Genomic DNA, 115343 nt, shown 5'->3' with positions numbered 1-115343 from the left:
TGACCAGACCGACGCGCTCTTCGAAAAACTCTCGGGCTGGTCGCTCAAGGAGGCGATGTTCGCCGAGGATCTCGACGCGCGCCTCTCCCTCACCCGCGTCTCGCAGCCGCTGATCTTCGCGATCCAGAGCGCCTCGACCGCGGCGCTCCGCGCCAAGGGCCTCGCGCCCCGCTATGTGCTGGGCCACAGCGTCGGTGAGATCGCTGCGGCCGAGGCTGCCGGCATCCTGAGCCTCGAACAGGCGGTGCGGGTCATCTTCTTCCGCAGCAAGCACCAGGAATCGACCCGCGGCTTCGGCACCATGGCCGTGCTGCTCGGGCCGGTCGAGGAGATGGAGGCGTTCCTCGCCGATTATCCCAGCCTCGACATCGCCGCCTACAACAGCCCGAAGGCGATCACGGTCGCCGGCCCCGAGGCCGACATCGAGGCCGCGATGAAGGCGCTGGCGCGCAAGCGCCGCCGCGGGCGCAAGCTCGACCTCGAATACCCCTTCCACGGCCGCCTGATGGACCCGACCGAGCGTCCGCTGCTGCGCGACCTCGACGGGCTTAAGCCTGCCGCCGGCCACACCGCCATGGTCTCGACCGTGACCGGCACGGTGCTGCCCGGCGCCCAGTTCGGTGCCGGCTACTGGTGGCGCAACATCCGCGAGCCGGTGCGTTTCTGCGAGGCGCTGCAGGAGGCGACCCGCCAGGGCGCCCGCGTCTTCGTCGAGGTCGGCCCGCGCGCGACCCTGCTGCCGCATATCGGCGACGCCATCGAGCCGCTCGCCATCGAGGTCGCCTCGGTCGGCGTGATGCACCGCAAGCCCGCGGGCGGCGACCCGATCGCCAAGGCGGTGGCCGCCGCCCTCGTCGCCGGAGCCGCCGTCGACGAGGCGCGCCTGTTCGGCGCCGATCCGGCCGGCATCGTCGCCCTGCCGCTCTATCCCTGGCAGCGCCGCCCGTTCCGCCTCGCCGAGACGACGGAAGGCGCGGGTGCCGCGCCGCGGCCCTACCACCCGCTCGCCGGCAACAGGCTCGCGCCCGACGGCCTCGAATGGCACGGCCATCTCGACGCGGCCCTCGTGCCCGAACTCGACGACCACCGCATCGACGGCCAGGTGATCCTGCCCGGCGCGGCCTTCGTCGAGATGGCGCTGCACGTCGCCCGTCAGGCCCTGCGCACCGACGCCGTCACGCTCGCCGACGTCGAGATCCTCTCGCCGATGGTCTTCGCCGAGGACTCCCTGCGCGAGGTACTGGTGCGCCTGTCCGGCTCCGGCAATCAGATCCAGATCCTCAGCCGTCCGCGCCTGACCCCGACCCCGTGGCAGCTCCACGCCTCGGCCAAGATCATCGAGGGTAATTTCCCGGCGCCCGCGGCTCGCGATCTCACGATCCCGGCCGAGCATGCCATCGCGGGTGAAAACCTCTACCGCCGGGCGCTCGCCTCCGGTCTCGGCTTCGGCGAGAACTTCAGGCAGGTGGCGGCCTCCGCGCGGATCGACGAGACCACCATCGTCTCCGAGTTGATCCCGGCCGAGGCCGACGACCGCTACGGCCTCGTGCCCGCGCGCCTCGATTCCTGCTTCCACGGTCTGATCCTGCTCTTCGCCGAGTTGATGGGCGAGGGCGCCACCAAGGCCTACGTGCCGGTGCGCTTCGGCGAGGTGCGCCTGCTGCGCCCCGGCGCCGCCATCGCCCGGGCGGAGATCCGCACCCGGCGCTGCAACGAGCGCTCGATCCTCGCCGACTTCACCCTCACCGATGCCGAGGGCGAGGTAATCGCGACGATCCGCGAGGGCCGCTTCCAGGCCCTGCGCGCGCGCAGCGGCAGCGACCTCGACGCCTACGCCATCACCCAAGGCGTCGAGCGCGCCACCGAGCCGACCGCCCTGCCGCTGGAGCGGCGCCCGAGCGTCGCCGAGCGTCTGCGCCCGAGCCTCGCCGCGGCGACCGCGCCGGACACGGCCGAACTCGGACCGGGCCACCTGCTGCTGGAGGGCTGGGCCACGGCGCTCGCCTACCGGCTGGCCGAGGGCCTGTCCGAGAACGGGAAGGTGACCCTCGACGGCCGTCTGCCGGATGCGCTCCACGCCTGGGCGACCAACGCCCTCTACGCCCTGGAGAGCAGCGGCCTCGCGACGCTCGACAAGGGAGTCTGGCGCCTGCGCCGCGACGTGACCCTGCCCGCGCCCGAAGAGACCATGCGCTGGATCGCGGCCGATCATCCAGAGCTGGCCGCCGAACTGGTGCTGCTCGCCGACACCACGGCGCTGGTCGGCCGGATCGTGGCGGGTGAAGCGGTGACGGCCGCGAGCCTGCCGCCGGCCGCGCTCGACGCCTTCCACCTGCGCGGCGCCACCGCGCGCGCCGCCGCCGAGGTCGTCGCGAAGATCGTGGCGGAGGCCCGTGAGCGGCTGCCGTCCGACCGCGCCCTGCGCATCCTGCAAGTCGGCTTCGGTCCGCTCTCGGCCCGCGCCGCCGCCCTGGCCCGCGAGGCCGATGCCCGGCTGACCGTGCTGGAGACCGACCGGCGGCTGGCCGAGCGCGCCCGTCTCGCCCTGCCGGGCTCGGTCACGGTGGCGGAGGCCGGCGACGCCCTGCCCGCCGCCGCCTTCGACCTCGTTCTGGCCAGCGACGTGCTGCACCGCTCCGACAAGGCCCTCCCGGGTCAACTCGCTGCGGCCCTCGCCTCCGGCGGCCTGCTGGTCGCCGTCGAGCCCGGCGCCTCGCTGTTCCGCGACCTCGTCTTCGGCCTCGCGCCGGACTGGTTCGAGGAGGCGGTCGCCGGCATGCCGCTCTCGCGCCTCGACGACGTGACGGGCTGGCAGCGCACCTTGAGCGCCTCGGGCCTCGTGCGGGTCTCCGCCGACCGCGCGGCGTCGGCCAACGGTGACGACCTGCTGCTCGTCGCCGAGGCACCGGTGCGCCCGGCCCTCGGCCACGGCCAGACCTTCGCCTTCGTGGTCGGCTCCGACGACGAGTTCGGCGCTGAGACCGCCTCGTCGCTGGCGACCCTGCTGGTGGCGAGCGGCGTCCACGTCTCGATCATCCTCGATTCCGAGCAGTCGCTGCGCGAACTGGAGCGCGAGACCCCCGACACCGTGGTGTTCCTCGCCGGCGCCTTCGCCGGCGAGGGCGAGGCGGCCACCCGCCTGCGCGACCGCTGCCTCAGCTTGAAGCGCTGCGCCGAGCATCTCGGCAGCCGCCAGACCCGGCTCTGGGTCGTCGCCCCCGGCGCCACCCGCGATGCGGGCGGCGAGGCGGCCGCGGTCGAGGCCGGCGTCTGGGCCTTCAGCCGGACGCTCGCCAACGAGGCGTCGAACCTCGACGTGCGCCGGATCGACCTCGCCCCGGCCCTGTCCTCGAAGGACGCGGCCGAGCGGCTGCGCGCGCTGATCCTGTCGGGCACCGACGAGACCGAGATCGTGCTCGACGCCGACGCCACCCGCGTCGTGCGGTTCCATCCCGGCCGTGCTGCCCATGCCGGCGGCGAGGCGGCTCCGGCCGCGCGGCTGGAGCGCTCGAACACGGGCGGCCTCAACGAGATGGTCTGGGGGCCGGCCGAACGCGCCGCCCCCGGCCCCGGCGAGGTCGAGATCGCGGTGGCCGCCACCGGCCTCAACTTCCGCGACGTGCTCTGGGCGCTCTCGATGCTCCCGGAGGAGATCCTGGAGGACGGCTTCGCCGGTCCCCGTCTCGGCCTCGAAGTCTCCGGCCGCGTCACCGCCATCGGTGCCGGCGTGGTCGACTTCGCGGTGGGCGACGCCGTCGTCGCCTTCGCCCAATCGGGCTTCGCCACCCACGTGGTCGTGCCGGAAATGGTCGTCGCGCCGATGCCGGCCGGGCTCGACCCGGCCGCGGCGGCGACCGTGCCGGTCGCCTTCCTCACCGCCTACTACGCGCTCTGCACCTGCGCCCGGCTGCGCAAGGGCGAGTGGCTGCTGGTCCATGGCGGCGCGGGCGGCGTGGGACTGGCCGCGCTCCAGATCGCCAAGTGGAAGGGCGCGCGGGTCATTGCCACCGCCGGCTCGCGGGAGAAGCGGGCGCTGGTCGCCGCGCTGGGCGCCGAGCACGTGCTCGATTCCCGCTCGCTCGCCTTTGTGGACGATGTCCGCCGCATCACCGGCGACGGCGTCGACGTGGTGCTCAACTCGCTGTTCGGCGAGATGATGGAGCGCTCGCTGAACTGCCTGCGGCCGTTCGGGCGCTTCGTCGAACTGGGCAAGCGCGACTACGTCGCCAACACCCATATCGGCCTGCGGCCGTTCCGCCGGAACCTCTCCTATTTCGGCGTCGATCTCGATCAGGTGCTCCAGCACCAGGGCGAGGACGGGGCGCGGATGTTCCGCGAGGTGATGGCGCTCTTCGCCGAAGGGGGCCTGCGACCGCTGCCCTACCAGCCGTTCGCCGCCGACGAGACCTCGGACGCCTTCCGGCTGATGCAGCAATCGGGGCATGTCGGTAAGATCGTCGTCACGCCGCCGGCGCCCGGCTCCGTGGCGCGGGTCCAGCGCAACGCCTTCGCGGTCAGCGACAAGGGCGTCCACCTCGTCACCGGCGGCCTCGGCGGCTTCGGCATCGAGGCGGCGCGCTGGCTCGCCGATCGCGGCGCCAAGCGCATCGTGCTCGTCGGCCGCTCGGGCAAGCCGAACGAAGAGGGCCAGGCGGTCATCGCCGAACTCACGGCCCGGGGCGTGCGGGTCGAGACCAAGGCCTGCGACATCACCAGCCGCCGGGCGGTCGAGAAGCTGATCGACGGCATCGAGACCGCGGGCAGCAAACTCGCGGGCGTGATCCACGGCGCCATGGTGCTGCAGGACGGCCTGATCTCGGCGATCGAGCCCGAGACCCTGGAAGCGGTGATCGCGCCGAAGGTGATCGGCGCACAGCACCTGGACGCCGCCACCCGCGGGCGAAAACTCGACTACTTCGTGCTGTTCTCCTCGGCCACGACCTTCATCGGCAATCCCGGCCAGGGCTCCTACGTCGCCGCCAACGGCTTCATGGAGGGGCTGGCCCGCCAGCGCCGCCGCCTCGGCCTGCCGGCGCTCGCGGTCGCCTGGGGCGCCATCGGCGATGTCGGCGTGCTCGCCCGCAACAAGGCGGTGATGGAGACGCTGTCCTCCCGCGTCGGCGTCACGCCGATGGACGCCCGTCTCTGCCTCGACCTGATGGCCGAGGCGCTGGAGGGCCAGACCGGCGCCAGCGACGAGGGCGTGATCGCGATTGCCGCGATGCATTGGGGCAAGGCGCGCGAGCGTCTCAGCACCCTGCGCTCGCCGAGCTACGCCAGCCTCGGCAGCGACCAGCAGGCGGAGTCCGGCACGGTGGCCGCCATCAATATCGGCGCGCTGCTGCGGTCGCAGGACATCGACGCGGTGCGCAAGACCGTCTCCGACGCCATCGTCGAGGACATCGCCCGCATCCTGCGCCTGCCGAAGGACGACATCAGCCGCGTGCGCCAGCTCTCGGAGATCGGCCTCGATTCGCTGATGGGCGTGGAGCTGGGGGCGAGCCTGCAGGAGCGCTTCGCCCTCGATGCACCGCCGGCCGGCATCTCCTCGGGGCTCACCGTCAACGAGTTGACGGAGACCCTGATCCAGGCGGTGGCGACGCCGGTGGACGACGCCGCCGGGGTGACCATGACCCTCGCCACCAAGCATGCCGGCGATCTCGATGCCGCCACGCTCGTTCCGTTCAACGAGCTCGTCGAGAAGAACGTCGCGGACATCAAAGAGATCTTGCCATGACCCAGCCGTCACGCCCGCAGGACGGCCGGGCCGCGCTCGCGAGCTTCGTCACCAACCGGCTCGGCCGCACCAATGCGCGGCCGGCCCCCGCCGAGACTAAGGCGCCGCCGGCCAACGAATCGGCGCAGGATTTCGAGAAGCTGACCGGCTACCGCGAGCTGCGCCTACAGCGCTCGGCCGCCGACCTGATCGGCCTCGGCAACCCGTTCTTCCGGGTGCACGAGACCCGCGCCGGCGCGCAGACCCGCATCGAGGGCCAAGCCTACTCGAACTACTCCTCCTACGATTATCTCGGCCTCAACGGGCACCCGTCGGTGAGCGGGGCGGCGCGCAAGGCGATCGAGTCCTTCGGCACCTCGGCCTCCGCGAGCCGGATCGTGGCGGGCGAGCGGCCCGGGCATCTCAAGCTGGAGCGGGCGCTCGCCGCCCATTACGGCACGGATGCCTGCGTGGTCCTGGTGAGCGGCCACGCCACCAACGTCACCGCCATCGGCGCGATCCTGGAAGCGCCGGACGTGATCTTCCACGACGCGCTGATCCACAACAGCGTGGTGACGGGCGCGCAGCTCTCCGGGGCGCAACGCCGCTCCTTCGCCCATAACGACCCAGCCGCCCTCGAAAAGCTCCTCGAGGCGACCCGGCACGAGCACCGCCGCGCGCTGATCGTGATCGAAGGCCTGTACAGCATGGACGGCGACGCGCCGGATCTGGCCGCCTTCGTCGAGCTGAAGCGCCGCTACGATTGCTGGCTGATGGTGGACGACGCCCACGGGCTCGGCGTTCTCGGCCGCACCGGCGCCGGCCTGCACGAGCATTGTGGGGTCGATGCCTCGGACGTCGACATCTGGATGGGCACGCTCTCGAAGACGCTGTCGTCCTGCGGCGGCTATATCTGCGGCCCCTCGGCGCTGATCGAGTACCTGAAATGCACCGCGGGCGGCTTCGTCTACAGCGTCGGCATGTCGCCACCGCTCGCCGCCGCGGCCGAGGCCGCGCTCTCGGTGATGCAGGCCGAGCCGGAGCGGGTGGAGCGGCTGCGCCGCAACGGCAACCAGTTCCTGGCGCTCGCCAAGAAGCATGGGCTGAACACGGGTTCGAGCCTGGGTCTGGCCGTGATCCCAATCATCGTCGGCGATTCGCTCAAGGCGGTGACGCTGTCCGACCGGCTGTTCAAGCGCGGCATCAACGTGCAGCCGATCATCCACCCGGCGGTGCCGGAGCGCTCCTCGCGCCTGCGCTTCTTCATGACCTCCGAGCACATGCCGGAGCAGATCGCGCAGACGGTGGCCACGGTGGCGGAGGAGCTGTCGGCGCTGGAGACCGGCGCGACGCTGATCGAGCAGCTGATGGCCCGCCGGGGAGCCTAATCGCGCTCCCAACCCTCCCCCCTCTGCGGGGGAGGGTGCCTCGTGGATGCGAGGCGGGAGAGGGGAGCGACGCTTCCGGAAGAACCTGAGCGAGCCCCTCACCCACCCCCCTTCGGGGGCCACCCTCTCCCGCAGAGGGGAGAGGGACACGCGCAGCCCAACTTCCCTCTAACCCCGCCCGGCCAGCCAGATCACGTGCCGCGCGCCGCGTTTTCCGCGCGCCCGGGTCGCGACCTCCTCCACCGAAAACCCCGCTTGGCCCAACCGCCGGGTGAAGGCGGCGTCGGGATGGGCCGACCACACCGCCAGCACGCCGCGGGGACGCAGGGCCGCGCGGGCCGCGCCGAGCCCGGCGGCGTCGTAGAGGCGGTCGTTCGCCGTGCGCGTGAGGCCGTCGGGGCCGTTGTCGACGTCGAGCAGGATCGCGTCGAAGGCACCCGGCCGCTCGCGGATCACCGCGGCGACATCCGCCTCGCGGATCGTCACGCGCGGATCGTCGAGGCTCGAGCCGGTCAGGTCGGCCATCGGCCCGCGCGCCCAGGCCAGCACCGCCGGCACGATCTCGGCCACCGTCACCTGGGCCGTTTCCGGCAGAACGCCCAGTGCCGCGCGCAGGGTAAAACCCATGCCGTAGCCGCCGATCAGCACCCGCGGCGCCTTCACGCCCGCGATGCGCTCGGCGGAGAGCCGGGCCAGCGCCTCCTCCGAGCCGCTGAGGCGGCTGTTCATCAGTTCGTTGCGGTCGAGCTGAATCGAGAATTCGCTGCCCCGACGCATCAGGCGCAGGGTGCCCGCCTCGCCGGGGATCGGGGCGGTGTCGAGATGCTCCCAGGGGATCATGAAATTCGCAGCCCTGCACGCCCTCTCCCCTCTACGGCAGAGGGTGGCCCCGAAGGGGGTCGGGTGAGAGGAGCGACGGTTCAGAAGAGGTCGTTACGTCGGATGACGGACGCCTTATCCGGCACCGTCGCTCCCCTCTCCCGCCTCGCATCCGCGAGGCACCCTCCCCCGCAGAAGGGGGAGGGATTTTTTGGAAGAGCTACATCCCGAACTGCACCTGACGGCTGTTGCCCTTCTTCAGGTTGCGGAAGCGGGCCATCGCCCAGAGCGGGAAGAACTTCGGGTAGCCGTGGTAGCGCAGGTAGAACACCCGCGGGAAGCCGGTCGCGGTGTAGCGCTCCTCGCTCCACAGCCCGTCCTGCCCCTGCGTGCGCATCAGGTAGTTGACGCCGCGGGCGACCGCCGGGTCGTCCACCTCGCCCACCGCCATGAGCGCGAGCAGCGCCCAGGCCGTCTGCGAGGCGGTGGAGTAGCCCGGCTCGAATTCGGGGTTGAGCTTGTAGGAGGAGGCGTCCTCGCCCCAGCCGCCATCCGGGTTCTGGATGCGGATGAGCCACGCCACGGCCTTGCGGATCTCCGGGCTCTGCGGATCGACGCCGGCGGCGTTGAGCGCGCAGAGCACCGACCACGTGCCGTAGATGAAGTTCATGCCCCAGCGGCCGTACCAGCTCCCGTCCTTCTCCTGGTCGTTGAGCAGGTAGGTCACGCCGCGGTCGAGCGCCCGGCTGGTCTCGCGGGTCTCGCCGAGCTGCGACAGCATCGAGACGACGCGGGCGGTGACGTCCGCGGTCGGCGGATCGAGCAGCGCGCCGTGATCCGAGAACGGGATGTGGTTGAGGTAGTGGTGGTTGTTGTCGGCGTCGAACGCCGCCCAGCCGCCATCGGCGCTCTGCAGCCCCTCGACCCATTCGCGGGCGCGGGCGATCGAGGCCGAGTAATCCGGCATGCCGCTGACCAGCCCGTGCTGGCGCTGGGCACGGTCCATCGCCATCACGACCACGGCGGTGTCGTCGAGGTCGGGATAGTGCGGGTTGGCATATTGGAAGGCCCAGCCGCCGGGGCGCACGTTCGGCTTGGTCTCGGCCCAGTCGCCCTTGATGTCGAGGATCTGGAGCGGCTTGAGCCAGTCGAGGCCGGCGCGGGCATTGGCTTCGGCCGCATCGCCGCCGGCCTCCAGCATGGCGTGGCTGGTCAGCGCCGTGTCCCAGACCGGCGAGAGGCAGGGCTGGACATAGGCCTCGTCGTCCTTCTCGGCGACGAGCTTCTCGATGGCTTCGAGCGCGATCTTCACCTGCGGATGGTCCGGCGGATAGCCGAGCACCTCGTACATCAGCACCGAATTGACCATCGACGGGAAGATGGCGCCGAGGCCGTCCTCGCCGTTCAGGCGCTCGGAGACCCAGGCCACCGCCTTGTCGATGGCGCGCTGGCGCGGCACCTTGGGGAAGTGGTCCTGCGTCTTCTGCAGCACGCGGTCGATCGCGCCGAAGATCGGCGTCCACGGCCAGGTGGCGTGGGGCGAGCCCGGCCAGACCCGCACTGAATCGGGCGGGGTCACGAACAGTTCGGCCACGCCGACGCCGCGCGGGTTCTTCGCCCGCGGCTTCTTGGCCTGAATCACGAACAGCGGCACCATGGTGCAGCGGGCCCAGTAGGACACCTTGTCGAGGTGGAACGGGAACCACTTCGGCAGGTGCATCACCTCCACCGGCATCACCGGCACCGCCGTCCACGGCACCTCGCCGTAGAGGGCGAGCAGGATGCGGGTGAAGACGTTGGCGTTGGCGGCACCGCCCCGCTGCAGGATCGCCTTGCGCACCGCGCGCATGTGCGGCGCCTCGATGTCGTCGCCGATCATCTTGAGGGCGAAATAGGCCTTCACCGACGCGCTCATGTCGAACGGGCCATCATGGACCAGCGCCCAGCCGCCATGCGCCTTCGACTGCGTGCGGCGCAGGTAGTTGCCGATCTTGGCTTCCAGCCCCGGCCGCGGCTCGGTCCCGCGGAAATGGTGGAACAGGATGTACTCGGAGGGGATGGTGGCATCCGCCTCGAGTTCGAAGCAGATGTGGCCATCGGCCTGCGTCATGTCGGTGAGCGCGCGGGTGGCGCTCTGGACGCCACGCTCGACATCGTCGAGGGACACGTCGCGGGTCTTGAGACGCTGCAGCGTCTCGACCTTGCTCGCGGCCGCCTCTCGCATCGTTCTCGCCTCGCTCGACTGTCTCGATGCCGTCGTCATATCGTTCAAGCGACTCCCTGTGCCTGTGCCCGTCCGCACATGCCGGTGCGGAACAGGGCTTGTGCGGCATTCGTGCCGGATCGGATCGCGCCCTCGATGGTCGAGGGCAGCCCCGTCTCCGTCCAATCGCCGGCCAGAACCAGATTCCGGTAGCGCGTCGCTACGCCGGGACGGCGCGCGGCTTCAGCGGGCGTCGCCGCGAAGGTCGCCCGCTTCTCCTTGACGATCTGCCAGCTAGGCAATTCCCGTGCAAGTCCGTTGAGTTCCGCAATCTCAACCCAGATCCGACGCGCAAGATCCTCGCGGCCCTCGTCCAGCAAGTGGTCGGCGCCGCTGATGGTCACCGAGAAGCGATCCGGATAGGCGAACAGCCACTCGGTCAGACCGCCGACGACGCCGAGGATCAGCGGCGCGCCCTCAGGGGGACGCACGGCGAAATGCGCGTTAACGATGGAGCGGAATTCCTGCGGCGCCGGCGTGCCGGGCAGCAGATCGGTCGCCACCCAGGGCGGCAGGGCCAGAACCACGGCGTCATCGGACCCGACCACGGTCGGCTCGTCGGTGAAGTCGAGGCGCTCGATTCGGCTCTGCCCGAGGCTCAGCGCCCGCAGGCGCCGGCCGTAGCGGATCTCGGCACCGCGGCTCTCGAGATAGCGCAGGGCCGGATCGACGAAGGCGGTGGACAGGCCCTCGACCGCGATGAGCGGGCGGCAAGCGCGCCCGCCGGCCCCGAGGGTCTCGCGCAGGATGGTGGCGGCAAGCCCGACATCGCTCTCGCGCGGATCGGTGTTGAGGGCGGCGAGCAGGACCGGGCGCCAGAGCCGCTCGTAGAGCGGCCCCTCGCAGGACATCTTTTCGCCGATCGTGCCGCTCTGGCCCGGCTTGTTGCCGGAGGCGGCCATCATCAGCGAGAGCGGCGCGAGATAGTCCCGCGCCCGGGTGCCCGGCACGCGCCGGCCCGCCCGCAGCACCCACCAGGGCAGACGGCCCTCGTTCGGGCGCAGGGTCCAGCGCTCGCCGGTGCGGAGATCGGCGAAGGGGAAGACAGCCTCATCGGGACCGGTCAGGGCGTCGTCCGGCGCCCCGATCAGTTGCAGGAAGTCGAGAGACGAGCGGTTGCCCGACAGGAGCAGGTGATTGCCGTTGTCGATGGTCAGCCCGAGCGACGGGTCGAAATAGGAGCGGCAGCGCCCGCCCGCCTGCTTGGCGGCCTCGTGCAGCACGACGCGCTGCCCTGCCTCCGCCAGCGAGGCGGCGGCCGAGAGGCCGGCGAGCCCGGCGCCGACGACGTGAACCGTACCCGACATCAGAAGATCCCGTGGCGCAGGGCGACGCGAAGGAGGGAGAGCTTGCCGGGCTTCACCCGCGCCCGCGGGGCGGCCCAGCCGCGCTTCACCACGGCGTCGAGGTAGAGCCGGTAGGCTGCCGCCATCAGGCGGGCCGCCTTGGTGGCCTGCCGCGGGCTGCGCGCGATGATCGCCCAGGTCTGGCGGTAATGCTCCTCCGCCTCCGCCGCGACCGCCGCGCAGACCTCGCCGAGACGCGGATGCGCCAGGGCCGTTTCGGGCGTCGGGGTCATCAGCCCGATCTTGTGGAATTTCTCCATCGGCAGGTAGAGGCGGCCGCGCGCCGCGTCCTCGTCGATGTCGCGCAGGATGTTGGTGAGCTGAAGCGCCCGGCCCTGGTGCCACGCGAGCCGGATGCCGTCCTGCTCCGGCATGCCGAAGATGCGCACCGAGAGCCGGCCGACGGCGCTCGCGACCCGGTCGCAATAGAGGTCGAGCTTGGCCTCGGAAGGCGCGACGATGTCCTCCTCGGCGTCCATCGCCATGCCGTCGATGACCGCCTGAAAATCCTCGCGCTTGAGCCCGAACCGGCGCATCGGCTCTTCGAGCGGCTTCACCCGCGGCGGCGGGTTGCCGGCATAGAGCGCGTCGATATCGGCCCGCCAGCGGTCGAGCTCGGCCGCGCGGACCTCCCGCGCACCGCCGTCATCGGCGACGTCGTCGACGGAGCGGCAGAAGGCGTAGACGGCGTACATCGCCTCGCGCCGCTCCTTCGGCAGCAGGCGCATCGCGGTGTAGAAGGACGAGCCGGCGGCCGGCAGGGCGGGCGCCTCGGCGGTCTCACCCGGAATCGGGCTTGCGGTGGCGCTCATCGGCCGGCTCCGGCAGCGGCGGGACGGGGCGCGCGCGACCGAAACGGGCGGCGCACCAGAGTGGCGGCGATGCCGCCGAGCGCGGTGAGCGCGAAGGCGGCCTTGCCGTGATGGACCTTTTCCGAGAGCGGGTCGCGGGTCAGCAGGCCCTTGGTCAGGACGACGGCCAGCCGATGGATCGCGGCGATCTCCAGGCTGAGGCGGAAATCGTCGATCCGGTTCGGCAGCGGCGCGCCTTCCTCCAAGAGCACCAGCGTGCGCTCGGCGAGTTCGCGGATCACGGCGCGCAGTTGCGGGCTCGCCCGGTCGGCGCCAAGCATCGACACGTCGGCGCCGTGCTTCCGCATCACGTCGAGGGGGATGTAGACCCGGTCGAGATTGCGGAAATCCTTGCCGCAATCCTGGAGGTGGTTGAGCACCTGCAGCGCGGCGCAGATCGCGTCCGAGGTCGGATAGACCCGCGCCGGATCCTCACCGTGCACGTCGAGGACGAAGCGCCCGACCGGCATCGCCGAGTAGCGGCAATAGTGGATCAGCTCGTCCCAATCCGCGTAGCGCGACTTGCGCGCGTCCATGCGGAAGGCGTCGAGCAGTTCGAGGGCGTGAGTCGGCGGCTGGCCATGCGCGGCCAGCTCGCGCTTGAGCGGCTCGACCGAGGGGTCGGAGCCGCCCTTGCCGGTGAGCGCGTCGGCGAGCGCGTCCAGCATCTCGATCTTGCGCTCGGGCGAGAGGCCGGTGTGATCGGCGACGTCGTCGCCCGCCCGCACGTAGTTGTAGAAGGCGAGGATCGCGCCGCGGTTGCGCGGGTGGATCAGGTGCGAGGCGACGGGAAAGTTCTCGTCGTGCTGCCCCTTGCCGGTGCGGGCGTCGCTGGCGGTCTGAAGCGGGGCGCTCATTTCATGTATCCCGCCTGACGGAACCACGCGATGGCGTCCTCCAGCCCCTGGCGATAGGGCCGCGCGGAATAGCCGAGTTCCGCCCGCGCCTTGGCGTCGGAGAAGAACATCCGGTACTTCGACATGCGCACGCCGTCGATGGTGGCGAGCGGCGCCTTGCCGGTCACCCGCGCGATCTGCTCGGAGATGAAGGCGATCGGGTAGATCACCGCGTAGGGCAGCCGCGTCGTCGGCGCCTTGCGGCCGACGATGGCGGCGATGTCGGCGAGCATAGCCGCCAGCATCACGTCCTCGCCGCCGAGGATGTAGTGCTCGCCGATCCGGCCCTTGCGCAGGGCCATCAGGTGGCCGGCGGCCACATCGTCGACATGGGCGAGGTTGAGGCCGGTATCGACGAAGGCCGGGATCTTTCCCTGGGCCGCGTCGAGGATGATGCGGCCGGTCGGCGTCGGCTTGACGTCGCGGGGGCCGATCGGCGTGGACGGGTTCACGATGACGGCCGGCAGGCCGTCCCGGGCCACCATCTCGTCGACCACGCGCTCGGCCACGACCTTGCTGCGCTTGTAGGCGCCGATGGCGGTCTCCGGCGTCAGCGGCCGGGTCTCGTCGGCGGGGGTGCCGTCGGCGTGCGGTTTGATGGTGGCGACGCTCGACGTGTAGACGATCCGCTCGACGCCGGCCTTCAGCGCCTCCTCCATCAGGATGCGGGTGCCGTCGCGGTTGGTGCGGACGATCTCCTCCATGTCCGGCGCCCAGAGCCGGTAATCGGCCGCGGCGTGAACGAGGTAGCGCTGGCCGCGCATGGCGCTCGCCACCGCTGCCCGGTCGCGCATGTCGGCCTCGACGATCTCGACATCGGGCCAGGTGAGATTCGTGCGCGGCGAGGAGGCGCGCACCGAGATGCGCACGGTGAAGCCGGCCGCGCGGAAGACGTCGACCAGGGCGGCGCCCAGGAAGCCGCTGGCACCGGTGATCAGCACCGGCCCCGCCGGGAACGGGCCGCTTTGGGTCGGCTCTGTCATCGTGCTCGCGTGACTTGACGGGAGGGTCTCGCCCGCCAGTCATGGGACCAGCAGACGAGCGGAAGCGCCGCTCCGTCGACGCACCCGCTTCGGGGTCGGACGGCGCGGCGCTTGTCTCACTGATGGCGCGGTGCGGCAAGCACCGCGCCCGATCGGATCAGGCGAGACGCAGGCGTCCGGCCCGGCTGCCCTTCTTCTCCGGCAGTGCGGCGCGGACGGCCTTGAGGATGCCCTCGGCATCGAGACCGGCCTCGGCGTACATCTTCTCCGGCTTGTCGTGGTCCTGGTAGGTGTCGGGCAGCGTCAGCGTGCGCACCCGGACCCGGCCCGCATCCAGAACGCCCCGCTCCGCGAGAAGGTGCAGCACCATCGTCCCGAAGCCGCCGACCGAGCCCTCCTCGATCGTCACCAGAACCTCGTGGCTACCCGCCAGATCCACGATCAGCTCGGCATCCAGCGGCTTGGCAAAGCGCGCATCCGCCACGCTCACCGCCACGCCCTCCGCCTCCAGCGCGTCGGCCGCCTTCAGCGCCTCCGACAGGCGCGTGCCGAGCGACAGCAGCGCCACCCGCGCCCCCTCTGGACGGCGCACCACGCGGCCGCGGCCGATGGCGAGCGGCTCGCCGGTCTCCGGCAGTTCCACGCCCACCCCCTCGCCGCGCGGGTAGCGCAGGGCGATCGGCCCGCTGTCATGCGCGTGGGCGGTCGCCACCATGTGCACCAGCTCCGCCTCGTCGGCCGCCGCCATCACCGTCATGTTCGGCAGGCAGCAGAGATAGGCCAGATCGAAGGCGCCCGCATGCGTGGCGCCGTCCGCGCCCACCAGACCGGCGCGGTCCAGGCAGAACCGCACCGGCAGGTTCTGCAGCGCCACATCGTGCACGACCTGATCGTAGGCCCGCTGCAGGAAGGTCGAGTAGATCGCCACGAACGGCTTGTAGCCCTCGGTGGCCAGTCCCCCGGCAAACGTCACCGCGTGCTGCTCGGCGATGCCCACGTCGAAGGTCTTGTCGGGATGCGCCTTGCCGAACAGGTCGATGCCGGTGCCGCCGGGCATCGCCGCGGTGATCGCCACCACCTTCGGATCGGCATCGGCCGCCTTGATCAGGCTCTCGCCGAACACCCGGGTATAGGCCGGGGCGTTGGCCTTCGCCTTGGCCTGCACGCCCGACACCACGTCGAACTTGACCACGCCGTGGTAGCGGTCGGCTGAGGCCTCGGCCGGGGCGTAGCCCTTGCCCTTCTGCGTCACCACGTGGAGCAGGATCGGGCCCTGATCCGAGTCGCGCACGTTCTTGAGGACCGGCAGCAGGTGGTCGAGGTTGTGCCCGTCGACCGGCCCCACATAATGGAAGCCCATCTCCTCGAACATCGTGCCGCCGCCCACGATCAGCGAGCGGGCATATTCTTCCGCGGCGGCCGCGCGCTGGTAGAGCGCCTTCGGCAGCAGTTTTCCCAGCTGCTTGGCGGTCTCGCGCAAGCTCCGGTAGGTGCCGCCGGAAGCCAGCCGGGCGAGGTAGGCCGACATCGCGCCGACGGGGGGCGCGATCGACATGTCGTTGTCGTTGAGGATGACGATGAGGCGCGAGTGCAGCGCGCCGGCATTGTTCATGGCTTCATAGGCCATGCCCGCCGACATCGAGCCGTCGCCGATCACCGCGACCATGTTGCGGCGCTTCTTCGGCGCCTCGCCCCGGGCCTTGGTCTCGGCATCGTCGAGGTCGCGGGCGACCGCCATGCCGAGCGCGGCGGAGATCGAGGTCGAGGAGTGGGCCGCGCCGAAGGGGTCGTATTCGCTCTCCGAGCGCTTGGTGAAGCCGGACAGGCCGCCGCCCTGGCGCAGGGTGCGGATGCGGTCGCGGCGGCCGGTGAGGATCTTGTGCGGGTAGCACTGGTGGCCGACGTCCCAGACGATGCGGTCGTCAGGCGTGTCGAAGACGTGGTGGAGCGCCACCGTGAGTTCGACCACGCCGAGCCCCGAGCCGAGATGGCCGCCGGTGATCGACACGGCGTCGATCATCTCGGCGCGCACCGCGTCAGCCACCCGCTGCAGCTCGCTCTCCGGCAGTAGCCGGAGACGATCCGGCGTCTCAAGACCCTCGAGGATCGTCGTGTCCGCTAGTGCCAATGCCTTCACCCGTCTCTCAATGCGTTCCCGTCGGCAGGCGGCTCTTGCAAGGCCAAATGCCCGAATCCTCGAACGCGGCCCTGTCGTCGGATCTCGCCCGCCCCCGGAAACAGCGTGCCCCGGGACGTATGAACGATCGTTCTAGCGCAAACCGATCACGGGATACCATGATCTCGCTGCAACAGCGGCGCGCCTTTCAGAGGATTCGACCGCCTTGTCTGCCTTCAGAGTTAAGGCAGCCGCGCCATTTCACGCGTGACGCGCCTCCAATTATGGATGAAGGCTGCGTTGATCAACATCTCGCCCGTCCCGAGGCCGCCGCCCGATGCCTTTCGCCGCAATGAAACCGATCATGGCTGCGCTGACGCTTGCCCTGATCGCCGGAGGCGCGGCCCAGGCGGCGGATGCCCGCCCGGCCCGCTCCCGAGCGGCGGCCTGCCTCGACGACGCCCGCTGCCGACGCCCGCCGGGACCGCCGGACCAGGATATCCGCCCGCTGATCGACCCGCTCGGGCGCCCCTGCGGCTTCCGCTGGCGCGAGACGCCGTCCGGGACCCGCCGCGTCCGGGTCTGTTACTGAACCGGCGATGGCGCTGCGATCCGTCCTTCCCGCCCTCCTGCTCCTCGTCGTCGCCCAAGCGGGGACAGCCCAGGCCCTGCAGGACGCGCCCGCCTGCCCCGTCCTGTTCGCGGAGGGGCAGGCGCCGGTTCTCGCCAACCCGAAGCTTGCGGACAGAGCCGTCCCGCTCTGCTTCGAGGCCTTCGCCGTGCTGCATTCGGGTGCTTCCCGCACGCCGCTCTACGCCGCGGAGCGCCTGACGCGCCGGAGCGTGTCCGCCGCCCGCCGGGTCGAGCGCGCCGACGCCTTCCACGACGAGGATCGCCTGCCCGAGGACGACCGGGCGACCCTCTCCGACTACGTCCGCAGCGGCTACGACCGCGGCCACCTCGCCCCCGCCGGCGACATGCCGACCCCGACCGCCCAGGCCGAATCCTTCAGCCTCGCCAACATCGTGCCCCAGAACCGGGCGCTGAACCGCGGCCTGTGGGCGGCGATCGAGGAGAGCGTGCGCCGGCTCGCCACCGAGCGCGGCGAACTCTTCGTTGTGACCGGCCCGATCTTCGAGGGCCGCTCGGTCGGCGCGATCAAGGGGCGGGTGCTGGTGCCGACCGAGCTGTTCAAGGCGATCTACGACCCGCGCACCGGCGAGGCCGGCGCCTATCTCGTGGCGAACGCGGCGGGGGCCGAGTGGCGCGCGGTCTCGCTCGCGGCCCTGCGCGACCGGAGCGGGCTCGACGTGTTCCCGGCGCTGCCGGAGGCGGCCAAGGCCAAGGCGATGGACCTGCCCGAGCCCCATGAATTCTCCCGCGACCGCCAGGAATCCTTCGCCGGCTTCCTCAAGCAGCTGGCCGCCGACATCCTGCGCCGGCTGTGGCGCGAGCTGATGCGCGCGATCTTCTGAAACGTCCTTCCGAGACGGGGGCCCCGAATGCCGCGCCGTAAAGCCGATCATCCGGCCGAGACCCTGCCCTTCCGCCCCTTCGCCGAGGATACGGGCGTGCAGACCTTCGGCGAATTCTCCATCGAGAACGGCACCCGCCGCATCGCCCTGCACGGCAGCCTCGACCTGACCCGCGACCGGGCGGGCCTGGCGCGGGCGCGTGCACTGAAAGGCCTGCTCGACGCGGTGGTCGCCACCCTCGAAGCCGAGGATCTTCCCGAAGCCGTGCCCGACGAGCCGGAAGCGTCGGAGACGGTGCGCAACCCTTTCGCTTGAGCGGCGCCAGCCTCATATCAGAACGGATATCCGACCCTCGCCCGTCCGGGCTTCGCCTTGCCCCTGCCGGGCGGCCCTGATAGTCGGACAGCAAATTCTTCATCCGCAGGCGGACGGCGCCCCGCGTGGCACGGTTCGAGCCCGTCGCTCGATCCGGCCAGCCGCGCGCGAGAGACCACGCATCCGCGACCGCCGGCCCGACCGGCTTCCACGCTTCACGCAGGACGAACGCACATGGCCCGCGAATTCATCTACCACATGCGGGGTCTGACCAAGACCTATGTCGGGGGCAAGAAGGTCCTCGATAACGTCAACCTGTCCTTCTACCCCGATGCCAAGATCGGCGTGCTCGGCATCAACGGCGCCGGCAAGTCGACGCTGCTCAAGATCATGGCGGGCATCGACAAGGACTGGACCGGCGAGGGCTTCGTCGCTCAAGGAGCGCGCGTCGGCTACCTGCCGCAGGAGCCGCAGCTCGATCCGAACAAGTCGGTGCGCGAGAACGTGATGGAGGGCGTGGCCGAGAAGCAGGCGCTGCTCGACCGCTACAACGAACTCGCCATGAACTATTCCGAGGAGACGGCGGACGAGATGACCGCCCTCCAGGACCAGATCGAGGCGCAGAACCTCTGGGAGCTCGATTCGAAGGTCGATCAGGCGATGGAAGCGCTCGGCTGCCCGAGCGACGAGCAGCCGGTGGCGACTCTCTCGGGCGGCGAGCGCCGCCGCGTCGCCCTGTGCAAGCTGCTGCTGTGGGAGCCGGAACTGCTCCTCCTCGACGAGCCGACCAACCACCTCGACGCCGAGACGGTGAACTGGCTCGAAGGGCACCTGCGCCAGTATCCGGGCGCGATCCTGATCGTGACCCACGACCGCTACTTCCTCGACAACGTGACGAGCTGGATCCTCGAGCTCGATCGCGGCAAGGGCATTCCCTACGAGGGCAACTACTCCTCCTGGCTGGTGCAGAAGCAGAAGCGCCTGGAGCAGGAGGGCCGCGAGGACATGGCCCGCCAGCGCGCCATCGCCCGCGAGACGGAGTGGATCTCGGCCTCGCCCAAGGCCCGCCAGAGCAAGTCCAAGGCGCGTATCACGCGCTACGAGGAGCTGGTCGCCAAGCAGCAGCAGAAGGTCGATGCGACCGCGCAGATCGTCATCCCGATCACCGAGCGGCTCGGACAGAACGTCATTGAGTTCAAGCACCTGAACAAGGCCTACGGCGACCGGCTGCTGATCGAGGATCTCTCGTTCAAGCTGCCGCCGGGCGGCATCGTCGGCGTGATCGGCCCGAACGGCGCCGGCAAGACCACCCTGTTCAAGATGATCACCGGCACCGAGAAGCCCGACGGCGGCGCGATCGAGATCGGCGAGAGCGTGCATCTCGGCTACGTCGACCAGTCCCGCGACGCGCTCGACCCGAACGCGACGGTCTGGCAGGAGATCTCGGGCGGCAACGACATCCTCTACTTCAACAAGCGCGAGATCAATTCCCGCGCCTATTGCGCGGCCTTCGCCTTCAAGGGCGGCGACCAGCAGAAGAAGGTCGGTACGCTCTCGGGCGGTGAGCGCAACCGCGTCCACCTCGCCGCGACCCTGCGCAAGGGCGGCAACGTCCTGCTGCTGGACGAGCCGACCAACGACCTCGACATGGAGACCCTGCGGGCGCTCGAAGAGGGCCTGGAGGATTACGCGGGTTGCGCGGTCATCATCAGCCACGATCGCTGGTTCCTGAACCGCATCGCGACCCACATCCTCGCCTTCGAGGGCGACAGCCATGTCGAGTGGTTCGAGGGCAACTTCTCGGACTACGAGGCCGACAAGAAGCGCCGGCTCGGGACCGACTCGCTCATCCCGAAGAAGCTGAAGTACAAGAAGTTTTCGCGCTGACAGCCTCCCTCTCCCCACATGCGGGGAGAGGGGCGAACACGCCTCTCACCACCACGCCCGGCCCGCCCCGAGGGGCGGCAGGCCGAGATGCGCCGCGACCGAGACGCCGATATCGGCGAAGGTTTCGCGCCGCCCGACAGCGCCCGTCGCCAGCCCCGGCCCGAAAGCCAGCACCGGCACCTGCTCGCGGGTATGCTCGGTGCCGGTCCAGGTCGGGTCGTTGCCGTGGTCGGCGGTGATGACGCAGAGATCCCCCGGCCTCAGGACGGCGTGGATCTCGGGGATGCGGGCGTCGAAGGCTTCGAGTTCGGCGGCGTAGCCCGGCACGTCGCGGCGGTGGCCGTGCTCGGTGTCGAAATCCACGAGGTTGAGGAAGACGAACCCGCCATCCGGCAGCGCGGCGAAGGCCTCGAGGGCGGCGTCGAGACAGGCGGCGTTGCCCGCGGGCTTGATCTCGCGGCCCGTGGCGCGGTGGGCGAAGATGTCGCCGATCTTGCCGACGCTGACGACGGCGCGACCGGCGGCATCGAGCCCGTCGAGCAGCGTCCCGGCGGGCGGGGCGACGGAAAAATCCTTGCGGCGGCTGGTGCGGCGGAAGCCGTCAGCCTCGCTGCCGAGGAAGGGCCGGGCGATCACCCGGCCGACGCGGTAGGGATCGCAGATCTCCCGCGCGATGCGGCAGGTCTCGTAGAGCCGCTCCAGCCCGAACGCCTCCTCGTGGGCGGCGATCTGGAACACGCTGTCGGCGGAGGTGTAGCAGATCGGCCGGCCCGTCCGGACGTGCTCGGCGCCGAGCGCGTCGATGATCGCCGTGCCCGAGGCGTGGCAATCGCCGAGGATGCCGGGCAGGCCGGCCCGCTCGATCAGGGCCGCGGTCAGCGCCTGAGGAAAGGCGGGCTGCGTGTCGGGGAAATGGCCCCAGGGCTCCCGCACCGGCACGCCGGCAATCTCCCAGTGACCCGACGGCGTGTCCTTGCCCGCCGCCGTTTCGACGGCGTGGCCCCACAGGGCCTGCGGCGGCCCCTCGGGCGCGAGCCCCGGCGGAAGGCGGCCGGTGGCGCCTTCGCAGGCGAGGCCGAGGCCGAGCGCCGTGAGATTCGGCAGGCGCAAGCCGCCCGCCCGCAAGCCCGGCCGGTCGCCGCGCCCGGCGGCGCAGGCCTCCGCGATGTGGCCGACCGTGTCGGAGCCGGCATCGCCGTAGCGGTCCGCGTCCGGCGCGCCGCCGATGCCGACGGAATCGAGGACGATGAGGAGGGCGCGGGCCATGGCTCAGGCCGGCTCGATCTCGGCGGTGGTCGCCGCATCCATCTCGAAGGCCGCCGCGAACAGGGCGCGGGTGTACTCGGTCTTGGGCGCCGAGAAGATCTCCTCTGCCGGCCCCTCCTCGACGACCTGGCCGTGCTGCATCACCATGACGTAGTTCGACAGCGCGCGGACCACCTTGAGGTCGTGGCTGATGAACAGGTAGGCGATGCCCCGCTCCCGCTGCAGGTCGCGCAGCAGCGTCACGATCTGCGCCTGGACCGAGCGGTCCAGCGCCGAGGTCGGCTCGTCGAGGACGACGAAGCGGGGCTTGAGGACGATGGCGCGGGCAATCGCGATGCGCTGGCGCTGGCCGCCGGAGAATTCGTGCGGGTAGCGGTCCATCGCCGCCGGGTCGAGGCCGACATCGGTCAGCGCCTTCGCCACCAGGGCGCGGCGCTCGGCGCCTCCCTTCACCTGCCCCTGCACCGCCAGCCCCTCGGCGACGATGTCGCCCACCGACATGCGCGGCGAGAGCGAGCCGTAGGGATCCTGGAAGACCACCTGCATGTCCTTGCGCAGGGGCCGCATCAGGGCGGGGCCGCGCCCCTCGATCCGCTGGCCAAGGAACACGATCGGCCCCTCGGACTCGGTGAGGCGCAGCAGGGCGAGGCCGAGCGTGGTCTTGCCCGAACCGGATTCGCCGACCACGCCGACGGTCTCGCCCGCCCGCACCGTGAGCCGCACGCCGTCCACCGCCTTGACGTGGCCGACGGTGCGCCGGAGCAGCCCTGCTTTCAGGGGGAACCACACCTTGAGCGGGCCGGCCTCCACCAGTTCCGCCGCGCCGGTGGGCACGGGGTTGGCGCGGCCCGAGGGCTCGGCGGCCAGCAGGCGCTGCGTGTATTCGTGCTGGGGCCGGGTGAAGACCTGCGCCACCGGCCCCGCCTCGACGATCCGGCCGGCGAGCATCACGCAGACCCGGTTGGCGATGCGCCGCACGATGCCGAGGTCGTGGGTGATGAACAGCATCGCCATGCCGAGCCGCTTCTGCAGGTCGGCCAGCAGCGCCAGGATCTGCGCCTGCACGGTGACGTCGAGGGCGGTGGTGGGTTCGTCGGCCACGAGCAGGTCGGGCTCGCAGGCCAGCGCCATGGCGATCATCACCCGCTGGCGCTGGCCGCCGGACAATTCGTGCGGATAGGCGCCGAGCCGCCGCTCGGCATCGCGGATGCCGACGAGGTCGAGCAGTTCGAGGATTCTGCTGCGCGCGGCCTTCCCCTTGAGGCCGCGATGGATCTCCAGCACCTCGCCGATCTGCCGTTGGATGGTGTGGAGCGGGTTGAGCGAGGTCATCGGCTCCTGGAACACCATGGTGATGTCCGCGCCGCGCACCACGCGCATCTCGCGCTCCGGCAGCGTCAGGAGATCGCGCCCCTTGAACAGGATTTTTCCGCCCGGATGATGTGCCGCGCCGTCGAGCAGGCGCAGGATCGACAGGGCGGTGACCGACTTGCCGGAGCCGGATTCCCCCACCAGCGCCAGGGTCTCGCCCCGCTCGATGGCGAAGCTGACCCGGTCCACCGCCCGCGTCTCGCGCGCACCGTTCCGGAAGGCGACCGAGAGATCCTCGACGGTCAGCAGCGTATCGGACATCGAACCCCGGCGATGAAAATCGGCCCGCGATGCGCCCATGTCGGGCAGGCGAGCGGAGGGGTTATAGCGCGCGGGCTCTCACACGCGAATCGTCCTCCGGGTGCGGCACATCCCTCTCCCCTCTGCGGGAGAGGGGCCCCCGAAGGGGGCGGGTGCGGGGAGCGCCGCTTCCACTGGACCGAGGAACTGAGAACGGCACCGTCGCTGCCCCTCTCCCGCCTGCTCCGCAGGCACCCTCCCCCGCAGAGGGGGGAGGGTCGATGTAAATCACTGCGCCAGCCCGACCTGCACGAGGTTGTCGCTGAAGGTCGGCGAGTGGCCCATGCCGCCATAGGTCGAGGCGCTGATCACGTTCACCGCCCCGTCGCGGTTGAGCGAGTGCCAGTAGCCGAGCGAGGCGATCACCAGCCCCTGCGGTACGTCGTCGGTGACCCGCGCCTGGCCATGGAAGGCGCCGCGGTCGTTGAACACCCGCACCAGCGCACCCTCGCCGATCTCGCGGCTCGCCGCGTCGGCCGGGTTGATCAGGATCGTCTGCTCCCCCTGCGCCCGGACCTTGTGCGCCTCGTTGGCGTATTGCGAGTTGAGGAAGCCGTGGCTCTTCGGCGAGACGATGTTGAGGGGATAGCGCTCGGCTTGGCTCGGATTTGTCTCCGGACGCTCGTTGGCCGGCACGTAGCCCGGCAGCGGGTCGAGGGGCTCGCCACCCTGGAACTGCTCGTACATCTGCCGGAAGGGCGGGGCGACGAAGTTGCCGCCGGTGACGGCCGCTTCCGAGTAGAACTCGCACTTGCCCGAGGGGGTGGGGAAGTTGCCCTCCGCGTGCGGCGTGCGCGTCTCCGGATCGCCGACGTTGAGGCGATACCAGCCGTGCTGGCGGAAATGGTCCATGGAGATGCCGCCGAGCTTCGGGCTCTCCCAGTCGAGATACCATTCCATGAGCTCGGCCTCGCTCATGGAGAATTGCGGCTCGGTGAAGCCGAAGGTCTTGGCCAGCCGCCGGAACAGCTCGGCATTCGACACCGTCTCGCCCGGCGGCTCGATCGCCTTCTGGTTCAGGGTGAAGAAGAAGTGCCCCCAGGAGAACATCATGTCGTCGTGCTCGGCCGCCATGGTGGCGGGAAGCAGGATGTCGGCGTAGCGGGCGGTGTCGGTGACGAAGTGCTCGCTGACGACCGTGAACAGATCCTCGCGGGCGAGCCCGCGCTTGATCTTGGCGGTCTCGGTCGAGTTCGAGACCGGGTTGGCGTTGTAGACCATAAGAGCGTGAATGCCGGGATTGATTCCCGCCTCGCCGGTCAGCACCTCGCCGAGCTTGAGCACGTTGATGACCCGCGTGCCCTCGGGGATCAGGTCCGGCCGGCAGACCCGGTCCCAGTGCACCGGGAACTCCCACAGCGGCATCTGGTAGATGCCGCCGCCGGGATCCTTCCAAGATCCCGTCAGGGCGGGCAGCGAGAAGATGGCGCGCAGCGCCTGGGCACCGCCGGCACTCCGCTCCACCGCCACGCCGGGCCGAAGGGCCGCGTTGCGGGTGGTGGCGTATTCCCGCGCGAGGTGCCGGATGTCCTCGGCCGGGATGCCGCAGATCTCGGCGGCGTATTCCGGCGTGAAGGCCTGGGCCCGCTCTTTCAGCGGCTCGAAGCCGACGGTGTGGCGGGCGATGTAGTCGTCGTCGGTCAGCCCTTCGGCGATGATCACGTGGATCATTGCCATGGCGAGCGCGCCGTCGGTGCCGGGCTTCGGCATCAGGTGCCAGTCGGCCTGCGCGGCGGTGCGCGAGCGGTAGGGGTCGATCACGACGACCTTCGCGCCGTTGCGCTGCGCCTCCTTCACCACGTGCCAGTGGTGGATGTTGGTCGAGACCGAGTTGCAGCCCCAGATCACGATGAGATTCGACTGCGTGAAGCTCATCGGGTCGGTGCCGTTGGTCGGGCCGACGGTGAGCAGCCACGCCGTGCAGGAGCCCGAGCCGCAGAACGTCTTCTCGGCCACCGTCGCCCCGAGGCGGTTGAAGAAGGCGTCACCCACGGTGAGCCCCTGCACCACGCCCTCGTTGCCGAGGTAGTTGTAGGGAAGGATCGCCTCCGCTCCGTGCGTCTCGATGATCGTGCTGAACCGGCGATGGATCTCGGACAAAGCCTCGTCCCAGGTGATCCGCTCGAACTGGCCGCTGCCCTTCGGGCCGGCGCGGCGCATCGGGTAGAGGATACGGTCGGGATTGTAGTGGTGCCGGTCGAAATCCTTGAGCTTGCCGCAGAGCGCGCCGCGGGTCATCGGGTGGTCGGGGTTGCCGCGCACGTCGGTGAGCCGCCCACTCTCGACGGTGTAGATCATCGAGCAGGTGTCGGGGCAGTCGTGCGGGCAGGCACCGAGCCGGGTGACGGCCTCGGACGCCGTCTTGGCGGCCGCCTCGGCATCGATCTCCGAGATGCGCTCTTCGAGCATGGTATTCCTCCTCATGCGGCCGGATCTTGGTGTCCGGCTCCTTGCAAGGGTTGAGCCTAACGCGCGGGGCATGAGAAAAATAGTGCGATTCTAAGAAGCGCCCTCAACTACAACCCTCCCGCGCGGGGCCAATGCTTGCACGATGATGCCGGGCAGCCGGCGGATTGCGTCAGGTGCGCTCGCAATCCTTCCCTCACGCATCCCCTTCGCGGGACGGCGCCCTAGATCAGGCGCTGTGCACCGCCTCGCTTTCACCCTGCTGCCGGCTGTTCTCGTCGCCTGCACCGGCCCGTCTCGTGCGGCTCCCTCGCCCGAGAGCGAGACGGTGGAGCAGGCTTTGTGCCGGCTGATCGAGGATTCCGCCAAGGCGCGACAGCTGCCGGTCCCGTTCCTGACCCGGCTGATCTGGCGCGAGAGCTCGTTCCGCGTCGGCGTGGTGAGCCCGGCGGGCGCCCAGGGCGTGGCGCAGTTCATGCCGGGCACGGCACGGGAGCGCGGCCTCACGGATCCGTTCGACCCCGAGCAGGCGATCCCGCACGCGGCGCATTTCCTGGCCGATCTGAAGCGGCAGTTCGGCAATCTCGGGCTCGCCGCGGCGGCCTATAACGGCGGACCGGGGCGGGTCTCGGCCTGGCTCGCCGGCAGCGGCGGCCTGCCGGCGGAGACGCGGGCCTACGTCATCGGCATCACCGGCCGGCCGGCGGAAGACTGGCGGCCGAATGCCGGCGTCGAGATGCCGGAAGGGTCCGATCCGAAGACGTCCGAGGCGAAATCCGAGGCGAAGCCGCCCCCGCCGGAGGCGGAGACGCAAACCTGCCTTCAGGTCACCGCGGCCCTGCGCATCCCGTCGCGCGGGGACCGCTTCGCCCTCTCGGTCGAGGGCGGCCCGGCCGCGCCCTGGGGCGTGCAGCTCGCCGGCAACTTCTCCAAGTCCCTGGCGCTGGCGAGCTTCCAGCGGGCGCGCACGCGCTACACCAGCGTGATCGGCGAGGTTCGCCCGATGATCATCGGCACGCGCCTGCGCTTCCGCGGCACCCGCACCTTCTACCGCGTGCGCATCCCGGCCGAGAGCCGCGGCGCGGCCGACGGCCTGTGCCAGAAGATCCGCGGCGTCGGCGGCGCCTGCATCGTCCTGAGGACATGAATCCCGAGGACATAACTCCCAACGTCGCCACCGCTCGGCCATGAAACCGCCGCGACCGCCGCGTCAATCACGAGTCACATGATCAAGGCATTCGTCTCCCTCGTCTCCCTGGTCTGCCTCGGGCTCACCGCCCTGGGCCTGAGCGGCTGCTCGCCGCTGGCGCTGTTCGACGCGCTGGGGCCGCGGGACAAGGGCGGGCGGCTCGCGGTTCGCGATGCGGCCTACGGCGCCGATCCGCGCCAGCGCCTCGACGTGTTCGTGCCCACCGTTCCGGTGGAGCGAGCGCCGGTGCTGGTGTTCTTCTACGGCGGCTCGTGGAACAGCGGCAGCAAGGACGACTACGCCTTCGCCGCCCAGGCCTTCGCCGCGCAGGGCTTCGTCACGGTGCTGCCGGACTACCGGCTCTACCCGCAGGCACGCTTTCCCGATTTCCTGAAGGACGGGGCCGCGGCCATCGCCTGGGTGCGCGACAACATCGCCGCGCAGGGCGGCGACCCCAGCCGGATCGTGCTCGCCGGCCATTCGGCGGGGGCCTACAACGCGGCGATGCTCGGGCTTGACCCGGAATATCTGCGCCAGGCCGGCGTCGACCCGCGGGCGGTGCGGGCGGTGGCCGGCCTGTCGGGCCCCTACGACTTCCTGCCCTTCGACCAGAAGACCTCGATCGAGGTGTTCGGACAGGCGCCCGATCCGGAGGCGACGCAGCCCGTCTCCTTCGCGGGCGCACACTCGCCGCCGACCTTCCTCGCCACCGGCGACAAGGACACGGTGGTGAAGCCCCGCAACACGGCGAGCCTCGCCGCGCGCCTGCGCACCGCCCGGGTGCCGGTGCAGGAGCGGATCTACGAGGGGCTCGACCATTCCGACACGCTGCTCGCGCTCTCCGTCAGCTTCCGCCGCAAGGCGCCGGTGCTCGCCGAGATGAGCGCCTTCCTCCACCAGCACGCAGGTGCCCGCCGGCTCACCACGCTGACGATGCATTGAGGTCCGACCCGCGCTCGCTCCAGCATCGTCCCGAAAGGTGACCGCCGGCTTTCGGGAAAAGACGATGCACAAAACAAGAAACGAGCCCGTCGGTCAGACCGCCCGTTCCTCCGGGATCGGGCGCGGCCGCCGGTCCGGCCCGATGGCGACGAAGGTGAAGAACCCCTCCGTCACCTTCATCGTGGCCTCGCCCTCGCGCTCCCGGCGCCAGACCTCGACCTGGATGCCCATCGAGGTGCGGCCGGTCTTCACGATCCAGGCATAGAAGCTCACCTCGTCGCCGACGAAGACCGGGCGGTGGAAGGTCATCGCCTCCGCCGAGATCGTGGCGCAGCGCCCCCGTGCCCGGCGCGCGGCGACGTTGCCCGCGGCCATGTCCATATGCGCCATCAGCCAGCCGCCGAAGATGTCGCCGGCCGGGTTCGTGTCGGTCGGCATCGCCACGGTGCGGATCACCGGCGGCCCGCGATCGGTGGGCTGCGCCGGCTCGGTGGAAGGCAGTTCGCTCGTCATCGGAAGGCTTTACGAAGGTTCAGGTCGGGCCAAGCGTAGCAGGTGCCGTGCCGGCCGGACCACCGCGCCCGGTGACGGTGCTGCGGACCTGTTTCCTGCCGGTCCACCGGGTTCGGCCGGGCGCCCCGACCAGGGTTCGCTCAAATGCGACGGATCGCGTTAACCGATTTTTAACCCGGAGATTGCGGCCGGCGGGCGGCTGTGAGAGCTTCATTAACGGAAGCTTAACTGCTCGGTCAGGGCCATGCGTATCGCGTTCTCCAAGCTCTGTGTCGTTCGGCCCGCCCGCTCGTTCGCGACCCGCCTTCTGGCGGGCCTCGCCCTGGCCGGGGCCTTCCTCACGGCACCGGCCCCGCAGGCCGCGGCGCAGCCGACGGCCGCGCTGCCGGCGATGAGCCTGTCGGCGACCACCACCGGCCCGGCCCGGCCGATCGCCGCCTGGGCCGAGTTCTGCGAGCGCTACCCGTCCGAATGCGCGGTCGATCGCACCGAGCCGGCCAGCATCACCCTGACGCCGGCGCTGTGGCAGACGATCAACGCGGTCAACCGCCGGATCAACCGGGCGGTGGAGGCGGTGACCGATCAGGAGCACTGGCGCGCCGCCGACCGCTGGGACCTCGCCGAGGACGGCCGCGGCGATTGCGAGGATTTCCAGCTCCTCAAGCGCCGGCTGCTGGTCGAGGCCGGACTGCCGCGCCGGGCGATGCGGATGACGGTGGTGATCGACGAGAAGGGCGAGGGCCACGCCGTCCTCACTCTCATCACCAGCCGCGGCGACCTGATCCTCGACAACAAGACCAACGCGGTGCTGCCCTGGACCCAGACCGGCTACACCTTCGTCAAGCGCGAGAGCCAAGACGCGGTGGGCTGGATGGCGCTCGGCCGCGACGCCTCGCCGCTCACGGCAGCCAACCGCTGAACGGAACACTTCGCGAAACTTTTCCCGGTCCCGAAATGGGACCGGATCCGCACCTCGCGCGTTAGCAGGCTTTAACGGGCCGGCAGCCAAGGTTGACGAGAGGTTTCCGCGGGCGCGCCCCGTTCCGGAAAACCCCGTCCGTGCCTCAGGTTCGCCGTCCCAGGGTCTGCTCGTCCCATGCGTCGCGTCCTCCTCGCCAGCCTGTCCGCTCTCCCCCTTCTCGCTGCCGGCCCCGTGCGGGCGGAGGAGAGCCCGGAGGGTGCGCGCCACGCCGCTTGGCAGGCCTGTCTCGACGAGGCCTTCTCGGATCAGGTCCGCACCACGAGCCGGAGCTTCGCCGCGACCAAGGCGGTCACCACCTGCCGGGACCGGGAAGAGGCCTATCTCGGCGCCCTGGCCGGCTCGCCGCTTCTCGACGGCGACGATGTCGCCCGCATCCGCCCTGCCCTCGTCGCCCGCGCCCGCGACCGGCTGATGGGCGAGCGGCGCCTCAGCGCGCTCTGACCGCTCGGCCCCTCTCGCCGATCACGCCAGCATGTAGGCCAGCAGCGAGCGCAGCTGCGCCGGCTTGATCGGCTTGTGGACGAGTTCGGCCCCCGTGGCCTGGGCGCGGGCGGCGATGTCGGCGCCGTGGTCGGCGGTGGTGAGGATCACCGGCGTCACCCAGCCCCGGTTGCGCCGCAGGTAATCCACCACGTCGAGGCCGCAAGCGCCGTTGTCGAGGTGGTAGTCGATCACCATCACGTCCGGCCGCGCCAGCCCGCTCCCAAGCGCGGCGACGACACCGGCAAGATCGCGAAACACCTGAACCTCGGCATCCCAGCTGCGCAGGAGCCGCTGCAGCGCCTCCGCCGTCGAGGTGTCGTTCTCGATCGCCAGCACACGGGCGCCCGTCAGTGCCGTGGCCAGCGGCGCCAGCGTCACACGCGCGTCCGGGCGCTGCGCGGCCAGCGGCAGGGTCAGGCTCAGGCGCGTGCCGTGGCCGGTGCGGGAATGCAGTTCGATGGCGTGGCCCAGCGTCGAGGCCATGCGCTGCACGATCGACAGCCCGAGCCCGAGGCCGACACCGCCATCGTCACCCTCGCGCCCGCCGCGGAAGAATTCCTCGAAGACGAGCGCCCGCTCGCTCTCGGGAATGCCGCAGCCGGTATCGACCACGTCGATCCGGCAGAGCTTGTCCCGGCGCCGTGCCGCGATCAGCACGCCGCCGCTCTCGGTGTAGCGGATCGCGTTGGAAACGAGGTTCTGCAGGATGCGCTGGAGCAGGACCCCGTCGGTCTCCACCACGAGATCGGCGCAGCGGGTGACCAAGCGCAGTTCCTTGCGCTCGGCGAAGGGCCGGAAGCTCGCTTCGATCCCGGCGACGAGATCGGCGAGACGCACCGGCTTGACCACGGGGCGGACGATGCCGGCATCGAGCTTCGAGATGTCGATGAGCGCCTTGATCAGGTCCTCGATCGTCTCCAAGCCGCGCTCGACCTGCCGGGCGACCGCCTTCGCCTCCGGGCCCGGGGCGAGGTCGGTCAGCGCCGAGAGCGAGAGGCGGGCGGCGTTGAGGGGCTGGAGCAGGTCGTGGCTCGCCGCCGCCAGGAAGCGCGTCTTCGAGCGGTTGGCGGTCTCGGCCTCTTCTTTCGCCGCCTGCATCGCCTCGTTCGAGCGCTCCAGGCTGCGCATCAGCCCGGTCAGTTCCTCGGTGCGGGCGCGGACGCGGCCTTCCAGCATGATCGCGGTCTGGAACAGCGAGTAGGCGCCGCCCTGCTGGTCCATGGTGCGCTCGACATGGGCCATCAGCGCCGCGTTGATGCGCTCGAGCTTGGCCACGCGATGCGTCAGGGACTCGATGGTCTGCGGCTCGCTCTGCGGCTCCGCCCAGAGGGTCGGGCGGTTCATCGCGCGGTCTTCGCGCCCCGACCTTCCGGCCCTTCGGCCCGGCCGATGGCGATGCCCGTGAAGGTCTGGTTGAGGTGCATCGAGCGGTACTGCTCGCCGTAGGTCTCGAAGCCGACCACGCCGTAGCGCCGGTACAGCTCGGCGATGCGGTGATGCACCTGCCGGCTCTCGGCATCGAGACGGCGGAACACGCAGTCGAAGCCGATCACGAGATCGAGTCCGCCGAGCGACGCGTCGAGGCTTTCCAGCTCGGCCCGGGTCGCCTCGACGATGTCGCGCGGCTGGGCCAGCGTCAGCACCACCCCCTCGCCGATGGCGCAGAAGAAGGTCAACGAGCCGTCCGGCTCCACCCGGCTGATCGAGCGGCAGTAATACTCACCGCCGATCTTCACCGCGAGCGGATAGGAGGCAAACGACATCGTCGAGAGGTTTTCCGGATCGAGCCCGACCGCCATGGCGTATTCGCGCGCCGCGGGCTCGGCGTTGAGTTCGGTGACGCGCCGCTCCTCCTCGCAGGCGGCGGTCACCACGAACTTGCGGTTCGTCGGCTCGAAATTGTCGCTCTTGAAGATGCGGATCGGGAAATCGGTCTCGACCAGCAGGATTACCGCCGCGTCGCGGCAGAGCCGGCCCTCGTGCATCAGCACCGTACTGCGGAAGGCGAGATCGTCGCCGGCCGAGCCGCCGATCAGCGGGATGCCGTCAAGCGCCCAGGCCGCGGCCGAGACCACGGTCTCCTCGGCATTGGCGAGCGAGTCGATCAGGGACAGGGCGAAGCGGTGGCCGCCGCCGTCCGGCCGCCCCGCATCGAGGGTCCGGCGCAAGGACCGGACGGTCGCGGCCGCCCCCTCCACGTCGAGCCGGGCGATGTCGGTGAGCAGGCCCGAGACGATGCGGAAGCCCTGCCGGGGAAAGGCGATGGCGACGAGGCCGCGATCGATCGAGCCCGCCGGGCTGATCCCGCCGGAGGTCGAGCAGCCGGTGAGCCCGACGCCGGGAAACTGCGCGGCGAGCGAAGCGGTGAGGGTTTCCGCCTCGTAGGCCGGCGAGAAGAACACGATGAGGTGGCCGATCGCCGCCCGGTCGAGGGCCCCCGCCACGGCCGCGACCGCGGCCTCCGCCTCGCCCGCATCCGTCCAGGCCGTCTGGATCCCGCACAGATGCCGCCGCATCTGCGTGCCGTACGCCACCGCCTCACTCCCTCGCACGGGGTCTGTTCCGGCAGGCCGGCCGCCCCTGACATATTGTGCACGACTATGTGCCCGGCGAAGAGGCGTGGCAATGGGTGGTTGTCGACAGGCGCCGCTTACGCCGCGGCCGCGGGCGGCTCTCCGCGCGCCCGGTAGGACAGCGCCTCGGCCAGATGCGGCCGCCGCACCTGCGCCTCACCGTCGAGATCGGCCAGGGTTCGGGCGACGCGCAGGATGCGGTGGAAGCCGCGGGCGGAGAGCCGCATGGTCTCCGCCGCGTGGCGGATCAGCGCCGTCCCCTCGGCGTCGGGCGCGGCCGCTGTCTCGATCACGGTGGCCGGGCAGGTGGCGTTGGTGGTCGCGGCCGGCAGGCCGAGGGCGGCGTAGCGCGCGCTCTGGAGGGCGCGGGCCGCGGCAACCCGCGCGGCGGCCTCGGCCGAGCCCTCGGCGGGCGGCGGCAGGATCAGGTCGGCGGCGGTGACCGCGGCGACCTCGATGCGCAGGTCGATCCGATCGAGCAGCGGCCCGGAGATCCGGGCGCCGTACTGGGCGACGCAGCGCTCGTTCGGCCCCCGGCGGCAGGCGTAGCCGGGCTCCAGCGCCATGCCGCAGCGGCACGGATTCATCGCCGCCACGAGCTGGAAGCGGGCCGGGTAGGTCACCCGGTGGTTCGCCCGCGCGATCATGATCTCGCCCGTCTCCATCGGCTGGCGCAGGGAATCGAGCACCTGGGGCGTGAACTCGGGCAGCTCATCGAGGAACAGCACGCCGCCATGGGCGAGCGAAGCCTCGCCCGGCCGAGCGTTGAGCCCGCTGTCACTTCCACCCAATGCCGCGACTAAAACCTAGCAAAAACAAAGACTTAACCGGGTTTTCACCCCCAAATCCCAAGACTCTACACCCATAAATTCCGCGACTGGATCTTGTTTTCCAGGAAATTCCGCGACCGGGTTTTGCCGCCCCGTGAGGCCGCGCCGGGACCGCCGATTTTTCGCGATCCCGCCTCCCTTTCCATGCTCCCTCCGCTTCGGGACACTCCCGCGCATGCCACGTCCGTCCCCGAAATCCTCGGCGCGAACCGATTCGCCCGTGCCGCCAGCACCCCACGTGACGCCCGTCGCCTCCGCGCCCACAGGCGCGCCGGCGCGCACCATCGGCATGGGCCACCGCTCGGTTCGCGGCACGGTCCAGGTGAAAGGCGCGTCGATCGCCCATGAGAGTACGCTCGAACGCGACCTTCTGACGATCCTGGACTTCCTGCCCTCGGCCCAGCGCGTCCGCGGGCAACCCATCACGATTACCTTCCGCGATCCTGTCACCCACAAGTCCCGCCGGTACACGCCGGACGTGGCAGTGGACTTCGTGGGGCCGACGGCCGCCCAGCCTTCGGCCGCCGCGGCGACGCCGATGATCTACGAGGTGAAGTACCGCGCGGACCTGTTCGCGCAGTGGCCGCGCCTGAAGCCGGCGTTCCTGGCGGCGCGCGCCTATGCGCGCGAGCAGAGGGCGACGTTCAGGATTCTAACCGAGACCGAGATCCGCACGCCGCTTCTCGCCAACGTGACCTTCCTGCGCCCGTACCTCCGGCGCGCGGAGCACGACGGGTTCGAGGAGACGTTGATCGCGACGCTGATGGCCTACGAGGAGGCCACGCCCGAGATCGTGCTGCTCGCGAGTTTCTCCGACGAGCCCAGCCGCTTGCAGGCACTCCCGCACCTGTGGCGCTTACTTGCGCAGGGTCGGATCGAGGCTGATCTCACCCTGGACCTGACGATGAAGACCCCGATCTGGGTCGCCGAGGACGAGGCCACGACATGGAGCGATCCGCATTCATACGCCTTGCGCCCTCTTGTGAGGTCCGCTGCGGAGAGGCGACGTATCGCATCACCCATGAGATCGATCTCGACAGCGTCCTAGGCGAGAACGTCGCGACGGGGGAGCGCAAGCGGCTCAAGGTCGCCGACATCGAGGCGGTGCAGCCGGTTGCCGGCGGGCCGGCCGAGAAGCAGCGCCGGGCGAGCGACATCTCGGACAAGGCGTGGTCGGTCGCCGAGCAGCGCTGGGCGATCATCAAGCCGCTGGTGGACCGCGGCATCATCCCACGCGCCGAGGTTGAGGCCGTCGCGGCCCAGGCGAAAGTCGATCCGAGCACGATCTACCGGTGGCTCTCGGATTACAGCCACTCGGGGCATCTCTCGAGCTTGGCTCCGACGACGGCAGGCCGCCCGCCGGGCCGGACGTCGCTGTCGCCGGAAGTCGAGGCAGTGATCGCTGGCGCGATCGAGGACGCGTTTCTGACCCGGCAGAAGCTGAAGCCCTCCGACATCATCGAGAAGGTCGAAGCGGCCTGCCGCCAGGCGAAGCTGCCGGTCCCGGGTAAGAACACGGTGCGGGCGCGGATCGCGGCGCTGCATCCGCAACTGGTGCTGCGCCGCCGCGGCGAGCGGGCGAAGGCGGACAACCTCGGCAAGCCGGTCCGCGGACATTTTCCGGGCGCGGACAAGCCGTTGGCGGTCGTCCAGATCGATCACACGCAGCTCGATGTGATCGTGGTCGAGGAGACGACGCGGCTGCCGATGGGTCGGCCGTGGCTGACGCTCGCGATCGACGTGTATTCGCGCATGGTGACGGGCTACCACCTGTCGATGGAGCGACCGAACGCCAACGCGGTCGGGCTGTGCCTGTCCATGAGCATGCTGCCCAAAGGGCCGGTGCTGGAGGCGCTGGGCGTGCCCGGCGAGTGGCCGGTCTACGGGCGGTTGGCGAAGGTGATGGCGGACAACGCCAAGGAGTTTCGCGGCAAGCTGCTCGCGCGGGCGTGCCGGGACTGGGGCATCGATCTCGATTTCCGACCGGTGAAGACCCCGCATTACGGCGGTCACATCGAGCGCCTGATGGGAACGACCGCCAACGAGGTGCGCAAGCTCGACGGCGCGACGTTCTCGAACACGCGCCAGCGCGAGGGCTACAACTCCGAGGGTATGGCCAGCATGACCCTCGGCGAGGTCGAGCGGTACCTCGTCGACTTTCTCACCACGACCTATCACATGCGCCTGCACAGCGAGATCGCGATGACGCCGCGGCGCAGGTGGCAGGTGGGTCTGCTGGGCGACGGGGTCCAACCCGGGGCAGGGTTGCCTGAAAAGATCGCCGACGCGGAGAAGCTCCGGCTCGACTTCACGCCGTGCCTTGAGCGCACGATCCAGCGCTACGGCGTCGAGATGGACAAGATCGGCTACCAGGACGAGGTCCTGTATCGCTGGGCCGGCGCGACCGATCCGGACGATCCGAAGCGGCCGCGACAGTTCGAGTTCCGCCGGGATCCCCGCGACGTCAGCCGGATCTGGTTCTGGGACCCTGAGATCCAGCGATACTTCGCGATCCCCTATCGCGATCTCAGCCACCCGTCGGTGAGCCTGTGGCAGATCAAGGCGGCGAAGGCGGAACTCAAACGCCAGGGCGTTCTCGACGTCGATGAGGACCAGCTGTTCAAGGCCATCGCTCGCCGGGAGGGTTATGCCGAGGAAGCGCGAGCCAAGACCAAGGCGGCGCGCCGTGAGTTCCACCGTGCTTCGCAGGTGAAGCCTGCCCCGGCGGCAGCGCCGGTGCAGGAACGTCAGCCGAGCACGCCGAGCCCACGCGAGGACGACGGGCTCTTCGATACGCCGCCGGTCATCTACGGCGACATCGAGCCGGCCGAGTTTCAGCGCTGACATGGGGTGCAACAGACCATGCTCGAGTGTCTGCCGTGGCCTCCCGCCCAAGGGCCTATTGGTCGTTCTGCGCCGTCGCTGCTGACAATTCTGCGCGGCCGCTTGGATGCCGGCGAGGCGCGATCCTAGCCGCTCGGCACCTCTGTCCTCGTTCTCCCCACTCTCCACAGGCCTGAGGACAACGGGCCCAAGCCCGTTGAACACCGTCCCAGATTAGAACAAAACAGGAACTCGATCTGCGAGGCCGCCGATGTCCGAGCGCTATCCCCACCTCCAGCCGGATGTCCGGCTCCTCGTGGAACGCTCGCGCCAGGAGCGGATCGCGTTCGTCCAGTCCGATCAGTGGATCGGCTACCCGGCGGCGACGGCGGCGATGGATCGCCTGGAGAGCATCCTCCATCACGCCCGGGCTCGGCGGATGGAAAACTGCCTGCTGATCGGGGACAGCAACAACGGCAAGAGCACCATCCTGGAGACGTTCGCTGCGCGTCACGGCGATCCGGTGCGCCTGCGAGAACCCAATGGGCTGACCGGGCATCGGCCGCTGTCCGTCGTCCTGATCGAGATGCCGAAGGAGGCCAACGAGGCCCTGTTCTGGGAAGCGATCTTGGAACGCATGCGCTGCGCGCCGCCCCGGCGGAGCGAGAACCTGATGCGCTACACCTGCGCAATCCTCGATCAGCTCGCGGTGCGCATGCTGATGATCGATGAGTTGCACAACATCACGCGCCTGCCCCCGCGCGCCCAGCGCGACCGGCTGCTCCTGCTCAAGAGCCTGAGCAATCGCCTGCGTCTGCCCATCGTCGCGGCGGGAACACGCGACGCCGAGGCCGCGCTCAAGACCGACGAGCAGACCGCCAACCGGTTCGAGCCGTTCGTATTGCCGCGCTGGCGATTGAACCAGGAATTTCGCTCGTTCGTGGCGAGCTACGAGCGGCTTTTGCCAATGCCCGAGCCTTCGAACCTCGCCGACAAGGAGCCCCTGACGGCCCTGTTCAATGTGTCCGAAGGCACCGTCGGCCGGGTCGTTCGGGTCATCCAGCGAGCGACCGAGACCGCGATCGAGGCCGGCAAGCCTCGGGTCGATCTCGGGCTTATCGAGGCTGCGTCGCGGTTGCCGTATGGCGGGGAACGGCGTCGCGCAGCCGGCTGAGGGTGCCATGCGCTGGCCCCTGCCCTCAACCCCCTACGACGACGAGATCCTGAGCTCGTACCTCGCACGCGCCGCGTTCCGGCACCGCCTGCCACCAACCGTGTTCGCTGCCCAATGGTGGCCGGACCGACCGGTCTGGAACCGCGATCTCGACCGCGGCGAAGATACCGCCTGGCTCGCCGATCTCGCGAACCGCGCCGGTCTCACCCTCGAACGGGTGCAGGCGATGACGCTCGACGCCCCGCGCCGCCGGTTCGGCCGGGGATCGGGCGATACGGCGCTGATCCTGTCCGCCGGGATTTTTCACCGCACACGGATGCGACACGCGGTTCAGATCTGTCCGCGGTGTCTTGGTGACGGTGAGCCGTACATGCGCCGCACGTGGCGCTACAGCTTCGTGCTCGCCTGCCCGACCTGCATGACACCGCTCCGCGATGCCTGCCCCCATTGCGGGGCCGCCATCGTGCCCCATCGCAGCTACCGCTGGCGACTGGACGCCTGCCACGCGTGCGGGCTCGATCTCGCCCATCGCGATCCGCATCCCGCGGTGGTCCTGCCGGCCGTGAACGAGTTACAGACCCGCCTGCTCGCGGTGCTCGCGAACGACCCGGGTACGACGGTCGGGCCTTGGCAGGGGGATGCTGCTTTTCGGGGCGTGCGCAGCCTTGTGACGGTGGCGCGGCATCCCGATGTGCTGCCCCTGCTGCGCTGCGCCCTTGGGCTCGACGCCGCGGCGATCCCGGTGACCCGGTTCGAGCGGATGCGCGCCGGCGATCGCGCCGTCATCCTCGAGACCGTCGGTCACTGGCTCAGTGACTGGCCGAACCGCTTCTTCGTCGCGGCCGGCAGCGCCGGGCTGACCCAACGCAGCTTCCGCAAGGTCGCCCAACCCGGCGACCTCGCGCTCCAGATCCTGCGCCTGCCCGAAGGGTTTGCCCGCGATCGAACCTTCGTCCCCGTGCTCCAGGACCGCGACCTCAAACGCCTCCGCCGCCAGAACCGTGCCGGGTACCGGCGCGTGCGTGCCGCTCGCCTGCTCGACGCCACGGCCCAACGCCGATGAAGGCGACCTGCCGAATCTGTCGCCGCCATCGCCCCGTGATGGCGGACGACCGGATCTGCTTCCCCTGCTCGGTCGGGATCACCCACACGTGCCCGATCTGCCAGGCCGTCATACCCGGAAGCGGCCACGCTCCCTGCTACCCCTGCAGCCAGCGACGCCGTTCCGAGCGCCAGATCGGTGAGGAGGCCGCAACGATCCCGATCCAGTGGATGTCCGGGATGTTTATCGCCTTCTGCGAGAGCGGCCGCATCCCCCTCGACAACGGCCTCGCCGCCGAGCGCATCGCCCGGACGGCAGACGCATGCCGCGCGATCGCGGTGAGGGATCCCACCTACGGTCGCCTCACCACCGACGCGGTCCACGCCGCGCTCGGCGCTGACGGCGCGAGACGCGTCGCACCCCTGATCGCCTTCATGAGCGATGTCGGCGTGCTCGACTGGGACCGGACCCGGCTTCAGGTCCTGATCGAGAACGAGCGAGTCGACGCGATCCTGACCGCGCATCGGGACAGCCCGCACGCGTCCCTCCTGCGCCGGTACCGCGACAGCCTCGCGGCCCGGAACCGGAAGCCCATCACCCAGCGGACCTCGCTCACGGCCGCCCTCGCCCTCCTCGCCGAACTCGGCGACGCCCCGCTGGGCGACTTGAGCCAGCGCCACCTCGCACGTGCGCTGCGCAAAAGCCCCGGGCACCGGGCCGCGCTTCAGGGCTTTCTCAGCTTCGTCGCCACCCAGGGCGGGCCGGCCCTGACCTCGCCCAAGCCGCGCCCTCTCAGTCCGGTCGCTCAGGAGAAGCGGCTGCGCGCCGAGATCAAAGCCTGGCGGAAGCGCCTTGCAAAGCCGCGCAGCGCCGGCGAGGCACGGGCCATGCTCATCCTGCTCCTCGCCAGGATCTACGCCCTGCCGATGACCCGCGTTCTCACGCTTCGGCGCGACGAGATCGTGGTCACCCGCAACAGCGTCACGCTGTGGCCGGCGGCCGAGGCGATCGTCCTCGAAGAACCGTTCGCCAGCACATTCCTGCGCTGGGCCAGATGGACATCGGGTTGGAGCAGTCGACCCGGCCCCTGGGCGTTCCCCGGCCGGCACGGGCACCAGCCTCTGTCCGAGGCGGCGATCGCCTACCACCTATCCGGTAAGGCCAAAGATCAGGCAAAGAAGCTATGATGGATTAGAATGGACGCGATCACCGGGTAACGCCCGTCTAGCACTCGGACGTCCCCGGTGACGCTTTCTCTTGCCGACGTCAAAGCACGAACCATCGGCCATCCACTTCGCAACAGGCTGGGATGCAATGATGGTCCGCCGTATCTCCACGGCAGTCCATCATGACGTCGAAGGTGGCATCCCACGACGGCGAGACAAGAGGCTCCAGCGACGTCACCCCTGAGTCAGAGTGAATCAGGGGTCAGCCCGTTCCTGCGCTTGGCAAGGTGGTGATCGGGTCCGAGGCGGCGATCGCCTACCACCTCGATCAGAACCTACGACGGCCGAGAACGATCGGCGCAGGTTATGAACGCCCGTCATAGACCACCAGCGGGTCCGGGTGTCCGCCCGTGAACACCCAGCCGCATCGCGCGACCGATTTGGTGATCCGGTCTTTCGGCTTCTGGGCAAGCCGAGCGCGAAGTGTGGCTTGCACTTGGTCCGCGCTCGCACCCGCGCCCGCTGGATCGGCCCATGTCAGGGCATCGTAGTTCTGTGGCTTCGGTGGTCGGATCGTGCTGCCCGGCCCACAATAGCCGTGCAGGGCGAATGCGCGATACCGTAGAATGTGGAGGGCATGCACCTCCGGAAGCGATCGAGCTTGGCTGTCGGTCAGCTTCGCGATGAAGCTCGGCGCGTAGAAGATGTTGCGGAGGTCCGTGTAGGCCTCCGGGTCGCTCGAACTCGCGTAGAGGTGGCAGCAGGTCAGGTCGCGTGTCGTCGCGCGCTTCAAACCCGTGCTCCACTCGAAGGCGGCCGCCGGGCTCGCATTGTCATCGACCATCACGCCGTCGACGATCGTGCCCCGGTCGGCCGTCCGACCCCGTACCGTGCGGAAGACGGCTCGGCGTCCGGTCGCCGTGACAACGTCGGGATGAGCGAAGAGCGACAGGGACGCGATCGCTTGATCGATCGATCCCCATGGGGATGCGGCGATCAGAAAATCCAGCACCGCCCGCCCATCGTACCCGAACGCAGCAAGAGTCTTGCATTCATCTGGCGTGTCGCTCGGAAACGGCGGCATGAGCCAACCCGCCACGGGTTGGACCACCACACCCCCAAAGCGGGCTTCCCGCGCCCAGCACGCAATCCCGTCGACGAAGATCGGGGTGTCGTCATTGGCGACGACATCCTCGCCGTTCGAAACTTGGATGCCCGTTCCGAGGAACGATGTGTTCGTGATGTCGACCGGTCGGTCGGCCCAGTCAACGAGGCGGCCTTCGCAATCCCGGCAGATCGCGGCGGGATAGGAGACCGATCCCCGTCCCTCACCGCCGCAGACCGGACAGATCTCGCCGCCCGGACGCCATCCCACCATGTGATCCCCCTTGCCCCTCACTGACTGAACCACACTGCGACTGAGGCAGGAAGGATGCGGGCCCTGCAGGGGCGGCGATTGCAGGCGCTTCGGGCCAATCGAGGGCCAAGTCCGAGCCTATCGTCGCTAACGCACCTACTGTCAGAAGGACTGAGCGGAGGTCGGCTGCGAACCCTTCTGCGATCCGCCAAAGGTGTGAGATCGCCAACCAAAGCGACGATCCTGACAAAAGGTCATGCACAGGGCGTGCCCGCCCGCTCTTCGCGATGTATGCATATTGCGTTTTTGCATACATCATCGCCCACGATGGTCCGACCGCTCTCGCTCGCCCAGCATACGCTGTACGCTGACCTTCTCGACCAGGGGATCGATGATCTATTCGATCCGGAGATGCCGGAGAACGGCAGCATCCTGGTCCGGTCGAACCGCGCCGGCGCGCCAGCCGACCACGCCTACTACCAGGGTTACCGCCCCGCCGCCGGTGATGCCGGCCGAGGCCAGCGCTACGCCCGCTATCTCGGGCGCGCCGACGATCCTGACGTCGTGGCACGGATCGCGCGGTTTCAGCGGGTGAAGACAGTGCGCGCCGAGCGCGCAACGACGGTGAGCGCCCTGATCGGAGCCGGGATGCCGCGGCCCGACCGGATCACCGGCCGGATCATCGAGGCGCTCGCGCGCGCCGGCCTGTTTCCCGACCACGCCGTGCTCCTCGGAGAGGCCGCCTTCCAGACCTACGACGGCGTCCTCGGCGTGCGCTTCCCCAAGCGCCCACAGCGAACCAGGGATGATCCCGCGGTCGAGATCGCCCTCCGGGATCCCGGCCGGGTCGGCGGCATCCTCGACGCCCTCCGCACGATGGATCCCAGCTTCGCCTCCGGGCCCGAGGACCTTGGCCTCTGCCGTTCGGCGACCGGCGTGCAGGTCGCCGTCGTCGGCCTCGATCAGGCCAACGACGAGACATCAGACCTCACCGGCATCCTGATCGATAACCCGGTGCAATCCCTCGTCTTGCACGGCCCCGGCATTCCCGTCGCCGTGCCAGCGCCGGAGCGGCATGCGGTTCACGCCCTGACGGAAGCCCGTCGAGGAGCCGGCGCATGCGTAAATCGCGTTTGCACCGAACGCGCTCGCCATCTCGTCGAAGCGCTCAGAGCGATTGGTCGAGATCCTGCGCCGACGGCGGCCATCTTAGAGGCCGCGACACGCAATGGATCGTGACAACGCCCCTCACTCAGGCAGACGGATTTGTAGCCGGCCCGGGGTGTCACACATCAGCCACGGGACAGAGCTTCTGGCGTGCTTGCGTCCATCGCCATTTTTGGCGATGGTGCGGGCATGACGTACCCGGGTGGAAAAGGGCGGTGCTACAAGCGGATCATCTCGCTGATGCCGCCGCATCGCACGTACATCGAGACCCATCTCGGCCACGGCGCAGTGCTGCGGCACAAGAAACCTGCGCACGAGAGCTTCGGCTACGATCTGGACCCGACCGTCATCGCGTGGTGGGGAGACCGCACGCCGCGGGGTTGCACGATCCAGGTCGGCGACGGGATCGCGCACCTGAAGGAGCGGCGCTTCACCGGCGAGGAACTCGTCTACTGCGATCCGCCCTATCTCGCCGCGACCCGGCGATCGCGAAGTCGGATCTACCGCCACGATTACAGCGAGGCCGAGCACGTTGCGGCCCTGACAGTTCTCCGCAACCTACCCTGCCCGGTCATCCTGTCCGGCTACGCATCGGATCTCTATACGGATCTGCTGCCTGGCTGGCAGCGCATCGACGTTCCCGGCTGGAGCCAGGCCGGCGCTGTGGTCGAATCGCTCTGGGTGAATTACACCCCCTCCGACCACCTGCATGATTATCAACACATCGGAGCGACATTCCGTGAGCGCGAGCAAATCCGGCGGCGTCGCAGCCGGGTTCTGAGCCGCATCCAAGCTCTGCCTACGCCGGAACGGCTCGCCATGCTCGAGGAACTCGCCGCAGCCGACACATCCGTGTTTCTCTCCGTCGCCAGCCGTCTGCACGATGCCGGGCGCTCTGCGGACACGCCGTTGCTGAACCGAGACGCGCGATGAGCGCGCTCCCTGTATCCGCGACCGTCCATGCGGTCATCGAGCGGCTCGGCTACAGCGAGGCCAACGGTCTGGTCTGGGCCGAAGCCTTTGATGCTCTCGGCTCTCATCGCGCGGCGCTCGCGACGGCCGCAGCCCGCATGCAGGTGGTCGCGGCGTTCGGTCTTCGCCCGTCCCACCACCGTCCCCGCTTCAAGCCGCTCGTCCTGATCGCACAAGCCGAGGACGACAGCGCAGTTCTGAACCTGCACCGGCGCGTCTGGAGCCAGGGACTGGTACCGTATCTGATCGTGGTCACGCCTCAGAGCGCTTGGCTTTGCGACGGGTTCGGCTTCTCATCGGACACGCGCGAGCAACGCACGCGCAAAAGGGTCGCGGTCGACGACCTCGCAGGCCCAAGCGATACCGTGTTTCCCAAGCTGCACGCTCACGCGTTGCGCTCGCGCGTGACGTGGCGCGACTATGCCGTCTCGGAAACCGGCGTCGACGAGGTGCTGCTGAAGAACCTTGGCAGCCTCTCCGACGTTCTGACGAGGGGACAGGCCGGGCTCAGCAAGCTGCCGATCCAGCTCGCCCATGCGCTCATCGGGCGGATGATTTACATCTACATGCTGGTTGATCGGGGCATCCTGAATGAAGCCTGGTTCGAGCACCAGAAGCAGGACCGCCGCGCCGTCGTCGAGCCGTATCATCCCTGGCCGGTCGAGACATTTCTCGCCCTCAACGCAAAGCTCGATGGGGTCTTCAACGGGACCATCTTCCCGCTTACGACGGATCCCGCGATCATCGAAGCCGCGCATCTCACCTACTTGCGCGACGCGATCAGGCTCGGCCGGGCCAACAGCGACGGCAGCCTCCAACTCGCCCTGTTCGAGATCGATCTCGGCTCAATCCGGATCGAGACGCTTTCGGCCGTCTATGAACTGTTCCTCGCCAAGACAAACCCGAAGCGGAAGAAGGCCGACGGCGCGTTCTACACCCCGCCGTTCCTCGCTGACTTCATCCTGGACGCCGTTGAGGACCGGAAGCTCCTGACGGAGCACGACCGCGTTCTCGATCCGGCCTGCGGCTCAGGTGTCTTTCTCGTCGGCGCATACCGGCGCAAGATCGAGAACGCGCTCGTCGCCGAACGGCAGTCTGTCCTGCCGGCCGAACGCCTCCAGATGATCCTGACGACCGGTATCTTCGGAGCCGAACTCGAGCCGCAGGCCTGTCACGTCGCAGCCTTTAGCTTGTATCTCACCCTCCTCGACTACCTCGCCGAGGAGGAGATCATGGCGTTCTCCCTCGGCAAGCGCGGGGCTGCCAAGAAGCTGTTCCCTCCGCTCGTCGGCACGAACCTCATCGCCGATGACTTCTTCGCGCCAAGCACGCGCTTCTCAGCCCCGTTCGATATCGTCGTGGGCAATCCGCCGTGGGGCAATGCGCTTCGCAGCGATGCCGAATGGCTGAAGAAGGCTGCGCTTCGGTGGAAGGACAAGGTCGAGAACGCTCAGGCCGCCCAGGTCTTCGTTCTTGAAACGCTCGATCGTGCGATCGCGCCTACGGGCATCGCCGCCTATCTGCTGCCCGCCAGTTCCTTCGGCAACGATCGCGCCGCGCCGTTCCGGCATGCCATGACGGCGTACCAAATCGTCAGTGTGACGAACCTTGCCCCGTTCCGACGCGAACTCTTCAAGGAAGCCGAACAGGCCGCCGCGATCCTGATCATGTCAATCAGCGTGGCCGAGCCTGATCACCTCGTCCGCTTCGACGCGCCGACGGCGATCTCTCAGCCGGTCAAGCGGCGCACCGCGGCTTGGACGCTCGTCCTCGATCCAGGCGAGAGCGTCGGCATCCCACAGGCGGAACTCGACACAGACACGGCTTGGGTCCGCGGGATCAACGGGCGATCGGTCGATCGCCTGATCATGAACTATGTCGACGGACATATCGCCCGTCAGCGGTTCGCGACCCTCGGGTCCCTGACACCAGAACTCGTGGTGAAGCTCGGGGCCGAGACACGCTATTCGGGCGTACCCATGGACCATACGCTGACGACACGCGGCGATGCTCGGACGGACTATATGAACTTCGTCGGTGCCGGTTCGGCACTGAAGCTCGGCGATACCGAGGGCATCTACCCCCTGGCCAAGGCGGTTCAGAAGGGCATCAAGGGCCAGTATCGTTCGCTCTTCCTGAACGACGTCGTCCTCGTACCGCGCAAGCAAGGACCGGCAGCCCTGGCGACGCGGCCCGTCGCGTTCAACACGACACTCATCGGCATCGGCCTCAAAGAGCCCAAAGCCGACCACGGACGGACACTCTTGCGAGCGATCACCCTGGTGCTGAACAGCCGTTGGGCCCAGTACTACCTGACCCTGCACGCCCCCTCCGCGATGATGGATCGCCCCCGCTTGAGCCTCGGTGATCTCACGTCGCTGCCGCTGCCCTTCCGGGGCCCCGAGGATCCGCGGCTCGAGCGCTTCTTCGAGCAGTCCCAGACCGATCTCGATGCAGCCTGCTACGATCTTCTCGGGATCACTGGCGAGTTCCGCTCTGCCATCGAGGAATTTCTGGATTATCGTCGCCTGTTCGCGAACGCCAAGGTTCCAGAGGAAGCCTTCTTGGACGCCGAGGAGGCTGCTCACACGACCTACGTGCAGACCATCCGCAAGCGCCTGATCGGTGTCGCTGGCGTCGGACCGGAATGCGAGTTTCGAGATCCGGTTCGCAACGTCACCGTCGTGCAGACCTCGCTCGATCCCGGCGTGCCCTCCCAGAGCTTCGATTTGGAACCGGCGCTGCGATCCTACGATCAGAACGCTGGAGCGGCGTTCGAAGACAGCCTGTTCTACTGGCGCGATCCCGATGCCGCGCGCCTCGTCCTGGTCAAGCCGTCCGAGGCCCACCACTGGACGATTGCCCAAGCCTTCATCGACGCGGATCGCGTCGCGGCCGGTATCCTCGCGCCCCACGCATGATCGCCCAGACCAAGAGGCAAGCCGCTCTCATCGAGACGTTCATGGCGGCCGGAATGGTCCGCGACGAAGCCAGCATCTGGAGCGCCCTGACGGTCACGTCTCTTCGTGCCGTCGCCATCGCCTACAAGCGCCTGCGACGTCAGAAGGCTTGGGACGCACAGCGTGCCATTAGGCCTGAGAAGAAAATGGGGGAAGTCGACATCTCGGTCGCCATCTTCCATGAGATCGACCGTCTCAAAGACAGATTTAGGATCGACAATCCTCTTCGGGACATTGAATTCGTCCCCGAGCTTCCCGTGGAAAGCCGCACACGACGCGGGCCAACAGCACGGCGCATGGACTTCCGGATCAAGCGCCGGTTCGGAAGCCGTCGCACAGCCTCCCTGGCCGTCGAGGCCAAGCTCCTCCGACAGCACGGCGACGTCACGTCTGCCTATCTCGGCGAAGATGGGCTCGGCTGCTTTCTCACGACAGACTCGACCTACACCCGCGAGCGCGTAGCGCTCATGTTCGCGTACTCTGCGGCTCAGGAGCATCCGCCGTGGGCCAATCTGATTGAAGGCGCTCTGCGCGGCGGCGAATACGGAGCGACGCTGCATGCCGTTCAGCCTCAGTTCGGCATCGCACTGCATTCTGGAGTGCCGAGACCAGCCCTCGAACTCCCGGACATCTCCATCCTGCATCTGGTATTTGCATTTCCACCAAACTAAACAATTCGGAACTTCCAAGAAGCGCATGTTTGGAAACCGCAGGTTCAGGATAGTGGAGACCAATCTCCGCTAGGGACCTGGGGACAGCGGGTACGACAGGGCTGCGTTAGGTTTGGCCGCGCCTCCTAAGGTTCGTCTCGAACCCACCAGGCCTACGCGATGTCCGATCCGAACGACCCCGCCAATGAGAACCCCGAGCCAGGGGACGCCCATGCGCAGCAGGAGGCGCTGAAAGCGGCGTTCCAGACCGACGCGAAGCCGACCAAGTCCCGGTGGGCCGATCCGGACACGTCGCTGCTGAGGACCAGCTTCGACGACGCCCCCCGATTTCCGGTCGAGGTGCTCGGCCCTTTCTGGCAGACCTGGGTCGAGCAATCGGCTCGGGCCGCGAACGCCCCGGTCGACTACACTGCCGGCACCCTGCTCGCGACCGTCGGGGCGCTGCTCGGCAATGTGCGCTGGCCCAACGTCGAGGGCGTCTGGGAACACCCGAGCGTGCTGTGGATCGGTCTCGTCGGCAATCCCTCGACCGCCAAGAGCCCCGGCATGCGCCCGGTGCGTCGTCTGATCAACCAGATCGAGGCCAAGCGTGCCGCCACCATCGACGGCGAGGGGGCGGCCCATCGCCTGAAGGCCGTCGTCGCTGACCTCAAGGACAAGGCGTGGCGGCGCGCCGTCGAAGAGGCGCTCGCCCAGGACAAGCCGCCGCCCGAGTGGCCCGAGGACGCCGAGATCCCGGCGACGCCGGTGATGCCGGTCCTGCACGTGGTCGACGCTACGACCGAAGGCCTGATCACGACCGCCGCCGGCTCGCCGCGCGGGCTGCTGCAATTCTCCGACGAGCTCGCGGGCTGGTTCGGCGGCTTCGACCGCTATCGCGCCAAGGGCGTCAGCGCCGACCGGCCGTTCTGGCTGAAGGCCTACGACGGTGATCCCTACACCGTGATTCGCAAGGGCGGCGACCTGAAGAACGGCGTGCGCGCACCGGTCGAGATCCCGCACCTATCGATCGGCGTCATCGGCAGCGTCCAGCCAGAGCCGCTGCGCGACTTCCTGACGAAGTCCGACGACGGCCTCGCCCATCGCTTCCTGTGGATGTGGCCCGAGGGCCCGACCAGCTTCCGGATACCGCGCAAGTCCGACACGCACGCGCGGGCCGATGACGACCGGGCCCGCGCGGCGCTGATCGCGATCGACGACTTATCGACGCGGGTGAAGAACCGGCCCGACGAGGTCGCGGTGTCCGAGGAGGCTACCGACCTCCTCCAGGCCTTCGGCCAGAGGATGATGGACGACGCCCGGGGCAAGAGCGCGTGGTACGCCTCAACGCTCAACAAGGCTCCCGGCCAGGCTCTGCGCCTCAGCGCCGTCCTGACGTTCCTGCAGTGGAGCGGCGGGGCGGAGGACGCAGAATCGCCGACGACGATCGACGCTGACCGCATGGCCGAGGCGATCCACCTGATGGACGCCTACTTCCTCGAACAGGCCAAGCGCGTCCGGCAGACGGCGACCGTCGGCGATGGAGAGGCCGATGCCCGCGCCGTGCTCGCGATCCTGCGCGAACGCGACTGGCGCGATTGCTTCACCGGGCGGCAGCTCCAGCGTGTCGCCAGTGGACGGCTCGCGAACACCCGGCTCCGCAAGGACGCCTGCGCCCTCCTCGTCGAGGCCGGCCTCCTCTACTGGAAGCCCGACCGGGAGGGCACCACCAAGGGCCGCGAGCGCGAGGAGTACCGCGTCAACGCCCGGGTGATCTTCCCGCAGGAACCCACGGTCGTGGACGCCTCTCCCCAAAGCGAGACGACCGAAGAAGCCGCCTGAGCCAGGCTTTCGGCGCTACCGGCGCTATTGTCAGCCACCGAAGGACGGACAGGCCCGAAACCTGCCCGTCTGTCGTACCCTTTTTCTCCATCGCCACGATGCGGAGCGGTTCGACGAAACCGACAGTCCTGACAATTGGTCGGGGTGGCAGGACGCAGAGGCGGTCAGGATGTCGCCCTCCCTATGCGTTCTGAGCAGGTGGGGCGGGTCCTGCCAGAGCAGCGCCGCCACCTTAAACAAGGCCGCGCCGCGGGCTGTGATCGAATCTTCGTCCCACTCCGCGTAGTCGTGCAGGTTTGCGGCTTCGGACGATAGACAGAAGCAATCGCGCCGGCCACGCCATCGTCGCCCTCAGCTCGCAATGCGACCGTGGTGTTGCGCGCTCGCAATTGCGTGATCACGACCGCGGCCTGAAACTTCAGGTCGCCATCAGGCGCATCCGTCACCCTCAGAAGGTGGCATGTCGCTGCCACACAGGGGTCCGGTGAGTGTCGGTTGTCTGGGACGGCATCACAGCACGGCAGGTTCTCCATGAGGACCATGCCGCTCGCCGGCACGCGCTCGCCGATGCAGCGAAGGGCTATGATTGGACGAGGGTCCTCTCTCTCCTTGAGGCGGATCAGTCCCTCGCCAACACCACACGGCCCGACGGAGAATCGTTGTACGCGCCCCTCCATCAGGCTGCACACGGGAATGCGCCGCAGGAGGTCTGCGAAGCTCTGATCCGCCTGGGGGCCTGGCGGACGCTGGAGAACGCCCGAGGCGAGCGCGCGGTCGATGTCGCCGAGCGCCTTGGCCACGACCGGCTCGCGGCGATCTTGCAGCCCGTGCGACTGTCGCGCGTCCCCTTCGGCGTGCTGCGCAAGATCCAGGAGCACTTCCACACCGTGATCCGGGGCCGTGCCGACGACCTCGTTCGCGATGGACGGCTACGACTGCCGGAGATCGCGCACCTCCTCGAAACCCGCATCGACGCAGAACCCGCCTGGTTCGCCGTCCCGGGCATGTACGGAGGTTTCGCCTACCGGCTGGCTGCGGACGGCGCGAATGCGCGTCTCGTCGCCGAGAGCTGGTGCAGGGTCGTCGAAGGCTCCGGACAGCGGCACGAGATCACGTCCGCCGGCGCACGCCTCGTCGACGAAGGCTTCGTGTGATGCGCGATTTAGCGACGCGTCGCGCAGCCACTCGATGGGCCTCTCCATGATAATATTGTTCAACGATCACAGATACTTATCTGTGGATCAGCTGGCAGATGGTTCGAAGCTGAGCCGAACAGCGGCTGCCCTCACATGACCGGCGTGGTATCGACGGAGCCGCCCAGAACCGTGGTTCACAGCCCAGGCCGCATGCTCAGCCCAAGTGAGATTTACGAGAACTTCGACGCGCTCGCGCAGCAGAAGCTGGCCGGCGGCGAGTTCGGCTTGGCCCTGATGGAGGCAGTTGGCGCGCCGCGCGCCACCATCACCAAGCTGAAGGACGAAGCCGCCACGGGATCCTTCTCTTGGACCCGCATGCTGCGGTTCGAGACCGTGGCTCTCGGCGATGCCGACCGCACGCTCGAGCGGATGAAAACTGAAGCTGCGAGCGCGTCCAAGACGAAGCGCCCTCGCCTGCTGCTGGCCTATGATGGGGAAGGCATCGCCGCCCACGACACGAAGATCGGCGATGACATCCATGAGGGTGTCGATGTCCTGCCGATGGAGGCGGAGTTTTTCTTTCCCCTCGGCGGACACGAACGGTATGTCCCGGCACCCGAGCGTCAGGCGGATGTGCGGGCGACCAAGCACATCTCGCGGTTCTTCGATGCCGTGCGCGATGCGAACCCCGGTTGGACTACCGAAGCCGACCGGCATTCCCTGAACCTATTCATGGTCCGGGTCCTGTTCTGTCTGTTCGCGGAAGATGTCGGTATCTTCGAGGCCGACCTCTTCAAGAGCGCCCTGATCCAGTCGACCCAGGTCGACGGCTCCGATCTCGCCGCCTTCCTCGACGGCGCGTTCCTCCACATGGCGACTGAGCCTGAAAAACGTCCGAAGGCTGCTCGGGGCTGGGCGAAGCTGCCCTACGTGAACGGCGGTCTGTTCGAAGAGACGTCGCCGATGCCGACGCTCGATAGCCGCTGCCGCAAGCAGCTGATTGCCTGCACCAAGCTGAACTGGAGGACGATTAACCCCGATATTTTCGGATCGATGCTGCAAGCCGTCGTCGACGTCGAGAAGCGCGGCGAGATGGGGATGCACTACACATCTCCATCGAACATTGCCAAAGTTCTCAACCCGATCCTGCTCGACGACCTCCGCGCATCTCTTGAGAAAGCCGGATCGAACAGGGGTCGTCTTCATGAACTCCTGAAACGCCTCGGACGCATCAGGATGTTTGATCCTGCATGCGGATCCGGCAACTTCCTGATCCTGGCCTACAAGGATATTCGTTCAGTTGAGATGGAGGTGTTTCGGCGGCTCGGTGAGCTGCCGCATCCGGTCGTCAAACTTGAGAACTTTTACGGGATCGAAATCGACGACTTCGCATGCCAGACGGCTCGCCTCGGTCTGTGGATCGCCGAGTATCAGGTCAACGAGATCTTCCGCCGCGAAATGGGCAAAGCTCCACCGGCGCTCCCGCTTACAGCGGCCGGACGGATCGTTTGTTTGAATTCCGCCCGGACGAATTGGCTGGATGTTTGCCCACCCGACGAAGCGGCTGAAACCTATATCGTTGGCAATCCGCCATTCCGTGGCGTGACTTGGCAGTCACGCGACCAGAAGGCCGATGTGCAATCGGTTTTTCAGGGTGAAGTGCCGAGTTCGGGAGAACTCGACTACGTCGCAATTTGGTTCATGAAAGCGACGCTCTATTCCGAGCGTACGGGATCTCCGTACGCGTTTGTCTCGACGAACTCGCTCGTGCAGGGCGTGCAGGTCGCCGCGCTCTGGCCTCGTCTTCTCAAGAAGCTGGAGATCCAATTCGCACATCGCTCCTTCAAATGGACGAACCTGGCTTCCCGGAATGCGGGCGTGATCTGCGTTATTGTCGGACTTGGACCGCCAAACGCCACGCCGAAACGACTGTTCGATGGCAACACCGAAAAGTCAGTCTCGAGCATCGGGCCCTACCTTGCTGAAGGCACCGGGGCGATCGTTCAAAAGCGGCGCAAGCCCATCGGCTCCGTTGAGCCGATGACTTTCGGCAACAAGCCGGTCGATGGTGGACATCTGCTTCTCGATCGCAACGAGCGCGATGCGATGCTGCGCCGGCATGCAGAAGCAGGTCCCCTCATACGACGCCTGTACGGTAGCCAAGAGATGATGAAGGGGCTCGAACGGTGGTGCCTCTGGATTACTCCCGATCAGGCTCCGAAAGCGGTCAAGATTCCGGGCATTGCTGAGCGTATCGAGCAGGTGCGGTTGATGCGTATCGGCAGCACGGATGCGGCCGCACGTAAGATGGCGGAGACACCTTGGCAGTTTCGAGAGCAGAACGCGAGCCGATCTCACACCATCATGGTGCCCGCGATCACGTCCGAGAACCGGATCTGGCTGCCCATCGACGTGATGCCAAGCTCTGCAGTTCCCAACAACAAGATCTATGCGATCTACGACGGATCGGTGTGGCAGGCGGCCATCCTCTCGTCGCGCCTTCATCGTCTATGGCTGGAGACCGTCGGTGGCCGGCTCAAAGAGGATCCCTCCTATTCGAACCAGCTGGTTTGGAACACCTTCCCGCTGCCGGCTCTGTCGGACCGTAGGAAGGACGAGCTCGAAGAGCACTGGTGGGAAATCGATCGGGCCCGCAAAGAAGCCGGGTTCAGCCGAACCCTAGGCGATCTCTACGTTCCCAAGACGATGCCGCCGGATCTGCGCCGGGCGCACGAGGAACTCGATGAGACCGTCGAGGCCATCTTCGGCTCGCGCAGATACCGCTCGGATGCTGACCGCATCGAGCATATGCTCCAGCTCTACGAGCGCGCCATCGCCGACGAACCCGGCAGAAGAGCGTAAGGGGAAACGCCGTGGCTGAACTCTCTGACACGACCCTCCGCTATGCGGCGGACGGATCCTCGAAACGCACGGACGCGCTTGGCATGCGCGTCATGCAGCGCCGCGTCTGGGACGTGCGCGACAGCCAGTACATCCTGGTGAAGTCGCCGCCGGCGTCCGGCAAGTCGCGCGCGGCCATGTTCATCGGTCTGGACAAGCTCCAGAACCAGGGGCTTCGCAAGGTCGTCGTCGCCGTGCCCGAGCGCTCTATCGGCGCGTCGTTCCGCGACACAAAGCTGACCGCCGGGGGCTTCTACAGGGACTGGAAGCTCGACCGCGATCTGTGCGGCGTCGGGTCGGAGACCGGCTCGAAGGTCGCCGAGCTCATCGAGTTCCTCGGCTCCAGCGGCGAGAGCATCGCCCTGTGCACGCACGCGACGCTGCGCTTCGCCTTCACCAGGGCCGGCATCGAGGTCTTCGACGGCGCTCTCATCTGCGTGGACGAACTGCACCATGCCTCGTCGAACGACGAGAACAAGCTGGGCTCCCTCCTGCGCGGCCTGATGGACCGCGGCAGCGCCCACGTCCTGGCGATGACGGGCTCCTACTTCCGGGGCGACACGGAAGCGATCCTCCACCCCGAGGATGAGGCTCGGTTCGAGCGGGTCATCTACACCTACTACGAGCAGCTCAACGGCTACGAGTACCTCAAGACGCTGCACATCGGCTTCCGCTTCTACCAGGGGCGCTATCTCGACCGGATGGGCGAGGCCCTGGATCCAGCTCTGAAGACCATCGTCCATATCCCGCATGTGGGATCGAGCGAGGCCGTCGCCGACAAGATGTTCGAGGTCGACGCCATCGTCGACACGCTTGGCGATCCGCTCGGCAGCGATCCGGTCACCGGCTTCGTGAAGGTGCGCAACGGCCGGCGCATCCTGAAGATCGCCAACCTCGTGGATGACGGCCCCGGCCGAGAGAAGGTCATGGCCTCGCTCCGCAAGGTCAAATCCCGCGACGACGTCGACGTCATCATCGCCCTTGGCATGGCCAAGGAAGGTTTCGACTGGATCTGGTGCGAGCACGTCCTAACGGTCGGCTACCGCGGCTCGCTCACAGAGGTGGTCCAGATCATCGGCCGCGCGACCCGCGATGCCCCGGGCAAGACCGAGGCGCGTTTCACCAATCTCGTGTCAGCTCCCTTCGCGAAGGACGACGTCGTCTCACGCGCCGTCAACGACATGCTGAAGGCGATCTCGGTGTCCCTGCTCATGGAGCAGGTGATGGCCCCGACCTTCAAGTTTCGCACCCACAAGGGGTCGGACGACATGACCGGGCAGCAGCCTCAGACGGGCAAGCCCGAGCCCGTGACGAACGTGGGCGAGATCGAGGTCATCAACGGCCCCATGGTATCGGATGAGGCCAAGCGCATCATCGACGCCGATTTCCCGGATCTCGTCGCCAACGTGCAGAGCGATCCCCGGACGATCACGGTTATGCTCAACCCAGACGCACACCATGCCGACGTGATGCACGACGTCATCACCACCGACATCGTCCGCCGGCGATATCCCCACCAGCCCGAGAGTGTCATCCAGGACGTCGTCACGCTGTTTGGGGCTCGCACCGAACTCGGGCGAGCCGTGAAGGAGGATCCCAGCGTCATCCAGACCATGAGCCTCGACCTGGACGACCCTGCGCCGACATCCGGGGGCCAGGAGCCTCAGGACCCCCAACTCCCCGGCGGCGGAGACAATTTCATCCGGGCGACGCACAAGTTCCTCGACGTGCGCGATCTCCAGGTCGATCTCCTCGGCGGGCGGCGCGAGTTCGTCGACGCCTACGAGATCCTGTCGAAGGAGCTCAACGAGGACATCCTCGCCCGCCTCCACGGCGAGGTCCGCGCGATGAAGGTGGCGATGACCCAGGAGGAGGCCGAGAAGCTGATGCCGCGCATCAAGGAATTCCTCGCCCGCGAAGGCCGCGAGCCGAACCTGAACTCGCCGAACGGGCGCGAGGTCCGTCTCGCCGACGCCCTCGCTTTCATGCGCAAGCTCGCCCGGCAACGGCGGGCCGATCTCGCCGGGGCCGATGCCGGCCGCACCGCTGGAGCCGCCAATGGCTGAGATCCCGGACGCCATCGATTATCTGAACGACCCGCTCCTCGCGACGCCCGATGAGAAGGTCCGGGCTGCGCGCACGCCGGTCGTCGAGCAGGCCGCCGAGGTTCTGGCGCGCATCAACGCCTTCTACGCCGAGAACGGGACGGAGCCGGTCTCCCAGAAGGGCCGGAGCGTGCTGGAACGCATGCTCGCGAACGAGCTCGCAGGACTGCGCGCGTCCAGGGCGGCCCTCACGGGCCTCGAGCCCTTCGACGTCCACGGGCTCGTGTTCGTGACAGGCCAGGCGGTGGATCCCATGGACGATCCGTTGCTCGCCGACGGGACCGACATCTTCCAAGTCCGCGATGCCCTCCAGCCGCGCGCCACGCCGGACTACGTCGCGGATCGCGTGCCCTGCCAGGACTTCGATCGGTTCGAGGGCCTGTTCGACAGTGTGCGCCAGAGCGTGAAGGAGCGCCTGAGAAAGCCCGTGCCATTCAGCCAGGAACGGGTCGAGATCGGCGAGTTCTTCGTCCTCAAGGGCCAGATGCTCCAGGTCGCAGACGTCCGCGATCCCCACCGACGCAACGGCAAGGATGACGCGCGTCTGCGTGTCGTTTTCGAGAACGGCACCGAGTCCAATCTCCTGATGTCGTCACTGGTACGCCGGCTCTACGAGGATAAGGATGCCCGACGGATTCCGACAACAAGCGCAGGCCCACTTTTTGAGGGCGCGTCGACCGGGTACGTCTACGTGCTTAGGTCGCTGTCCCCGCGCCCCGAGGTCGCCGGGCTTTTGAAGGTGGGTACGACCGCCGGGCGGGTCGAAGATCGGATCAGCCGCGCCGCCACGCAAGCGACCTACCTCTATGCCGACGTCGAGATCGTCGACACCTACGAGTTCAAGGGACACTCGGCCCAAGAGGCCGAGCGACTGGTTCACAAGCAGCTGCGGCCCTACCACGTCGCACTGAAGGTCACGGGACCGGACGGCACGCCTCACAGCGCGACCGAGTGGTTCCGGATCAATGCCGATGCCGTCGCCGATGCTGTGACTGCAGCGCTTGGTCAGAAGGTGCGGACGATCGCCGCGTAAGCGAGCGTGGCGAGGGAGGCTCAGGGCGAGAGGTAGCTAATCTCCGTTCCTGGCCTCCCCGCAACACAGACACCTGTCACGCACCGCACCTGGGCGGATGAGGCCTCCATCCGAGGCCAGCGTGCAGTCGATAGGGCGTCGCGTCACTACCGCTCGGCCATCCGCTCGAACGCAAAGCTAAGCTACGCCAAGCTCAGCAGGTCCGCAAATTTACACCCAGTCTGCGATTCACCCTCTCAGGTCGAATGCTCGAAGGGTACGACAGTCCGAGCGGAGCTCCCGAACACCACAGCTTGTGTCGCTTTCGTCCCTATTGTCAGACGCGTCTGACCAACACAGCCTCCGGCAAATCTTATAGCGTCCGTCGTACCCGGCTGACAAAACCGACGATTCTGACAATAGGTCAGGAACGGGCCACGGCCACAAGGCCAGCCGCCGCCAAGCCGAGCACCCCAAGCACCAAGGCCGTCGGAACCCGTGAACGCGGTGGGATGAACCACGACGTCCGGCGACGCGTGCCGCAGAGTCTTCGCACGGCCGGCGCTTGGCTCCTCGCCACCGCGACCTCCATCGACAGCGCGCCATGCTCCCGCATCCAAAGATAGCGGTGGCGGCCATCGCGGAAGCTGAGCGCTCCGTGCCGCTCTACGGAGACTTCCGGCATCCACATCGGCTCGCCGGCGAGAAATCGTTTGCCCGCCTTGGCAAATCTGTTCGAGTTGTCGTCTGAAGCATCGCCGGGGACCGCAATGTACTGGTCCGACAGAAACCAACAGCGATCAAAAGCATCGATATCGATCCACACGCGAACGTCCGCATCCGGTGCGCGACGATATCCGATGTCCCAGCTGAAGACCGTCCAGTTCACATGGACGGCATTCTTAGGCGGCCGGGACATCACTCTCAACCTTCGTGAGCACGGGTACGACGCTGTGTGGATCGTGGGCGAAGACGGCCTCCGTCAGCGCGCCGGGCTCCACCTTGTAGCGCTGCCCCCAGGTTTCGAGATTCTGAGGCCGGTAGCCCCGATCCGCGCGCCAGCGCTCGAACACCGACGCATCGATCGTCTCGTTGACGATCTCGTCGCGTTCGCCTTGCGAGACCTCCGGCGGCGCGCCGATCGGGCGGTAGAACGGCTGGGCGACGTAGCGGTACAGACCCCCCGCGAACTCGCCGTAGCTGTCCCGCGGGCGCACCTCCAACACACCCGGTTCGAGGACGACGTCTGCGCGGAACGCCAATCCATGGCCGGCCGCCTTCTCCATGATCCACCTGAGCGGGAGCTGGCTGAGGAGGTCGTCCCGGTATCCGCCGCCCACATTGGCGTGTGCGCCGACGAACCAGCGCTGCTCGACGTTTGCGACCGGACGGGGGGGTGCCATTTCGGTCAGCGGGACGCCCTCGCGAAACTTCTTCGTCCACAGCGTCGGCGCGAACGCCGCCCGGTGCTCGTCGATGGCGAGCGCGTGGTAGCCGTTCTCGATCGGCAGCCGCAGCCCCGTGTGCAGGAAGGCGTAACCCGACCGGCTCAGGCCCGGGATCCTAGCGAGGCCGGGGCTCGTCGTCGGCACGCCGAGCGAACCGACCGTGTCCCAGACGCCGACCATCTTGACCGAAACCGGCATCGCGTAGGTGGCCATCCAGCGCTCCTCGGGCGAGGCGTCAGTCAGCGTGCCGTCCCCGGCGCGCGCCAGCAGCCACCGGACCGTGCGCCGCTCGTCGCCCCGGCGGTACCGGTCGAATAGCTGGCTGGTCCCAAGTGGGGCCCCGGGCTTCAACACGCCGCATAGGGCGATGAACCCGGCGAGGCTGCGCGCCGTGTAGGCCCCTCGGCTAAAGCCGAAGATGAAGATCTCATCGCCCGGCTCGTAAGTCTCGACGAGCCATTCGTACGCGCGGGCGACATTGCGATCGATGCCAACGCCGAGGACGCCACCCCGGACCTTCTCGCCGACCGTCGTCCCGACGCCCCGGCTGTAGTAGCCGACCTGACGGATACCGTCGGTGCCGCGTTGCGCGCACAACGCCTTCAGTCGCCAGACATTGGTGTTGTCGTCGAGCGTGTTCCACGTCCCGTCGAGGAACACGGCAATGCGCTTCCGCTCCGGCGACTGCGCCGGCTCGATCCCGTTCGACATCGGATTTTCGATATTCACCCTTGCACGACAAGGTTAACGCGGATCTCGACCAAGCGTTGCTTGGCCTTTCACGCGCACGCGACCGGCAAATCCGACACCTGCGTCGTGTACCGGGGCGTGCGCATCTCGAACTTCGTGTTCCAGTCCCGCTTCGTCGTGAGCCCGGCACGTGCCGGTACGACGGCACCGCGGCCCCATCGGGCGTTGCAGGCGTCGAGCGCCGCCATCAGCGGCGCGGACCGCTCGCGGTCGAGGCGGCCGATGAGAGCCCGTGGGCTCTCAGCCAGCGGCACGAGATCGGTGGTGATCACCCCGGCCTTGGAGTAGCGCCAGGGCACATGGCCGGGTTCGCGCCAGGTCTTGGCGACGCCGTGTGTCGCGGCCTTGATCAAGGCGAGGCTGTCGTTCGTCGCCTCGGGCAGGCTGACCACGGTCGAGACCGAGCGCATGGGCTCGCCGCGGTCATGCTCGCTCGTGTGGTAGAAGACCGTCACCTGATCGGTGCCGAGCCCGTCGCGTCGCAGCTTCTCGCCGAGCCGCGCTGCGTGGGCGGCGACCGCCTCTTCCAGCGTCGCCCGGTCGCTCACACGGCCTGAGAAGGAGCGGGTGACCGCGCAGCCCTTGCGCCGCGCCGGCAGCAGTTCGAGCGGCAGGCAGGAGAGCCCGCGCAGCTCGTGGATCATGCGCTCGCCGACGACGGTGAGCGCCTTGCGCACCGGTCGGGGATCGAGGTCGCGCAGATCGGCGACGCTGTCGACGCCCATGGCCTCGAGCTTGGCGAGCGAGGCCCGGCCGATACCCCAGAGCTCGCCGACGTGGATCCGGCAGAGCCAGTGATCGTACTGGACCGGATCGGTTAGGTCGCAGACGCCGCCAAGGTCCGGCACCGTCTTGGCGATGTGGTTGGCGAGCTTGGCCAGCGTCTTCGTGGGCCCGAGACCGACGCAGGTCGGGATGCCGGTCCAGGCGCGCACCGTTGCCCTGAGATCCTGAGCGAGCGCGAAGCGGTCCCGCTCGCGCACGTTGGAGAGGTCCAAGAAGCTCTCGTCGATCGAGTAGATCTCCACGTCCTTCGCGAAGTCGCGGTACACCGCGTTGGTGCGCGCCGACATATCGCCGTAGAGCGTGTAGTTCGACGAGAACACGCGCACGCCTTCAGACTGGCACATGTCCCGGATCTGGAAGTACGGCGCGCCCATCTTGATGCCGAGCGCCTTGGCCTCGGCCGTGCGGGCGATCGCGCAGCCGTCGTTGTTCGATAGTACGATGACGGGCTTGCCCGCGAGCTTCGGGTCGAACACCCGCTCGCAGGAGCAGTAGAAGCTGTTGCCGTCGATGAGCGCGATCGCCCGGCTCATCGCTTCAGCGCCGCCTTCGCGGTGTGCCAGTGGATCGTGAACCGCACGACGCCCCAGATCACGCCGTCCTGAAGCTCCTCGACCGCGAAGACCGGCAGGTCCGGGTTCTCGAAGGCGAGCCAGGCGCGGTTGCCCTCCAGGCGGTAGCGCTTGATCGACATCTCGCCGTCGATCGCCGCCACGACGACGCTACCGTCGGCGGGCTGCAAGCTGCGGTCCACGCAGGCGAGATCGCCGTCGAAGATCCCTGCCCCTCGCATGCTGTTGCCGGCGATGCGCCAGAGGAAGGTCGCGGGCGGGTTCGGCGCGAGCCAGCGCGGCAGTTCGAGCGCGCCTTCCAGGAAATCGTCGGCCGGCGACGGGAAGCCGGCGCACAGGCTCTGCCCGATCAGCGGGATCCGCACCGCATCGGCGCTGCCGGGCACGAGCTCGTCGATCCGTGCGATCCCCACCACGCCTCTCCCATTCTGGAACAGAATGCGAACAGATGCGCCGTCGGTTCCGGCTGAGGCAAGCGCTGGCGGCAGCGATCTCGCGAGCCTGGGGAAGCCTGTGGATATCGGGGACAGCGGTTCGACCCAGGCGGGTACCACGCCCGACCGAATTCGCCACGAACGCGAGTCCAGACCTCCCGCTAAGTCCCCGTCCGGCGCACCCATTCGCGGTTGCAACGCGATCTCGGCAGGGTCTTGTTCCCTTTTTGTTCTTGGTTAACGTCCGGACCAGAAGCCCAGCGGACCGCTCCACATCCTCAGGAGCGGGCGCGGGCTTTTCGGATTCCGGAGGCCCAAAATGGACCGTTTCGAAGCCGAGCTGCACGCGATCGCTCTGCAAGGCTCACCCCACTATCGGGTTCTCCGCAAACTCGAACGTCGTCCCATCTACGAGTGGCCTCTGCCCGACAAGGTGAAGATCGGCGTCATCGTCGACACCGAGACCACCGGCCTCGATCCGCACGAGAACGAGATCATCGAACTCGGCATGCTCCGCTTCGCCTACACGGCCAGCGGCACCATCCTGGGCCCGCTCGCCGAGTTCCACAGCTTCCGCGAGCCCTCCAAGCCGATCCCCAGACACATCACGCAGCTGACCGGGATCACCGACGCGATGGTCGCGGGGCAGCGCATCGACGATGACGCCGTGCGCGACTTCGTCGGCTCGGCCGACCTCGTGATCGCCCACAACGCCGCCTTCGACCGTCGCTTCTGCGAGCGCCTGAACTCCGTCTTTGTCGACAAGGCCTGGGCCTGCTCAATGAGCCAGGTGCCCTGGCGCGAGGAAGGCGTCGAGGGCACCAAGCTGTTCTACGTCGCCTACCAGCAGGCCTTCTGGTTCGAGGGCCATCGCGCCCTCGACGATTGCTACGCCCTGCTCGAACTCCTTGAGATGCCGCTGCCGCGCACCCACGCGATCACGATGACGACGCTCCTCGACGCCGCCCGCCGAGAGACCCGGAAAATCTGGGCTATCGGAACCCCGTTCGAGGTCAAGGATCGCCTGCGCGAGCGCGGCTACCGATGGAATGCCGGGCAGGACGGGCGCTACCGCGCCTGGCACCGGGAGGTCGACGTGGACCAGGTCGAGGCCGAGCTCTGCTTCCTGGAGGATCTCGATTTTCCCGACATCGCACCACTCGTGACCGCGGTCGACGCCTATATCCGCTTCTCGGATCGGCTATTCTGAGACCGCGTTGGAGGTCGCGCTGCGCGCGACCTTCCTCTGTCATACCATCGCGACCGAACAGGCCGGCTGGACGACAGGAGGCCTGTCCGGCACGAATGGTCATCGCATCTCCGAGGACGCGCACAATGACCGATTCGCCGGATCAGGCCGAGACTTCCTTGGTCGACATCGACCGTCGCTGGGCAGCGTTGGAGGTAGGACTGGCCGATCTCGAAAGTCCTGATTTCGACGCGAGCCTATTCGATGACGGGCCGGGTCCATGGATCGTGTTGAAAGGATCGCAGTCCGACGGTCCCGACCCCGATGATGTCTTCACCGTTCCTGCTTCGTTAGAACGGATCGTTCGAGGCTTGGAGAGCGTCCACGCCGTTCATGAAACGGCGGACGATTGGCTGAGCGACGATCGCGCCAGAGACCCGCGACCACACGAACGACGGGTCTCGGTGTTCTTCAGCGAAACCAGCGCGATCTACACGACCATGCAAACCGAAGAGCCTGTGCTGAACAGCGGTTTTTCATCCAAATCTGAGATTGAAAGTGTGGCGATCGCTTTGCTCACGATCATTACAGATCGGTTGGAAAACCGTTCCGCAGTAGCCAGCGGCCCATGATATCAACGATATCTGGATTAATGTACGGACGCCTCGCACCAAGGTAATTTCGATTGGGATTGATGATATCGAAATCTATCAGATGTGCTGCGCCCGGGCGATCTCCGTTGCGAGGTGTAGTAAACTCTCCGCGGCAGAGCTGTGAGGCTTGTTCGGGCCACATCCAATAGTGACCGGGCAAGCCAGGCAACAACCAGAAGCGGCGAAATCTCGACCGCCTCGGGAAACCGCCCTTCTTCGTGAAGTCGATCGTTAGAGCAAAGACGTAGGGGAGCTGCCCGATGTCGAGGTTGTGATACTCCCAAACACGATCTCGCAGGGAAATGTCGAGAATTTCGATGAATTCTTTGTAGCTAAGATTACCAACAATCTCGTTGAGGCGCTTATAGATCCAGGGCCAGCGATCGGCAAACTCTGCCTTCAATCGTTCAACGTCCCCCTCGCCGCCATCACGCAGGACGGCATAGCGCAGCCGACCCGCTTCGACCGCGTCGCAGACCGCGCCATTGTGATGCGAGAAGTGGGGCGTGCCGTTTTCTGGCGCTGGACGGACGACGTGCATCCCGCCCAGGCAAAGGGGGCACAGAAACCGCGGCAATAGCGGATCCTGTTGCCTCAACAGCGGTCCATACTCGGTCTGGGCCCAGACGACGTCCACACGTCGGCGGGTGTGAATATCGAGCGCATCGTCCACCACGGTCTCCTGCAAATCGCTTCGCAGGAAAGCTTGAGGGTTCGTCTCGCAAGAGTCGAATCGCGGCCGCTTCGGGACACGGAGACGCGGTTCTCTGACAAGCTGTTCTGATACCATGCTGAGGGTCGCACCCAACGCGGCCTTCAGCCCGACGGAGCGTGGAAGATGGCACGGGACTTCGTCTTCGTCTGGCAGCCGAACGACGGCTTCCCAAAGGCCGACGTCGACGGGCTCCTGGCCCGCTTCGCCGCCGACGGCCCCTTCATCGAGGACTGGCGCTGCGCAACGGGCCAGACCCGTCCCGGCGACAACGCCTATGTGTTCGGCCAGGGGGCGGCGCACCGCTGCATCTTCGCGGTCGGCACCGTGGCAGGGCCGCTCAAGCCTCGGCAGCCGAACGTCGCCTATCGCTACCTGCCGGTGCGGATCGAGATGATCGCCGATCCGGACGCCGGCGGCCTGATCGATGCGGCAGCGATCCGAACCCTCGGTGACGGCGCGCTGAAAAGCATCCGGCGGAGCGGCGTCAGCTTGGCCGCCCCGATCGCCCGCGGCCTCGATCGCCTCCTCGCTAGCCGGCCGATCCTTGAGCCTGCCGTCGTTGATCCCGTCGCAGAGGTCCTCGTCAGCGAGACCCCCGAGATGCGCCTGCATCGCCGGCTCGAACGCAATCCGGCCGCCGCCCGCGCCGCCAAGAGCTGGCACGGTTGCCGCTGCCAAGCCTGCGGCTTCGACTTCGAACAAGCCTACGGCGACCTCGGCTCCGACTTCATCGAGGTCCACCACCTCAAGCCGCTCGCCAGCCTCCCGAGAGACCAGACGACCTTGCTCAATGTCGTCACCGACTTCGCGGTCCTCTGCGCGAACTGCCACCGGATGATCCACCGGCTTCCCGACCCGAGCGATCTTGCGGCGCTGCGAAGGATTGTGACCTACCAGGCTGGGCACCAGACATGACCCTGGATCCAGAAGCCCAAAACGACAGAGCCCCACACCGCGGCAACCGGGTTTAGCGAACCGGCATCGCTGCTGAGTTCGGCAGCCCGCGAAGGCGAAGGGTACGACGCGCCGGTTTGCGTGAATCGTGCGCCTCGAGCGAGCGTCCAGGCTGATCTGCCGCGTGTCAGCACCACGAGGACATCCATGACCGACACACCATGGCTCTCGACCTCGGGCCCTTCGCGCTCGCAGCCGACGGAGCGCAAGGCCCGCCGAGCCCCGGAACAGATCCTCGCCGACGCGCTCGAGGTGCTGCTCGCGCGCTCAACCATCAGCGCCGAGGAGCGCGAGCGAACCTGCCTCGTCCCTGAAGCCACCGCGGCGGATCTCAGGGCGTTGGTACGCCATCGGCTCACCGGTGAGCCCGCCTTCCGCCAGGCCATGAAGGATGCTGGCCTCCTGACGATGGCCGCCCTCGCCCGCGCGACGCCCGCCGAAATCCTCGCCCTGCCCGGCGCGCAGCCGGAGCTCGTCGGCAACATGCGAGACGGCGTCCTCAAGGCAATCGAGCGCGACCGCGCCGCCGAAGCGCGCTCGCAAGCCTCCGCCGCCCGCGTTGCCAAGATCCGAGCGGCCGAAGCGCTCACCAACGCGCTCAAGGTTCTGCTCAAGCGCTCAACCATCAGCCCCGAGGAACGCGACCGGACCTGTCTCGTGCCTGAGGCGGACAGCGATGCGCTCGAACGCCTCGCCACCTGCAAGCTCAGCGGCGATGCCGCAACCGCCTCGGCCAGGAAGCGGACCGGGCTGACGAACTATGCCGCGCTCGCACGAGCGACCCCGGCCGAGATCCAAGTCGTTCCTGGAATGAACGACGCCGCCGAAATCCGGCAGGCCGTGCTCGATAAAATCGCCGAACTCGCGGCGGCCGCTGCCGAGAAGTCCGGCGTCTGATCCGGGTTACGCACGCGTAACAAGGATACCGATCCCCTCGGATCAGCCGCCGAATGCAGCCACGAGCTTTGCCCAAGCGCTGTCCGCATTGAGCCGGCCCGTCTTCTTCACGCGTCCATGCTTCCACAAGGCGGGGGGCGGGCAGTTTGGCAGGATCGTACCGTAGTCGACATGAAGCACGTTCTTCTGTTCGCACACAGCGTCCAGAACCGTAATGATCTCCGGATCGTTTAAGGGACACCCCACGATCAGCGCCCGGTAGAGATCGTTCGCTGTGCGGCCCTCGATCTCAAACCACGTTGCATCGCCATGCCCCGGCACCGGGATCCGACAGACGAGGGCCGTGCGGCTTCGCTCCGGCATCGCCCCAGGGTTCCACACCACCCAAGGGTTGGGCTCGTCAGGATCGTTCTGGAACCGCCAGACATCGCGCGTGCCCGCCGAGACCTGATAAGCCGCTTTCTTTGCAGCAATGGGGCTCGCGGACGTGATCGTCCCTCTCCGCCCTCGTGGATCTGGCGCGCAAAGTTCGTCGAACAGCGCGAGAATTTCCTCGAACCGGTCGATGCGCGCTATCTGCGATGGCTCACTGGGACGCTGATCGAACGTGACCGCATCGACGTCACCGTGACGGCCCGTGCCGCCCATCGTGGCGAGGGCACTCGGGTTTCCGTCCCTCACCCCGACCCAGCGATCGTCATCCCGGTGATAGGGCTGTTGGGTCTCGATCCGATCGGGAAGCGCCTCCCACATCGGCCCACCCGTCTTCCACATCGCGAGATCCGCGCCCTCGTGAGCGTCCTCCTGCGAGAGAACGTCGATCTGGCCTTCGTCCGCCAGTCCAGGCCGGCCGCCCGGCCGATACAAGACGTCGTCAGGCCGCTCGCCCTCGCGCACCCAGCGCACGACGTCGATCTCGCGTGGCTCGTCATAGGGCCACCGTGCACTCTCGACGTCCAGCGCCAGCCAATGACCCGGCGCGATCTCGTAGACGTGCACCTGCATCTGCAAGGTGCAGTTCGTGAACGGCAACGCCCCCGCAAGCCGCGGCGGAGTGCTGCGCGCGCCGTCGAACACGCGCTCGGCAACCAGAGAGCCATGCTCGCTGAAGGCCCGGTGGAGGTTGGCGAGCAGCGGCGCATGACGCTCGTGGATCTTCGCATCGAGCGCCACCCGCCATCGCCCGTCCTGCATCACGCCCGTCCCCGGTCCCAGGACCGAGTAGAGAAGAGGCTGAGGGGTCACAGGCAGCGGCTGAGGCGGTCGACGCACAAGGTCGCGTACCACCGCGCCAATGGGCGAAATGAAAGCCCGGATCACCACCGACGACGGCAGGACCAGGACGCCGTCGGTGACCTTCACAGGCGTGACGAGGCGCGGAATCAGGAACGTCCGATAGAGGTCGCGCGGAATCAGCGCGAACTCATTGTCGTTGCCGAGGAGAGTCTTCAGTTTCGTGCCAGCATGGACCAGCCCAAGGCTTTGATCAGTCGGCGGCAGTGCCAGAAGATCGCCTGGGAGATCAATGCTGTAAGGTTCGATCGGCGCTTTCAGCCGACCGACATGGTCGCCACTGTGAATAACCGCGCCGAGATAAAGCCCCGTGATCACACCCGCATGGAGCCGGCAGATCAAGCTCTCCATCGGCCGATCGTCGCTACCCGGCAGGGGCTCATTCCGCGCCACGGCCACCGCAAAAGTCACACCGTCCCAGCGATCATTCGGCAGGCGCTCGAGCGCCACTTCGATTTCCGGGTTCGCAAGGGATGCCGGATGATCGACGAAGCCATCGATCCAGCGGACGAACCACGTGCCCTCCTGTGGGAGGCCCGACATCTTGAACGAGCGCGACGCCACACTGAGACCCACGGCACGAGTTGGTGCCGCAGGGTTGACGAAGGGTGCTTAAAATCCCGTGGAATTGACCGGTGCGAAAAAGGATATGGCGCAGGCGCGTGGCGGGGTGTGATGATGCCAGAGGGCGCTGTGGATAAGCTGCGGCGGACTGGCGCAAGGGCTCCACTGGCAGGCTTGGCCAGTCGCAGAATTATTGGAGCTGTCGCAGCATTTGCTGGAAGTGACACCCGCCGCCGACCAGCGCAGCCATGGAGGCGGAATGGTGCGGCTGGCGGAACGGGCGCCGGTTGGAGAGCGCGCCGCCCTTCAATTCGCCGGCAACAGATTGGATCATCGAGACTTCGAGCAGCTCGCGCGGGCCGAGCGGCGGCAGGATCGAGGGGAGGCGCGCGGCCAGCATCGACTTGCCGGCCCCGGGCGGACCGTTCATCAGCAGGTTGTGGCCGCCGGCGGCGGCGATCTCCAGGGCGCGCTTGGCGCCCTCCTGCCCCTTGATGTCGCGCAGATCCGGCATCGGGCCGGCGGGCGCGGCCACCGCGGGCCGGGGCCGGGCCATCACCTGGCTGCCCTTGAAGTGGTTGGCGAGCTGGATCAGCGAGCGGGGCGCCAGCACGTCCATGTCGCCCGCGGCCCAGGCCGCCTCCGGCCCGGTCGCGACGGGACAGATCAGGCCGAGGCCCCGGCCGTTCGCCGCCATCGCCGCGGGCAGCACCCCGGCCACCGCGGTGATCGAGCCGTCGAGCGCCATTTCACCGAGCACGCAGTAGCCGCCGAGCGCATCCGCCGGCAGCGCGCCGATGGCCCCCATCACCGCGAGCGCGATCGGCAGATCGTAGTGCGAGCCTTCCTTGGGCAGGTCGGCCGGGGCGAGATTGCAGGTGATCCGCTTGGCCGGCAGGGCCAGACCCGAGGCGATCAGCGCCGAGCGCACCCGCTCGCGCGATTCCGCCACCGCCTTGTCCGGCAGGCCGACGAGGGTGAAGGCGACCGCGCCGGCTGCGATCTGCACCTGCACGTCGACGGCGCGCGCCTCGATCCCCTCGAAGGCGACGGTGGCGACGCGCGTGACCATGTGCCGGTGCAAGCTCCGAACCCAGAGGTTGCAGACTAGGCGGCACCTCGCGCGCTGGCAATTGCAAGCGCGGCCGTGCAGGCCGCTGGAACCGGCCTCTCGCCCTTGCGCGGTGATCGCCCATTCAAGGGGAAGTGCTGCGCTGGTACGGTCGAGGCGACAGGAACCACCGGTGACATAGATCGTTCGCCGGATACCAATCTGCCGAAGGAGCCTTTCATGTTCGTCCGCCCGCTCGCCGCCGCCGCGCTCGGTCTCGCCCTGCTCGCCGGCCCGGCGCTCGCCGACCAGAAGCTGCCGCCCGAGCAGCAGACCAAGGTCGAGGACATCCTGAAGAAGGAGGGCTTCACCAAGTGGAAGGAGATCGAACTCGACGACGGCATGATCGAGGTGGACGACGCCATCGACGCCAACGGCAAGCAGTTCGATCTCAAGCTCGATCCGAAGACGATGGAGATCGTGAAGCGCAAGGCCGAGTGAGGCCGCGGCTCCGGGGCGTCCTCCGCCCCGGAGCTACTTCACCCGGGCGAAGTACGGCCCGCTCTCGGCCACGCCCTCGCCGTCGGGCTTGAGGCCCTGCCAGCGGGTGCCTAGCCGGCTCCCCTTCACCAGGGTGAACAGCGGCTGACCGACCTTGTAGACCGCCACCCCATACCGGTTGACGGTGCTGCCGTCGCCGTAGCGGTCGAACGCCACCGCGAGCCCCGGCCCGTCGCGGCGGGTTCGGCACCGGATCGTCTCGTCGCTCTGGAAACCCCGCACCCGGAGGACGCAGCCGTCGCGGACATCCGGGGGCAGCAGCACGAGGTCGTAGGTCACGACGATGCCCGTGCCTCCGGCCGTCCGCCCGGCGGCGTGCTCGTAGCGGTAGCGGCCCTGCCAATCCTTGGGCGCGCCCTCCTGAGCCGGCTCCTGCGCCGGGGCGGCGGTCGATGAGCCCGCGAGCAGCGCGAGGACGGCAAAACGCAGCGGGATCGTCCGCATGGCCCCTCCCTTATCTTCGGAGGAAGCATGGCCGGGCGGGTGGAACGAGGCAACCTGCTTGTGTCCCGCTTGCATCCCGCCGCGCGGGCCGTCATATACGGCGCGGGAGGTTGGCGAGGGACGTTTCACTCGCCAACCGGGTCAGGTCCGGAAGGAAGCAGCCCTAACGAGACCGAGCGGGTCTTTGTCCAGCCTCCCACCTTCGCCGCCCGCGGGCCGGGCGGCCAGCCTTCCCCAAAAAGTCCGAACGGCGGCATGGACGAGACGCACGGCACGTTCCCCGACGAGCCGGGCCTGCCCGGCATGCCCGCCGCGGCGTCCGCCCCGGCCGCGACGCCCTACCGGGTGCTGGCGCGCAAGTACCGCCCCCAGACCTTCGACGACCTGATCGGCCAGGGCGCCATGGTGCGCACGCTGGCCAATGCATTCGCGGCCAACCGCATCCCGCAGGCCTGGATGCTCACGGGCGTGCGCGGCGTCGGCAAGACCACCACCGCCCGCATCCTCGCCCGCGGCCTCAACTATCTTCGCACCGGCCAGCCCGATACCGGCCCCACCGTGTCGATGCCGGGCCTCGGGGTCCACTGCCAGGCGATCATGGAATCCCGGCACATGGACGTGCTGGAGATGGATGCTGCCTCGCATACCGGCATCGACGACGTGCGCGGCATCATCGACGGCATCCGCTACGCGCCGGTCTCGGCCCGCTACAAGGTCTACATCGTCGACGAGGTCCACATGCTCTCGGAGAAGGCGTTCAACGCCTTCCTGAAGACGCTGGAGGAGCCGCCGCCCCACGCCAAGTTCGTGTTCGCGACCACCGAGATCCGCAAGGTTCCGGTGACGATCCTGTCGCGCTGCCAGCGCTTCGACCTGCGCCGGGTCGAGGCCGACGTGCTCTCCGCCCATCTCAAGAAGATCTGCGCCGCGGAAGGCGTCGAGGCCGAGGACGAGGCCCTGGCCGCCGTCACCCGCGCGGCGGAAGGTTCGGTGCGCGACGCGCTCTCGCTGCTCGATCAGGCGATCGCCCACGGCGCGGGCGCGGTGACGGCCTCGGGCGTGCGCGACATGCTGGGCCTCGCCGACCGTTCGCGCATCGTCGATCTGTTCGAGGCGGCGATGCGCGGCGACGTGCCCGCCGCCTTCGCCGAGATCCGCGCGCAATACGATGCCGGCGCCGACCCGGCGGTGGTGCTGTCGGATCTTGCCGGCTTCACCCATCTCGTCACCCGCCTCAAGCTGGTGCCGGGTGCCGAGGCCGATCCCACCTTGAGCGAGGCGGAGCGGGTGCGCGGCGCCCAGTTCGCCGTGCGGCTGCCGGTGCGGGCGCTGTCGCGGGCGTGGCAGATCCTGCTCAAGGCACTGCCCGAGGTGCAGGCCGCGCCCCGGCCGCTCGCGGCGGCGGAGATGGCGATCGTGCGGCTCGCCTACGCCGCCGACCTTCCGACTCCTGATGAGGCGCTGCGCCAGCTCCGCACCGATATCGCCGGCTCCGAGGGCGGTGGCGGCCGCCCGAGCCTCGGGCGCGACGGCGGGGGTGGAACCGTCTCGCACGGCTCGGCGGCCCTGCAGATGATGCCGCCCGCTCCGCAGCCGTCGCCGCGTCCGGCCCTGGCTGCTGTCCCCATCACGTCCGCCGCGACCGAGGCCGCGCCGCGTCCGGCCCCCGCGGCGCCCGCCGGCCCGCGGCTCGGTCGCTTCGAGGACGTCGTCGCGCAGGCCGAGGCCGCCCGCGACATCGCCCTGAAGGTGGCGCTGGAGCGCGACGTGCATCTCGTGCGCTTCGAGGAAGGACGGATCGAGTTCCGCCTCGCTCCAGGCGGGCGGCAGAGCCTTCCGACCGATCTCGCCCGCGCCTTGGATGCCTGGACCGGGCGGCGCTGGCTCGTCGCGCTCTCCAAGGAAGAGGGTGCGCCGACGCTGGCGGAGAATTTGCGCGCGGCCGAGCAGACCCGCCACCAGAACGCCGCCGCGCACCCGCTCGTGCGCGAGGTTCTGTCACGCTTCCCCGGCGCTCAGATCGTCGATGTCCGCGACAAGGCGCCGGAGGGCGATGCCGCCGAGGCCGGGGCGGACGGCATCGGACCGGCCGCTCCGCCGCCCGAGGAAGCGGAAGACGACGATGCCTGAGGTCGATGCCTCAGGACGACACCTGAGGCGGCCCCTGGCAGGCGCAGACCGACGCGCCTAAGTGCGGCAGGCGAACCTTTTCTCGACCGGAACCGGAGCTGACCCACCATGCGCGACCTCATGGGCATCATGAAGCAGGCCCAGGCCATGCAGGAAAAGATGGCCTCGCTCCAATCCGAACTCGATTCCGTGGAGGTCTCGGGCGCCTCCGGCGGCGGCGCCGTGAGCGTGCGGATGACGGCCAAGGGCCAGGTGCTCGGCGTTTCGATCGACCCGAGCCTGATGGTCGCCGACGAGCGGGAAATCCTGGAAGATCTGATCGTGGCCGCCTGCAACGACGCCCGCGGCAAGGCTGAGACGACGGCGCAGGAGAAGATGGCGGAGTTGACCAAGGGTCTGCCGCTTCCGCCCGGCATGAAATTGCCGTTCTGAGTGTCTCTCGCGAAACTGCCGCGGCATCCTTCGGTTCAAGGACGAGTCCAGCGAAAGTTTGACGCGGATGTTTACGCTGACAGCCGATCTCTGCCGCGAGAAGTACGATCCTCTCAGCTTGCGGCGGAGCGGGAAGAACCTCACAAGTATCGACAAGCCGGCTAAAAAGTTGGACTGACAGTTTATCTAATCACTCCCGCGTCGTTTTATCGCACCTGATGAAGAGGTTGGTCGCGGGGACCCCTATATCGCAATGGATCGTTCGCGAAATCAATGACATAGCCCGATTGCCCGACGCAGCGTCAGGAGCGTTTCGATCCCAAAGATTTGAATACCACCGCTCTCGCGATCCACAACCTTAAATTTTGTTAAGGCAGCTACTTCGACGAGAAGACAAGATCCACGAGCCGGGTCCGACGCGGCCCCCCTAGCGAGGCTCGGCGGTTCCGCCGGCCTCTTTCCGATCAGAGCCGGCGGAACCACCGCCGCGACCGGAGAGATGCTGTGCCAAGCTTGCTGTCGGCGACTTTGATCACCGCCTGCGCCTTACTCACGACTTTTCTGGGCGCAAACCTCTGGGCCCTGCGCATGGCAACAGCGATGACCGCCGCGGACGAAGAGGGTCACACCCGATCCGGCTGATCCCTTCCGGGCGGCTTAAGCCGAGAGGCGCAGCGGCGTGGCCTCCAGCCTCGCATCGAGCATACCGTCCTCGCCGTGGCGCGCCACCACCACCTGCCGCACGCCCGTGGCCTTGGCGAGACGGTAGAGAGAGACGAGGGCCGGGTCGTCGATCGCCGCATCCGAGGCGATGACGATCGAGTCCATGCAGGGTCCGACCGCGGGGATCAGTTCGGCCGCATCCCGCCCGCTCTCGGCCTCGAGGCGGCAGAGCACCCAATCGTAGCTCTGCGAAAGAGCGTTGAGGCCGATGGCGAGGCCCTGCGGCTCCTCCACCAGAACCTCGAGCGGGGCCACACCGCGCTTGACTGCGTGGAGGCGTGAACCGCGCACCGGCTGGATCACGTCGAGGAAGTCGGCTTCGCCCGCCACGAGATCAGTCAGCCCCGGCTCGGACGGATCGGGGAGCCCGCCATCGGCTTCGGCACTGGCCTCACCATTGACATCGACCAGGAGCGTCTGACGAAGCGGACCGAGCACGCGGGCGAGTTCCGAGGCGAGACCGGGCTTCCCGCCGGCAGGTGGGGACTCGACCACGAGCACGCAGCCGCCCTTCTGCCGTCCCTCGGATTGCAGCCGGCCCGCACCGCCCTCCAATCGGGCGATCAATCCGTCCAGATCGGTCGAGGAGGCCGCGGATTTCGCGGGGACGGTGAGCCCGCTCCTGCCCGCTCTCGCGGCATCCCCCCGGCTCGCGCTCTCCGCTCCGATCGGCGCCGTGCTGGCGAAGACCGGGTGCTGCACCGTCGCCGTCGCCCGCAGGGAGTTGGCGAAGGCGAGCGCCGGGGCGAAGCGCTCGGTCGCGGAGGCTGGATAGGCGCCGCCATAGACAGGCTCGTAGGCGGGACGGCGGCGGGACGGCGGCTCGGGCTCGGGGTAGAAATCGCGCACACGATCGCCCGTCGCGCCGGCGAGGACGGGCTCGCCCTCGTCCCCAGTGCGGCCCCCGTCCGGCTCGGGCGGCGCAACGAGGAGGTGGCGGCCGACGACCGCCGCGCTCGCCAGCAGGAAGGCCAGCACCGTCGCGAACGCGATGATCGGGATCTTCTTGGGGAAGGACGGCAGGTCGGGCACGACCGCGCGGGACACCACGCGGGCATTGGCCGGGCTCGCATTCTCGGCGTCGCGCGCCGCCGCCTCGCGGTAGCGGGCGAGGTACGATTCGAGCTGCTCGCGCTGGGACTTGGCCTCACGCTCCAGCGCCCGCAGCTCGACCTCGCTGCTGTTGCCCTTGGCGACCACGTCCTGCTGGCCCTCGACCGCCGCACGCAGGGACTCGACCCGGGCGCCCGCGATCTTGGCGTCGTTCTCGAGGGTGCGCACCACCCGCTCGGCGGCGGCCTTGATCTGGTTCTCGAGGTCCTGGACTTGGGCGGTCAGTTCCTTGATGCGGGGATGGGCCGGCAGCAGCGTGCGCGATTCGAGGGCGAGCTGCGCGCGCATCGCCATGCGGCTCTCGACCGTGCGCCGGATCAGCTCGTTGTTGGCGACATCCGGGATCTCGAAGGCGCGGCCCTCCTTGATCATGTCCTTCAGGAGCTTGGCACGGGCGTTGAGGTCCGCCTGGATCGTGCGCGCCTGCGAGAGCTGGCTCGACAGTTCGGACAGCTGCTGCGACGAGAGCGGCTGCGCGGCGGCGCTGCTGCCGGTGCCGATCAGGCCGTGCTTGGCCCGGAAGGCCTCGACCTTCGCCTCGGCCTCGGCCACGCGGGCGCGCAGCGTCGCGATGTTGTTGCCGAGCCAGGTCGAGGCGTAGCGCGCGGTGTCGACGGAGGCCGCCTCGAGCGAGGCGAGGTAGAGGTCGGCCACCGTGTTGGCGCCCCGCGCGGCGAGTTCGGGATCGCGCGAGCGAAACTCGACGGCGAGGATGCGCGACTTGCCGACCGGATAGACCAGCAGGTGGTCGAGATAGGTGTCGAGGATGCGGTCCTCGGATGCCCGCTCCATCGGCGCCGAGACGAGCCCGAGCATCATCAATGTGCGCCGGATCGCCGAGGTCCCCTCGGCCTCCGGATCGAATTCAGGGTTGCCGACGAGCTTCAGGCTGCGGATCGCCTCGCGGGCGAGATCGCGCGACATCGCCACCTGCACCTGGCTCGCGACCGCCTGTTCGTCGATCGGCTGGGGCTGATCCGTCCGCTCGGCGGCGGTGCGGGCGAAGGCGGGATCACGGCTCTCCAGCAGGACCTTGGCCTCGCCGGTATAGCGCGGGGTCACCACCTGCACGAACACGCCGGCCCCGAGCGCGGCCATCAGCGTCGGCACGGCGATCCAGGCCCAGGAGCGGCGCAGGACCCCCGCGATCTGCCCCACTGCCAATCCGTCGCCCGGGCCGCCGGAGCCTCCGGACGGTGGAAGTGACGGATCGGTCGACAGCCTGAGGCGCGGCATGGGCAGTCTTTACGAAGGCAGAGCGCGGGATCGGGATAAACCACCCGTTTCGAGCCAATAGGCGCCGTTAAGGTTGACGTGGCGTTAAGACGGCAATCCGTGCCGCGCCAGCATCCGGGACAATGCACCTCGACGAAGACAGCATTCCGCACACGACCGCGGCCGGATCAGCATTCGTTAACCATGCTGCCCTAAAAACCGGACGAGGTTCTCCATAACGGCGATGGCGATGCATCGGCGCGCATTCCTCCTGGCTCTTCCGTCCATCCTCGCGCTGGGCGGCTGCCTGCGCCCGGATTTCCGGACCATCGATCTCGATGCGACCGGGACCGGCTCCATCGGCGCCCGCTACCCGCTGGCGGCGGGCGACAGGTTGCGGGTCATCGTCTTCGGGCAGGACAACCTCTCCAACATCTACGCCGTCGATGGCGGCGGACGGATCGCGATGCCGCTGATCGGCGTCGTCCAGGTTGGCGGACAGACCACGGCGCAGGCTGCCCGCCTGATCGAATCGAAGCTCGCCGCAGGCTACGTGCGCGAGCCGCACGTCACCGTGGAAGTCGACGCGTACCGTCCGTTCTACATCCTCGGCGAGGTCACCACCTCCGGGCAGTACCCCTACGTCAACGGCATGACCGTGGAGACCGCGGTCGCGATCGCGGCCGGCTTCGGACCGCGGGCGGCCCGCGACTACGCGGTGCTGACCCGCGAGGGTCAGGGCGGTCTCGTCAACGGTATCGTGCCGATGTCCTATCCGGTGCGGCCCGGCGACACGATCGTGATCAAGGAACGCTTCTTCTGAGCCGCCGGCCGCAGCGTTCACCAACCTCTAACCGCGATCCGTAAAAGGTGGCCGTGGACGCCGGTCGGAGCCCCTTTGCGGGCTGATCGCGCGCACCTCTTAACCGCGCGCTGACGACGTCGCGACGATCGTCCGCCGCATGGGTCTCCCGCTTCGGGACACCCGCGCGGAGATCGACGGACGTGACCGCTCCCATCGCCCCTTCCCTTACCGCCCTCGCCGCGCATGATCGTGCGGGCAGCCCGGTCGTGGATCTACGGACCCGTGGCGGCGCGGCCGAGCGCCACCGGATCCTCCACGTGTTCCGGGCTCCGGTCGGCGGCCTGTTTCGCCACGTCGTCGATCTCACCCGCCTCCAGGCCGAGGCCGGGCACGCCGTCGGCCTCGTCTGCGATGCCTCGACCGGCGGGGAGCGGGCCGAGCGGGCGCTGGCGGAACTCGCCCCGCACCTCGCGCTCGGCGTCACGCGGATCCCCATGCGCCGCAATCCGCATGCGAGCGACCTCGCGGCCTTGCGCGCCGTGCGGAAGCAGGCCCTCGCCGTCGGCGCCGATGTTCTTCACGGCCATGGGGCCAAGGGCGGCGTCTTCGCCCGGCTCGCGCCGCTGGGCCGAGCCGGTCGCGGCGTGATCCGTGCCTACACACCGCATGGCGGAAGCTACAACTATCGACCGGGCACGCCTCTGCACCGCCTCTATATGGCCGCCGAGCAGATGATGGCCCGGGCCACCGATCTGTTCCTGTTCGAGAGCGAGTACGTCGCCTCGCGCCACGCCGCCTATGCCGGCGGGTCGCCGCGCCTGGAACGAATCGTTCACAACGGCATCGGCGAGGCCGAATTCCTGCCCGTCGGGACGTCCGAGGACCCGTTCGACCTCGTCTATGTCGGGGAGCTGCGCGAGGCCAAGGGGCTGCCGGTGCTGCTGCGGGCGCTCGCACGGATCCGCGGCCGGGGCCGCAACCTGCGCCTGCTGATGGTGGGTTCGGGCCCCGACATGGAGAGCCTCGCCGCCATGGCGGAGAATCTGGGCTTGCGCGACGCCATCGCCTTCGAACCGCCTCAGGCGATCCGCCCCGTGCTCGGCCGCGGCCGGGTCATGGTCGTGCCCTCGCTCGCCGAATCGCTGCCCTACGTCGTTCTGGAGGCGGCCGCGGCCGCCCAGCCGCTGGTGGCGACTAATGTCGGCGGCATTCCCGAAATCTTCGGCTCCCTATCCGGTGACCTGGTGCCGCCGGGCGATTGCGAGGCTTTGGGCAGGGCCATCGTCCGCATCCTCGACGAGGAGCCCGCGCTTCGCGAGGGCCGCGCCCGCGCGCTGAGCGATTCACTGCGGACCCGGTTCTCGATGAACCGCATGGCGACCGACGTGCTGTGCGGCTACGCCGCTGCGTTCCGCGCGAAGCGCGTCGCGGCGGCTTCGGCAGCGGCCTGATCCGGATCCGGCCGCGCCGCATGTCCCAATGCGGGCCAGCAGGACCGGTCGCGGCTTAGCCTTCCGTGAAGATCGATCCGGCACAATCCGGTGCCGGAAAGGCTCGACGTTTTCACGTGGAACATTTCGATGAGTGCCATCGACGTGCGGGATCTGCTCAAGGTCGCCGAGCAGAACGACGCCCTGACCCCGGTCCCGTCGCCGCTCGCGTTCGACATGACCGGCGAGTCCGGCAACGGGTCTCAAGCCCAGCCCCCCGCCGAGCGGCCCCGGGGCTCGTGGCTCTCGCCGGTGGTGCTGGCGGGCTGCGTCCGCCTCGCCGAGTTCTGCGGCTTGGTCCTCCTCGGCCTGGGATTGCATCAGGCGCTGCTTCGCGGTGTCGTGCCCCTGGCACCGCGCTACGTCACCGCTGTCCTTGCGGTTACGGTGGCCGCCCTCGCGCTGTTCCAGGCCTCCGGCAGCTACCGGATCGGTGCCTTCCGCGACCTGTCGAGGACGGCCGTGAAACTCGCCACCGGCTGGTCCGTGGCCTTCCTGATGGTCGCCGCGGCGATGGTGCTCGGCAAGATCGCCGATCACTATTCCCGGATCTGGCTGCTCAGCTACTACATGGCGGGCCTCGGGATCCTGCTCGCCGGCCGCGCCGCCCTCGCGGGCTTCGTGCGCGCGCAGATGGCCGCGGGCCGGTTCGACCGCCGCACCGCGATCGTCGGCGGCGGACCGGCCGCCGAGGAGCTGATTCAGGCCCTGAATGCCGGCGGCGATACCGGCATACGCATCATCGGCATCTTCGATGACCGGGCCGACGACCGCTCCGGCACCGAGGTCGCCGGGCATCCCAAGCTCGGCAATGTGAGCGATCTCGTCACCTACGCCCGGCATGCCCCTGTCGACCTCGTGGTGTTCACGCTGCCGATCTCGGCCGAGACGCGCATCCTGCAGATGCTCGCCAAACTCTCGGTCCTGCCGGTCGATATCCGCCTGTCGGCGCACGCGACCAAGCTGCGCCTGAGGCCGCGCGCCTATTCCTATCTCGGCGACGTGCCGCTGCTCGACGTATTCGACAAGCCACTCGCCGACTGGGACGTCATCCTGAAAGGCGCGTTCGACCGCTTCGTCGGCCTGCTGTTGCTGGTAGCCCTCTCGCCGGTGATGCTGGCCGTCGCCCTCGCGGTGAAGCTCACCTCGCCCGGCCCCGTGCTGTTCCGGCAGAAGCGCTACGGGTTCAACAACGAGCTGATCGAGATCTTCAAGTTCCGCTCGATGTATGTCGATCTCTGTGATGCGGGGGCGGCCCGGCTCGTCACCAAGGCGGATGCCCGCGTGACGCCGGTCGGCCGCTTCATCCGGAAGACGTCGCTCGACGAACTGCCGCAACTTTTCAACGTGATCCGCGGCGACCTCTCTCTGGTCGGCCCCCGTCCCCACGCGATCCAGGCCAAGGCGGCAAACACCCTCTACGATCAGGTGGTGGACGGCTACTTCGCCCGCCACAAGGTGAAACCCGGCATCACCGGCTGGGCGCAGATCAACGGCTGGCGCGGCGAGACCGACACCAGCGAGAAGCTGCAGCGCCGGGTCGAGCACGACCTGCATTACATCGAGAATTGGTCGATCCTGTTCGACCTCAAGATCCTACTCACCACGCCGCTCGCGCTCTTCAAGACCGACAACGCGTATTGAGGATCTTCGGGACGTCGAACGGGTAAGGCCCGGGACCGCCTGAGCGCGGTCCCGGGCCTTCGTGTTTCAGGCGCGGAGGACGTTCCAAATCACGGGAGCGCGCCCGCCTTCTCCTTCACCTTGGTCATGGTGTCCTGGCAGGCGGTTTCCTGGCCAGCCTTGTCCTGTTCCTTGGCCTTGGCGAGCAGGGTTCGTGCCTCCTCGACGCCGGCCTTGGTGGGCTTGGTCGCCGGGTCGGACGGGGCGCCGGCCGGCGGCTTGTCGAGGGCCTTGGCCGAGCCGGATGAGGTAGGACCGCCCGGCGGTTCCTTGCCGGTCACCTGCTCCGCGCCGGCGCTGTTGAGCCGTCGCTCCACCGCGGCGATGTCGTCCTTGCAGGACACCGCCAAAGCGGGGCCCGCCGCGACGAGAGCGGCCAGGGCGATGGGCAGGCTGAGGGCGATGCGCATGGGGTTCGGGCTCCTCCAGATCGACTTTTCGCGGGCTGGTCCTGTGACCGCCGCTTCGGCCGAGAAAGCCCGCCAAACCCGCCTGTGGTTCCGCTCTGCGACGCTTCGCCCGAAACCGCCGGGGGCGGCCGGGAGCCTTCCGGACATGCGAAAGGGTGCGGATCCCGCGATCCGCACCCTCTCTTGCATTCCGATAGGTCGGAAGACTTAGCGGATCAGGTTGACCAGGGCCGAACCGGCCGGGCTCGCCAGCTCCTTGGCGTCGATGGTGCCGTCGTTGTCCGGATCGGCAGCCTTGAACTGAGCCTCGACGGCGGCGAGGTATTCCTTCTTGTCGAGGGTGCCGTCGTTGTCGGGGTCGAGCTTCTTGAGGTCGGCCTCGCTGACGCGGCCCTTGAGCTCCTTGGCGTCGAGGGTGCCGTCCTTATCGGGATCGAGCTTGTCGAAGGCGGCCGAGCCGGCGGCCAGGGCCTCCTTGAGGTCGACGGTGCCGTCCTTGTCCGGATCGAAGGCGGCGATGTCGACCTTGGTCGTGGTCGTCGGGGCCGCGTAGGCCGGGGCCGCGACGAGGGCGGCGAGGAGAACGGCAGAGGAGAGGCGGAACGCCATTGGGGGCAAACTCCTGGTCGAAGTGGCCCGGCCGGAGCCGGGCGGACGGCAAAATCGCAGAGCCGTGCGCAACCGCCCGCCCTCGGCAAAGCGGCCGCTCGGCCTCGCTGCGATTGCGTAACTTGCCCGGGATGATTTGGCAATAGGCGGAGCGGAAACGGCGCGTCTCGCGGTCTCGGACATCCTCGCCTGCCCGGTCCATATAGAAGCGGCGCGGTTCCGGAGAACCGCGCCGCTTGCAACCCTTGCGAGACTTTCCGGACCGGGACCGGTCTGGATTGGGCCGTGATGCCGGGCCCGGCTCAGCCCTTGCGGACCAGCGGCTCCACCACCGGAGCCGGCGGCGGCGGCTCGAACAGGATGCGCAGGCCGCCGAAGGCCGCCACCGGCGCGCCGGGCGCGAGGCTGCGGTTCGAGGTTGCGTTGGGCACCCGGACGATCGGCACCTCGTCCACCGGCGAGAAGGTGCCGAAGGTGGCGTAGCGCGCGTTGAAGGCGTTCTCGACGAAGCCGTAGAGCTCGATATTCGGCGCGATGCGGTAGCTGGTGTTGAAGCCGAACACGGCGTAGTCGCCGGTGGTCTTGTTCTGATTGGTCGGGTCGCCGACGAGGAACTTGCCCGTGGCGAAGCGGGCGAGCGCGCCGATCCGCCATTCCGGCGTCACCTGATACTGCACGCCGACCTTGAGCTGGTGCGGCGCGACGCCGGGCAGGCGGTTGCCCGGACGCACGAGCACGACGCCGCTCTCGTCGCCGCCCGCGCTGTTGAACGGGTTGCCGGGGGCCGCGAGTTCAACGGGCGACTCGAAGGTCGCGTCGACGAAGGCGTAGTCGACGAAGGCGTTCCAGCGCGGCGCGTTGTAGAACAGGCTCGCCTCGACGCCCTGGCGCTTGGTCGAACCGACGTTGCGGAAATAGGCGCGACCGATCGTGTCGGGGGCCGGCACGAACAGGATGTCGTCGTCGTTGCGGGTCGAGAAGAAGCCGGCCTTCCACGACAGGATGCCGCCGAACAGGTCGTCGGGCTGCGGGATGCGGCCGCGGACACCCGCCTCGACCGTGCGCGCCACGACCTGCTTCAGCGGCGGATCGCCGACGAAGAAGTTGGTGAGCGAGCAGGGCGCCGCCGGATCGGCGCAGGAGAGCTCCGCCGGGGTCGGGGCGCGGTTGGCCTCGGTGTAGCCGCCGTAGGCGACGAGGTAGTCGGGGATGATCTTGTAGGTCGCGCCGACGCCGGGATTGAAGCGCTGGTAGTAGTGGTCGCCGTTGAGCGCGGTGCCGATCTGATCGCGCAGGATGATCTTGGCCATGTTGAACCGGCCCTGCAGCGTCAGCGTCAGCCGATCGGTGAGGTCGGTGTTGTTGGTGAAGTAGATGCCGCCGTAATCGTTCGAGGAGCGCACGGAGACCGGGGTGATGATGCCGTCGTCGCTCGAGACCACGATCCCGGGGGGCGAGAAGCCGCGGTCGAAGGTGAGGCCGCCGATCGAGTTGTCCGCCGTGAAGCGCGTCCGGCCGCCGTCGTAGGAGCCGCCGAGGACGAAGCGGTTCGGCAGGCCGAACAGCGGCTCGCGCACCACGGTCTGGACGGTGGCGCCGAAATTGTCGGTGTCGGTGCGGGTCTGGTTGAGGAAGGCGTAGGGGCCGCCCTCGTCGAAGCGGTCGGCGAAGATCGGGTTGACCGCCCCGAAGTTGAAGGTGCGCAGCCGGTCTGCCCGCACGGGATTGCCGGTGCGGTCGCGCAGGAAGAACTGGTTGTCGTCCGCGCCCTCGGCGCAGACGAAACGCTCATCGTCCTCGCAGTTCTCGACATCGGCCGCATCGCCGTTGGCGGTGCGCTGCCGGAACAGGCCGTAATAGGCGTTGCCCTGCACGCTGATCGTCGGCGTGACGTCGTAGGTGCCGGAGAGCTGGAAGCGCAGGAAGTCGTTCTTGGTCTGGTCGGGATAGGTGAAGACGTCGCTGCGATCGACCTTCAGGAGTTCGACCGGGGCGGTGCCGTTGCCGGTCAGGCTGTTGCTGGCGCCGATCACGTTGAAGTGGAACTCGCCCCGCTCCGCCTGCACGCCGAGGTCGGCGTAGATCTGGTTGAGGCGCGACGGCGAGTGGCGCCGCCAGCCCTCCTCGCCGAGCTTGGTACCGGCGACGTACAGACCGATATTGTCGATGCGCTGGCCGTGCTGGAACGCGATCGCGCCGCGGCCGAAGGAGCCGCCGAGAGCGTTGATCTCGGTGCCTTGGTAGGTGAAGCCGTTCTTCAGCGACACCGCGAGCGCGCCGCCCAGGGCGTTGAGGCCGAAGGCAGGGTTGGAGCCCTCCAGCTCGATCCGGTCGACGGCGATGTCGGGGATCAGATCCCACTGCACGGTATCGCCGAACGAGGTGTTGAAGCGGGCGCCGTTCAGATAGACCGCGACGCCCTGCGGCGAGCCGCCGAGCGGCGAGGCCTCGAAGCCGCGATAGGTGATCGTCGGCTGGAAGGGATTGCCCTGCGCGTTGTTGATGCTGATCGAGCCGATCCGCTCGTCGAGTGCCCGAACCGTGCTCGGAAAGCCGACTCGTGAGACATCGGCCGCCGTCAGCACGCTCGTGTTCTGCGGCAGCTTGTTACGGTCGATGCCGTCGAGCACGACGGTCTCACGCAGACCCGACGCGGTCGGCGTCGCCACGATCCGGCGCGAAGCCGCGACCGGCGTATTCGAGACGACGCTGATCTCCTCCAGCGTGACAGCCTGCCCGCCACCTGCGCTCTGCGCCAACACCTGCCCCGGAAGCAGCGCAACCGATGCGATGAGGCTGCCTCGCAGCACCCGCATTGTCATTCCCCAGCCCTTTTTCATTCGTGCTTGTCGGCCTCCGGAGAGACCGTTGCCGACTGTTGCTGGAGGCGGGGAAGCGCCACAATTGGCCAGCGCCTTCTTTCGGGCCCTTTATGATGAAGCGCTCAATCTTCTCGTGGGCGCGTGCTGTTACGGCAACATATTTCTCTAGTCGCAGCAAGGCTTTATGGATCATTGTCCTGTCGATGCCGGGACGTTTCGGCAATAGATCCCGATTACGTTCGAGCCGATACTTTCATCCAACGGCCGCGAAGAAAAATGATCGATTCGATCGCGGACGGGCAGCCTGCGCGCGCGAACGCTCCCACGCACCCGATCATCGTCACGGAATGGCGGCCTGGCCCTCGCTCGGGCACCGTGCGGGCTGACCGCTTCGATTGAGCGGAGACCGGCTAGAGCCGTATCCGACCTGATTGCATCAGGCCGGCGTCTCTCGCTCATTGTTTTGGCGCGCCTTCTTTCGACGAACCGGTGACCACTTCGTCGGAATGCGCTCTAGGCATCGGCGCCGAGGGCGATTTGACGATGGGATGGAAGCGGCTCGATGCGATCCGGCGGCAGCCGCGCGTACGGCGGCGGCGGTGTCCGAGACCGGCCCGGTCTCGCTTCAGATGCGGGACTGGATGCGGCGGGCGACCTCGCCCAGGCGCTGCTCGAGGATCGTCGGTACCTCGCAGACGTACGAGACCGATTGATTCCGCTCGTCGAAGATGCGCCGATCCCAGTTGAACTGGCTTTCCAGATCCGCGACCTCCTTGGAGGCGACCTTGGTGGGATCGGATTCCGGGCTGTCCTTGAGCTCGCTCACCTTGTCCGCCTCGTCGCGGATGCGCTCGGCGAGCCGGCGCTGGCCCTGCGCGTAGCGGCTGATGCCGCTCATGACGGTGTTGCGCTCGCCGTTGATGATCTCGAACACCCCGGCGAAGACGCGGGTGAGCCGCTTGCCCTTCTCGGCCGGATCGAGCTTCGCCGTGAACTCGTCGAGCAGGGTGTCGACCTCGCGCAGTTCGGTGCGGCGGGAGGCGAGCTTGCGGGCGAGCTGGGCCGCCTCGCGGTCGTTGCCCCATTCCCCGGCCTCGGCGAGGTCGGGTCCGGTCCAGAACGAGCCGTAGCCCAGAGTCGTCACCTTGCGCTGGACGCAGGGCCAGTCCGGATCAGCCTTGGGCTGCGCCAGAGCTGGCGCCGCCGCGAGGGCGAGGACAAGACAGAGCGGGGCACGGACGGAGCCGAGGGTCGCACGAAGGATCATGGGAGGTCTCTCAGGCGGCCTCGCCGGCCGGTCCGCCGCGCCGGGCCATGATGCCGCGGCCCGGATCGTAGGCGATCACGGCGAGGGTGAAGAACAGGAGGCCGGTGCCGACCACGACGGCGCAGGCGACCGGCTCGAAGCGCCCGTAGAGGGCGAAACGCACCAGCTCGACCGCGTGGGTGAACGGGTTGGCCTGGCAGATGAGATAGAGCCACTCGCTCGATGCCCGCACCTGCCAGAGCGGATATAGGGCAGAAGAGGCAAAGAACATCGGGAAGATCACGAAATTCATGACGCTCGCGAAGTTCTCGAGCTGCCGCACCAGCGAGGACAGGAACAGGCCGATCGCCCCGAGCATCAGCCCCGAAGCCAGGAAGGCCGGCAGAGCGGCGAGGTAGCCGATCGGCGGAATGCCGGTCTCCCAGAACCACGCGATGGCGAGGAACGCGTAGGCCTGCACGATCGAGACGCTCACCCCGGCGATCAGCTTGGCGAGCAGCAGCGTCCAGCGCGGATAGGGCGAGGTCAGCAGCACCTTCATCGACCCGACCTCGCGGTCGTAGACCATCGAGAGCGAGGATTGCATGCCGTTGAAGAGCTGGATCATCACGGCCAGCCCCGGCACCACGTAGGCCTCGTAGAGCACGTAGGTCTCGTAGGGCGGCGTGATCGACGTGCCGAGCGTGTTGCGGAAGCCCGCCGCGAAGATGAACAGCCAGACCAGCGGGCGGACCATCGCCGAGAAGAAGCGCTCCTTCTGGTGGAAGAAGCGCAGCAACTCGCGGCGCACGATGCCGCCGAGCGCGATGAGGTAGCCGACCGCGTCGAGGCGGCCCGCATGGGGAGCGGGTTTCGCCGGGCTCGCCGCGGTGGGGTTCGAGGACGCGCTCATGCCAGGGAACTCATGCGGCAGATTTCACGGCGCGTCTGTCGGGCTCGGCCACGAGGCGGCGGAAGGCGGCCTCCAGGGTCTCGCCGGGTCCGCCGATCTCCCCGGCGCGCCCGCGGGCGACAATGCGCCCCTTGTGCAGGACCACCGCATCATCTTCGGGAGAAATCTCCTCGAAGATATGGGTCGCCCACAACACCGACAGGCCTTCTTCCCGCACCAGGGCGCGGACGATGGCGACGATGTCGGCGCGCGATTCGAGGTCGAGGCCGACGGTCGGCTCGTCGAGCAGAAGCAGGCGCGGCGCGTGGATCAGCGAGCGGGCGATCTCGATGCGCCGCGACTGGCCGCCGGACAGCGTCCGGATCTTGTCGTCGCGCCGCTCGGCAAGGCCGACGCGGGCGAGCAGAGCCTCGATGCGGGCCCGCGCCGCCGCCCGGCCGATGCCGTGCAGGCTGGCGTGGTAGTGCAGGTTCTGCGCGACGGTGAGGTCGGTATCCAGGGTGCGGGCCTGGAACACCACGCCGAGGCCGGCCAGCGCCCGCGACGGCTCCCGGTCGAGGGGATGGCCGAGGATCGAGACCCGGCCCTCCTGATTGTTGTAGAGCCGGGTGATCACCGAGAACAGCGTGGTCTTGCCCGCGCCGTTGGGCCCGAGCAGGGCCATGAAATGCCCGCGCTCGACGGTCAGCGACACGTCGGCGAGCGCGGCGCGCTGGCCGAAGCGGTGGCTGACGCCGGCGACGTCGAGGGCCGCGCTCATTTCGGCAGCGCCCGCTTCGCGTCGTCGAGGGCCTCCAGGCACTCGTCGAACTCGCCCTCGCCCTGCTCGCGCTCGGCGATCTTCAGGGCGCGCTTGAGCTTCTGCGGCACGGCGTCCGGCGCCAGCTTTTCCACCTGCGCCTTCACCGCGCCGATGCCCTCGGCGCAGGCCGCCTTGTCGTCGGCAAAGGCGGGGGGCGTGAGGAGGAAGGTGGCCAGGAGGGCGCCGGCAAAAGCCCCTCTCCCCTCCGCGGGAGAGGGTGGCCCCCGAAGGGGGTCGGGTGAGGGGAGCGCCGCTTCCGGACAGTGCGGAGCCGGCCCCTCTCCCGCCTGCTCCGCCGGCACCCTCTCCCGCAGATGGGAGAGGGTGTTCCGTGTGCGTCTCATGAGATGTCTCATCTCACTTCACCGTAATCGTGCCGGCCATGCCCTTCTCCTCCAAACCTTGCGCGTACCACTTGTAGGCGCCGGGCTTGATGGCGACGAACTCGATGGCGATCTCGCCGGGATCGTCGAACTCGAGATGGTCGGGCGGGCCGCCGCCGTGGATCTCCTTGTGCTCGATCACGATCTGGTTGAACCAGATGTAGCGGAAGAACTCGGGCGCGTAGAATTTGTATTCCTGCCGCCCCTTGGCGACGATGCGCAGACGGTAGGCCTTTCCGGCCTCCAGCTCGATATCCTTGTTCTCGACCACGAAGTCGTTGCCCTCCTCGTTGCCGAGGACGAGGTCGGGCAGGTTCTGCCGCTTCTTGGTGAGGTCGAGGGCGCCCGCCGGGGCACCGGCGAGCATCAGGGCCGCGGCGGCGAGGCCGAGGCGCGTCGTCCACTTCATGTCGTTTCCTCCGGAATCTTATTCTTGCATCGCCCTTGTCCGAAAGCCGCGCCCTGCGGGACGAGGCCTTCGTCGGCGAAATGAACTCATTTCCGCGAGATCGCCACGCCCCAGGGCAGCAGCCCGACCGGGATGCTCTTGACCACCTTCAGCCCCTCGACGTCGATCACCGAGACGTCGTTGGAAGTGCCGTTGGTGGTGAAGAGCTGCTTCTCGTCGGGGGTGAAGGCGAGCTGCCAGACGCGCTGGCCCACGGGCAGGTACTTCTGCACCTCGTAGGTCTTGGCATCGACCACGGCGACGCGGTTGGCCGGTCCGAGGGCCACGAAGGCCTTGGAACCGTCCTTGGTCAGGCGCACGCCGACGGGCTGGATCTGCTCGTCGGTGACGCTCGGGATCTTGAAGGTGATCTTCTTGATGACCTTGCGGGTGGCGACATCGATCACCGAGACCGTGCCCCCAACCTCGGCCGAGACCCAGAGGAACTTGCCGTCCGAGGAGAACTCGGCGAAGCGCGGCCGGGCATCCACCAGCACGTTGTCGATCACCTCGAAGGTCTTGGTGTCGATGAAGTGGGCCATGTTGGTGGTCTCGGAGGTGTTCACGAGAACCTTGCCGTCCGGCGACAGCCCCATCCCCTCCGGCTCGACGCCGACCGGGATCTCGGCCAGCACCTTGTTCTTCTCGATATCGATGATGGTGACTTGGCTGTCGTCCTCGTTGGCGACGTAGAGCGGGTTGCCGCTCTGATCGAGGATGAACTGCTCCGGATCGGGGCCCGAGCGCAGCGAGCGCACCACCTTACCGGTGGCCGTGTCGAGCACGTCGATGCGGTCGTCGTCGCTGGCGCAGACGAAGAGTTCCTTGTCGTCCTTGGAGAGCGTCACGCCGCGGGGGCGCCGCCCGACCTTCCAGGTCCCGGTCACCGCCATGGTTTCGGTGTCGATCACCGAGACCGTGTTGGCCTTCTCGTTGGTGACGTAGGCGGTGAAGGCCTGCGCCGTCCCGACCGCGCCGAACCAAGCGCCTGCCAGCACCGCGCAACTCAGCCCCGCCCTCAAACGAGCGACCATCGGCGTCCTCCCTGTCGTCTTCGGCGCGTCTCTGCGCGCCCGCATCGGAATCGGTTTCAGCGACATGACGCTGACGGCCACACCGCTCAAAACAAAAAAGGGCGAAGGGGGGCGGCTTGCCGGGCGGTCGATTGCCGCATCGTCTTCCCTCCGGCGTCGAACCGGCCCACGCGGGCGGTCACCGGAGCTTGCACGCGGTCTCCGGCTCGTCGGCGCCGAGCGTGTCGAGCGGCGTGCGCTGGTGGATGAAGCCCTGCTCGGGCGCCACCGAGACCATCGCCTTGGGCTGCACCACGATGATGGGCTGGCGCAGCTGATGATCCCAGGGCCGGTAGGTCAGCGAGACGCCCTTGTAGGCCGGCAGCGAGAATTCGGGCTTCACCAGATGGGCCGCCAGCGTCGCCGGATCGGTGCTACGCGTCTGCGTCGCCGCCTCGCCGACCGTGCGGACCGCCGCCCAGACCTGATAGTCGAGTGGGCGCATCAGGCGGCCGGCGAGCCGCCGGAAGCGGTTCTGCGCCTGGGCCGCGCCCCAGGTCTCCAGGGTCGGGTGCCAGGTGGTGGCGATCAGCCCCTGCGTGCCGCCGACCGGCCGCGCATCGACGGTGCGGAACGGGACGTAATCGCCCCAGTCGCCCTCCTCGTCGGCGACGATCGCCATGTCGTAGTCGAGCCCGCGGGTGAACACCATCGCCTCGGCCCGGGTCGGCGTATCGCCGCGGGCCTTGGCCAGGGGGCCGAAGGTCCAGGGCTTCTCCGCGGTGATCTTGAGGCCGAACTTGCGGGCGGAGTTGCGCATCGCGTCCGCATAGGCCTTGTCGCGCTCGGTCGGGCCGGTGATCAGGAAGATCTTCCGCCAGCGCATCAGCGTCAGGTACTGCGCCAGCGCATCCGTCTGCATGGCGCGGCTCGGCAGCACGTGGAACAGGTTGGCGCGGCAATCGGCCCCGCGCAGCCGGTCGTCCGGCGCGCCGGCATTGAGCACGACGGCGCCAGTCTCCTTCAGCGCGTCGGCCACCGCCAGCACCTCGGCAGCGGGGAGCGCCAGCACGAAGAACCTCACGCCCTTGTCCGCCAACCCCTTGGCGGCCTCGACCGGGTTCTGTCCCTCGTCGAGGGCGACCTCGTCGAGGGCGAAGGTCTGCTTGGTGAAGCGGCCGGTGGTGTTGTTGTCCTTCACCGCCATGCGGGCGCCCGCCACTCCGAGATCCTCGGGATCGGCCTCCGCGTCGTAGGAGGACGGGGCCGGCACCGGGCGGTAGAGCACGGCGATGCGGGTCTCGGAGCCGGGAACCGGCGCGGGCGCCTCGGCGGCGGGCGCGCCCGGCTGCGGCTCGCCGGTGGCCGCCTTCGGCTCCTGGGCCTGCCCGGGAACGGTGAGGGCCGCGGTCAGGCCGGTCGCGAGACCAGCGGCGAAGAGGAACGGAACGGACGAACGCATTGCCCGGCACGCTAGCAACATCTTGCCACCGGCCTCAACGACAGAAGCATAAGATTTTCATAAGATTACGATCCTGGGACGCCCTCGCGCCGCGGCCCGACCGCGCCCGGTCGCCGTTGCCGAAGGGGCCGCCCGGCATCGGGAACAGGCGCGCCGACAGTTGCCAAATTCTCCGGGACACCAAGTTAGAGTCGGTCCGCGCGGCACCGCGCCCGTCCCAGGCCTCGACCCCATGCGACTTCGCGCCCGGCTTTGTACTTTCCTGCCCGCCCTCGCCCTCCTGTCCGTCGTGAGCGGCACGGCTCTGGGCCAAGAGGCGGCGCGCGAGGCGGCGCGCAAGGCGGCGATCTTCCCGGCGGAGGTGAACGACCCGACGCTGGCCTACGGCCGCAAGCCGCTCCCGGCCGACCAGAAGCGCCTCGACCTCGTCACGGAAGTGCTGCGCCAGCAACTCGCCGAGAAGGGCGGCCTCGAGAGCGTCGATCTCAGGCCCCAGGCGGAAGAAATCCGCAAGGAGAGCCCGCTCTACAAGTGCAACGGCTGCACCGGTCCGATCGCCAAGGCGCTTGGCGCCGAGCTTGCCGTCACCACCTTCGCCGACAAGGGCGCCAACCAGCTGTTCAGCCTCGTCGTCACCATCGCGGAGGCCGAGTCCGGCAAGGTCGTGCGTCAGGGCCAGGTCGTGATAAGAGCCAACACCGACGACGACTGGTCCCACGCCGCGCGCTGGATCGTGAAGAACCGCCTGCTGGCCGAGCCGCTGCCCGGCCGTTCCTGAGGTGGGGCTTGTGCGGGCGCGCAAGGCTGAGCAAGAACGTTTCCCGTGCCCGACATCGAACCGAATTCTTCCGCGCGACCCCGCCTGCTCGTCAGCGTGCGCGGGCCCGACGAGGCGCTGACGGCGCTCCGGGCCGGGGCGGACCTGATCGACGCCAAGGATCCCGAGCGCGGCGCCCTCGGCGCACTGCCGCCTGAGACCGTGCGCGCCATCGTCGCAACGGTCGGCGGTCGGGCGGTCACCAGCGCGGTGGCCGGCGACGGCACCGGGACGGCGATCGCCGCCGCCATCGCCACGATGGCCGCGACGGGGGTGGATTTCATCAAGATCGCCGTCGGCGCCGCGGACGACGCCGCGCTGGCGGAGGCGGCGGCTCGGGCGCTGGGCCGGGTGATCGGCGTGCTCTTCGCCGAGGACGGCGTGACCGAAGACGGAGCCGCGCGCTTGGCCGCCGCGGGTTTTGCCGGGGCGATGATCGATACCCGCGGCAAGAGCGGGATCGCGCTGCCTGCCCTGATGAGCGCGCCGCAACTCGCCGCCTTCGTCGCCCGCTGCCGCGTGCACGGCCTGATGAGCGGGCTCGCCGGCTCGCTCGGGCTCGCCGACATTCCGGCCCTGTCCGGTCTCGGAGCCGATTATCTCGGCTTCCGCGGCGGTCTCTGCCGCGCGGGCGACCGGCGCGAGGCGCTCGACGGCGCGCGGGTCGCGCAGGCGGTCGCGGCGATGCGAACCGGTCTGCGAGCCGACGCCGCGTGACCGTCATGACAAGCGCGACGCCGATCCCTCTCCCCTCCGCGGGAGAGGGTGGCCCCCGAAAGGGGTCGGGTGAGGGGCCGGCTCCGGATTGTCCGGAGACGTCGCTCCCCTCTGCCGCCTGCTCCGCAGGCACCCTCCCCCGCAGAGGGGGGAGGGTTTCGGGCGGTGCCGTCATCAAGATCGGCGGCAGCCTCGTCTCCGACCGCACGCGGCTCCGCGCCATCCTCGCCGAATGCGCCGACGAGGCCCCCGTGGCGATCGTGCCCGGCGGCGGCCCCTTCGCCGACGCGGTGCGGACGACGCAGGGTCAACTCGGCTTCGACGACGCTTTCGCCCACCGCCTCGCCCTCGATGCCATGGGCCGCATGGCCGAGGTGTTCTGCGCCGTTGAGCCGCGCCTGACCATCGCCGCGAGCCTGGAGGCCGTGGCCGACGCCCTCGGCCGAGGCCGCTCGGTGATCTGGGATCCGGTTGCGCTGAAGGCCGGCCATCCCGACATCGCCGAGAGTTGGGAGGTCACCTCCGACAGCCTTGCCCTCTGGCTCGCGAGCGTGATCGGCGCAGACCGCTGCATCCTCATGAAGTCGGCAAACAGTCCTGCCGAAACCGATCCGCATATCCTCGCCCGCGACGGCCTCGTCGATGCCGCTTTCCCCCGTTTTGCCGCGGCCTTTCCCGGCGCGATCGTGATCCGCGGTTCTGACGCTCCTCACGAGAGGCACGCCGCATGAGCGCGCCCGAACACCTCGTCTTCATCACCGGCAAGCTGGCCCATGCCCGGCTGGAGAAGGTCGCCGCCACCCTGCCGGCGGAGCGCTTCACCTGGAGCATCGCCGATGCCGGGGTGAAGGTCGCCGCGCTGATGACCGAGGAGATCATCAAGCGCCGGGTGCAGATGCCCGAGGGCGCGACCCGCATCGTCCTGCCGGGACGCTGCCGCGCCAATCCGGAGGCGCTCAGCCACCATTTCGGTCTGCCGGTCGAGCGGGGGCCGGACGAGATCGTCGATTTGCCGGCTTATCTCGGGTTGAGCGGGCGCAAAGTCGATCTCTCGCGCCACGACCTGCGCATCTTCTCCGAGATCGTCGACGCCTCGAAGATGACGCCGGACCAGATCCTGGCCAAGGGCCTCGACCTCGCCCGGCGCGGCGCCGACGTGATCGATCTCGGCGGCCTGCCCGACACGGCCTTCCCGCATCTCGAGGACAGCGTGCGGGCGCTCAAGGGCGCGGGGCTGAAGGTCAGCGTCGATTCCTTCTCCCTCGACGAGCTGACCCGCGGGGCGCGGGCCGGAGCCGATTATCTGCTGAGCCTCAACGAGGAGACGCTCGACCTCGCCTTCGAGACCGACGCGGTGCCGATCCTCGTGCCGATGCGGCCCGACGACCTGCCCTCCCTCGACCGGGCGATCGAGCGGATGGAGCGGGCGGGGCGGCCCTACATGGCCGATCCGATCCTCGAGCCGATCCATTTCGGCTTCGTCGACTCGATCGTCCGCTACCGCGAGATCCGGGCGCGCTGGCCGAACATCGAGATGATGATGGGCACCGGCAACCTCACCGAACTCACCGAGGCCGACAGCCTCGGCGTCACCGCGCTCCTCGTCGGCATGTGCTCGGAACTCGCCATCCGCAACGTGCTGATCGTGCAGGTCTCGAATCACACGCGGCGCACGGTGGAGGAGCACGACGCCGCCCGGCGGGTGATGTACGCGGCGCGGGAGGACGCCGCCCTGCCCAAGGGCTACGGTCGCGAGTTGCTCGCGCTCCACGACAAGCGGCCCTACGTGCAGACCCCCGAGGAGATCGCCGCCCTGGCTGCGGAGGTGCGCGACCCCAATTACCGCATCGCCGTCGCCGAGGACGGCATCCACGTCTACAACCGCGACCGTCACACCACCGGCACCGATGCGATGGCCTTCTTCCCCGATCTGAACGTGGAGAGCGACGGGGCGCACGCCTTCTATCTCGGGGGCGAGCTGACCAAGGCCGAGACCGCGTTCCGGCTGGGCAAGCGCTACGTGCAGGACGAACCCCTCGACTGGGGCTGCGCCGCCGACCGGACCCAGGAGGACACCACCGCCTTCAAGGCGGCCGGGCCGACCAAGGCCGCCCATACCAAGCATAGCGGCCCCGAAGCGCCCGCCACCGCGCGCGCGGCCCGGACCGATCCCGAGCGCGAGGCCGAACCGCCGCGCACCGAGACCGGCAGCGGCGCGGAGGCCGAACGCGATCCGCTCAGCGCGCCGAAGGGCGGCCGCATCGTCTGCGGCCGGCTGGTGCCGGACGACGACCAAACCTAACTCCTCCCCGCACGGACCTTTTCGAAAAGCCGGTGCCCCCCTTTCAGACGGAAGCTTGATGCCGCTGATCCTTGAGACCGTCGTCACAACCCTGTCGGCGGCGGGCACGATGCATCTCGTGCCGTTCGGCCTGATCCGCGAGGGCAAGGATTTCGTGCTCGCCCCGTTCCGGCCCTCGCCGACCATCGAGAACCTTGCGGAGCGCCCCTACTTCACCGCCTCCGCGCCCAGCGACGTGCGGGTGATCGCCGGCGTCGTCACTGGGCGGCGCGATTGGCCGGTGGTGGACTGCGATACAATTCCCGGAAAGCGCCTCGCCGAGTGCTTCGGCCATGCCGAGTTCGAGGTGGCCGCGGTGGAGGACGACCCGCAGCGCCCGCGCTACCGCGGGCGGATGGTGCACGCGGTCAGCCACGTGCCCTTCATCGGCTACAACCGGGCGCAGGGCGCGGTGATCGAAGCGGCAATTTTGTCCACCCGGCTCCACATGCTGAGCCCGGAAAAGGTCCTGACGGAATTGGCCTATCATGCCATAGCGATCGCCAAGACCGCCGGCCCCGCCGAGCGCGAGGCCTGGGACTGGATCGAGGACAAGGTCGCGGGCGCCCTCGGGCGCAGCGGGCGCGTCCTCGATGGGACGAGCCGCCCCCTGTGAGGCGCCAGAAGCCTCGAGAGGCCGTTCGAGGGAGATTGTCGGGTTTGAAGCGGATCGCTCTTCTCGCCGCCGCGGCGCTCGCCGTGACCGCCATCGGGGCCGAGGCCCAGCACGCGCCGACCCGGCGCAAGATCGTCGAGACCGTCGCCATCGATGCATCGCCCGAGAAGGTCTGGGCGGTGGTCGGCAACCCCGCGGACGCCGCCTGGATCGAGAACGTGACCCGCGGCGAGCGGCAGGGAAGCGCGGACAAGCCGGTCTTCCGGCTGACCCTGAAGAACGGCCACGCCATCGTCGAGGAGAGCCGCAAGCTCGACCCCGAGCACATGAGCTTCGCCTACTACATCCTCGAGAACGAGGTCACCGATTTGCCGGCCAAGGACTACTCGGCCACCATCTCGGTGCGGCCCGAGGGCGAGCACGCGGCCCGCGTCGAGTGGAAGGCCGCGTTCTACCGGGGCCATCCGAACAATGACCCGCCGCCCGAACTCAACGACGAGAATTCGGAGAAGACCGTGCGGGCCTGGGTTCATGCCAGCCTTGAGAACCTCAAGGCCCGGCTTGAGAAGAGCGGCTCCTGACACAGGTCGCTCGAATGAGGGGTGAAGCGGCCATGCTCGGCCGCCTCAACGGGAGGAGAAAACGCATGAAGTTCAGGACGCTCGCCGCCGTGGCGGCGCTCGCCACGGTCACCTTCGCCGCGCAGGCGCACGGCCCCACGCGGCAGAAGGTGTCGGAGTCGATCGAGATCAACGCCCCCGCCGACAAGGTCTGGGCGATCGTCGGCAACTTCCAGGACGGAAGCTGGATCCCGGTGGTCGAGAAGACCGAGGGCAAGGGCGGCAACGAGGTCAAGGCGACCCGCACGCTGACCCTGAAGGGCGGCGCCACGGTCGAGGAGGAACTCGCCAAGTACGACGCCGAGAAGAAGACCCTGATGTACCGGATCAACAAGGTCGACGTGAAGACCCTGCCGGTGAACGACTATTCCTCGACGATCGAAGTCGAGGGCGAGGGCGGCAAGACCAAGATGACGTGGCGCGGCGCGTTCTACCGCGGCTACATGAACAACGATCCGCCGCCCGAGCTGAACGACGAGGCCGCCAAGAAGGCCGTGCTCGGCCTCTACAAGGCGGGCCTGGAGAACGTGAAGGCCAAGGCCGAGAAGGGCTCGTAAGGTCGATGCGCAGAGCCGGCATGGACAGCGTGCTCCGGTGGACCCGCCGGCTCTCCCCTCTTCCCTCCGCGGGAGAGGGTGGCCCCCGAATGGGGTCGGGTGAGGGGCTGGCTCCGCATTCTCCGGAAACGTCGCGTCCCCCTCCCGCCTCGCATTCGCGAGGCACCCTCCCCCGCAGAGGGGGGAGGGTCTTTCTGGCCCTCGCCGGCCTCCTGGCCTGCGCCGCCCCCGCCCTCGCCCAGGAAGCCCTGGTCACGGCGCAGCTCGGCAACGCCGTCGAGGTCGTGGACTTGGCGTCCAAGAAGATCCTGCAATCGATCCCGGTGCCGGGCGCACCGGCGGGCATCGCCCTCTCGCCCGACCGGAAGTCCGCCTACGTCACCCGCCCCGAGGGCCATGGCGTCTCGGTGATCGACCTCGCGGCGCGCAAGGTCACGGCGAGCCTCGACCTGCCCGGCGGGCCCCTTGGCATCGGCGTCAATCCGAAATCCGGCGAGGTCTACGTCGCCGACTGGTACGGCACCCGCGTCTTCGTGCTGCGGCCAGGCGCGGACGGGCTGACCCCCGAGGGCGAGATTACCACCGGCCAATCCCCGTCCGGGATCGCCGTGACGCCGGACGGCGCCACGCTGCTGGTGGCCAACCGCGAGTCGAACTCGGTGTCGATCATCGACGTGGCGAGCCGCCGGGAGACCCGGCGCGTCGTCGTCGGCCAGCACCCGTTCGGCCTGACCCTCTCGGCGGACGGCGCCACCGCCTACACCGCCAACGTGGTCTCGAACGACGTCTCGGCGATCGACATCGCCAGCGGCCGCGAGACCGGCCGGGTCGCCACCGGCCAGCGGCCCTACGTGATCGCGCTCGCCGCCGGCAAAGGATTCGTGACCGATCAGTATTCCAACACCGTGACGGTGTTCGATCCGGCGAGCCTGAAGCGGCTCGCCGCGATCGATGTCGGCGACCACCCGGAAGGGATCGCCACCACGCGGGACGGCAAGACCGTCGTCGTTGCCAATTGGGGCGATAATTCCCTGAGCCTGATCGACCCCTCGACGCTCACCATCACCGGCACGGTCGAGACCGGCGACGGCCCGCGCGCCTTCGGGGATTTCCTGCGGTAGGGGTCAGGCCGCCGCGGGTGGCTCGCCGGAGCCGGTCTCGGCGGGCGAGTTGAGGATGTCCTCCAGCTCGTCGACGAGGCGGTCGATCTGGTCGTCGCTCGCGAGCACCCGCGTGGTCCGGCCGTCCTCGGTGACGAAGGCCAACTCGATCGCCTCGCCGGTGCGGGTGGCCAGGATGCGGGCGAGCTTGTTTCCGGCGGTCATTCGCATCTCCTCGTGATTTCGTTCCCGTCAACGCGCGGGAGCGGCCCCGTTCCTCACGCGATCAGACCGACGGCGACGGCCGGGCCGCAGGTCGAGACCCAGGCCGCATCCTCGGCCCGCAGGCGTTCGGCGATGATCTCGGTGAGCGGCACGGCGCGGCGCCCGAGCCGGGCGGCGAGCCGTTCGGCCAGGAAGCGGCCGGCGCCGCAGACGACGAGCGGCGCGTCCCCCGGCAGGTCCGGGCGCGAGAGCAGCACCGCGGCGGCATCGTGCAGCGGGCGCAGCTGCGCCTCGGCGAACCACGCGGCGAGCGCCCGCCACTCCCCCGTGCTTCCCTCCTCCCGGTCGCGGCCGACCATGCGGGCGAGCCGGGTCTCGGTCTCGGGAAGCGACTTCCCCTTGAGGTCGGCGCTGTATTGCTGGTCGGCCCCCTCCGGCAGATCGCCGGTGAGGCGGTAGATGTCGGCGGTGCTCGCAAACGTCTCGGCCATGAGCCGCGTGCGCCGTCCGCGCCAGGGCGCGTGGTCCGCGAAGGCGAGGAGCGGCGTGCGCACCACACCGGTATAGACGAGTTCGCCCGTCTCCAATCGCTCGGCATCGCTGTAGCCCTGCGCGGCGGGAACACCCTGCACGATCGGGATCAGGTCAGCGGTGGTCGAGCCGATATCGACGAGAAGCGCGTGCGGCGCGTGCCGGCCGATCAGGGCGGCGGTGGCGTGCCAGTTGGCGGAGGCGATGTCGACGGCATGCGCGCGGGCGGCCTCGGCCGGGACGAAGCCGGCGCGGCCGGCATAGATCCGCACCGCGCCCGTCAGAGTCGCTTCGGCCCAGGCCGAGAGCTGGTGTACCCCGTCGGCCCGGTCGGCGAAGCAGTCGGTCAGTTCACCGGTCATGGTGACGGCGTGGTGCGCCTCGTCCCGCACCCAGTCCGGCAATTGCGCGAAGGTCTCGTCGAGGGCGGGAACGCCGCGCCAGAGCCGGCAGGGGGCCTGCACCGCCTCGACCACGCGGCCGTCCTCGACCAGCGCCGCCTTGACATGCACCCCGCCGAGATCCCACCCGATGACCCTGGTCGTTGTCCGGTTCACGCGATGTCTCACGGTTCTGAAGGGGCGAAGCCGTTCCGGCTGATCCCGGTGATCGACCTGCGCCACGGCCAGGTGGTGCGCGCCCGCGCGGGCGAGCGGGACGCCTATGCCCCGATCGACACCCCCTTGGCCAGAGGCTCCGGTCCCGCCGAGGTCGCACGCGGCCTTCTCGACGCGGTCGGGACGGACCGGCTCTACATCGCCGACCTCGACGCGATCATGGACGGGGCTGCCCCGGACCGCGCCAGCCTGGAGGCGGTGGCCCGCGCCTGCCCCGGCGTGACGCTGTGGGTCGATGCCGGCTTTTGCGATCTTTTGGGACTTGAACGCTTCGTCCACTCCGGTCTCGGCCACCCGGTGATCGGCAGCGAGAGCCAGCGGGATGCCAGCCTCGTACGGGCGCTCGGCGACCGCGCCGTGCTCTCCCTCGACAGCCGTGGCGAGGCGCGGCTCGGCCCGGACGCCCTGCACGACGATGCCGGGACGTGGCCGCAGGAGGTGATCGTGATGACGCTCGCCCGCGTCGGCACCGGCACGGGCCCCGACCTTTCCGGGGTTGCGCGGGCCGTCGCGCTGGGTGGGAGCCGGCGGATCTACGCGGCCGGCGGCGTGCGGGGGCCGGAGGATGTCGCGCGCCTCATGGAGGTGGGGGCCGCGGGCGCCCTCGTCGCCTCGGCGATCCATGACGGGCGGCTGCGCTGAGCGGCCTACGCCCAAAAAGAAAGGGACGGCCGAAGCCGTCCCGATCCATCAACGTCCAAGGAAGATCGAAGCCAGTCGCTGGAGCAGACCCCGCGGTGCGGGCGGAGGCTCGCTCTGCCCAGGACTGTCCCCGATCTAAGCGTTGGCGGCGAAGGGGTGCTGCGCCGAGTTGCGCTGCTCGGTCACCGTCGCGGCCTTCGGCTCGCCGTTCACGGCGCGCTGGATCGACAGCTTGGTGGCCTCGTAGTTGTACTTCTGGATCTTGGCGTCGTCGGCCGCTTCCCAGTGGATGAACACGCCGACCAGCACGTACAGGTCGTCGGCCTCGTCCGCCGGGATGATGCCTTCGGCAACCGCGTCCTGAACGGCCTTGGCGACGCCGTGCTGGGCCGGGCCGAACATCTGGACGGCCTGACGGGCGTCGTTGATGGTGACCTTGTTGAACATCAGCGTGTTCGGCTTGCACGGCAGGTTCGGCGCGATCACGGCGAGCAGGCTGGTGAAGCCGTGCTTGTTGTTCACGAGGCCGTTGCAGAAGGCCGTCTCGGCCGGCGAACCGCGCGGTCCGATGATGAGGTCGATGTGGGCGACCTCGTTGCCGTCGCCGACGAGGGCTTCGCCGACCTGAACTTTGGTGATCTTTGCCATTCGGGGTCTCTCCCTGGATTCCTGAAAAAAGGCCCGCCCTGAGAGGAGGCGGGGCCTGGAAGCCATCCTTGTTTGCGGCGCCCGGCTGAGAGCCGAGCCGGTTTGCCCGGATAGCGGCGCGGACCCTACAGCGGGCTCCGGCGCCGAACAACCCGCGCAAAGCCCTGAAATCGGCGATTTTTTGGGTAGCCGGGGGCCTTGACGCGCAAAGATTCGTCCCCTCGCGGGCGCGGGCCCAGCAAAGGCTCAAGATGTCTCGCCGCGGGCCGACAGGAGGGCGTCGAGGAACAGCGTTGCGACGGTGAAATCGGCGCTCGTGCCGGGGTTGAGGCCGGCCTCCTTCAGCACGCGGTCGTAGTCCAGGAGCCGCTCCACCGGTGCCGTGGCGAGATCGATCCCCGCGAGTCTCTCACCTGCCTCGGCGCGCACCGCTTCGGCCCGCTCAGGCCCGTGCTTACGGGCGATGTGGCTGTCCGGCACGCCGGTGAGGTAGGCGAGGTGGACCGCCGTCGTGGTCCAGGGCGGGGCCAGGCCGCGGGTCCGGGCCTCGGCGAGCGCCGGAAGGCCGATCTCGAACAGATCGCGGAAGCCGTCGGTATAGGCCCGGGCGATGCGGTCGCGCGGGGCGGCTTCGGCCATCGCCGCCAGTAGCGGCGGGACAGCGACTTCATCGGACACGTCATGGCGCGCGGCCCGGCCGAGCCCGCCGGGATTGGCCCGACGGATCGCCGCGAACACGTCGCGGGCATCCGACGGGTCGAAATCCGCACGCACGGCACTCAAGGCCCCGGCGAGCGGGCCGGAGGCTTCCGCGGCGCGGGCGAGCGGGGCGCAGAGGAGCAGGATGCCGAGATTGGTGTTCTGGCCCACGGCCGCGAAGGTCGCCTCGACCCCGCCGCGCACCCGCCTCCCGACCCGCGCGCCGGGCTCGGAGAGCGGCGGCGCCGAGACGTCGGCGCTGGTGACGAAATCGGCCACCACCATGCGGTGGCCGGGGGCGTAGCCGTGGACGTTGCCGGGCTTGAGCGCGTCGAGTTCGGCGAGGCAGGCGGCACGATAGAGGTCGGCCACCGTCGCCGCGGGCAGACCGCTCGGCTCCGCCGCGCTCATCCGAGCGCCGAGACCAGCCGCGGCGGCCGGGCGGCGCGCACCGCGTTGAGGAAGCCGCGGGCGACCGCCCCGGCGATATCGACCTCCGTCACCTGCTGCAGGCCGGACCAGGCCGGCATGGAGTTCACCTCCAGGACGAGGAAGCCGCCCTCGCCGTCCTCGACCAGATCGATGCCGGTGTAATCGACGCCGACCGCGGCGGCGGCGGCCTCGGCGAGTTCGGCGGCGCGGGCGGGCACGTCCCAGGCGAAGGGGCGGCCGCCGCGATGGACGTTGGTGATCCAGCCGTCGCCCTCGCGGATCATCCCGGCGATGGCCCGGCCCTCGCAGACGAAGACGCGGTAGTCGCGCCACAGCCCGTCGGAGCGCGGCACGTAGCGCTGGAGGTAGTAGACGCCGCTCACCGCGTCCTCGGCCGGCAAATCATCCGGGTTTTCGAGGAGCATCAGCCCCTCGCCCTGCGAGCCGAACAGGGGCTTGAGCACGATCGGCTTGCCCGGCCGCGCCTCGCGGGCGACGATCTCGGCGGCGGCCTCACGTTTGGAGACGACGAAGGTGTCCGGCGTCGGCAGGCCGGCGCGGGCGATCAGGAGGGAGGTCGCCGCCTTGTCCACCGAGCGCTCGATGGCGGTCGGCCCGTTCCAGACGGTGACGCCGGAGGCGACGAGGGCATGCAGGACACCGAGACGCATGGTGGTGGCCTCGAAGGTGCCGCCGGCGATGGTGCGCAGCAGGACCCCGTCCGGCAGCCCGTCCGCGAAGCCGGGCACCCGCAGGGGCTCGCCGCAGCCGGTCATCACGGCGACGTCGGCCAGCGAGAACAGCACCGGCTCGACACCGAGCCCCCGCAACGCCTCCCGCAGCCGTGCCTTGTGCCAATTGCCGTTGTCGGCCGCGAGCCCGATGCGCATTCGCTCTTTTTCCGATTCCTTTTTCCCCTCTCCCCTCCGCGGGAGAGGGTGGGCCCCCGAAGGCGGACGGGTGAGGGGCCGGCTCCGCGTCGTCCGGAAGCGCCGCTCCCCTCTCCCGCCTCGCATCCGCGAGGCACCCTCCCCCGCAGAGGGGGGAGGGTCTTGGCTACGCGCCTTACGCGAAGGAGGCGTCCACGAGCTGCGGCTCCAGCCGGCCACCACGAAACGTCTTGCCGGTCTTGACCGACGTCACGATCGCCTCGGCCGGCGAGAACAGCGCGCCGTCGATCTTGTAGAAGTCGCCGTTCACCCGAGCGAAGATCTCGGCGAAGGGCGCGCCGTGATCGGCGGAGGTGGTGGAGGGCAGCTGCTCGGCGAGCTGCTTGGCATCCGCGTCGTCGGCATCGACGAAGAGCTGCACCCGGCCGCCATAGATGATGGCGTCGTTGGTGCGGCCCATCGCCTGGATGAAGTCCGGATGCTGCGGCGAGAGCGGGGCCGAGCCGATGCCGTCGAGGATCTTGTGCAGGTCGAAGCCGACGGTGTGGGCCTTGTGCAGGGCCACCTCCAGCACGCGGGCGACGACCTGGGTCGCGCCGGCGAGGCTCTGGGTCGGGGCGTAGATGAAGGTCACGTTCTCCGGCGCGAGGCCGGTGGCGCTGGCGACCTTGTTGACCACGGAGGCCGGCGGGGCGCTGGCGGATTCGAGCACCAGGGCGGTCGCCGTCGCGTTGTCGCGGTAGCCGAGCTCCTTGTAGAGTTCCTCCACCACGGCCACCGCGCGGCCGGGGCCCGAACCGAGGGCGAAGAAGCCGGAATCGCCCTCCTCGTCGGCGAGGCTCCAGCCGGCATATTGCGAGCCGAGGCAGGCGAGCACCGGATCGGCGGAGTGGACCACCACGGTGTAGGGCCAGGAGGCGACCGGGCCGGTGGGCGCGATCGTCACGGTGCCGAGGCCGCCGAGGCAGATCTCGGCGATGCGCCGGCCGGCCTCGATCGAGCCGCGGGCATTGGCGCCGGCATCGACGGTGCGCGCGCCGTTCTCCTGGGCGACGATGAGGCGGAGCTTGGCCGCGTCAGCGACGAGGCTCTCGACCAGCGGCCCGGCCAGGGCGTTGAGGCTCGGCGCTGTCGTGTTGGAACTCATGACTGTTCTCCGTCTCCTCCAGCAGCGCGCGGACCCGTTCGGTCCTCGCCCGCAACTCTTCCCTGACCGCCGCCGCGTCCGGCCCGGAGGCCGTGACCGTGCAGAACGGCGCGTCGCGCGCGACAGGGCTGCCGGCCCGCGGCCGGTCACGCACGTGATCCGGCCAGTCGAGCGGCGGCACCGCCGCACAGGTCCGGGCCGCGTAACAGATCTCGGCGCCTGTCGCATCCATCGGCGTTGCCTCGATCGCAGGCATCCGGCCGAGGGCCGCCTCGATATGCTGGATCAGGAGCGGCGTCGGGCGCCGGTCGAGCACGTCGAGGGTCGCGCCGGGGCGCGGATTGATTTCGAGGAGCCACCAGTTCTCGCCGTCGACGAGGCTGTCGGCGCTGGCGAGCCCCGTCAACCCGGTGGCGCGGACGAGGCGCGAGGCCGCCTCCGCGATGGCGGCGGCGATCGCCGCCGGAACCGGGCCCGCCTCGTCGCGGCCGCGGGCGAGGGCGCCGGCATAGCGGAACGGCCGCAGGGGCGAGGGCGCCTGCCACTGCTCGGTGAGCGCCAGGGGTTCGATCCGGCGCCCGTCGGAGAGGAAGTTGAGGGCGAAGGCGCGGCCGGGCTTCCGGGCCTGGAGGTAGTGGCCGGGCGGCGCGGCGCCGACCGTGCCTGGGCGGATATGCGATCCGCCGCAACCGCCCGCGCGCTTGACCAGCCACGCGCCCCGCTCGGCGACTGGGCCGGGCGTCACCGCCGGATGCGGGATCGCGAGGCGCTCGCAGAGCGCGGCGAAGCGGAACGGGTCCTTCAACGCGGCCACCGTCTCCGCGCCCGCGCCGAGCAGGCGGTGGCGGGCGGCGATCTCGGCCACGAGGTCCGGCGCGCCCTCGAAGCCGCTGCCGAGGACGACGCCGAGGGTGCCGCCGGCCCGCTCCGACAGTTCGGCGAGCCCCGCCAGAACGCCGGCCCGGTCGCGGCTACCGGAGCCGAAGCGGCCGGGCAGCGCGCAATGCGCCTCGGCCAGAGCCAGGGTGTCCTCGTCGCCGAACAGGTCGAGCACGAACGGCCGAAAGCCCGCCCGCCGCGCGGCCTGGGCCAGCGCCCGGCCGGACTGGGCGGCGATCAGGATCGCGCCGCCCTCGCGATGGCCGAGGGGACTCAGTGGCGGGCTCAGCCGGCGATCTCGACCGCGAGCTTGTAGGCGTCGCGGAAGTCGAGGCAGAGCGGCTCCTGCGCCTCCAGCATCTGGCGGAACAGGCGGCACTGGGTCTGGTACTTGACGTTGCCGACCGCGAGCGCGCCGATGCCGACGCCCTTGCCGGTGGGCAGCGGAACGTCGACGGCGTTCACGTCGATCCCGGCGATGCCGGCCGGGGGCACCGCGTTGACGTCGGAGGCGACCAGGAGCTTCGGCGCGGATTCGAGATCCTCCGCCGTCAGGATCGAGACGCCGGCGGGGCCTGCCGAGAGGATCACGTCGGCGTCCGTGATGGCCGCGCGCCGCGCCTCGGGCGCCGTGCCGTCGACGGCGCCGACCTCGATGCCGAAGCGCCACTTCATGGTGAAGGCGATCTTCGAGACCCGCTCCTCGCCGTCATGGCCGACGAGCACGGTCTGCGCGCCCTCCAGAGCGCCGATCACCGCGGCGACGTAGGCGACGACGCCCGCGCCGCCGAAGATGACGATGCGCTTGCCCTTGAGGTCGGTCGAGAAGTGCGCCTTCAGCGCCCGGTTCACCTCGGCGACCATCGCCGCGCCGGTGGTGAAGGAGCCGGCCGGATCGGCGAAGACGTGATTCACGAAAGGCGGCACGAAGGCCTTCTTCGCCCGGTCGACCATGTCGAGGGCGAGTTCGGCGTTCTTGCCGCCGATGAAGATGCCGGTGCGCACGCCGTCCTGCGGCGCGCGGGAGAAGATCGAGTCCTGGGTCAGGGAGACGACATCGGCGAGATCGACGCCGGTATAGGGGATCAGCGTCTCGAAGCCGGCATCGATCGCCATGTTCACGTCGAACGGGCTCATGTGCTTGAGCGGCGTCAGCATGTGCAGGATCGAGCGGGCCATGGTCTTCGTCCTCCCGTGACTGCGCCTTTGCGAGGCGCTTCAGCTGCAAAACCGGAACGACTGGCGCCGGTCAAGCGCAGGTTTCTTTGAACCGCGAAAAAGAAAAAGCTCTAAACTTCGGCGACCGAGGCGCCGACGTTGCGCCCGCGGGCGATGACGAAGCGCAGGCGGCCGGGACGGGCGAGCGCCGCGACCAGCGCCTCCGCCTCCTTCTGCGAGGGCATCAGCGCGAAGCCGGTCGGCCCCCAGGAACTCTGGCCGTAGCCGGGCACGCCGGCCGCCGCGATGGCCGCCAGCGCCTCGGCGACGGCCGGGCTGGCGAAGCGCCCGCCCTGGTGGGGCGCGAAATGGTCGCCAATCCGCTTCTGGATCTGCGTGATGCCGGCGCCGAAGCCGTCGGGCTCCGCGGTCGCGACCGCCGGCAGGACCTGCATCAGCACGATCCGGCAGATCTCGGCCGCCTGGGCCGCCTCGAACGGCGGCAGGTCGCGGAACGCTTCCGTCTCGCGGGAGCCATGCACCCCGGTCATGGCCTCGTCGAGGATCAGCACGACCCGCCAGTCTTCCGGGTAGGGCAGCCGGGCGATGACGGGGGGCGGCGCGCCGGAATCGTCGCGGCCGCCATCGACGATCAGCCCGCCCTCGGTGAAGGCAGCCAGCCCGACGCCGGAGCGGTTGCCGCGGTCGAGCACGTCGGCGAAGTCGGCCGGGGCGAAGGGGCGCCCGTTGAGGCGCGCGAGCGCGGCGGCAACCGCGAGCGCGACCTGGGTGCCCGATCCGAAGCCGGCATGGGCCGGGATCGCCTCCTCGACGTCGATCGCCACGGTGTCCGGCACGTCGAGATAGGAGGCCGCCGCGAGCAGGTTGGCGCGCACCCGCTCGGCCTCGGGGCCGCTGGCGGAGACGCGCTTGGCGGAGCGGGCCACGAGCTGCACCGCCGGCGCGTCGAGGGCGAGCCCGATGCTGCCGAAGCGGCGTCCGAGGCCGCCGTTGAGGTCGAGAAAACCGAAATGCAGGCGCGCGGGGGCGCGGACCCGCACGGCGTTGATGGCCGTGCCGGCGGCGCGCGGGGCGCTCACGGTCTCACCCATCTGGTCCGGGACCTCGGCCACGGTCTCATTCCCTCCCGCAAAAGCTGCCGGCCCGGCCGGCGCACACGCGCCCGGCGATGCGGGCGGCTTCTCCCATGCTGCGGCGCCCGCGACAACCTCGCCCGACGCATCCCGCGAGCGAAGGAAACAGGCTGTCGTTGCACCGGATCATCCTCGGATCTTCGCCGGAACATCGCTGCGGGGGCGCGCGCCGATGCACGAAATCCTCGACGCAAACTTCGCCGGGGGCTTGCAGGCTCCGGCTCGCGGAGGCAAAACCCTCCCGCTCCCTTTCGCGGAGCCGGTCCGAGCCGCCGTTGTCGAACCCGAACCGGGATTTCGCGACGCCTGAAGCTCCACCAGGGGTGCTTTTCCGGCATCCTTCGGACATGACCGTCTTTCGCCCCGCCTCGACGCGGGGATGTCCGAAGAAACGACGGTGAGGAAGCATGGCAGTCTGGGTGAAGGGAGGCGCGGCGGATGTGGACGCGGCGGTGGAAGCCGCTGCCGACCTGCTGGCCGGATCACGCGTGCCGGTGCTCGCGGGACTAAGCGCCGAAGTCTCGGCCCTGCGCGCCGCCTACCGGCTGGCCGAGACGCTGGGCGCCTCGCTCGACCCCGTCTCCGGCCCCAGCGTCTATGCCGAACTCGGCGCGCTCAGCGCGGGCGGCGCCATGACCACGACCCGCGCCGAGACCATCGGCCGGGCCGACGTGGTGCTGATCCTCGGCAACCGCCCCTGGGACGGCGACCTGATCGCCGAGATCGCCGCCGCGGCTCCGAGCCGCGGACGCGCGGCGGGGACCGAGCGCGCCCTGCTCTCGCTCGGCGGCCCGCAGAACGGCGCGACCCGCCACGTCGCCTACGCGGCGGAGGCCGGCGGCCTCGCCGTCTCGCTCGGGCACCTGCGCGCCTTCGCCAAGGGGCACCTCGCCGGTGAGGCGGCCTATGCCGACCTCGCCCGGCGCCTGTTCGCCGCCCAGTACGGTGTCGTCGTCTACGATCCGGAGGAGGTCGGCGAACTCGGCGTGGAGATGCTCCAGGGCCTGATCCGCGATCTCAACGAATCCACCCGCTTCTTCGCGCTCCCGATCGCCGACCCGTTCCAGGGCCGCGCCGCGGTGCAGCTCTCCGCCTGGACCACCGGTCAGGCGCCCCGGGTCGGCTTCGGGCGCCACCAGCCCGAGCACGATCCCTGGCGCTTCGACAGCGCCCGCCAGATCGCCGCGGGCGAGGCCGACGCCGCCCTGTGGCTCGCCTCGCTGCCGGCCCCGCGCCCGGCCTGGCTCGGCCGCCTGCCGACGATCGCCATCGTCGGCGAGGGCTCGCCCGAGGCCGCGGGCGAGACGGCGGAGATCGTCATCACCGTCGGCGTGCCGGGCCAAAACGTCGGCGGCGCGCTCTGGAACGAGCGGCGCGGCGTCATCGCCTACACGGAACCGAAGGCCGCCACGGACGCGCAGACCGCCGCCGGCGTGCTCGCCCGGATCCGCGACCGCCTCATCGAGAAGGGTGTCTCATGCTGACCCGCATCCACGGCGGACGGGTGATCGATCCCACGGCCGGGCGCGATGCCGTCGGCGACGTCTGGATCGAGGACGGTCGCGTCGTCGCCCCCTCCGAGCGCAAACCCGACCGCATCATCGACGCCACCGGCTGCGTGGTGATGGCCGGCGGCGTCGAGGTTCACTCGCACATCGCTGGCGGCAACGTGGTGATGAGCCGCCTGCTGCTGCCCGACCTCTACGTCAGCGAATCCGCGCCCAACGGCCACCCCTTCGCCCATGCCGGCGGCTCGGGCAGCTGGATCGGCGCCAACTACGCGCGGATGGGCTACACCACCGCGGTCGAGCCGGCCCTGCCGCCCTCGAACGCGCTCGCGACCCATCTCGAACTCGCCGATATCCCGCTGCTCGACCGCGGCGGTCTGGCGGTGCTCGGCAACGACGATCACCTGCTGCAATTGCTGCGCGACGGCGAGGGCCGCCAAGCGGTGCGCGATCTCGTGCAGCAGACGCTGGCCCATTCGCGGGGGCTGGGCGTCAAGTGCATCAACGCGGGCGGCGCCTCGGCCTTCAAGGACGGCGTGCTGAAGCTCAGCCTCGACGACGAGATCCCCTGCTACGGGCTCACGACCCGCAAGATCATGTCGGCGCTGCTCGACGCGGTCGAGGAGATCGGCGTGCCGCACCCGCTGCACGTCCACTGCAACAATCTCGGCCTGCCCGGTGCCGACGACTCCCTCGTCGCGACGCTGGAGGCGGCGGAGGGGCGGCGCATCCACTTCGCCCACGCCCAGTTCTACGCCTACGGCGTGGTCGATCCCGAGAACCCGATGACCGGCGGTTTCCGCTCGGCGGCGGAGCGGATCAACGCGGCGATGGAGGCCCACCCCAACGCGACCTACGACGTGGGTCAGGTGGTGTTCGGCCAGACGGTGACGATCTCGCTGGACATCCTGCGCCAGTTCGGCGGCCGGAAAGGGGCCAAGCCGAAGAAGTGGGTGCTGACGGCGGGCGATGCCGAGGGCGGCGGCGTGGTGCCGTTCCTCTACCGGCCGCGCGGCCCGGTCTCGTCCCTGCAATGGGCGATCGGCCTGGAGCTGATGCTGCTCTCCTCGAACCCCGAGCGCACGATCCTGACGACCGACCATCCAAATGGCGGCGTCTTCACCGAATATCCGCGCATCATCCACCTGCTGATGGATGCCGAGGAGCGGGCGAAGGAGATTGCGTCGCTGCCGGCGGTCGTCGGCGAGCGCTCCGGCCTGCCCAAGATCGAGCGCGAGTACACATTCAGCGAGATCGCCCAGCTCACCCGCTCCGGCCCGGCCAAGCTTCTGGGCCTGACCGATCGCGGCCACCTGCGCGAGGGCGCCAAGGCCGACGTCGCGATCTACCGCGACGAGCGGGACCGCACGGCGATGTTCTCCCGCGCCAAGCTGGTGCTCAAGGACGGCCAGCCGATCGTCGAGGACGGCGAGGTCGTCGCGTGGTTCTCGGGCAAGACGCTGTCGCTCGATGTCGAGGCCGATGCCGGCATGGAAAAGCGTGCCGAGAGCTACCTGCAGGACCGCTTCGGCGCCGGACTCGACACCTTCGCGGTGCCGGACGCCGCGTTCCCGGAGAATACCGGGACGTTCGAAGACGTGGCCTGTCGGGCGTGATGGGCGAGGGTGATGGGACGAAATCGATGAGCGACCTCATCCTCAACGGCATCAAGGTCGAGGACACCTTCGCCGAAGCCTTCGACGTCGCGGGCACCGCGATCATCGTCACCAACGACACGCCGAAATGGGCGATGATCGCGGCGACGGTGATGACGGGCTTCGCCACCTCGGTGATCGGCTGCGGCGCCGAGGCCGGCATCGACGCCGAGCTGTCGCCCGACGAGACGCCGGACGGACGCCCCGGCGTGCGCATCCTGCTGTTCGGCTTCGAGCCGAACGGGCTGAAGGATCAGCTGCTCAAGCGGGTCGGCCAGTGCATCCTCACCTGCCCCGGCACAGCCTGCTACGCCGGCGTCGAGGGCCCGACCAAGATCAAGCTCGGCGGCGCGATCCGCTATTTCGGTGATGGCTTCGCCGTCGCCAAGCGGCTGCCGGACGCGCAGGGCAAGATGCGCCGCTACTGGCGCATCCCCGTCATGGACGGCGAGTTCCTGTGCGAGGATTCGACCCGGGCCGTCGACGGCGCGGTGGGCGGCGGCAACCTGCTGTTCCTCGGCCGCAAGCACGCCGACACGCTGATCGTCGCCGAGATCGCGGTCGAGGCGGCGAAAGCCGTCCCCGGCGCGATCCTGCCCTTCCCCGGCGGCATCGTCCGCTCCGGCTCGAAGGTCGGCGGCCGCACCAAGGGCATGATGGCCTCGACCAACGACGCCTATTGCCCGACGCTCAAAGGTCGGGCCGGCTCGGCGCTGCCGCCGGAATGCGGCGTGGTGCTGGAGATCGTGATCGACGCCCTGACCTCGCAAGGCGTCGCCGAGTCGATGCGCGCGGCGCTCCACGCCGCCACCGAGATCGGCGCCAAGTACGGGCTCGTGGCCGTCACCGCCGGCAATTACGGCGGCAATCTCGGCCGGCACCACTACCACCTGCGCGATCTGTTGGAGAAACCCGCGGCATGAGCACGCTGAGACTGCGCGGTGATCTGCCGGAGCGGGTCGATCTCCTCAACATCACTCCGCTCGCCCTGAGCGGCTTGTCCGAGGCCGAGGCGGGCAAACTTGCCATCGGCACCAGCCGCCGCGGCCTGACGCTCGGCGACGCGTTCGAGATCTCCCTCGACGGCTCCGACAGCCTCGTGATCGAGGGCGGCTCGTCCCGGCTCGACCGGGTGGGCGCGGCGCTCTCGCAAGGCTCGATCCGCGTCGAGGGCGATGTCGGCCAGCGCCTCGGCGAGGGCATGGCGGCGGGCACGCTCACGGTGACGGGCTCGGCCGGCCCCTATGCCGGCACAGGCGCCACCGGCGGCACGATCACGATTCAAGGCGATGCCGGCGACCATGCCGGCGGCGCGGTCTACGCCGCCAAGGCCGGGCTCGACGGCGCGACGCTGATCATCAAGGGCGCGGCCGGCGACCATCTCGGCGACCGCATGCGCAAGGGCCTGATCCTGGCCGGCTCGGCCGGCGCTTACACCGCCTCGCGCATGATCGCCGGCACCATCGTCGTGTCCGGCGCGCTCGGCGACCATCCGGGCTACGGCATGCGCCGCGGCACCCTGATCGCCGGAGGCCACGGCGCGCTGCTGCCGACCTTCGTCGAGACCGGCACGCCGGACCTCGTCTTCGTCCGCCTGCTCGCCCAGAGCCTCAAGCGCCTCGGCGCGGCCCAGGCCGGCCTGCTCGGCGGCACGCTGCGGCGCTACTCGGGCGACCTCGCGACGCTCGGCAAGGGCGAACTGTTCGTGCCGGCCTGATCCGGCACGATTTTTCCGAACGCCGTCGGCAAGTCGCAGAAAAATGACTTGCCGGCCTGCCGGATCCTCCCACCTTGCCTCGGACCGGGGCGCGGGGCACCGATCCGGGTCGTGCCGCCCGCGCTCTCCTCCGAGCCGAGGCCGCGCGCATGTTCCTGCTCCTGTCCGTCTGCCTGATCGCCCAGCCGGCGCAATGCCACGACGAGCGGATCAACCTGTCCTACGACAACCCGAATCCGTTCCTGTGCCTGCGCAACTCGCAGAGCACGCTGGCGGCGTGGCAGGAAGAGCATCCGGACTATCACGTGAAGAGCTGGCGCTGCGCGCCCAAGGGCAGCCTGCCGAACGATCTGTAGGCGGGACGGGGAAGGCCGACCGGGACAAGCCGGCAATGCGAGCCGGCTTGAGACCCCGCCCCGGCGGTGACATGGTCCGGCCGCCGCCGCTGCGGCGGAGAGGGAGACCATGCGCTCGCTGAAAGTCCGGTTCGCCCTGCTGCTCGGCGGCACGGCGCTGCTCGCGCTGCTGGCGGCAGCCGGCGTGCTGTGGTCGATCCGGCTGACCGAGAACGTCATCGACCGCACGCTCGCCGCCCAGCACCGGCTCGAGCTTCTCGCCGAATTGTCTGGGCGGCTGGCGCAGTACGGCTTCGCCGCCATCGAGAGCATCGGCAACCCGGACGCGCCGCCCGAGGCCCTGTCGGTGACCCGCGACCGGGTCGACGAGGCGCTCAACCGGGTCGACGACGCCCTCGGCGCCGGCATGGCGACCAGTACCAACCTCGAGGACCGGATCCAGTACGTCGCGCGGACCCGGCCGCTCGCCAATGTGCGCGCGGCCCGAGCGATGCTCGATCGGCAGGTCACGCTGGTACGGCGGGAAAGCGATCCCGATCGGCGTAAGACCGCGATGCAGGGCGCCCTCAACGCCTTCGGTGCGATGACCGGGCCGCCGCTCTCGCTGTTGGTCGAGGCCGAGCGGCGCAGCATGAATGCGGGCTCGGAGGCCGCCGCGACCCTGTCGCACCGGCTGACCGCCGCCGCACTGGCGGCAGCGGTGCTGGCGCTCGCCTTCGTCGGGGTTCTCTACCGCTCGGTGACACGGCCGACCCTGGCGCGGATCGAGGAGATCCGCCGGGCGGCCGGCGCCGTCGGCAGCGGCGCGCTCGATACCCGCCTCTCGGTCGAGACCCGCGACGAACTCGGGCTTCTCGTGGCGAACTTCAACCGAATGGCCGCCCGGCTCGCCCGCCGCGAGGGGCGGCTCGCCGCCGACCGCGCCGCCCTGGAGGACACGGTGGAGGCCCGCACCGCCGACCTGCGCGCGGCCAATGCCCGGCTGGAGATGGTGGACCGCTCCCGGCGCCGCTTCTTCGCGGATGTCAGCCACGAACTGCGCACGCCGCTCACCGTGATTCTCGGCGAGTGCGATCTCGCCCAGCGCACGGCCGAGCGCGCCGCCGGGCGGCCCGTCGATCACGGGCCCGTCTTCGCCACCATCCGCAAGCGCGCCCAGCGCCTCAAGCGGCGAGTGGAGGATCTCCTGCGCGTCGCCCGCTCGGAATCCGGGCAGATCGAACTCGACCGGCGCAGCGTGAGCGCGGTGGCGGTGCTCGGCGACGCCGTCGACAGCGCCGGCTCCGAGGCCGCCCGACGCCGGGTCGAGCTGGTGCTGGAGCCCGGCGACCGCGACATCGAGATCAGCGCCGATCCGGAATGGCTGCGCCAGGTCGTCGAGAGTCTGATCGACAACGCCCTGCGCCACGCCACCGGGCTGAGCCGCATCACCGTCGGCCTGAGCGGGCGGGCGACCGTTCAGGGGCATCGTGCCCGCATCACGATCGATGACGACGGTCCCGGCTTTCCCGAGGACGCCGACGGTCTGTTCGAGCGCTTCCGCCGCGAAGCCCGGTCCGGCGAGGCGGGCTTCGGCATCGGCTTGGCTCTGGCGCGATGGGTCGTTGAACGCCATGATGGCGTGATCGGTCTCGGCAAGTCCGAGCATGGCGGCGCGCGGGTGGTCCTCGACCTGCCCGCGCTCGACGACGGCGTCGGATCAGACCAGACCGGGGCAGGACATGAGAGGATCGGCGCCGCATGACGACGCGCGTATTGATCGTTGAGGACGACATCGACATCCGCGGCATCCTCGCCCGCGGCCTGGAGGCGGAAGGCTTCTCCGTCGGCGTCGCCGGCCAGGTCGAGGACGCGCTCAGCGCCGCCCGCGACGACGCGCCGGAGGCGGTGGTGCTCGACATCACCCTGCCCGACGGGTCCGGACACGACGTCTGCCGATCGCTGCGCGAGGGCGGCTATCCCGGCGCGATCCTGTTCCTGAGCGCCCGCGACGAGGTGCGCGACCGGGCCGAGGGGCTGGCGCTCGGCGCCGACGATTACATCGTAAAGCCGTTCGTGTTCGACGAGCTGCTGGCCCGGCTCCAGGTCCACCTGCTGCGCCGCCGCGAGGCCGACACGCCGCGCACGGTCTTCACCGCCGGCCGGCTGACCCTCGACGTCAACATCCGCCAAGTCAGCTTCGGCGAGGCCTCGGCCCGCCTCACGCCGCGGGAGGCGGAGCTGCTCGCCCTGCTGATGCAGGAGGTGAACCGGCCGATCTCGCGCGGCGAGATCTTCGACCGCCTCTGGGCGGGCCAGGGCGGCCTCTCGCTGAACGTGGTCGATGTCTATGTCGGCTACCTGCGCTCGAAGCTCTCGGATTTCGTGCGGCTCGGCGGCCCGGTCATCGTTACGGTGCGGGGCAAGGGCTTCATGCTCGACCTGCGCGGCCAGGATTTCCGCCACTGACGCCCCGCGGCATTTCGCTCCGGCAACCCGCCTTCCGACGAAAGTCTAACCGCCCGGCTCACGCGAACTTGGCTTGAACTTGGGAAGAAACGGCAAGCTGGCTCTTGCGGGCGGGACCGGAATTGGCGATATACCTCCGGCGTGCGAAAACGAGTGCGTCGCCAGTATCTTACGATCCTCTTAATGAAGCAGGATCAGGGGTTCGGGCGTTCCATAAAGTCGAGGAGAGACACCATGAAGTGGGCTGCCCCCATCGTTTCCGAGATCTGCGTCGGCATGGAAGTCACGAGCTACGAGTCGGCCGAGATCGACACCTTCAACTAAGGTGATCTGAGCCGGGTCGGGTTGCGGGCATCAGCGGGTTCTCACCATGCATGTCGTGATCCTGGGCTCGGCGGCGGGCGGCGGCGTTCCCCAGTGGAACTGCCGCTGCTCCATCTGTTCCATGGCCTGGGCGGGCGATCCCCGTGTCAGGCCGCGCACGCAGTCGAGCATCGCGGTCTCCCCCGACGGGGAACGCTGGCTCCTGCTCAATGCCTCCCCCGACATCCGCCAGCAGATCCAGGCCAATCCGCAGATGCATCCGCGGGAGGGTCTGCGCCACTCGCCGATCCACGCGGTGCTGCTGACCAACGGCGACGTCGATCACGTCGCGGGCCTGCTGACCCTGCGCGAGGGCCAGCCCTTCACGCTCTACGCCACACCCGGCATCCTAGCCTCCGTCTCCGACAATCGCGTCTTCGACGTGATGGCCGCCGACGTCGTGAAGCGCCAGACGATCGCTCTCAACGAGACCTTCGAGCCGGTGCCCGGCCTCTCGGTCACGCTGTTCTCCGTGCCCGGCAAGGTGCCGCTCTGGCTCGAGGACGCCTCGATGGAGATCGGGGCCGAGACCGAGACCACCGTCGGCACGATGATCGAGGCCGGGGGCAAGCGCCTCGCCTACATCCCCGGCTGCGCCCGGGTGACCGAGGAGTTGAAGGCCCGCGTGGCGGGGGCCGACGCGCTCCTGTTCGACGGCACGGTGCTGGAGGACGACGACATGATCCGCGCCGGCGTCGGCACCAAGACCGGCTGGCGCATGGGCCATATCCAGATCAACGGCGAGACCGGCTCCATCGCCTCCTTCGCCGATGTCGAGATCGGCCGGCGGGTTTTGATCCATATCAACAACACCAACCCGATCCTGGTCGAGGACTCGCCCGAGCGCGCTGGTGTCGAGGCGCGCGGCTGGACCGTGGCCCATGACGGCCTGACCCTCGATCTCTGATCGGACACGGGAACCGCGCGAAGCGTCCGGCCTGGAAATTTAGTGCCGGGCTGAATATGTTTTGCACGATACAATCGCGCGGTGTTCGCCCTGCCCAGGCCGGTGCGGGGCTCCATTTAGAAAAGCTCGAACGAGCCACATCGGAAACGCGACTCGAAGCCGGGGAGACCGAACGCCATGACCGCCCAATTCCCGCCGCCCGTCCCGGAAGCCGGCCAGCGCCTGCTGAGCCACGAGGAGCTTGAGGCGGCGCTGCGCGATATCGGCGCCCGGCGCTACCACAACCTCCACCCGTTCCACCGGCTGCTGCACGACGGCAAGCTCTCGAAGGATCAGGTCCGCGCCTGGGCGCTCAACCGCTACTATTATCAGGCGATGATCCCGGTGAAGGATGCCGCGCTGCTGGCCCGCCTGCCGGATGCGCAGCTGCGCCGGATCTGGCGCCAGCGGATCGTCGACCACGACGGCGACCATGAGGGCGACGGCGGCATCGAGCGCTGGCTCAAGCTCGCCGAGGGCGTCGGCTTCGCGCGCGACTACGTGCTCTCCACCCAGGGCATCCTGTCGGCGACCCGCTTCTCTGTCGATGCCTACGTCCACTTCGTTTCCGAGCGGAGCCTGCTCGAGGCGATCGCCTCCTCGCTCACCGAGATGTTCTCGCCGACGATCATCTCCGAGCGCGTCGCCGGGATGCTGAAGAACTACGACTTCATCACCAAGGAGACGCTGGCCTATTTCGACAAGCGGCTGACCCAGGCCCCGCGCGACGCCGATTTCGCCCTCGACTACGTCAAGCGGCACGCCACCACGCCCGAGATGCAGCGGGCGGCCATGGACGCGTTGACCTTCAAGTGCAACGTGCTCTGGACGCAGCTCGATGCGCTCTACTTCGCCTACGTCTCCCCCGGCATGGTGCCGCCGGATGCGTGGCAGCCGGGCGAGGGCCTCGTCACCGAGAACGCCCCCGCCGAGCCCGGCCCCGCCGCGACGCCGACGGCCCAGCCCGCGGCCTTCTCGGGCAGCGACGTGCCGCGCCTGCCCCGCGGCGTGCGCCTGCGCTTCGACGAGGTCCGCAACAAGCATGTGCTGCTCGCGCCCGAGCGCACCTTCGATCTCGACGACAACGCCGTCGCGGTCCTCAAGCTCGTCGACGGCCAGAACACGGTCTCGCAGATCGCCCACACCCTGGGCCAGACCTACGATGCCGATCCGGCCGTCATCGAGGCCGACATCCTCCCGATGCTGGCCGGTCTCGCACAGAAAAGGGTTCTGGAGCGATGAATGCACCGACCCCCGCCCCCTCTCCCGCGGACGTGATTCCGGCGCCCGTGGGTCTGCTCGCCGAGCTGACCCACCGCTGCCCGCTGCGCTGTCCCTACTGCTCGAATCCGCTGGAGCTCGACCGGCGCTCGGCCGAGCTCGACACACAGACCTGGCTGCGGGTGCTGACGGAGGCGGCGGGGCTCGGCGTGCTGCACGTCCATCTCTCGGGCGGTGAGCCGACCGCCCGCAACGACATCGTCGAGATCACGGCCAAATGCGCCGAACTCGGCCTCTACTCGAACCTGATCACCTCCGGCGTCGGAGGTGCGCTGGCCAAGCTCGACGCGCTCTACGATGCCGGCCTCGACCACGTGCAGCTCTCGGTGCAGGGCGTCGACGCGCAGAACGCCGAGAAGATCGGCGGCCTCAAGAACGCGCAACCTCAGAAAATGCAGTTCGCCGCCCGCGTCACCGAACTCGGCCTACCGCTGACGCTGAATTCGGTGATCCACCGCGGCAACATCCACGAGGTGCCGGGCTTCATCGATCTCGCGGTCAAGCTCGGCGCCAAGCGGCTGGAAGTGGCCCACACCCAGTATTACGGCTGGGCCTACGTCAACCGCGCCGCCCTGATGCCCGACAAGCGCCAGGTCGACGAGTCGATCCGCATCGTCGAGGCCGCCCGCGAGCGCCTCAAGGGCCAGCTCGTCATCGACCTCGTGGTGCCGGACTACTACGCCAAGTATCCGAAGGCCTGCGCCGGCGGCTGGGGCCGCAAACTGATGAACGTGACGCCGCAGGGCAAGGTGCTGCCCTGCCACGCCGCCGAGACGATTCCCGGCCTCGAATTCTGGTATGTCGGCGACCACTCGCTCGGCGACATCTGGACGAAATCGCCCGCCTTCGCCGCCTATCGCGGCACGTCTTGGATGAAGGAGCCCTGCCGCTCCTGCGACCGGCGCGAGAAGGATTGGGGCGGCTGCCGCTGCCAGGCGCTGGCGCTCACCGGCGATGCCGCCAACACCGATCCGGCCTGCTCGCTCTCGCCGCTTCACGCGAAAATGCGGGATCTTGCCAAGGAAGAGGCTGCCGAGAACCCGCCCGATTATATATACCGCAGCATCGGGACGAATGTGCAAAACCCCCTGAGCGAAAAGGCACCCCTTTGAGACGGACTATCCTGGCAGCCACCCTCGCGGCGGCTCTCTCGACGACGCTTCTCGCGACCACGCCCTTCGCCTGGGCGGCCTCGGACACCGCACCGGCGGCCAAGGACACAGCCAAGGCTGCGGCGCCGAATGCCGGCGACCTGCTCTTCGAGCAGCCGCAGATGAAGAACACGACGCCCGGCAGCACGCTGACCTACGACTACCTGCGCCGCAGCGGGATCGTGAAAGGTCCCTACGGTCCGCCGCTCAACGACGCGATCAAGCTCACGGTCGAGCCCGGCAAGAGCGCCGAGAGCCGCGATATCCGGGTGCAGATGTTTTCCGGCGGCAACCGTGTCCCGGCGGGTCCCTTCACGGACATGGCCGGCAATCCCGTGCTGAGCCTGTTCCTGGAGAACCACCTGAAGGGTCTCGCCGGCCTGCTCGAGGCCAACCCGCGCTACATCAAGAACGCGATCCGCAAGGGCCTGCGCGAGAAGGCGACGGTCACGCCGGTCCAGATCGATTTCAAGGGCCGCAAGGTCGAGGGCTGGCGCGTCGAGATGAAGCCCTTCGAGGGCGACCCGCTGACCGAGCGGATGCGCGGTTTCGAAACCACCACCTACACCTTCGTCGTCGCGCCGGAGGTTCCGGGCGAGATCGTCTCGCTCGAGGCGCGGACCCTGAAGGCCGATGGCGGCGAACTCCTCGAAGAGAGGCTCGATTATGACCAGAAGGATTCCTGAGGCCGCACTCGCCGCGGCGCTGGCGGCGGCTCTCCTTGCCGCGCCGGCGCGCGCCGAGGAAAACGATTATCCGACCGACGCCCGGGCCGATTACGTGTTCGGCTGCATGGCCGCCAACGGCCAGACCCGCGAGGCGCTGGAGAAGTGCTCCTGCTCCCTCGACGCCCTCGCCTCGATCCTGCCCTACGACAAGTACGTGCAGGCGAGCACCATCC

The 115343-nt window shown here is 68.9% G+C and carries 97 protein-coding genes, 1 other RNA gene and 2 pseudogenes (2 of these 100 cut by a window edge); 57 read left to right on the top strand and 43 right to left on the bottom strand.

What is annotated here, in order from left to right:
• Positions 1-5737: the 3' portion of a type I polyketide synthase gene (locus MPPM_RS09760; protein ID WP_096484894.1), read on the top strand. 1670 nt of this gene lie to the left of the window's left edge; 5737 of the gene's 7407 nt are visible here — the last part of the coding sequence; the start codon falls outside the window, past its left edge; its stop codon occupies positions 5735-5737.
• On the top strand, positions 5734-7104 hold the full coding sequence (locus tag MPPM_RS09755; protein WP_096484893.1) for an aminotransferase class I/II-fold pyridoxal phosphate-dependent enzyme: 1371 nt from the start codon (positions 5734-5736) through the stop codon (positions 7102-7104). Before MPPM_RS09760 ends, MPPM_RS09755 begins: the two co-directional genes overlap by 4 nt.
• Before the next feature lie 168 nt (positions 7105-7272).
• On the opposite strand, the gene MPPM_RS09750 is transcribed toward MPPM_RS09755, so the two are convergent.
• The 7 genes from MPPM_RS09750 to dxs form a co-directional block, all read right to left on the bottom strand.
• Positions 7273-7944: a polyamine aminopropyltransferase gene (locus MPPM_RS09750; protein WP_096484892.1), complete on the bottom strand. Its 672-nt coding sequence runs from the start codon at positions 7942-7944 to the stop codon at positions 7273-7275.
• Positions 7945-8143: 199 nt separating this feature from the next.
• Entirely contained in the window at positions 8144-10147 is a 2004-nt protein-coding gene (gene shc / locus MPPM_RS09745) for a squalene--hopene cyclase (RefSeq protein WP_096484891.1), read from the bottom strand.
• A 44-nt stretch (positions 10148-10191) separates the two neighbouring features.
• On the bottom strand, positions 10192-11493 hold the full coding sequence (gene hpnE, locus MPPM_RS09740) for a hydroxysqualene dehydroxylase HpnE (protein ID WP_096484890.1): 1302 nt from the start codon (positions 11491-11493) through the stop codon (positions 10192-10194).
• Positions 11493-12344 carry a presqualene diphosphate synthase HpnD gene (gene hpnD / locus MPPM_RS09735; protein ID WP_096484889.1) on the bottom strand — a complete coding sequence of 284 codons (852 nt, stop codon included), beginning with the start codon at positions 12342-12344 and terminating at the stop codon, positions 11493-11495. Before hpnD ends, hpnE begins: the two co-directional genes overlap by 1 nt.
• Positions 12341-13240 carry a squalene synthase HpnC gene (gene hpnC, locus MPPM_RS09730; protein ID WP_096484888.1) on the bottom strand — a complete coding sequence of 300 codons (900 nt, stop codon included), beginning with the start codon at positions 13238-13240 and terminating at the stop codon, positions 12341-12343. Before hpnC ends, hpnD begins: the two co-directional genes overlap by 4 nt.
• Entirely contained in the window at positions 13237-14262 is a 1026-nt protein-coding gene (gene hpnA / locus MPPM_RS09725; protein WP_096484887.1) for a hopanoid-associated sugar epimerase, read from the bottom strand. The genes hpnC and hpnA overlap by 4 nt, the downstream gene beginning before the upstream one ends.
• Positions 14263-14419: 157 nt before the next feature.
• Complete coding sequence (dxs, locus tag MPPM_RS09720; RefSeq protein ID WP_096484886.1) at positions 14420-16390, bottom strand: 1-deoxy-D-xylulose-5-phosphate synthase; 1971 nt, start codon at positions 16388-16390, stop codon at positions 14420-14422.
• A 352-nt stretch (positions 16391-16742) separates the two neighbouring features.
• Here dxs and MPPM_RS09715 point away from each other — a divergent pair, with 352 nt between their 5' ends.
• From MPPM_RS09715 to ettA, 4 genes are all read left to right on the top strand, one after another.
• Positions 16743-16970, top strand: a complete 228-nt coding sequence (locus tag MPPM_RS09715; RefSeq protein WP_432419845.1) for a hypothetical protein — start codon at positions 16743-16745, stop codon at positions 16968-16970.
• A 7-nt stretch (positions 16971-16977) separates the two neighbouring features.
• Positions 16978-17853 carry a DNA/RNA non-specific endonuclease gene (locus MPPM_RS09710; protein WP_096484884.1) on the top strand — a complete coding sequence of 292 codons (876 nt, stop codon included), beginning with the start codon at positions 16978-16980 and terminating at the stop codon, positions 17851-17853.
• A gap of 27 nt (positions 17854-17880) precedes the next feature.
• Positions 17881-18168: a hypothetical protein gene (locus MPPM_RS09705; RefSeq protein WP_096484883.1), complete on the top strand. Its 288-nt coding sequence runs from the start codon at positions 17881-17883 to the stop codon at positions 18166-18168.
• A 234-nt stretch (positions 18169-18402) separates the two neighbouring features.
• Positions 18403-20055 carry an energy-dependent translational throttle protein EttA gene (gene ettA, locus MPPM_RS09700; RefSeq protein ID WP_096484882.1) on the top strand — a complete coding sequence of 551 codons (1653 nt, stop codon included), beginning with the start codon at positions 18403-18405 and terminating at the stop codon, positions 20053-20055.
• 45 nt (positions 20056-20100) lie between these two features.
• Here the strand turns inward: ettA and MPPM_RS09695 are convergent, their stop codons facing one another.
• The 3 genes from MPPM_RS09695 to MPPM_RS09685 form a co-directional block, all read right to left on the bottom strand.
• Positions 20101-21321 carry a phosphopentomutase gene (locus tag MPPM_RS09695; protein WP_096484881.1) on the bottom strand — a complete coding sequence of 407 codons (1221 nt, stop codon included), beginning with the start codon at positions 21319-21321 and terminating at the stop codon, positions 20101-20103.
• A 3-nt stretch (positions 21322-21324) separates the two neighbouring features.
• Positions 21325-22953: an ABC transporter ATP-binding protein gene (locus MPPM_RS09690; RefSeq protein ID WP_096484880.1), complete on the bottom strand. Its 1629-nt coding sequence runs from the start codon at positions 22951-22953 to the stop codon at positions 21325-21327.
• 267 nt (positions 22954-23220) lie between these two features.
• Positions 23221-25401, bottom strand: a complete 2181-nt coding sequence (locus MPPM_RS09685) for a molybdopterin-containing oxidoreductase family protein (RefSeq protein WP_096484879.1) — start codon at positions 25399-25401, stop codon at positions 23221-23223.
• A 235-nt stretch (positions 25402-25636) separates the two neighbouring features.
• Between MPPM_RS09685 and MPPM_RS09680 the strand changes: the two genes are divergently transcribed.
• Together MPPM_RS09680 and MPPM_RS09675 are read left to right on the top strand one after the other, a co-directional pair.
• The gene (locus MPPM_RS09680) at positions 25637-26545 is read left to right on the top strand and encodes a lytic transglycosylase domain-containing protein (protein WP_096484878.1); all 909 of its coding nucleotides are present in this window, start codon (positions 25637-25639) and stop codon (positions 26543-26545) included.
• Positions 26546-26623: 78 nt separating this feature from the next.
• The gene (locus tag MPPM_RS09675; RefSeq protein WP_096484877.1) at positions 26624-27529 is read left to right on the top strand and encodes an alpha/beta hydrolase; all 906 of its coding nucleotides are present in this window, start codon (positions 26624-26626) and stop codon (positions 27527-27529) included.
• A 93-nt stretch (positions 27530-27622) separates the two neighbouring features.
• On the opposite strand, the gene MPPM_RS09670 is transcribed toward MPPM_RS09675, so the two are convergent.
• The gene (locus MPPM_RS09670) at positions 27623-28042 is read right to left on the bottom strand and encodes an acyl-CoA thioesterase (protein WP_017485283.1); all 420 of its coding nucleotides are present in this window, start codon (positions 28040-28042) and stop codon (positions 27623-27625) included.
• A 244-nt stretch (positions 28043-28286) separates the two neighbouring features.
• Here MPPM_RS09670 and MPPM_RS09665 point away from each other — a divergent pair, with 244 nt between their 5' ends.
• Positions 28287-28961, top strand: coding sequence for a transglutaminase-like cysteine peptidase (locus MPPM_RS09665; protein ID WP_096484876.1), 675 nt, complete (start codon positions 28287-28289; stop codon positions 28959-28961).
• Positions 28962-29138: 177 nt separating this feature from the next.
• Positions 29139-29465: a hypothetical protein gene (locus tag MPPM_RS09660; protein ID WP_096484875.1), complete on the top strand. Its 327-nt coding sequence runs from the start codon at positions 29139-29141 to the stop codon at positions 29463-29465.
• Between the two features lie 21 nt (positions 29466-29486).
• Here MPPM_RS09660 and MPPM_RS09655 read toward each other — a convergent pair whose 3' ends face one another.
• The 3 genes and pseudogenes from MPPM_RS09655 to MPPM_RS09645 form a co-directional block, all read right to left on the bottom strand.
• Positions 29487-30851: an ATP-binding response regulator gene (locus MPPM_RS09655; protein ID WP_096484874.1), complete on the bottom strand. Its 1365-nt coding sequence runs from the start codon at positions 30849-30851 to the stop codon at positions 29487-29489.
• A complete protein-coding gene (locus MPPM_RS09650; protein WP_096484873.1) occupies positions 30848-32041 on the bottom strand; it encodes an FIST N-terminal domain-containing protein in 1194 nt (397 codons plus the stop codon). Before MPPM_RS09650 ends, MPPM_RS09655 begins: the two co-directional genes overlap by 4 nt.
• Positions 32042-32157: 116 nt before the next feature.
• Positions 32158-32877: pseudogene (locus MPPM_RS09645) on the bottom strand (ATP-binding protein); the annotation flags it as partial.
• 271 nt (positions 32878-33148) lie between these two features.
• On the opposite strand from MPPM_RS09645, the gene MPPM_RS09640 reads away from it, so the two are divergent.
• The 5 genes from MPPM_RS09640 to MPPM_RS09620 all read left to right on the top strand — a co-directional run bounded on the left by MPPM_RS09640 (position 33149) and on the right by MPPM_RS09620 (position 39136).
• Positions 33149-33958 carry a TnsA endonuclease N-terminal domain-containing protein gene (locus tag MPPM_RS09640; RefSeq protein WP_162296263.1) on the top strand — a complete coding sequence of 270 codons (810 nt, stop codon included), beginning with the start codon at positions 33149-33151 and terminating at the stop codon, positions 33956-33958.
• Positions 33856-35754: a TnsB C-terminal domain-containing protein gene (locus tag MPPM_RS09635; protein WP_096484871.1), complete on the top strand. Its 1899-nt coding sequence runs from the start codon at positions 33856-33858 to the stop codon at positions 35752-35754. Before MPPM_RS09640 ends, MPPM_RS09635 begins: the two co-directional genes overlap by 103 nt.
• Positions 35755-36049: 295 nt before the next feature.
• Entirely contained in the window at positions 36050-36907 is an 858-nt protein-coding gene (locus MPPM_RS09630) for a TniB family NTP-binding protein (RefSeq protein WP_157914157.1), read from the top strand.
• Positions 36908-36914: 7 nt separating this feature from the next.
• Positions 36915-37970 carry a TniQ family protein gene (locus tag MPPM_RS09625; protein ID WP_157914156.1) on the top strand — a complete coding sequence of 352 codons (1056 nt, stop codon included), beginning with the start codon at positions 36915-36917 and terminating at the stop codon, positions 37968-37970.
• A gap of 209 nt (positions 37971-38179) precedes the next feature.
• Positions 38180-39136 (top strand): hypothetical protein, encoded by a 957-nt coding sequence (locus tag MPPM_RS09620; protein WP_157914155.1) that lies wholly within the window; start codon positions 38180-38182, stop codon positions 39134-39136.
• 343 nt (positions 39137-39479) lie between these two features.
• Here the strand turns inward: MPPM_RS09620 and MPPM_RS09615 are convergent, their stop codons facing one another.
• Complete coding sequence (locus MPPM_RS09615; RefSeq protein ID WP_244573528.1) at positions 39480-40493, bottom strand: hypothetical protein; 1014 nt, start codon at positions 40491-40493, stop codon at positions 39480-39482.
• Positions 40494-40883: 390 nt separating this feature from the next.
• On the opposite strand from MPPM_RS09615, the gene MPPM_RS09610 reads away from it, so the two are divergent.
• The 9 genes from MPPM_RS09610 (at position 40884) to MPPM_RS09570 (ending at position 55238) form a co-directional block, all read left to right on the top strand.
• A complete protein-coding gene (locus MPPM_RS09610) occupies positions 40884-41711 on the top strand; it encodes a GSU2403 family nucleotidyltransferase fold protein (protein WP_162296262.1) in 828 nt (275 codons plus the stop codon).
• Positions 41712-41789: 78 nt separating this feature from the next.
• Positions 41790-42572, top strand: a complete 783-nt coding sequence (locus MPPM_RS09605; RefSeq protein WP_157914154.1) for a DNA adenine methylase — start codon at positions 41790-41792, stop codon at positions 42570-42572.
• Positions 42569-45532: an HsdM family class I SAM-dependent methyltransferase gene (locus MPPM_RS09600; protein ID WP_096484865.1), complete on the top strand. Its 2964-nt coding sequence runs from the start codon at positions 42569-42571 to the stop codon at positions 45530-45532. Before MPPM_RS09605 ends, MPPM_RS09600 begins: the two co-directional genes overlap by 4 nt.
• A complete protein-coding gene (locus MPPM_RS09595) occupies positions 45529-46242 on the top strand; it encodes a hypothetical protein (protein WP_096484864.1) in 714 nt (237 codons plus the stop codon). The genes MPPM_RS09600 and MPPM_RS09595 overlap by 4 nt, the downstream gene beginning before the upstream one ends.
• A gap of 159 nt (positions 46243-46401) precedes the next feature.
• On the top strand, positions 46402-48063 hold the full coding sequence (locus MPPM_RS09590) for a DUF3987 domain-containing protein (RefSeq protein WP_096484863.1): 1662 nt from the start codon (positions 46402-46404) through the stop codon (positions 48061-48063).
• 659 nt (positions 48064-48722) lie between these two features.
• A complete protein-coding gene (locus tag MPPM_RS09585; protein ID WP_244573527.1) occupies positions 48723-49217 on the top strand; it encodes an ankyrin repeat domain-containing protein in 495 nt (164 codons plus the stop codon).
• 135 nt (positions 49218-49352) lie between these two features.
• On the top strand, positions 49353-52061 hold the full coding sequence (locus MPPM_RS09580) for a DNA methyltransferase (protein ID WP_157914153.1): 2709 nt from the start codon (positions 49353-49355) through the stop codon (positions 52059-52061).
• Between the two features lie 83 nt (positions 52062-52144).
• Positions 52145-54166, top strand: coding sequence for a DEAD/DEAH box helicase (locus MPPM_RS09575; RefSeq protein ID WP_197705070.1), 2022 nt, complete (start codon positions 52145-52147; stop codon positions 54164-54166).
• Positions 54159-55238 (top strand): GIY-YIG nuclease family protein, encoded by a 1080-nt coding sequence (locus MPPM_RS09570; RefSeq protein WP_157914152.1) that lies wholly within the window; start codon positions 54159-54161, stop codon positions 55236-55238. The genes MPPM_RS09575 and MPPM_RS09570 overlap by 8 nt, the downstream gene beginning before the upstream one ends.
• Positions 55239-55641: 403 nt before the next feature.
• On the opposite strand, the gene MPPM_RS09565 is transcribed toward MPPM_RS09570, so the two are convergent.
• The 4 genes from MPPM_RS09565 to MPPM_RS09550 form a co-directional block, all read right to left on the bottom strand.
• Entirely contained in the window at positions 55642-56106 is a 465-nt protein-coding gene (locus tag MPPM_RS09565; protein ID WP_157914151.1) for a plasmid fertility inhibition factor family protein, read from the bottom strand.
• 13 nt (positions 56107-56119) lie between these two features.
• Entirely contained in the window at positions 56120-57376 is a 1257-nt protein-coding gene (locus MPPM_RS09560; protein ID WP_096484857.1) for a T6SS phospholipase effector Tle1-like catalytic domain-containing protein, read from the bottom strand.
• A 68-nt stretch (positions 57377-57444) separates the two neighbouring features.
• On the bottom strand, positions 57445-58734 hold the full coding sequence (locus MPPM_RS09555) for a Y-family DNA polymerase (RefSeq protein WP_096484856.1): 1290 nt from the start codon (positions 58732-58734) through the stop codon (positions 57445-57447).
• Positions 58731-59186: a LexA family protein gene (locus tag MPPM_RS09550; protein WP_096484855.1), complete on the bottom strand. Its 456-nt coding sequence runs from the start codon at positions 59184-59186 to the stop codon at positions 58731-58733. The genes MPPM_RS09555 and MPPM_RS09550 overlap by 4 nt, the downstream gene beginning before the upstream one ends.
• A gap of 340 nt (positions 59187-59526) precedes the next feature.
• On the opposite strand from MPPM_RS09550, the gene MPPM_RS09545 reads away from it, so the two are divergent.
• On the top strand, positions 59527-60417 hold the full coding sequence (locus MPPM_RS09545) for a 3'-5' exonuclease (RefSeq protein WP_096484854.1): 891 nt from the start codon (positions 59527-59529) through the stop codon (positions 60415-60417).
• A 125-nt stretch (positions 60418-60542) separates the two neighbouring features.
• A complete protein-coding gene (locus tag MPPM_RS27945) occupies positions 60543-61028 on the top strand; it encodes a hypothetical protein (RefSeq protein ID WP_157914150.1) in 486 nt (161 codons plus the stop codon).
• Here MPPM_RS27945 and MPPM_RS27940 read toward each other — a convergent pair.
• Positions 60982-61722, bottom strand: a complete 741-nt coding sequence (locus MPPM_RS27940; protein WP_157914149.1) for a hypothetical protein — start codon at positions 61720-61722, stop codon at positions 60982-60984. The genes MPPM_RS27945 and MPPM_RS27940 overlap by 47 nt on opposite strands.
• A gap of 165 nt (positions 61723-61887) precedes the next feature.
• Here MPPM_RS27940 and MPPM_RS09540 point away from each other — a divergent pair, with 165 nt between their 5' ends.
• Positions 61888-62679 (top strand): HNH endonuclease, encoded by a 792-nt coding sequence (locus MPPM_RS09540; RefSeq protein WP_197705069.1) that lies wholly within the window; start codon positions 61888-61890, stop codon positions 62677-62679.
• Between the two features lie 186 nt (positions 62680-62865).
• On the top strand, positions 62866-63615 hold the full coding sequence (locus tag MPPM_RS09535; protein WP_096484853.1) for a hypothetical protein: 750 nt from the start codon (positions 62866-62868) through the stop codon (positions 63613-63615).
• Between the two features lie 42 nt (positions 63616-63657).
• Here the strand turns inward: MPPM_RS09535 and MPPM_RS09530 are convergent, their stop codons facing one another.
• Both MPPM_RS09530 and MPPM_RS09525 read right to left on the bottom strand, forming a co-directional pair.
• Entirely contained in the window at positions 63658-65484 is a 1827-nt protein-coding gene (locus MPPM_RS09530; RefSeq protein ID WP_157914148.1) for a hypothetical protein, read from the bottom strand.
• 214 nt (positions 65485-65698) lie between these two features.
• Positions 65699-66544: pseudogene (locus MPPM_RS09525) on the bottom strand (YifB family Mg chelatase-like AAA ATPase); the annotation flags it as partial.
• Positions 66545-66763: 219 nt separating this feature from the next.
• Here MPPM_RS09525 and MPPM_RS09520 point away from each other — a divergent pair.
• The gene (locus MPPM_RS09520; protein ID WP_017485277.1) at positions 66764-67024 is read left to right on the top strand and encodes a PepSY domain-containing protein; all 261 of its coding nucleotides are present in this window, start codon (positions 66764-66766) and stop codon (positions 67022-67024) included.
• Positions 67025-67057: 33 nt separating this feature from the next.
• Here MPPM_RS09520 and MPPM_RS09515 read toward each other — a convergent pair whose 3' ends face one another.
• Positions 67058-67528, bottom strand: coding sequence for a DUF5991 domain-containing protein (locus MPPM_RS09515; RefSeq protein WP_096484851.1), 471 nt, complete (start codon positions 67526-67528; stop codon positions 67058-67060).
• A 104-nt stretch (positions 67529-67632) separates the two neighbouring features.
• On the opposite strand from MPPM_RS09515, the gene ffs reads away from it, so the two are divergent.
• The 3 genes from ffs to MPPM_RS09500 all read left to right on the top strand — a co-directional run bounded on the left by ffs (position 67633) and on the right by MPPM_RS09500 (position 70090).
• An RNA gene (ffs, locus tag MPPM_RS09510) (signal recognition particle sRNA small type) lies at positions 67633-67729 on the top strand.
• 54 nt (positions 67730-67783) lie between these two features.
• Positions 67784-69658, top strand: coding sequence for a DNA polymerase III subunit gamma/tau (locus tag MPPM_RS09505; protein WP_096484850.1), 1875 nt, complete (start codon positions 67784-67786; stop codon positions 69656-69658).
• Positions 69659-69766: 108 nt separating this feature from the next.
• A complete protein-coding gene (locus MPPM_RS09500; protein ID WP_096484849.1) occupies positions 69767-70090 on the top strand; it encodes a YbaB/EbfC family nucleoid-associated protein in 324 nt (107 codons plus the stop codon).
• Positions 70091-70747: 657 nt separating this feature from the next.
• On the opposite strand, the gene MPPM_RS09495 is transcribed toward MPPM_RS09500, so the two are convergent.
• Complete coding sequence (locus tag MPPM_RS09495) at positions 70748-73162, bottom strand: GumC family protein (RefSeq protein ID WP_096484848.1); 2415 nt, start codon at positions 73160-73162, stop codon at positions 70748-70750.
• Positions 73163-73385: 223 nt separating this feature from the next.
• On the opposite strand from MPPM_RS09495, the gene MPPM_RS09490 reads away from it, so the two are divergent.
• The 3 genes from MPPM_RS09490 (at position 73386) to MPPM_RS09480 (ending at position 77080) form a co-directional block, all read left to right on the top strand.
• Positions 73386-73964, top strand: a complete 579-nt coding sequence (locus MPPM_RS09490; RefSeq protein WP_096484847.1) for a polysaccharide biosynthesis/export family protein — start codon at positions 73386-73388, stop codon at positions 73962-73964.
• Between the two features lie 182 nt (positions 73965-74146).
• On the top strand, positions 74147-75397 hold the full coding sequence (locus tag MPPM_RS09485) for a glycosyltransferase family 4 protein (RefSeq protein WP_432419844.1): 1251 nt from the start codon (positions 74147-74149) through the stop codon (positions 75395-75397).
• A gap of 129 nt (positions 75398-75526) precedes the next feature.
• Complete coding sequence (locus tag MPPM_RS09480; protein WP_096484845.1) at positions 75527-77080, top strand: undecaprenyl-phosphate glucose phosphotransferase; 1554 nt, start codon at positions 75527-75529, stop codon at positions 77078-77080.
• Positions 77081-77169: 89 nt separating this feature from the next.
• Here the strand turns inward: MPPM_RS09480 and MPPM_RS09475 are convergent, their stop codons facing one another.
• From MPPM_RS09475 to pedA1, 10 genes are all read right to left on the bottom strand, one after another.
• Complete coding sequence (locus MPPM_RS09475; protein ID WP_096484844.1) at positions 77170-77529, bottom strand: hypothetical protein; 360 nt, start codon at positions 77527-77529, stop codon at positions 77170-77172.
• Positions 77530-77736: 207 nt separating this feature from the next.
• Positions 77737-78138 carry a lanmodulin LanM gene (lanM, locus tag MPPM_RS09470; protein WP_096484843.1) on the bottom strand — a complete coding sequence of 134 codons (402 nt, stop codon included), beginning with the start codon at positions 78136-78138 and terminating at the stop codon, positions 77737-77739.
• 302 nt (positions 78139-78440) lie between these two features.
• Positions 78441-80954, bottom strand: coding sequence for a TonB-dependent receptor (locus MPPM_RS09465; protein ID WP_096484842.1), 2514 nt, complete (start codon positions 80952-80954; stop codon positions 78441-78443).
• 631 nt (positions 80955-81585) lie between these two features.
• On the bottom strand, positions 81586-82227 hold the full coding sequence (locus MPPM_RS09460) for a hypothetical protein (RefSeq protein ID WP_096484841.1): 642 nt from the start codon (positions 82225-82227) through the stop codon (positions 81586-81588).
• 10 nt (positions 82228-82237) lie between these two features.
• Entirely contained in the window at positions 82238-83119 is an 882-nt protein-coding gene (pedC, locus tag MPPM_RS09455) for a lanthanide ABC transporter permease protein PedC (protein WP_096484840.1), read from the bottom strand.
• 10 nt (positions 83120-83129) lie between these two features.
• A complete protein-coding gene (gene pedB / locus MPPM_RS09450) occupies positions 83130-83879 on the bottom strand; it encodes a lanthanide ABC transporter ATP-binding protein PedB/LutE (protein WP_096484839.1) in 750 nt (249 codons plus the stop codon).
• Positions 83876-84097: a hypothetical protein gene (locus MPPM_RS09445; protein ID WP_096487798.1), complete on the bottom strand. Its 222-nt coding sequence runs from the start codon at positions 84095-84097 to the stop codon at positions 83876-83878. Before MPPM_RS09445 ends, pedB begins: the two co-directional genes overlap by 4 nt.
• A 181-nt stretch (positions 84098-84278) precedes the next feature.
• Positions 84279-84713, bottom strand: coding sequence for a cupredoxin domain-containing protein (locus tag MPPM_RS09440; protein ID WP_096484838.1), 435 nt, complete (start codon positions 84711-84713; stop codon positions 84279-84281).
• An 86-nt stretch (positions 84714-84799) separates the two neighbouring features.
• The gene (locus MPPM_RS09435) at positions 84800-85786 is read right to left on the bottom strand and encodes a YVTN family beta-propeller repeat protein (protein WP_096484837.1); all 987 of its coding nucleotides are present in this window, start codon (positions 85784-85786) and stop codon (positions 84800-84802) included.
• A 178-nt stretch (positions 85787-85964) separates the two neighbouring features.
• Positions 85965-87227, bottom strand: coding sequence for a lanthanide ABC transporter ABC transporter substrate-binding protein PedA1 (pedA1, locus tag MPPM_RS09430; RefSeq protein WP_096484836.1), 1263 nt, complete (start codon positions 87225-87227; stop codon positions 85965-85967).
• A gap of 232 nt (positions 87228-87459) precedes the next feature.
• On the opposite strand from pedA1, the gene MPPM_RS09425 reads away from it, so the two are divergent.
• The 8 genes from MPPM_RS09425 (at position 87460) to MPPM_RS09390 (ending at position 94016) form a co-directional block, all read left to right on the top strand.
• Entirely contained in the window at positions 87460-88005 is a 546-nt protein-coding gene (locus MPPM_RS09425) for a DUF3280 domain-containing protein (protein ID WP_096484835.1), read from the top strand.
• A 45-nt stretch (positions 88006-88050) separates the two neighbouring features.
• Entirely contained in the window at positions 88051-88761 is a 711-nt protein-coding gene (locus MPPM_RS09420; RefSeq protein WP_096484834.1) for a (5-formylfuran-3-yl)methyl phosphate synthase, read from the top strand.
• Positions 88762-88934: 173 nt separating this feature from the next.
• Positions 88935-89492: an amino acid kinase family protein gene (locus tag MPPM_RS09415; RefSeq protein WP_244573566.1), complete on the top strand. Its 558-nt coding sequence runs from the start codon at positions 88935-88937 to the stop codon at positions 89490-89492.
• Positions 89489-91063, top strand: a complete 1575-nt coding sequence (locus tag MPPM_RS09410; RefSeq protein WP_096484833.1) for a DUF6513 domain-containing protein — start codon at positions 89489-89491, stop codon at positions 91061-91063. Before MPPM_RS09415 ends, MPPM_RS09410 begins: the two co-directional genes overlap by 4 nt.
• Before the next feature lie 58 nt (positions 91064-91121).
• Complete coding sequence (locus MPPM_RS09405; protein ID WP_096484832.1) at positions 91122-91718, top strand: DUF447 domain-containing protein; 597 nt, start codon at positions 91122-91124, stop codon at positions 91716-91718.
• 44 nt (positions 91719-91762) lie between these two features.
• Complete coding sequence (locus MPPM_RS09400; RefSeq protein WP_096484831.1) at positions 91763-92299, top strand: SRPBCC family protein; 537 nt, start codon at positions 91763-91765, stop codon at positions 92297-92299.
• Positions 92300-92364: 65 nt separating this feature from the next.
• Entirely contained in the window at positions 92365-92895 is a 531-nt protein-coding gene (locus MPPM_RS09395; protein WP_096484830.1) for an SRPBCC family protein, read from the top strand.
• 89 nt (positions 92896-92984) lie between these two features.
• Positions 92985-94016, top strand: coding sequence for a YncE family protein (locus tag MPPM_RS09390; RefSeq protein WP_432419843.1), 1032 nt, complete (start codon positions 92985-92987; stop codon positions 94014-94016).
• A 3-nt stretch (positions 94017-94019) separates the two neighbouring features.
• On the opposite strand, the gene MPPM_RS09385 is transcribed toward MPPM_RS09390, so the two are convergent.
• Complete coding sequence (locus tag MPPM_RS09385; protein WP_096484828.1) at positions 94020-94220, bottom strand: hypothetical protein; 201 nt, start codon at positions 94218-94220, stop codon at positions 94020-94022.
• A gap of 53 nt (positions 94221-94273) precedes the next feature.
• A complete protein-coding gene (locus MPPM_RS09380) occupies positions 94274-95308 on the bottom strand; it encodes a hydantoinase/oxoprolinase family protein (protein ID WP_096484827.1) in 1035 nt (344 codons plus the stop codon).
• A 3-nt stretch (positions 95309-95311) separates the two neighbouring features.
• Here MPPM_RS09380 and MPPM_RS09375 point away from each other — a divergent pair, with 3 nt between their 5' ends.
• Positions 95312-96010 carry a HisA/HisF-related TIM barrel protein gene (locus MPPM_RS09375; RefSeq protein ID WP_096484826.1) on the top strand — a complete coding sequence of 233 codons (699 nt, stop codon included), beginning with the start codon at positions 95312-95314 and terminating at the stop codon, positions 96008-96010.
• 135 nt (positions 96011-96145) lie between these two features.
• Here the strand turns inward: MPPM_RS09375 and fae are convergent, their stop codons facing one another.
• The 7 genes from fae to MPPM_RS09340 form a co-directional block, all read right to left on the bottom strand.
• Complete coding sequence (gene fae, locus MPPM_RS09370) at positions 96146-96658, bottom strand: 5,6,7,8-tetrahydromethanopterin hydro-lyase (RefSeq protein WP_012453694.1); 513 nt, start codon at positions 96656-96658, stop codon at positions 96146-96148.
• A gap of 246 nt (positions 96659-96904) precedes the next feature.
• Positions 96905-97768 carry a triphosphoribosyl-dephospho-CoA synthase gene (locus MPPM_RS09365; RefSeq protein ID WP_096484825.1) on the bottom strand — a complete coding sequence of 288 codons (864 nt, stop codon included), beginning with the start codon at positions 97766-97768 and terminating at the stop codon, positions 96905-96907.
• Positions 97765-98679 (bottom strand): ATP-grasp domain-containing protein, encoded by a 915-nt coding sequence (locus MPPM_RS09360; protein ID WP_096484824.1) that lies wholly within the window; start codon positions 98677-98679, stop codon positions 97765-97767. The genes MPPM_RS09365 and MPPM_RS09360 overlap by 4 nt, the downstream gene beginning before the upstream one ends.
• Before the next feature lie 175 nt (positions 98680-98854).
• Positions 98855-99826 carry a methenyltetrahydromethanopterin cyclohydrolase gene (gene mch, locus MPPM_RS09355; protein ID WP_096484823.1) on the bottom strand — a complete coding sequence of 324 codons (972 nt, stop codon included), beginning with the start codon at positions 99824-99826 and terminating at the stop codon, positions 98855-98857.
• Positions 99756-100880, bottom strand: coding sequence for an ATP-grasp domain-containing protein (locus MPPM_RS09350; protein ID WP_096484822.1), 1125 nt, complete (start codon positions 100878-100880; stop codon positions 99756-99758). The genes mch and MPPM_RS09350 overlap by 71 nt, the downstream gene beginning before the upstream one ends.
• A gap of 110 nt (positions 100881-100990) precedes the next feature.
• Positions 100991-101884 (bottom strand): NAD(P)-dependent methylenetetrahydromethanopterin dehydrogenase, encoded by an 894-nt coding sequence (gene mtdB / locus MPPM_RS09345; RefSeq protein ID WP_096484821.1) that lies wholly within the window; start codon positions 101882-101884, stop codon positions 100991-100993.
• Between the two features lie 110 nt (positions 101885-101994).
• A complete protein-coding gene (locus MPPM_RS09340; RefSeq protein ID WP_244573526.1) occupies positions 101995-102996 on the bottom strand; it encodes a beta-ribofuranosylaminobenzene 5'-phosphate synthase family protein in 1002 nt (333 codons plus the stop codon).
• A 428-nt stretch (positions 102997-103424) separates the two neighbouring features.
• On the opposite strand from MPPM_RS09340, the gene MPPM_RS09335 reads away from it, so the two are divergent.
• The 13 genes from MPPM_RS09335 to MPPM_RS09275 form a co-directional block, all read left to right on the top strand.
• On the top strand, positions 103425-104501 hold the full coding sequence (locus MPPM_RS09335) for a molybdopterin-binding domain-containing protein (RefSeq protein ID WP_096484820.1): 1077 nt from the start codon (positions 103425-103427) through the stop codon (positions 104499-104501).
• On the top strand, positions 104495-106141 hold the full coding sequence (locus MPPM_RS09330; protein WP_096484819.1) for a formylmethanofuran dehydrogenase subunit A: 1647 nt from the start codon (positions 104495-104497) through the stop codon (positions 106139-106141). The genes MPPM_RS09335 and MPPM_RS09330 overlap by 7 nt, the downstream gene beginning before the upstream one ends.
• A gap of 26 nt (positions 106142-106167) precedes the next feature.
• A complete protein-coding gene (gene fhcD / locus MPPM_RS09325; protein ID WP_096487795.1) occupies positions 106168-107103 on the top strand; it encodes a formylmethanofuran--tetrahydromethanopterin N-formyltransferase in 936 nt (311 codons plus the stop codon).
• The gene (locus MPPM_RS09320) at positions 107100-107897 is read left to right on the top strand and encodes a formylmethanofuran dehydrogenase subunit C (protein ID WP_096484818.1); all 798 of its coding nucleotides are present in this window, start codon (positions 107100-107102) and stop codon (positions 107895-107897) included. The genes fhcD and MPPM_RS09320 overlap by 4 nt, the downstream gene beginning before the upstream one ends.
• 149 nt (positions 107898-108046) lie before the next feature.
• Positions 108047-108253: a hypothetical protein gene (locus MPPM_RS09315; protein ID WP_096484817.1), complete on the top strand. Its 207-nt coding sequence runs from the start codon at positions 108047-108049 to the stop codon at positions 108251-108253.
• A gap of 109 nt (positions 108254-108362) precedes the next feature.
• Positions 108363-109997 carry a sensor histidine kinase gene (locus MPPM_RS09310; RefSeq protein WP_096484816.1) on the top strand — a complete coding sequence of 545 codons (1635 nt, stop codon included), beginning with the start codon at positions 108363-108365 and terminating at the stop codon, positions 109995-109997.
• Entirely contained in the window at positions 109994-110701 is a 708-nt protein-coding gene (locus MPPM_RS09305; RefSeq protein WP_096484815.1) for a response regulator transcription factor, read from the top strand. The genes MPPM_RS09310 and MPPM_RS09305 overlap by 4 nt, the downstream gene beginning before the upstream one ends.
• A gap of 234 nt (positions 110702-110935) precedes the next feature.
• Complete coding sequence (gene pqqA / locus MPPM_RS09300) at positions 110936-111025, top strand: pyrroloquinoline quinone precursor peptide PqqA (RefSeq protein ID WP_012317526.1); 90 nt, start codon at positions 110936-110938, stop codon at positions 111023-111025.
• Positions 111026-111071: 46 nt separating this feature from the next.
• Positions 111072-111971 (top strand): pyrroloquinoline quinone biosynthesis protein PqqB, encoded by a 900-nt coding sequence (gene pqqB, locus MPPM_RS09295; RefSeq protein WP_096484814.1) that lies wholly within the window; start codon positions 111072-111074, stop codon positions 111969-111971.
• 177 nt (positions 111972-112148) lie between these two features.
• The gene (pqqC, locus tag MPPM_RS09290) at positions 112149-113252 is read left to right on the top strand and encodes a pyrroloquinoline-quinone synthase PqqC (RefSeq protein ID WP_017485233.1); all 1104 of its coding nucleotides are present in this window, start codon (positions 112149-112151) and stop codon (positions 113250-113252) included.
• On the top strand, positions 113249-114403 hold the full coding sequence (gene pqqE, locus MPPM_RS09285; protein WP_096484813.1) for a pyrroloquinoline quinone biosynthesis protein PqqE: 1155 nt from the start codon (positions 113249-113251) through the stop codon (positions 114401-114403). Before pqqC ends, pqqE begins: the two co-directional genes overlap by 4 nt.
• Entirely contained in the window at positions 114400-115128 is a 729-nt protein-coding gene (locus MPPM_RS09280; RefSeq protein ID WP_096484812.1) for a hypothetical protein, read from the top strand. The genes pqqE and MPPM_RS09280 overlap by 4 nt, the downstream gene beginning before the upstream one ends.
• On the top strand, positions 115109-115343 hold the 5' portion of the coding sequence (locus MPPM_RS09275) for a hypothetical protein (RefSeq protein ID WP_096484811.1). Its footprint extends 131 nt past the window's final position; the window shows 235 of its 366 coding nt (coding positions 1-235); it begins with the start codon at positions 115109-115111; its stop codon lies off the right edge, out of view. Before MPPM_RS09280 ends, MPPM_RS09275 begins: the two co-directional genes overlap by 20 nt.

It is taken from the genome of Methylorubrum populi (assembly GCF_002355515.1).
Lineage (GTDB): Bacteria > Pseudomonadota > Alphaproteobacteria > Rhizobiales > Beijerinckiaceae > Methylobacterium > Methylobacterium populi_A.
The sequence above is the reverse complement of the archived record's forward strand: the minus strand, read 5'-3'. Positions and strand labels throughout refer to the sequence as shown.

What these genes read in the sequence shown, in the direction of transcription:
- MPPM_RS09535 (WP_096484853.1), top strand. Translation starts at nt 62,866, where the DNA reads ATGACCGACACACCATGGCTCTCGACCTCGGGCCCTTCGCGCTCGCAG.
- pqqB (WP_096484814.1), top strand. Translation starts at nt 111,072, where the DNA reads ATGCATGTCGTGATCCTGGGCTCGGCGGCGGGCGGCGGCGTTCCCCAG.
- MPPM_RS09405 (WP_096484832.1), top strand. Translation starts at nt 91,122, where the DNA reads ATGCCGCTGATCCTTGAGACCGTCGTCACAACCCTGTCGGCGGCGGGC.
- MPPM_RS09665 (WP_096484876.1), top strand. Translation starts at nt 28,287, where the DNA reads ATGCGTATCGCGTTCTCCAAGCTCTGTGTCGTTCGGCCCGCCCGCTCG.
- MPPM_RS09460 (WP_096484841.1), bottom strand. Translation starts at nt 82,227, where the DNA reads ATGATCCTTCGTGCGACCCTCGGCTCCGTCCGTGCCCCGCTCTGTCTT.
- MPPM_RS09385 (WP_096484828.1), bottom strand. Translation starts at nt 94,220, where the DNA reads ATGACCGCCGGAAACAAGCTCGCCCGCATCCTGGCCACCCGCACCGGC.
- MPPM_RS09675 (WP_096484877.1), top strand. Translation starts at nt 26,624, where the DNA reads ATGATCAAGGCATTCGTCTCCCTCGTCTCCCTGGTCTGCCTCGGGCTC.
- MPPM_RS09335 (WP_096484820.1), top strand. Translation starts at nt 103,425, where the DNA reads ATGGCAGTCTGGGTGAAGGGAGGCGCGGCGGATGTGGACGCGGCGGTG.
- MPPM_RS09655 (WP_096484874.1), bottom strand. Translation starts at nt 30,851, where the DNA reads ATGAACCGCCCGACCCTCTGGGCGGAGCCGCAGAGCGAGCCGCAGACC.
- MPPM_RS09690 (WP_096484880.1), bottom strand. Translation starts at nt 22,953, where the DNA reads ATGTCCGATACGCTGCTGACCGTCGAGGATCTCTCGGTCGCCTTCCGG.
- hpnD (WP_096484889.1), bottom strand. Translation starts at nt 12,344, where the DNA reads ATGAGCGCCACCGCAAGCCCGATTCCGGGTGAGACCGCCGAGGCGCCC.
- MPPM_RS09495 (WP_096484848.1), bottom strand. Translation starts at nt 73,162, where the DNA reads ATGCCGCGCCTCAGGCTGTCGACCGATCCGTCACTTCCACCGTCCGGA.
- MPPM_RS09695 (WP_096484881.1), bottom strand. Translation starts at nt 21,321, where the DNA reads ATGGCCCGCGCCCTCCTCATCGTCCTCGATTCCGTCGGCATCGGCGGC.
- MPPM_RS27945 (WP_157914150.1), top strand. Translation starts at nt 60,543, where the DNA reads ATGACCGATTCGCCGGATCAGGCCGAGACTTCCTTGGTCGACATCGAC.
- MPPM_RS09715 (WP_432419845.1), top strand. Translation starts at nt 16,743, where the DNA reads ATGGCTGCGCTGACGCTTGCCCTGATCGCCGGAGGCGCGGCCCAGGCG.
- ettA (WP_096484882.1), top strand. Translation starts at nt 18,403, where the DNA reads ATGGCCCGCGAATTCATCTACCACATGCGGGGTCTGACCAAGACCTAT.
- MPPM_RS09515 (WP_096484851.1), bottom strand. Translation starts at nt 67,528, where the DNA reads ATGCGGACGATCCCGCTGCGTTTTGCCGTCCTCGCGCTGCTCGCGGGC.
- pqqE (WP_096484813.1), top strand. Translation starts at nt 113,249, where the DNA reads ATGAATGCACCGACCCCCGCCCCCTCTCCCGCGGACGTGATTCCGGCG.
- MPPM_RS09755 (WP_096484893.1), top strand. Translation starts at nt 5,734, where the DNA reads ATGACCCAGCCGTCACGCCCGCAGGACGGCCGGGCCGCGCTCGCGAGC.
- MPPM_RS09520 (WP_017485277.1), top strand. Translation starts at nt 66,764, where the DNA reads ATGTTCGTCCGCCCGCTCGCCGCCGCCGCGCTCGGTCTCGCCCTGCTC.
- MPPM_RS09410 (WP_096484833.1), top strand. Translation starts at nt 89,489, where the DNA reads ATGAGCGCGCCCGAACACCTCGTCTTCATCACCGGCAAGCTGGCCCAT.
- pqqA (WP_012317526.1), top strand. Translation starts at nt 110,936, where the DNA reads ATGAAGTGGGCTGCCCCCATCGTTTCCGAGATCTGCGTCGGCATGGAA.
- MPPM_RS09635 (WP_096484871.1), top strand. Translation starts at nt 33,856, where the DNA reads ATGGAGCGATCCGCATTCATACGCCTTGCGCCCTCTTGTGAGGTCCGC.
- MPPM_RS09330 (WP_096484819.1), top strand. Translation starts at nt 104,495, where the DNA reads ATGCTGACCCGCATCCACGGCGGACGGGTGATCGATCCCACGGCCGGG.
- MPPM_RS09545 (WP_096484854.1), top strand. Translation starts at nt 59,527, where the DNA reads ATGGACCGTTTCGAAGCCGAGCTGCACGCGATCGCTCTGCAAGGCTCA.
- MPPM_RS09685 (WP_096484879.1), bottom strand. Translation starts at nt 25,401, where the DNA reads ATGCTCGAAGAGCGCATCTCGGAGATCGATGCCGAGGCGGCCGCCAAG.
- MPPM_RS09310 (WP_096484816.1), top strand. Translation starts at nt 108,363, where the DNA reads ATGCGCTCGCTGAAAGTCCGGTTCGCCCTGCTGCTCGGCGGCACGGCG.
- pedC (WP_096484840.1), bottom strand. Translation starts at nt 83,119, where the DNA reads ATGAGCGCGTCCTCGAACCCCACCGCGGCGAGCCCGGCGAAACCCGCT.
- MPPM_RS09575 (WP_197705070.1), top strand. Translation starts at nt 52,145, where the DNA reads ATGCGCGTCATGCAGCGCCGCGTCTGGGACGTGCGCGACAGCCAGTAC.
- MPPM_RS09600 (WP_096484865.1), top strand. Translation starts at nt 42,569, where the DNA reads ATGAGCGCGCTCCCTGTATCCGCGACCGTCCATGCGGTCATCGAGCGG.
- MPPM_RS09710 (WP_096484884.1), top strand. Translation starts at nt 16,978, where the DNA reads ATGGCGCTGCGATCCGTCCTTCCCGCCCTCCTGCTCCTCGTCGTCGCC.
- MPPM_RS09705 (WP_096484883.1), top strand. Translation starts at nt 17,881, where the DNA reads ATGCCGCGCCGTAAAGCCGATCATCCGGCCGAGACCCTGCCCTTCCGC.
- MPPM_RS09465 (WP_096484842.1), bottom strand. Translation starts at nt 80,954, where the DNA reads ATGCGGGTGCTGCGAGGCAGCCTCATCGCATCGGTTGCGCTGCTTCCG.
- MPPM_RS09390 (WP_432419843.1), top strand. Translation starts at nt 92,985, where the DNA reads ATGGGGTCGGGTGAGGGGCTGGCTCCGCATTCTCCGGAAACGTCGCGT.
- MPPM_RS09305 (WP_096484815.1), top strand. Translation starts at nt 109,994, where the DNA reads ATGACGACGCGCGTATTGATCGTTGAGGACGACATCGACATCCGCGGC.
- pqqC (WP_017485233.1), top strand. Translation starts at nt 112,149, where the DNA reads ATGACCGCCCAATTCCCGCCGCCCGTCCCGGAAGCCGGCCAGCGCCTG.
- MPPM_RS09620 (WP_157914155.1), top strand. Translation starts at nt 38,180, where the DNA reads ATGTCCGGGATGTTTATCGCCTTCTGCGAGAGCGGCCGCATCCCCCTC.
- MPPM_RS09500 (WP_096484849.1), top strand. Translation starts at nt 69,767, where the DNA reads ATGCGCGACCTCATGGGCATCATGAAGCAGGCCCAGGCCATGCAGGAA.
- hpnE (WP_096484890.1), bottom strand. Translation starts at nt 11,493, where the DNA reads ATGTCGGGTACGGTTCACGTCGTCGGCGCCGGGCTCGCCGGCCTCTCG.
- fhcD (WP_096487795.1), top strand. Translation starts at nt 106,168, where the DNA reads ATGAGCGACCTCATCCTCAACGGCATCAAGGTCGAGGACACCTTCGCC.
- mtdB (WP_096484821.1), bottom strand. Translation starts at nt 101,884, where the DNA reads ATGGCCCGCTCGATCCTGCACATGCTGACGCCGCTCAAGCACATGAGC.
- MPPM_RS09660 (WP_096484875.1), top strand. Translation starts at nt 29,139, where the DNA reads ATGCGTCGCGTCCTCCTCGCCAGCCTGTCCGCTCTCCCCCTTCTCGCT.
- MPPM_RS09580 (WP_157914153.1), top strand. Translation starts at nt 49,353, where the DNA reads ATGACCGGCGTGGTATCGACGGAGCCGCCCAGAACCGTGGTTCACAGC.
- MPPM_RS09475 (WP_096484844.1), bottom strand. Translation starts at nt 77,529, where the DNA reads ATGCGCATCGCCCTCAGCCTGCCCATCGCCCTGGCCGCTCTCGTCGCG.
- shc (WP_096484891.1), bottom strand. Translation starts at nt 10,147, where the DNA reads ATGCGAGAGGCGGCCGCGAGCAAGGTCGAGACGCTGCAGCGTCTCAAG.
- MPPM_RS09360 (WP_096484824.1), bottom strand. Translation starts at nt 98,679, where the DNA reads ATGCGCATCGGGCTCGCGGCCGACAACGGCAATTGGCACAAGGCACGG.
- MPPM_RS09590 (WP_096484863.1), top strand. Translation starts at nt 46,402, where the DNA reads ATGTCCGATCCGAACGACCCCGCCAATGAGAACCCCGAGCCAGGGGAC.
- MPPM_RS09395 (WP_096484830.1), top strand. Translation starts at nt 92,365, where the DNA reads ATGAAGTTCAGGACGCTCGCCGCCGTGGCGGCGCTCGCCACGGTCACC.
- MPPM_RS09625 (WP_157914156.1), top strand. Translation starts at nt 36,915, where the DNA reads ATGCGCTGGCCCCTGCCCTCAACCCCCTACGACGACGAGATCCTGAGC.
- MPPM_RS09540 (WP_197705069.1), top strand. Translation starts at nt 61,888, where the DNA reads ATGGCACGGGACTTCGTCTTCGTCTGGCAGCCGAACGACGGCTTCCCA.
- MPPM_RS09555 (WP_096484856.1), bottom strand. Translation starts at nt 58,734, where the DNA reads ATGAGCCGGGCGATCGCGCTCATCGACGGCAACAGCTTCTACTGCTCC.
- MPPM_RS09375 (WP_096484826.1), top strand. Translation starts at nt 95,312, where the DNA reads ATGTCTCACGGTTCTGAAGGGGCGAAGCCGTTCCGGCTGATCCCGGTG.
- MPPM_RS09595 (WP_096484864.1), top strand. Translation starts at nt 45,529, where the DNA reads ATGATCGCCCAGACCAAGAGGCAAGCCGCTCTCATCGAGACGTTCATG.
- MPPM_RS09670 (WP_017485283.1), bottom strand. Translation starts at nt 28,042, where the DNA reads ATGACGAGCGAACTGCCTTCCACCGAGCCGGCGCAGCCCACCGATCGC.
- MPPM_RS09320 (WP_096484818.1), top strand. Translation starts at nt 107,100, where the DNA reads ATGAGCACGCTGAGACTGCGCGGTGATCTGCCGGAGCGGGTCGATCTC.
- MPPM_RS09615 (WP_244573528.1), bottom strand. Translation starts at nt 40,493, where the DNA reads ATGGTGGGATGGCGTCCGGGCGGCGAGATCTGTCCGGTCTGCGGCGGT.
- MPPM_RS09425 (WP_096484835.1), top strand. Translation starts at nt 87,460, where the DNA reads ATGCGACTTCGCGCCCGGCTTTGTACTTTCCTGCCCGCCCTCGCCCTC.
- lanM (WP_096484843.1), bottom strand. Translation starts at nt 78,138, where the DNA reads ATGGCGTTCCGCCTCTCCTCTGCCGTTCTCCTCGCCGCCCTCGTCGCG.
- MPPM_RS09570 (WP_157914152.1), top strand. Translation starts at nt 54,159, where the DNA reads ATGGCTGAGATCCCGGACGCCATCGATTATCTGAACGACCCGCTCCTC.
- fae (WP_012453694.1), bottom strand. Translation starts at nt 96,658, where the DNA reads ATGGCAAAGATCACCAAAGTTCAGGTCGGCGAAGCCCTCGTCGGCGAC.
- MPPM_RS09315 (WP_096484817.1), top strand. Translation starts at nt 108,047, where the DNA reads ATGTTCCTGCTCCTGTCCGTCTGCCTGATCGCCCAGCCGGCGCAATGC.
- MPPM_RS09490 (WP_096484847.1), top strand. Translation starts at nt 73,386, where the DNA reads ATGGCGATGCATCGGCGCGCATTCCTCCTGGCTCTTCCGTCCATCCTC.
- pedA1 (WP_096484836.1), bottom strand. Translation starts at nt 87,227, where the DNA reads ATGCGTTCGTCCGTTCCGTTCCTCTTCGCCGCTGGTCTCGCGACCGGC.
- MPPM_RS09480 (WP_096484845.1), top strand. Translation starts at nt 75,527, where the DNA reads ATGAGTGCCATCGACGTGCGGGATCTGCTCAAGGTCGCCGAGCAGAAC.
- MPPM_RS09365 (WP_096484825.1), bottom strand. Translation starts at nt 97,768, where the DNA reads ATGAGCGCGGCGGAGCCGAGCGGTCTGCCCGCGGCGACGGTGGCCGAC.
- MPPM_RS09560 (WP_096484857.1), bottom strand. Translation starts at nt 57,376, where the DNA reads ATGTCGAACGGGATCGAGCCGGCGCAGTCGCCGGAGCGGAAGCGCATT.
- mch (WP_096484823.1), bottom strand. Translation starts at nt 99,826, where the DNA reads ATGAGTTCCAACACGACAGCGCCGAGCCTCAACGCCCTGGCCGGGCCG.
- MPPM_RS09750 (WP_096484892.1), bottom strand. Translation starts at nt 7,944, where the DNA reads ATGATCCCCTGGGAGCATCTCGACACCGCCCCGATCCCCGGCGAGGCG.
- MPPM_RS09610 (WP_162296262.1), top strand. Translation starts at nt 40,884, where the DNA reads ATGCCGGAGAACGGCAGCATCCTGGTCCGGTCGAACCGCGCCGGCGCG.
- MPPM_RS09440 (WP_096484838.1), bottom strand. Translation starts at nt 84,713, where the DNA reads ATGAAGTGGACGACGCGCCTCGGCCTCGCCGCCGCGGCCCTGATGCTC.
- hpnC (WP_096484888.1), bottom strand. Translation starts at nt 13,240, where the DNA reads ATGAGCGCCCCGCTTCAGACCGCCAGCGACGCCCGCACCGGCAAGGGG.
- pedB (WP_096484839.1), bottom strand. Translation starts at nt 83,879, where the DNA reads ATGAGCGCGGCCCTCGACGTCGCCGGCGTCAGCCACCGCTTCGGCCAG.
- MPPM_RS09505 (WP_096484850.1), top strand. Translation starts at nt 67,784, where the DNA reads ATGGACGAGACGCACGGCACGTTCCCCGACGAGCCGGGCCTGCCCGGC.
- hpnA (WP_096484887.1), bottom strand. Translation starts at nt 14,262, where the DNA reads ATGACAGAGCCGACCCAAAGCGGCCCGTTCCCGGCGGGGCCGGTGCTG.
- MPPM_RS09435 (WP_096484837.1), bottom strand. Translation starts at nt 85,786, where the DNA reads ATGGTCGCTCGTTTGAGGGCGGGGCTGAGTTGCGCGGTGCTGGCAGGC.